The sequence below is a fragment of the Bacillus sp. 1A genome, assembly GCF_052682215.1.
The window spans coordinates 1,547,914-1,663,256 of sequence record NZ_JBQYLZ010000001.1 but is presented as its reverse complement, the minus strand read 5'-3'; the positions used below and the strand labels follow the sequence as shown (position 1 = coordinate 1,663,256).

123 protein-coding genes, 1 pseudogene, 1 riboswitch and 1 other annotated feature (2 of these 126 only partly in view) are annotated in these 115,343 nt (G+C 36.3%); of the genes and pseudogenes, 46 read left to right on the top strand and 78 right to left on the bottom strand.

Annotation, left to right across the window (positions count from 1 at the left end; all coding sequences use genetic code 11):
- Nucleotides 1-177, bottom strand: partial view of a 3'-5' exonuclease KapD gene (gene kapD / locus ACUN0F_RS08300; protein WP_000344317.1) — the beginning only. Its footprint begins 447 nt before the window's first position; only the first 177 of its 624 coding nucleotides appear in the window; it begins with the start codon at nucleotides 175-177; the stop codon falls past the left edge of the window.
- A 289-nt stretch (nucleotides 178-466) separates the two neighbouring features.
- Between kapD and ACUN0F_RS08295 the strand changes: the two genes are divergently transcribed.
- Nucleotides 467-1,792 carry an ArsB/NhaD family transporter gene (locus ACUN0F_RS08295; protein ID WP_000545213.1) on the top strand — a complete coding sequence of 442 codons (1,326 nt, stop codon included), beginning with the start codon at nucleotides 467-469 and terminating at the stop codon, nucleotides 1,790-1,792.
- A gap of 74 nt (nucleotides 1,793-1,866) precedes the next feature.
- Here ACUN0F_RS08295 and ACUN0F_RS08290 read toward each other — a convergent pair whose 3' ends face one another.
- Entirely contained in the window at nucleotides 1,867-2,334 is a 468-nt protein-coding gene (locus ACUN0F_RS08290) for a hypothetical protein (RefSeq protein ID WP_445539355.1), read from the bottom strand.
- A 118-nt stretch (nucleotides 2,335-2,452) separates the two neighbouring features.
- On the opposite strand from ACUN0F_RS08290, the gene ACUN0F_RS08285 reads away from it, so the two are divergent.
- Together ACUN0F_RS08285 and ACUN0F_RS08280 are read left to right on the top strand one after the other, a co-directional pair.
- Nucleotides 2,453-3,166: a DNA alkylation repair protein gene (locus ACUN0F_RS08285; protein ID WP_000554569.1), complete on the top strand. Its 714-nt coding sequence runs from the start codon at nucleotides 2,453-2,455 to the stop codon at nucleotides 3,164-3,166.
- A gap of 345 nt (nucleotides 3,167-3,511) precedes the next feature.
- Entirely contained in the window at nucleotides 3,512-4,888 is a 1,377-nt protein-coding gene (locus ACUN0F_RS08280) for a glycine--tRNA ligase (protein ID WP_000287156.1), read from the top strand.
- Between the two features lie 36 nt (nucleotides 4,889-4,924).
- Here the strand turns inward: ACUN0F_RS08280 and ACUN0F_RS08275 are convergent, their stop codons facing one another.
- A complete protein-coding gene (locus ACUN0F_RS08275) occupies nucleotides 4,925-5,308 on the bottom strand; it encodes a hotdog fold thioesterase (protein ID WP_000520763.1) in 384 nt (127 codons plus the stop codon).
- 95 nt (nucleotides 5,309-5,403) lie between these two features.
- Here ACUN0F_RS08275 and ACUN0F_RS08270 point away from each other — a divergent pair, with 95 nt between their 5' ends.
- The 3 genes from ACUN0F_RS08270 to ACUN0F_RS08260 all read left to right on the top strand — a co-directional run bounded on the left by ACUN0F_RS08270 (nucleotide 5,404) and on the right by ACUN0F_RS08260 (nucleotide 7,775).
- Nucleotides 5,404-6,147, top strand: coding sequence for a DUF3298 and DUF4163 domain-containing protein (locus tag ACUN0F_RS08270; protein ID WP_000810341.1), 744 nt, complete (start codon nucleotides 5,404-5,406; stop codon nucleotides 6,145-6,147).
- Between the two features lie 50 nt (nucleotides 6,148-6,197).
- Entirely contained in the window at nucleotides 6,198-6,791 is a 594-nt protein-coding gene (locus tag ACUN0F_RS08265) for a biotin transporter BioY (RefSeq protein ID WP_445539354.1), read from the top strand.
- 147 nt (nucleotides 6,792-6,938) lie between these two features.
- Nucleotides 6,939-7,775 carry a hypothetical protein gene (locus ACUN0F_RS08260; protein WP_445539353.1) on the top strand — a complete coding sequence of 279 codons (837 nt, stop codon included), beginning with the start codon at nucleotides 6,939-6,941 and terminating at the stop codon, nucleotides 7,773-7,775.
- Between the two features lie 105 nt (nucleotides 7,776-7,880).
- Here ACUN0F_RS08260 and galU read toward each other — a convergent pair whose 3' ends face one another.
- Together galU and ACUN0F_RS08250 are read right to left on the bottom strand one after the other, a co-directional pair.
- Complete coding sequence (gene galU, locus ACUN0F_RS08255) at nucleotides 7,881-8,768, bottom strand: UTP--glucose-1-phosphate uridylyltransferase GalU (protein ID WP_000832650.1); 888 nt, start codon at nucleotides 8,766-8,768, stop codon at nucleotides 7,881-7,883.
- A gap of 108 nt (nucleotides 8,769-8,876) precedes the next feature.
- A complete protein-coding gene (locus ACUN0F_RS08250) occupies nucleotides 8,877-10,601 on the bottom strand; it encodes a phospho-sugar mutase (protein ID WP_445539352.1) in 1,725 nt (574 codons plus the stop codon).
- 143 nt (nucleotides 10,602-10,744) lie between these two features.
- On the opposite strand from ACUN0F_RS08250, the gene cdaS reads away from it, so the two are divergent.
- Nucleotides 10,745-11,350 (top strand): sporulation-specific diadenylate cyclase CdaS, encoded by a 606-nt coding sequence (gene cdaS / locus ACUN0F_RS08245; protein WP_001158739.1) that lies wholly within the window; start codon nucleotides 10,745-10,747, stop codon nucleotides 11,348-11,350.
- A 129-nt stretch (nucleotides 11,351-11,479) separates the two neighbouring features.
- Here cdaS and pepA read toward each other — a convergent pair whose 3' ends face one another.
- The 5 genes from pepA to ACUN0F_RS08220 form a co-directional block, all read right to left on the bottom strand.
- Nucleotides 11,480-12,964: a cytosol aminopeptidase gene (pepA, locus tag ACUN0F_RS08240; protein WP_445539351.1), complete on the bottom strand. Its 1,485-nt coding sequence runs from the start codon at nucleotides 12,962-12,964 to the stop codon at nucleotides 11,480-11,482.
- A gap of 146 nt (nucleotides 12,965-13,110) precedes the next feature.
- Nucleotides 13,111-13,737 (bottom strand): 3D domain-containing protein, encoded by a 627-nt coding sequence (locus ACUN0F_RS08235; protein WP_000920109.1) that lies wholly within the window; start codon nucleotides 13,735-13,737, stop codon nucleotides 13,111-13,113.
- An 86-nt stretch (nucleotides 13,738-13,823) separates the two neighbouring features.
- A complete protein-coding gene (locus tag ACUN0F_RS08230; RefSeq protein WP_046953595.1) occupies nucleotides 13,824-14,141 on the bottom strand; it encodes a YuiB family protein in 318 nt (105 codons plus the stop codon).
- Complete coding sequence (locus ACUN0F_RS08225; RefSeq protein ID WP_000415296.1) at nucleotides 14,138-14,644, bottom strand: NUDIX hydrolase; 507 nt, start codon at nucleotides 14,642-14,644, stop codon at nucleotides 14,138-14,140. The genes ACUN0F_RS08230 and ACUN0F_RS08225 overlap by 4 nt, the downstream gene beginning before the upstream one ends.
- A 122-nt stretch (nucleotides 14,645-14,766) precedes the next feature.
- Nucleotides 14,767-15,975: an NAD(P)/FAD-dependent oxidoreductase gene (locus ACUN0F_RS08220; RefSeq protein WP_000856607.1), complete on the bottom strand. Its 1,209-nt coding sequence runs from the start codon at nucleotides 15,973-15,975 to the stop codon at nucleotides 14,767-14,769.
- Between the two features lie 462 nt (nucleotides 15,976-16,437).
- On the opposite strand from ACUN0F_RS08220, the gene ACUN0F_RS08215 reads away from it, so the two are divergent.
- Entirely contained in the window at nucleotides 16,438-17,427 is a 990-nt protein-coding gene (locus ACUN0F_RS08215; RefSeq protein ID WP_048542263.1) for an NAD(P)/FAD-dependent oxidoreductase, read from the top strand.
- A 109-nt stretch (nucleotides 17,428-17,536) separates the two neighbouring features.
- Here the strand turns inward: ACUN0F_RS08215 and ACUN0F_RS08210 are convergent, their stop codons facing one another.
- Nucleotides 17,537-27,376: an isopeptide-forming domain-containing fimbrial protein gene (locus tag ACUN0F_RS08210; RefSeq protein WP_445539350.1), complete on the bottom strand. Its 9,840-nt coding sequence runs from the start codon at nucleotides 27,374-27,376 to the stop codon at nucleotides 17,537-17,539.
- 440 nt (nucleotides 27,377-27,816) lie between these two features.
- Here ACUN0F_RS08210 and ACUN0F_RS08205 point away from each other — a divergent pair, with 440 nt between their 5' ends.
- Nucleotides 27,817-28,296, top strand: a complete 480-nt coding sequence (locus ACUN0F_RS08205; protein ID WP_264461618.1) for a GyrI-like domain-containing protein — start codon at nucleotides 27,817-27,819, stop codon at nucleotides 28,294-28,296.
- Between the two features lie 174 nt (nucleotides 28,297-28,470).
- Complete coding sequence (locus ACUN0F_RS08200) at nucleotides 28,471-29,718, top strand: MFS transporter (RefSeq protein ID WP_046953592.1); 1,248 nt, start codon at nucleotides 28,471-28,473, stop codon at nucleotides 29,716-29,718.
- Nucleotides 29,719-29,735: 17 nt separating this feature from the next.
- Here the strand turns inward: ACUN0F_RS08200 and ACUN0F_RS08195 are convergent, their stop codons facing one another.
- Nucleotides 29,736-30,617, bottom strand: a complete 882-nt coding sequence (locus ACUN0F_RS08195) for a helix-turn-helix domain-containing protein (protein ID WP_445539349.1) — start codon at nucleotides 30,615-30,617, stop codon at nucleotides 29,736-29,738.
- Between the two features lie 80 nt (nucleotides 30,618-30,697).
- Between ACUN0F_RS08195 and ACUN0F_RS08190 the strand changes: the two genes are divergently transcribed.
- The gene (locus tag ACUN0F_RS08190; protein WP_000635508.1) at nucleotides 30,698-31,159 is read left to right on the top strand and encodes a DUF523 domain-containing protein; all 462 of its coding nucleotides are present in this window, start codon (nucleotides 30,698-30,700) and stop codon (nucleotides 31,157-31,159) included.
- Between the two features lie 27 nt (nucleotides 31,160-31,186).
- Here the strand turns inward: ACUN0F_RS08190 and ACUN0F_RS08185 are convergent, their stop codons facing one another.
- Complete coding sequence (locus ACUN0F_RS08185; RefSeq protein WP_445539348.1) at nucleotides 31,187-31,540, bottom strand: YxeA family protein; 354 nt, start codon at nucleotides 31,538-31,540, stop codon at nucleotides 31,187-31,189.
- A gap of 105 nt (nucleotides 31,541-31,645) precedes the next feature.
- Nucleotides 31,646-31,743: pseudogene (locus ACUN0F_RS08180) on the bottom strand (O-methyltransferase); the annotation flags it as partial.
- 176 nt (nucleotides 31,744-31,919) lie between these two features.
- On the opposite strand from ACUN0F_RS08180, the gene ACUN0F_RS08175 reads away from it, so the two are divergent.
- Nucleotides 31,920-32,483 (top strand): GNAT family N-acetyltransferase, encoded by a 564-nt coding sequence (locus ACUN0F_RS08175; RefSeq protein ID WP_264461619.1) that lies wholly within the window; start codon nucleotides 31,920-31,922, stop codon nucleotides 32,481-32,483.
- Between the two features lie 139 nt (nucleotides 32,484-32,622).
- Here ACUN0F_RS08175 and ACUN0F_RS08170 read toward each other — a convergent pair whose 3' ends face one another.
- The 3 genes from ACUN0F_RS08170 to ACUN0F_RS08160 form a co-directional block, all read right to left on the bottom strand.
- Nucleotides 32,623-32,976: a HesB/IscA family protein gene (locus ACUN0F_RS08170; protein WP_000573830.1), complete on the bottom strand. Its 354-nt coding sequence runs from the start codon at nucleotides 32,974-32,976 to the stop codon at nucleotides 32,623-32,625.
- A gap of 41 nt (nucleotides 32,977-33,017) precedes the next feature.
- Nucleotides 33,018-33,884: a diaminopimelate epimerase gene (dapF, locus tag ACUN0F_RS08165; RefSeq protein ID WP_264461620.1), complete on the bottom strand. Its 867-nt coding sequence runs from the start codon at nucleotides 33,882-33,884 to the stop codon at nucleotides 33,018-33,020.
- Between the two features lie 238 nt (nucleotides 33,885-34,122).
- Complete coding sequence (locus tag ACUN0F_RS08160) at nucleotides 34,123-34,362, bottom strand: YuzB family protein (protein WP_000595025.1); 240 nt, start codon at nucleotides 34,360-34,362, stop codon at nucleotides 34,123-34,125.
- 350 nt (nucleotides 34,363-34,712) lie between these two features.
- Here ACUN0F_RS08160 and ACUN0F_RS08155 point away from each other — a divergent pair, with 350 nt between their 5' ends.
- The 4 genes from ACUN0F_RS08155 (at nucleotide 34,713) to ACUN0F_RS08140 (ending at nucleotide 37,685) form a co-directional block, all read left to right on the top strand.
- Nucleotides 34,713-35,783 (top strand): NAD(P)/FAD-dependent oxidoreductase, encoded by a 1,071-nt coding sequence (locus ACUN0F_RS08155; RefSeq protein WP_000682062.1) that lies wholly within the window; start codon nucleotides 34,713-34,715, stop codon nucleotides 35,781-35,783.
- Between the two features lie 233 nt (nucleotides 35,784-36,016).
- The gene (locus ACUN0F_RS08150) at nucleotides 36,017-36,190 is read left to right on the top strand and encodes an aspartyl-phosphate phosphatase Spo0E family protein (RefSeq protein ID WP_001054620.1); all 174 of its coding nucleotides are present in this window, start codon (nucleotides 36,017-36,019) and stop codon (nucleotides 36,188-36,190) included.
- 54 nt (nucleotides 36,191-36,244) lie between these two features.
- On the top strand, nucleotides 36,245-36,904 hold the full coding sequence (locus ACUN0F_RS08145) for an ABC transporter ATP-binding protein (protein ID WP_445539347.1): 660 nt from the start codon (nucleotides 36,245-36,247) through the stop codon (nucleotides 36,902-36,904).
- Nucleotides 36,888-37,685 carry an ABC transporter permease gene (locus ACUN0F_RS08140; RefSeq protein ID WP_048542284.1) on the top strand — a complete coding sequence of 266 codons (798 nt, stop codon included), beginning with the start codon at nucleotides 36,888-36,890 and terminating at the stop codon, nucleotides 37,683-37,685. Before ACUN0F_RS08145 ends, ACUN0F_RS08140 begins: the two co-directional genes overlap by 17 nt.
- Nucleotides 37,686-37,882: 197 nt before the next feature.
- Here ACUN0F_RS08140 and phnA read toward each other — a convergent pair whose 3' ends face one another.
- From phnA to ACUN0F_RS08115, 5 genes are all read right to left on the bottom strand, one after another.
- On the bottom strand, nucleotides 37,883-38,224 hold the full coding sequence (gene phnA, locus ACUN0F_RS08135; protein ID WP_262724388.1) for an alkylphosphonate utilization operon protein PhnA: 342 nt from the start codon (nucleotides 38,222-38,224) through the stop codon (nucleotides 37,883-37,885).
- 235 nt (nucleotides 38,225-38,459) lie between these two features.
- Entirely contained in the window at nucleotides 38,460-39,254 is a 795-nt protein-coding gene (locus ACUN0F_RS08130) for a DUF2628 domain-containing protein (protein WP_445539346.1), read from the bottom strand.
- 329 nt (nucleotides 39,255-39,583) lie between these two features.
- A complete protein-coding gene (locus ACUN0F_RS08125; RefSeq protein ID WP_445539345.1) occupies nucleotides 39,584-40,261 on the bottom strand; it encodes a lysostaphin resistance A-like protein in 678 nt (225 codons plus the stop codon).
- A 74-nt stretch (nucleotides 40,262-40,335) separates the two neighbouring features.
- Complete coding sequence (locus ACUN0F_RS08120; protein ID WP_445539344.1) at nucleotides 40,336-41,139, bottom strand: aminoglycoside adenylyltransferase domain-containing protein; 804 nt, start codon at nucleotides 41,137-41,139, stop codon at nucleotides 40,336-40,338.
- 53 nt (nucleotides 41,140-41,192) lie between these two features.
- On the bottom strand, nucleotides 41,193-41,501 hold the full coding sequence (locus ACUN0F_RS08115; RefSeq protein WP_000248590.1) for a YuzD family protein: 309 nt from the start codon (nucleotides 41,499-41,501) through the stop codon (nucleotides 41,193-41,195).
- A gap of 206 nt (nucleotides 41,502-41,707) precedes the next feature.
- Between ACUN0F_RS08115 and ACUN0F_RS08110 the strand changes: the two genes are divergently transcribed.
- Both ACUN0F_RS08110 and ACUN0F_RS08105 read left to right on the top strand, forming a co-directional pair.
- Nucleotides 41,708-41,944: a NifU family protein gene (locus ACUN0F_RS08110; RefSeq protein ID WP_000431159.1), complete on the top strand. Its 237-nt coding sequence runs from the start codon at nucleotides 41,708-41,710 to the stop codon at nucleotides 41,942-41,944.
- A gap of 191 nt (nucleotides 41,945-42,135) precedes the next feature.
- On the top strand, nucleotides 42,136-42,351 hold the full coding sequence (locus ACUN0F_RS08105) for a hypothetical protein (RefSeq protein ID WP_001125489.1): 216 nt from the start codon (nucleotides 42,136-42,138) through the stop codon (nucleotides 42,349-42,351).
- A 60-nt stretch (nucleotides 42,352-42,411) separates the two neighbouring features.
- On the opposite strand, the gene yutH is transcribed toward ACUN0F_RS08105, so the two are convergent.
- A complete protein-coding gene (yutH, locus tag ACUN0F_RS08100) occupies nucleotides 42,412-43,413 on the bottom strand; it encodes a spore coat putative kinase YutH (protein ID WP_048528362.1) in 1,002 nt (333 codons plus the stop codon).
- Nucleotides 43,414-43,533: 120 nt separating this feature from the next.
- Between yutH and ACUN0F_RS08095 the strand changes: the two genes are divergently transcribed.
- Complete coding sequence (locus ACUN0F_RS08095) at nucleotides 43,534-44,025, top strand: phosphatidylglycerophosphatase A family protein (RefSeq protein ID WP_000665100.1); 492 nt, start codon at nucleotides 43,534-43,536, stop codon at nucleotides 44,023-44,025.
- Nucleotides 44,026-44,042: 17 nt separating this feature from the next.
- Here ACUN0F_RS08095 and ACUN0F_RS08090 read toward each other — a convergent pair whose 3' ends face one another.
- The gene (locus tag ACUN0F_RS08090) at nucleotides 44,043-44,528 is read right to left on the bottom strand and encodes a GNAT family N-acetyltransferase (protein WP_445539343.1); all 486 of its coding nucleotides are present in this window, start codon (nucleotides 44,526-44,528) and stop codon (nucleotides 44,043-44,045) included.
- A 163-nt stretch (nucleotides 44,529-44,691) separates the two neighbouring features.
- On the opposite strand from ACUN0F_RS08090, the gene ACUN0F_RS08085 reads away from it, so the two are divergent.
- The 5 genes from ACUN0F_RS08085 to ACUN0F_RS08065 all read left to right on the top strand — a co-directional run bounded on the left by ACUN0F_RS08085 (nucleotide 44,692) and on the right by ACUN0F_RS08065 (nucleotide 50,142).
- Nucleotides 44,692-45,795, top strand: a complete 1,104-nt coding sequence (locus ACUN0F_RS08085) for an HpcH/HpaI aldolase/citrate lyase family protein (protein ID WP_193673619.1) — start codon at nucleotides 44,692-44,694, stop codon at nucleotides 45,793-45,795.
- The gene (locus tag ACUN0F_RS08080) at nucleotides 45,740-47,086 is read left to right on the top strand and encodes a phosphoribosyltransferase family protein (protein WP_193673620.1); all 1,347 of its coding nucleotides are present in this window, start codon (nucleotides 45,740-45,742) and stop codon (nucleotides 47,084-47,086) included. Before ACUN0F_RS08085 ends, ACUN0F_RS08080 begins: the two co-directional genes overlap by 56 nt.
- A 5-nt stretch (nucleotides 47,087-47,091) precedes the next feature.
- A complete protein-coding gene (locus ACUN0F_RS08075; RefSeq protein WP_264461626.1) occupies nucleotides 47,092-48,204 on the top strand; it encodes a cysteine protease StiP family protein in 1,113 nt (370 codons plus the stop codon).
- Nucleotides 48,201-49,016 (top strand): HAD family hydrolase, encoded by an 816-nt coding sequence (locus ACUN0F_RS08070; protein WP_264461627.1) that lies wholly within the window; start codon nucleotides 48,201-48,203, stop codon nucleotides 49,014-49,016. Before ACUN0F_RS08075 ends, ACUN0F_RS08070 begins: the two co-directional genes overlap by 4 nt.
- A gap of 544 nt (nucleotides 49,017-49,560) precedes the next feature.
- A complete protein-coding gene (locus ACUN0F_RS08065; RefSeq protein ID WP_000683429.1) occupies nucleotides 49,561-50,142 on the top strand; it encodes an NAD(P)H-dependent oxidoreductase in 582 nt (193 codons plus the stop codon).
- Nucleotides 50,143-50,176: 34 nt separating this feature from the next.
- Here ACUN0F_RS08065 and ACUN0F_RS08060 read toward each other — a convergent pair whose 3' ends face one another.
- The 4 genes from ACUN0F_RS08060 to ACUN0F_RS08045 form a co-directional block, all read right to left on the bottom strand.
- Complete coding sequence (locus ACUN0F_RS08060; RefSeq protein WP_327987230.1) at nucleotides 50,177-50,707, bottom strand: iron ABC transporter substrate-binding protein; 531 nt, start codon at nucleotides 50,705-50,707, stop codon at nucleotides 50,177-50,179.
- Nucleotides 50,708-50,820: 113 nt separating this feature from the next.
- Nucleotides 50,821-51,585, bottom strand: coding sequence for a TIGR01457 family HAD-type hydrolase (locus ACUN0F_RS08055; protein ID WP_033662784.1), 765 nt, complete (start codon nucleotides 51,583-51,585; stop codon nucleotides 50,821-50,823).
- Between the two features lie 107 nt (nucleotides 51,586-51,692).
- Nucleotides 51,693-52,325 carry a helix-turn-helix transcriptional regulator gene (locus ACUN0F_RS08050; RefSeq protein WP_445539342.1) on the bottom strand — a complete coding sequence of 211 codons (633 nt, stop codon included), beginning with the start codon at nucleotides 52,323-52,325 and terminating at the stop codon, nucleotides 51,693-51,695.
- Nucleotides 52,326-52,411: 86 nt separating this feature from the next.
- Complete coding sequence (locus ACUN0F_RS08045) at nucleotides 52,412-52,852, bottom strand: DUF86 domain-containing protein (RefSeq protein WP_000274003.1); 441 nt, start codon at nucleotides 52,850-52,852, stop codon at nucleotides 52,412-52,414.
- A gap of 147 nt (nucleotides 52,853-52,999) precedes the next feature.
- On the opposite strand from ACUN0F_RS08045, the gene glpX reads away from it, so the two are divergent.
- The 3 genes from glpX (at nucleotide 53,000) to ACUN0F_RS08030 (ending at nucleotide 55,125) form a co-directional block, all read left to right on the top strand.
- Nucleotides 53,000-53,971, top strand: coding sequence for a class II fructose-bisphosphatase (gene glpX, locus ACUN0F_RS08040; RefSeq protein WP_000439090.1), 972 nt, complete (start codon nucleotides 53,000-53,002; stop codon nucleotides 53,969-53,971).
- Between the two features lie 16 nt (nucleotides 53,972-53,987).
- A complete protein-coding gene (locus ACUN0F_RS08035) occupies nucleotides 53,988-54,254 on the top strand; it encodes a DUF3055 domain-containing protein (protein ID WP_000392614.1) in 267 nt (88 codons plus the stop codon).
- Nucleotides 54,255-54,627: 373 nt separating this feature from the next.
- Complete coding sequence (locus ACUN0F_RS08030; protein ID WP_264461629.1) at nucleotides 54,628-55,125, top strand: cytoplasmic protein; 498 nt, start codon at nucleotides 54,628-54,630, stop codon at nucleotides 55,123-55,125.
- 36 nt (nucleotides 55,126-55,161) lie between these two features.
- Here ACUN0F_RS08030 and ACUN0F_RS08025 read toward each other — a convergent pair whose 3' ends face one another.
- Nucleotides 55,162-55,473 carry a YutD family protein gene (locus tag ACUN0F_RS08025; protein WP_002008894.1) on the bottom strand — a complete coding sequence of 104 codons (312 nt, stop codon included), beginning with the start codon at nucleotides 55,471-55,473 and terminating at the stop codon, nucleotides 55,162-55,164.
- Between the two features lie 115 nt (nucleotides 55,474-55,588).
- Between ACUN0F_RS08025 and ACUN0F_RS08020 the strand changes: the two genes are divergently transcribed.
- The gene (locus ACUN0F_RS08020; RefSeq protein WP_000744033.1) at nucleotides 55,589-56,167 is read left to right on the top strand and encodes a YhcN/YlaJ family sporulation lipoprotein; all 579 of its coding nucleotides are present in this window, start codon (nucleotides 55,589-55,591) and stop codon (nucleotides 56,165-56,167) included.
- 30 nt (nucleotides 56,168-56,197) lie between these two features.
- Here ACUN0F_RS08020 and ACUN0F_RS08015 read toward each other — a convergent pair whose 3' ends face one another.
- Nucleotides 56,198-56,929 carry a MerR family transcriptional regulator gene (locus ACUN0F_RS08015; protein WP_445539341.1) on the bottom strand — a complete coding sequence of 244 codons (732 nt, stop codon included), beginning with the start codon at nucleotides 56,927-56,929 and terminating at the stop codon, nucleotides 56,198-56,200.
- 99 nt (nucleotides 56,930-57,028) lie between these two features.
- On the opposite strand from ACUN0F_RS08015, the gene ACUN0F_RS08010 reads away from it, so the two are divergent.
- Nucleotides 57,029-57,844, top strand: coding sequence for a YhfC family intramembrane metalloprotease (locus tag ACUN0F_RS08010; protein WP_046954401.1), 816 nt, complete (start codon nucleotides 57,029-57,031; stop codon nucleotides 57,842-57,844).
- Between the two features lie 23 nt (nucleotides 57,845-57,867).
- Here ACUN0F_RS08010 and ACUN0F_RS08005 read toward each other — a convergent pair whose 3' ends face one another.
- A complete protein-coding gene (locus ACUN0F_RS08005) occupies nucleotides 57,868-58,311 on the bottom strand; it encodes a hypothetical protein (protein ID WP_141475157.1) in 444 nt (147 codons plus the stop codon).
- 134 nt (nucleotides 58,312-58,445) lie between these two features.
- Here ACUN0F_RS08005 and ACUN0F_RS08000 point away from each other — a divergent pair, with 134 nt between their 5' ends.
- Nucleotides 58,446-59,000 carry a histidine phosphatase family protein gene (locus tag ACUN0F_RS08000; protein WP_445539340.1) on the top strand — a complete coding sequence of 185 codons (555 nt, stop codon included), beginning with the start codon at nucleotides 58,446-58,448 and terminating at the stop codon, nucleotides 58,998-59,000.
- 74 nt (nucleotides 59,001-59,074) lie between these two features.
- Nucleotides 59,075-59,554 carry a YbaK/EbsC family protein gene (locus ACUN0F_RS07995; protein ID WP_445539339.1) on the top strand — a complete coding sequence of 160 codons (480 nt, stop codon included), beginning with the start codon at nucleotides 59,075-59,077 and terminating at the stop codon, nucleotides 59,552-59,554.
- Nucleotides 59,555-59,568: 14 nt separating this feature from the next.
- Here the strand turns inward: ACUN0F_RS07995 and ACUN0F_RS07990 are convergent, their stop codons facing one another.
- A complete protein-coding gene (locus ACUN0F_RS07990; RefSeq protein ID WP_336296935.1) occupies nucleotides 59,569-59,898 on the bottom strand; it encodes a DMT family transporter in 330 nt (109 codons plus the stop codon).
- A 72-nt stretch (nucleotides 59,899-59,970) separates the two neighbouring features.
- The gene (gene lipA / locus ACUN0F_RS07985; protein ID WP_000166369.1) at nucleotides 59,971-60,867 is read right to left on the bottom strand and encodes a lipoyl synthase; all 897 of its coding nucleotides are present in this window, start codon (nucleotides 60,865-60,867) and stop codon (nucleotides 59,971-59,973) included.
- A gap of 189 nt (nucleotides 60,868-61,056) precedes the next feature.
- On the opposite strand from lipA, the gene ACUN0F_RS07980 reads away from it, so the two are divergent.
- Nucleotides 61,057-62,040, top strand: coding sequence for a M23 family metallopeptidase (locus ACUN0F_RS07980; RefSeq protein WP_000944677.1), 984 nt, complete (start codon nucleotides 61,057-61,059; stop codon nucleotides 62,038-62,040).
- Between the two features lie 36 nt (nucleotides 62,041-62,076).
- Here the strand turns inward: ACUN0F_RS07980 and yunB are convergent, their stop codons facing one another.
- The 3 genes from yunB to ACUN0F_RS07965 form a co-directional block, all read right to left on the bottom strand.
- Entirely contained in the window at nucleotides 62,077-62,808 is a 732-nt protein-coding gene (yunB, locus tag ACUN0F_RS07975; RefSeq protein ID WP_046954393.1) for a sporulation protein YunB, read from the bottom strand.
- 54 nt (nucleotides 62,809-62,862) lie between these two features.
- Complete coding sequence (locus ACUN0F_RS07970; protein ID WP_000248463.1) at nucleotides 62,863-63,165, bottom strand: YunC family protein; 303 nt, start codon at nucleotides 63,163-63,165, stop codon at nucleotides 62,863-62,865.
- A 65-nt stretch (nucleotides 63,166-63,230) separates the two neighbouring features.
- Entirely contained in the window at nucleotides 63,231-64,622 is a 1,392-nt protein-coding gene (locus ACUN0F_RS07965) for a bifunctional metallophosphatase/5'-nucleotidase (RefSeq protein WP_445540810.1), read from the bottom strand.
- 588 nt (nucleotides 64,623-65,210) lie between these two features.
- On the opposite strand from ACUN0F_RS07965, the gene ACUN0F_RS07960 reads away from it, so the two are divergent.
- A complete protein-coding gene (locus ACUN0F_RS07960) occupies nucleotides 65,211-65,540 on the top strand; it encodes a PadR family transcriptional regulator (protein WP_445539338.1) in 330 nt (109 codons plus the stop codon).
- Nucleotides 65,540-66,286 (top strand): VanZ family protein, encoded by a 747-nt coding sequence (locus ACUN0F_RS07955; RefSeq protein ID WP_445539337.1) that lies wholly within the window; start codon nucleotides 65,540-65,542, stop codon nucleotides 66,284-66,286. Before ACUN0F_RS07960 ends, ACUN0F_RS07955 begins: the two co-directional genes overlap by 1 nt.
- Before the next feature lie 493 nt (nucleotides 66,287-66,779).
- On the opposite strand, the gene sufB is transcribed toward ACUN0F_RS07955, so the two are convergent.
- From sufB to ACUN0F_RS07880, 15 genes are all read right to left on the bottom strand, one after another.
- Nucleotides 66,780-68,177, bottom strand: a complete 1,398-nt coding sequence (sufB, locus tag ACUN0F_RS07950) for a Fe-S cluster assembly protein SufB (RefSeq protein ID WP_001118829.1) — start codon at nucleotides 68,175-68,177, stop codon at nucleotides 66,780-66,782.
- A 47-nt stretch (nucleotides 68,178-68,224) separates the two neighbouring features.
- Nucleotides 68,225-68,656: a Fe-S cluster assembly sulfur transfer protein SufU gene (sufU, locus tag ACUN0F_RS07945; protein WP_000009525.1), complete on the bottom strand. Its 432-nt coding sequence runs from the start codon at nucleotides 68,654-68,656 to the stop codon at nucleotides 68,225-68,227.
- Nucleotides 68,646-69,866 carry a cysteine desulfurase SufS gene (sufS, locus tag ACUN0F_RS07940; RefSeq protein ID WP_001020769.1) on the bottom strand — a complete coding sequence of 407 codons (1,221 nt, stop codon included), beginning with the start codon at nucleotides 69,864-69,866 and terminating at the stop codon, nucleotides 68,646-68,648. Before sufS ends, sufU begins: the two co-directional genes overlap by 11 nt.
- Nucleotides 69,866-71,158 carry a Fe-S cluster assembly protein SufD gene (gene sufD / locus ACUN0F_RS07935; protein ID WP_046955852.1) on the bottom strand — a complete coding sequence of 431 codons (1,293 nt, stop codon included), beginning with the start codon at nucleotides 71,156-71,158 and terminating at the stop codon, nucleotides 69,866-69,868. Before sufD ends, sufS begins: the two co-directional genes overlap by 1 nt.
- Before the next feature lie 15 nt (nucleotides 71,159-71,173).
- Nucleotides 71,174-71,959, bottom strand: coding sequence for a Fe-S cluster assembly ATPase SufC (gene sufC, locus ACUN0F_RS07930; protein ID WP_000929161.1), 786 nt, complete (start codon nucleotides 71,957-71,959; stop codon nucleotides 71,174-71,176).
- 238 nt (nucleotides 71,960-72,197) lie between these two features.
- The gene (gene metQ / locus ACUN0F_RS07925) at nucleotides 72,198-73,004 is read right to left on the bottom strand and encodes a methionine ABC transporter substrate-binding lipoprotein MetQ (protein WP_264461634.1); all 807 of its coding nucleotides are present in this window, start codon (nucleotides 73,002-73,004) and stop codon (nucleotides 72,198-72,200) included.
- Between the two features lie 71 nt (nucleotides 73,005-73,075).
- Nucleotides 73,076-73,888, bottom strand: coding sequence for a methionine ABC transporter substrate-binding lipoprotein MetQ (gene metQ / locus ACUN0F_RS07920; protein WP_097857014.1), 813 nt, complete (start codon nucleotides 73,886-73,888; stop codon nucleotides 73,076-73,078).
- 24 nt (nucleotides 73,889-73,912) lie between these two features.
- On the bottom strand, nucleotides 73,913-74,578 hold the full coding sequence (locus ACUN0F_RS07915; protein ID WP_445539336.1) for a methionine ABC transporter permease: 666 nt from the start codon (nucleotides 74,576-74,578) through the stop codon (nucleotides 73,913-73,915).
- On the bottom strand, nucleotides 74,571-75,596 hold the full coding sequence (locus tag ACUN0F_RS07910; protein ID WP_000601765.1) for a methionine ABC transporter ATP-binding protein: 1,026 nt from the start codon (nucleotides 75,594-75,596) through the stop codon (nucleotides 74,571-74,573). The genes ACUN0F_RS07915 and ACUN0F_RS07910 overlap by 8 nt, the downstream gene beginning before the upstream one ends.
- Before the next feature lie 177 nt (nucleotides 75,597-75,773).
- A riboswitch (SAM riboswitch) is annotated at nucleotides 75,774-75,881 on the bottom strand.
- A 125-nt stretch (nucleotides 75,882-76,006) separates the two neighbouring features.
- The gene (locus ACUN0F_RS07905; protein WP_000781214.1) at nucleotides 76,007-76,351 is read right to left on the bottom strand and encodes a hypothetical protein; all 345 of its coding nucleotides are present in this window, start codon (nucleotides 76,349-76,351) and stop codon (nucleotides 76,007-76,009) included.
- 154 nt (nucleotides 76,352-76,505) lie between these two features.
- Nucleotides 76,506-76,814: a thioredoxin family protein gene (locus ACUN0F_RS07900; RefSeq protein WP_002008881.1), complete on the bottom strand. Its 309-nt coding sequence runs from the start codon at nucleotides 76,812-76,814 to the stop codon at nucleotides 76,506-76,508.
- A 3-nt stretch (nucleotides 76,815-76,817) separates the two neighbouring features.
- On the bottom strand, nucleotides 76,818-77,162 hold the full coding sequence (locus ACUN0F_RS07895; protein ID WP_000640866.1) for a toprim domain-containing protein: 345 nt from the start codon (nucleotides 77,160-77,162) through the stop codon (nucleotides 76,818-76,820).
- 341 nt (nucleotides 77,163-77,503) lie between these two features.
- Complete coding sequence (gene gcvH / locus ACUN0F_RS07890; RefSeq protein ID WP_000026896.1) at nucleotides 77,504-77,887, bottom strand: glycine cleavage system protein GcvH; 384 nt, start codon at nucleotides 77,885-77,887, stop codon at nucleotides 77,504-77,506.
- Between the two features lie 41 nt (nucleotides 77,888-77,928).
- Nucleotides 77,929-78,294: an arsenate reductase family protein gene (locus ACUN0F_RS07885; protein WP_264461635.1), complete on the bottom strand. Its 366-nt coding sequence runs from the start codon at nucleotides 78,292-78,294 to the stop codon at nucleotides 77,929-77,931.
- A 501-nt stretch (nucleotides 78,295-78,795) separates the two neighbouring features.
- Complete coding sequence (locus ACUN0F_RS07880; protein WP_046955850.1) at nucleotides 78,796-79,323, bottom strand: hypothetical protein; 528 nt, start codon at nucleotides 79,321-79,323, stop codon at nucleotides 78,796-78,798.
- 143 nt (nucleotides 79,324-79,466) lie between these two features.
- Here ACUN0F_RS07880 and ACUN0F_RS07875 point away from each other — a divergent pair, with 143 nt between their 5' ends.
- Nucleotides 79,467-80,114, top strand: coding sequence for a phosphatase PAP2 family protein (locus ACUN0F_RS07875; protein ID WP_445539335.1), 648 nt, complete (start codon nucleotides 79,467-79,469; stop codon nucleotides 80,112-80,114).
- Nucleotides 80,115-80,169: 55 nt separating this feature from the next.
- On the opposite strand, the gene ACUN0F_RS07870 is transcribed toward ACUN0F_RS07875, so the two are convergent.
- The 10 genes from ACUN0F_RS07870 to ACUN0F_RS07825 form a co-directional block, all read right to left on the bottom strand.
- Nucleotides 80,170-81,183: a PTS transporter subunit IIC gene (locus tag ACUN0F_RS07870; RefSeq protein WP_000666174.1), complete on the bottom strand. Its 1,014-nt coding sequence runs from the start codon at nucleotides 81,181-81,183 to the stop codon at nucleotides 80,170-80,172.
- A 22-nt stretch (nucleotides 81,184-81,205) separates the two neighbouring features.
- Complete coding sequence (locus ACUN0F_RS07865) at nucleotides 81,206-82,156, bottom strand: L-lactate dehydrogenase (RefSeq protein WP_033662524.1); 951 nt, start codon at nucleotides 82,154-82,156, stop codon at nucleotides 81,206-81,208.
- Nucleotides 82,157-82,401: 245 nt separating this feature from the next.
- Entirely contained in the window at nucleotides 82,402-82,650 is a 249-nt protein-coding gene (locus ACUN0F_RS07860; RefSeq protein ID WP_001002985.1) for a spore coat protein, read from the bottom strand.
- A gap of 13 nt (nucleotides 82,651-82,663) precedes the next feature.
- Entirely contained in the window at nucleotides 82,664-82,849 is a 186-nt protein-coding gene (locus tag ACUN0F_RS07855) for a hypothetical protein (protein ID WP_001180555.1), read from the bottom strand.
- 146 nt (nucleotides 82,850-82,995) lie between these two features.
- Nucleotides 82,996-83,709 (bottom strand): CPBP family intramembrane glutamic endopeptidase, encoded by a 714-nt coding sequence (locus ACUN0F_RS07850; protein WP_098189407.1) that lies wholly within the window; start codon nucleotides 83,707-83,709, stop codon nucleotides 82,996-82,998.
- 467 nt (nucleotides 83,710-84,176) lie between these two features.
- Nucleotides 84,177-84,734, bottom strand: coding sequence for a TetR/AcrR family transcriptional regulator (locus ACUN0F_RS07845; RefSeq protein WP_264461639.1), 558 nt, complete (start codon nucleotides 84,732-84,734; stop codon nucleotides 84,177-84,179).
- A 3-nt stretch (nucleotides 84,735-84,737) separates the two neighbouring features.
- A complete protein-coding gene (locus ACUN0F_RS07840) occupies nucleotides 84,738-85,460 on the bottom strand; it encodes an MBL fold metallo-hydrolase (RefSeq protein WP_046955847.1) in 723 nt (240 codons plus the stop codon).
- A 139-nt stretch (nucleotides 85,461-85,599) separates the two neighbouring features.
- Nucleotides 85,600-87,384: an acyl-CoA dehydrogenase family protein gene (locus ACUN0F_RS07835; protein WP_000416287.1), complete on the bottom strand. Its 1,785-nt coding sequence runs from the start codon at nucleotides 87,382-87,384 to the stop codon at nucleotides 85,600-85,602.
- 388 nt (nucleotides 87,385-87,772) lie between these two features.
- A complete protein-coding gene (locus ACUN0F_RS07830; RefSeq protein WP_445539334.1) occupies nucleotides 87,773-88,945 on the bottom strand; it encodes an acetyl-CoA C-acetyltransferase in 1,173 nt (390 codons plus the stop codon).
- Between the two features lie 21 nt (nucleotides 88,946-88,966).
- On the bottom strand, nucleotides 88,967-91,348 hold the full coding sequence (locus ACUN0F_RS07825) for a 3-hydroxyacyl-CoA dehydrogenase/enoyl-CoA hydratase family protein (RefSeq protein WP_060488118.1): 2,382 nt from the start codon (nucleotides 91,346-91,348) through the stop codon (nucleotides 88,967-88,969).
- 237 nt (nucleotides 91,349-91,585) lie between these two features.
- On the opposite strand from ACUN0F_RS07825, the gene ACUN0F_RS07820 reads away from it, so the two are divergent.
- Both ACUN0F_RS07820 and ACUN0F_RS07815 read left to right on the top strand, forming a co-directional pair.
- A complete protein-coding gene (locus ACUN0F_RS07820; protein WP_001096344.1) occupies nucleotides 91,586-91,732 on the top strand; it encodes a YuzL family protein in 147 nt (48 codons plus the stop codon).
- A 97-nt stretch (nucleotides 91,733-91,829) separates the two neighbouring features.
- Nucleotides 91,830-92,669 (top strand): D-alanyl-D-alanine carboxypeptidase family protein, encoded by an 840-nt coding sequence (locus tag ACUN0F_RS07815; protein WP_000831460.1) that lies wholly within the window; start codon nucleotides 91,830-91,832, stop codon nucleotides 92,667-92,669.
- Nucleotides 92,670-92,691: 22 nt separating this feature from the next.
- Here ACUN0F_RS07815 and ACUN0F_RS07810 read toward each other — a convergent pair whose 3' ends face one another.
- The 4 genes from ACUN0F_RS07810 to ACUN0F_RS07795 all read right to left on the bottom strand — a co-directional run bounded on the left by ACUN0F_RS07810 (nucleotide 92,692) and on the right by ACUN0F_RS07795 (nucleotide 96,594).
- Nucleotides 92,692-93,609 (bottom strand): proline dehydrogenase family protein, encoded by a 918-nt coding sequence (locus tag ACUN0F_RS07810; RefSeq protein ID WP_046955846.1) that lies wholly within the window; start codon nucleotides 93,607-93,609, stop codon nucleotides 92,692-92,694.
- A gap of 309 nt (nucleotides 93,610-93,918) precedes the next feature.
- A complete protein-coding gene (locus ACUN0F_RS07805) occupies nucleotides 93,919-94,164 on the bottom strand; it encodes a YusU family protein (RefSeq protein ID WP_264461640.1) in 246 nt (81 codons plus the stop codon).
- Nucleotides 94,165-94,212: 48 nt separating this feature from the next.
- Nucleotides 94,213-94,515 (bottom strand): MTH1187 family thiamine-binding protein, encoded by a 303-nt coding sequence (locus ACUN0F_RS07800; RefSeq protein ID WP_001018862.1) that lies wholly within the window; start codon nucleotides 94,513-94,515, stop codon nucleotides 94,213-94,215.
- A 78-nt stretch (nucleotides 94,516-94,593) separates the two neighbouring features.
- The gene (locus ACUN0F_RS07795; RefSeq protein WP_445539333.1) at nucleotides 94,594-96,594 is read right to left on the bottom strand and encodes a methyl-accepting chemotaxis protein; all 2,001 of its coding nucleotides are present in this window, start codon (nucleotides 96,592-96,594) and stop codon (nucleotides 94,594-94,596) included.
- A 187-nt stretch (nucleotides 96,595-96,781) separates the two neighbouring features.
- On the opposite strand from ACUN0F_RS07795, the gene ACUN0F_RS07790 reads away from it, so the two are divergent.
- On the top strand, nucleotides 96,782-97,540 hold the full coding sequence (locus ACUN0F_RS07790) for a TrmB family transcriptional regulator (RefSeq protein ID WP_264461642.1): 759 nt from the start codon (nucleotides 96,782-96,784) through the stop codon (nucleotides 97,538-97,540).
- 30 nt (nucleotides 97,541-97,570) lie between these two features.
- On the opposite strand, the gene ACUN0F_RS07785 is transcribed toward ACUN0F_RS07790, so the two are convergent.
- From ACUN0F_RS07785 to ACUN0F_RS07770, 4 genes are all read right to left on the bottom strand, one after another.
- Nucleotides 97,571-99,727, bottom strand: coding sequence for a SpaA isopeptide-forming pilin-related protein (locus ACUN0F_RS07785; RefSeq protein ID WP_445539332.1), 2,157 nt, complete (start codon nucleotides 99,725-99,727; stop codon nucleotides 97,571-97,573).
- A gap of 269 nt (nucleotides 99,728-99,996) precedes the next feature.
- On the bottom strand, nucleotides 99,997-100,164 hold the full coding sequence (locus ACUN0F_RS07780; RefSeq protein WP_176546143.1) for a hypothetical protein: 168 nt from the start codon (nucleotides 100,162-100,164) through the stop codon (nucleotides 99,997-99,999).
- 82 nt (nucleotides 100,165-100,246) lie between these two features.
- The gene (locus tag ACUN0F_RS07775) at nucleotides 100,247-101,431 is read right to left on the bottom strand and encodes an MFS transporter (RefSeq protein WP_445540809.1); all 1,185 of its coding nucleotides are present in this window, start codon (nucleotides 101,429-101,431) and stop codon (nucleotides 100,247-100,249) included.
- A 108-nt stretch (nucleotides 101,432-101,539) separates the two neighbouring features.
- Nucleotides 101,540-102,853: an APC family permease gene (locus ACUN0F_RS07770; protein ID WP_088064746.1), complete on the bottom strand. Its 1,314-nt coding sequence runs from the start codon at nucleotides 102,851-102,853 to the stop codon at nucleotides 101,540-101,542.
- Nucleotides 102,854-102,918: 65 nt separating this feature from the next.
- Nucleotides 102,919-103,155 (bottom strand) — a binding site (T-box leader).
- Nucleotides 103,156-103,321: 166 nt separating this feature from the next.
- On the opposite strand from ACUN0F_RS07770, the gene ACUN0F_RS07765 reads away from it, so the two are divergent.
- Nucleotides 103,322-103,549, top strand: coding sequence for a hypothetical protein (locus ACUN0F_RS07765; RefSeq protein WP_000562244.1), 228 nt, complete (start codon nucleotides 103,322-103,324; stop codon nucleotides 103,547-103,549).
- Between the two features lie 81 nt (nucleotides 103,550-103,630).
- Here ACUN0F_RS07765 and ACUN0F_RS07760 read toward each other — a convergent pair whose 3' ends face one another.
- The 3 genes from ACUN0F_RS07760 to ACUN0F_RS07750 all read right to left on the bottom strand — a co-directional run bounded on the left by ACUN0F_RS07760 (nucleotide 103,631) and on the right by ACUN0F_RS07750 (nucleotide 105,671).
- Complete coding sequence (locus ACUN0F_RS07760) at nucleotides 103,631-104,446, bottom strand: hypothetical protein (protein WP_264461644.1); 816 nt, start codon at nucleotides 104,444-104,446, stop codon at nucleotides 103,631-103,633.
- 129 nt (nucleotides 104,447-104,575) lie between these two features.
- A complete protein-coding gene (yidC, locus tag ACUN0F_RS07755) occupies nucleotides 104,576-105,358 on the bottom strand; it encodes a membrane protein insertase YidC (RefSeq protein WP_264461645.1) in 783 nt (260 codons plus the stop codon).
- Between the two features lie 28 nt (nucleotides 105,359-105,386).
- Complete coding sequence (locus ACUN0F_RS07750) at nucleotides 105,387-105,671, bottom strand: hypothetical protein (RefSeq protein WP_000394932.1); 285 nt, start codon at nucleotides 105,669-105,671, stop codon at nucleotides 105,387-105,389.
- A 276-nt stretch (nucleotides 105,672-105,947) separates the two neighbouring features.
- Here ACUN0F_RS07750 and ACUN0F_RS07745 point away from each other — a divergent pair, with 276 nt between their 5' ends.
- On the top strand, nucleotides 105,948-106,841 hold the full coding sequence (locus tag ACUN0F_RS07745) for a YitT family protein (protein ID WP_000530035.1): 894 nt from the start codon (nucleotides 105,948-105,950) through the stop codon (nucleotides 106,839-106,841).
- Nucleotides 106,842-106,948: 107 nt separating this feature from the next.
- Here ACUN0F_RS07745 and ACUN0F_RS07740 read toward each other — a convergent pair whose 3' ends face one another.
- Nucleotides 106,949-107,473, bottom strand: a complete 525-nt coding sequence (locus tag ACUN0F_RS07740) for a GNAT family N-acetyltransferase (protein WP_445539331.1) — start codon at nucleotides 107,471-107,473, stop codon at nucleotides 106,949-106,951.
- A 451-nt stretch (nucleotides 107,474-107,924) separates the two neighbouring features.
- Here ACUN0F_RS07740 and ACUN0F_RS07735 point away from each other — a divergent pair, with 451 nt between their 5' ends.
- Nucleotides 107,925-108,311, top strand: a complete 387-nt coding sequence (locus tag ACUN0F_RS07735) for a DUF3938 domain-containing protein (protein ID WP_445539330.1) — start codon at nucleotides 107,925-107,927, stop codon at nucleotides 108,309-108,311.
- 248 nt (nucleotides 108,312-108,559) lie between these two features.
- Here the strand turns inward: ACUN0F_RS07735 and ACUN0F_RS07730 are convergent, their stop codons facing one another.
- The 4 genes from ACUN0F_RS07730 to ACUN0F_RS07715 form a co-directional block, all read right to left on the bottom strand.
- Nucleotides 108,560-108,700: a DUF3985 family protein gene (locus ACUN0F_RS07730; RefSeq protein ID WP_000404782.1), complete on the bottom strand. Its 141-nt coding sequence runs from the start codon at nucleotides 108,698-108,700 to the stop codon at nucleotides 108,560-108,562.
- A gap of 96 nt (nucleotides 108,701-108,796) precedes the next feature.
- Nucleotides 108,797-109,879 carry a hypothetical protein gene (locus ACUN0F_RS07725; protein WP_264461648.1) on the bottom strand — a complete coding sequence of 361 codons (1,083 nt, stop codon included), beginning with the start codon at nucleotides 109,877-109,879 and terminating at the stop codon, nucleotides 108,797-108,799.
- 12 nt (nucleotides 109,880-109,891) lie between these two features.
- Nucleotides 109,892-110,599: a DUF3169 family protein gene (locus ACUN0F_RS07720; protein WP_264461649.1), complete on the bottom strand. Its 708-nt coding sequence runs from the start codon at nucleotides 110,597-110,599 to the stop codon at nucleotides 109,892-109,894.
- Nucleotides 110,589-110,810, bottom strand: coding sequence for a helix-turn-helix transcriptional regulator (locus tag ACUN0F_RS07715; RefSeq protein ID WP_000776168.1), 222 nt, complete (start codon nucleotides 110,808-110,810; stop codon nucleotides 110,589-110,591). Before ACUN0F_RS07715 ends, ACUN0F_RS07720 begins: the two co-directional genes overlap by 11 nt.
- Nucleotides 110,811-110,974: 164 nt before the next feature.
- Here ACUN0F_RS07715 and ACUN0F_RS07710 point away from each other — a divergent pair, with 164 nt between their 5' ends.
- Nucleotides 110,975-111,766, top strand: coding sequence for a hypothetical protein (locus ACUN0F_RS07710; protein WP_046955639.1), 792 nt, complete (start codon nucleotides 110,975-110,977; stop codon nucleotides 111,764-111,766).
- A gap of 55 nt (nucleotides 111,767-111,821) precedes the next feature.
- Here ACUN0F_RS07710 and ACUN0F_RS07705 read toward each other — a convergent pair whose 3' ends face one another.
- Nucleotides 111,822-112,436: a DedA family protein gene (locus tag ACUN0F_RS07705; protein ID WP_046955638.1), complete on the bottom strand. Its 615-nt coding sequence runs from the start codon at nucleotides 112,434-112,436 to the stop codon at nucleotides 111,822-111,824.
- Nucleotides 112,437-112,849: 413 nt separating this feature from the next.
- On the opposite strand from ACUN0F_RS07705, the gene ACUN0F_RS07700 reads away from it, so the two are divergent.
- The 4 genes from ACUN0F_RS07700 to ACUN0F_RS07685 form a co-directional block, all read left to right on the top strand.
- On the top strand, nucleotides 112,850-113,293 hold the full coding sequence (locus ACUN0F_RS07700; RefSeq protein WP_000388758.1) for a DUF3978 family protein: 444 nt from the start codon (nucleotides 112,850-112,852) through the stop codon (nucleotides 113,291-113,293).
- A gap of 30 nt (nucleotides 113,294-113,323) precedes the next feature.
- On the top strand, nucleotides 113,324-113,785 hold the full coding sequence (locus tag ACUN0F_RS07695; protein WP_000735054.1) for a L,D-transpeptidase: 462 nt from the start codon (nucleotides 113,324-113,326) through the stop codon (nucleotides 113,783-113,785).
- A 364-nt stretch (nucleotides 113,786-114,149) separates the two neighbouring features.
- The gene (locus ACUN0F_RS07690) at nucleotides 114,150-114,815 is read left to right on the top strand and encodes a response regulator transcription factor (protein ID WP_000148835.1); all 666 of its coding nucleotides are present in this window, start codon (nucleotides 114,150-114,152) and stop codon (nucleotides 114,813-114,815) included.
- Nucleotides 114,793-115,343: the 5' portion of a sensor histidine kinase gene (locus ACUN0F_RS07685; RefSeq protein WP_445539329.1), read on the top strand. Its footprint extends 892 nt past the window's final position; 551 of the gene's 1,443 nt are visible here — the first part of the coding sequence; the start codon lies at nucleotides 114,793-114,795; the stop codon falls past the right edge of the window. Before ACUN0F_RS07690 ends, ACUN0F_RS07685 begins: the two co-directional genes overlap by 23 nt.

Here is a 115,343-nt window from a genome sequence, read left to right as displayed (position 1 = left end):
CGTTAAAGAAGGAAAAGTTTTCGGCCTAACATGAGCTGAATACGTGTCTTCTACCTTACAGCCAACAACCGAAACGAGTCCTACTTCAATGATTTCCGGGAAAAATCCTTTTGGTTTTTTTCTGTGCTGGGGCATCGTAAACTCAAAATCCAAAAATAAAAATTGTTGTTCATCCATACGATCCCTTCCTTATCATCTTTGTCATTCCTTTCTATTTGACACTCCTACACGAACAAGCTCGAATGCTAATTCCATTTTAAATATTCAGATTGGATGTATCTTATATATATGTCAAATACCCGCAAATATTTTTAAAAATAAGAAAAAGTAACAGTTGCAGAAAATATAACAAAATAAGCCCTTTCATTTACATTCGACATTTTTCTAATTTATAATGACGTTATGTGTGTTTCATCTAGTTAATTTTTGACACACTAAGAAAAGTGAATGAAAGGAGATGAGAGTTTTGCACGAAACAACGCAAGAGCTCGCAAACTGGCAGTATTATTTTGCTATCGCAGTCTTTTTAATTACATATGCCATTATTATTTCTGAAAAAATTAATCGCGCTGTCATCGCACTTCTTGGTGCAGCACTCATGGTAATTATGGGGGTCGTTGATTTACACAACGCCTTTACGAAACATATTGAATGGGGGACGATTACACTACTCATCGGTATGATGATTTTGGTGAACATTACGAGTAAATCGGGTGTCTTCCAATACGTTGCCATTAAAGCAGCAAAAGGGGCGCAAGGAAATCCAATTAAAATTTTAATTTCACTTTCCTTACTTACTGCGCTTGGTTCCGCATTTTTAGATAACGTTACAACTGTACTTCTTGTTGTTCCAGTTACTTTATCTATTACGCGCATACTGCAAGTAAATCCTGTTCCTTATTTACTTTCTGAAATTATTTTTTCAAACATCGGGGGAACAGCAACATTAATTGGTGATCCACCTAACATTATGATCGGTTCTGCAAATAAGCATTTAGATTTCAATGCTTTCTTATTCAACTTAGCACCTATCGTAATCATTATTATTGCTGTTACAGCGACAATACTTTACTTCATGTACCGTAAACAATTAATTGCTGATCCTGTACAAGTTAAAAAATTAATGAGTCTAGATGAAAAGCAATACATTAAAGATCCAGTATTAATGAAAAAATCTTTAACAGTACTTGGACTTACAATCGTAGGTTTCATGACTCATTCTATCTTCCATGTTGATGCAGCTATCATTGCCTTAACTGGTGCTACTGTACTTATGCTAATCGGTGTGAAAGAACATGAAATTGAAGAAGTATTCGCAAGTGTAGAGTGGGTAACAATCTTCTTCTTCGCAGGACTATTCGTACTCGTTGGAGGACTTATCGATATCGGGCTTATCAAAACCTTAGCTCAAAAAGTAATTGGAATAACGGGCGGAGATATTTCTCAAGCATCTATCCTTATTTTATGGGTATCTGGTATCGCCTCGGCAACAATTGATAACATTCCATTCGTTGCAACAATGATTCCGCTTATTAACGATATGGCAGTTGGGCTAGGTTTATCACCTTCTGACGCACAAATCGACGTATTATGGTGGGCATTAGCATTAGGTGCTTGTCTAGGTGGAAACGGAACATTAATCGGAGCTTCTGCTAACGTAATCGTTGCAGGTATCGCAAGTCGTGAGGGCCATAAATTTAGCTACATGGAATTCCTTAAAGTCGGCTTCCCAATTATGATCGTTTCATTAATCATTTCTCATATTTATATTTATTTACGCTACCTTATGTAGTAAAAAAGGGCTGTCACATGTGACAGCCCTTTTTCTTGTTCAATACAATTATATGAATGATTTTTCAAATATCCCTACTCGTTATATCTTACCGGCTCATTCCGAATGATAAATAAGTGAATCGGCAAGAAAACCGAAAATGTGATGGTATGAATAATTGTAAATAATATAGAATTCGTTCCGTACTTGTCTAAAATAGCGTAGATGAGATAAATAGACAGTACAATCGATACAGCTGTTGCTAATAAATATAGAATTGGTACGAAGTTAAAAATGAAACACGCGACATATATGCCGAATACTTTCCATCCTGCTTCTTCTTTTAAGAAATCCGGTAATTTGTCTTTTGCTAAATCACCCCATATCTTACTATTTAAAAAAGGAATAAACGCAAGAGCACCATCCGTTGCACCATCATTTTTCGCCATCGTATACAGTGCAAAAGCCGTTAATAAATACGCAATAATTGCCCAAATCAATACAACAAGAATAAACGCAAAACTAAGAGCAAAGAAACCTGCTAGTACGCCTTGATCTTCCATCTTATCCTCTCCTCTCTACTCTCAACATATTTCATTCCATTGCAAGTTATGTTTTAAAATTTATCCAAACTCTCTGTATAATAATAGGAGCGAGATAATAAGAGAGGAGAACGCACTTATGCATCGATTTGTACAAGCATTACAAGAGCATTTCACAGCCCATAAAAATCTTGAAAAAGCAGAACCGATGGCACGTTATATGAAAAATCACTTCCCATTTCTCGGTATTCAAACACCTGAAAGAAGACAACTATTGAAAGACGTCATCCAAATACATACTCTCCCAGATCAAAAAGATTTCCAAGTTATCGTACGTGAGCTTTGGGATTTACCAGAACGTGAATTTCAAGCGGCCGCACTCGATATTATGCAAAAATATAAAAAGCATATAAACGAAACTCATATCCCGTTTTTAGAAGAACTCATTGTAACAAAATCTTGGTGGGATTCTGTTGATAGCATCGTCCCTACATTTTTAGGGAATATCTTTTTAAAACATCCGGAATTAATTTCTGCCTATATTCCAAAATGGATTGCATCAGACAACATATGGTTACAACGCGCCGCTATTTTATTCCAGCTAAAATATAAACAAAAGATGGACGAAGAACTTCTTTTCTGGATTATTGGACAACTACATTCTTCAAAAGAATTTTTCATTCAAAAAGCGATTGGCTGGGTCCTTCGCGAGTATGCAAAAACGAAGCCCGATGTCGTTTGGGAATACGTGCAAAATAACGAGCTTGCTCCCCTTAGTAAACGTGAAGCAATTAAGCACATTAAACAAAATTTCGGAATAAATAACGAAAAAATAGGCGAGACTCTATCATAGATAGACGCGCTCTTCTATTGAGATTTAAAAAAGAACGTGTTAGAATATGTTCATTATTATTAATATAAGTAGCGATGACGGACTTATAAGTACTTGCACAAAAAGCGATTCAGGGATAGTGAAAGCCTGAAGCCGCAAGGAAACGGCAGTCTCGAGCAATACGTGATAAAGTGGATGCACCTGTTGTGTATCAACTAGGGTGGAACCGCGGGCAAACGCTCGTCCCTAGGCAATTAAGCCTTGGGATGAGCGTTTTTTTATGTTTTCAAAGCATATACCGCTCGTTTCACTAGTATCTGAGCACGTCATCGCCAATACGTTAACTTTCAAAAGGAGGATTTTATTATGTATTCAATGGAACAAGTTGTAAACTTAGCGAAACATCGCGGTTTTGTTTTCCCTGGTTCTGAAATTTACGGTGGTCTTGCAAACACTTGGGATTACGGTCCACTTGGAATCGAATTAAAAAATAACGTTAAAAAAGCTTGGTGGAAAAAATTCATTCAAGAATCTCCATACAACGTTGGTTTAGACGCAGCTATTTTAATGAACCCAAAAACTTGGATTGCTTCTGGTCACGTTGGTAACTTCAACGATCCAATGATCGACTGTAAAAAATGTAAAGCGCGTCACCGTGCTGACAAATTAATTGAAGATGCATTAGATGCAAAAGGCATCGAAATGGTTGTTGATGGTCTTACTTTCGACCAAATGGCTGATTTAATGAAAGAACATGAAGTAAAATGTCCTGATTGTGGTAGCCAAGAATTCACTGAAATCCGTCAGTTCAACTTAATGTTCAAAACATTCCAAGGTGTTACAGAGTCTAGCACGAACGAAATCTTCCTTCGTCCTGAAACAGCACAAGGTATTTTCGTAAACTTCAAAAACGTACAACGCTCTATGCGTAAAAAACTTCCATTTGGTATTGGCCAAATTGGTAAGAGCTTCCGTAACGAAATCACGCCTGGTAACTTCACATTCCGTACACGTGAATTCGAACAAATGGAACTTGAATTCTTCTGTAAGCCTGGTGAAGATTTAGAGTGGTTCGCATTCTGGCGTGAAACTTGTAAGAATTGGTTACTTTCACTTGGTATGACTGAAGAAAGCATGCGTCTTCGTGACCACGGTGAAGAGGAATTATCTCACTACAGTAACGCAACAACTGATATTGAATTCAGATTCCCATTCGGTTGGGGCGAGCTTTGGGGCGTAGCATCTCGTACAGACTTCGATTTAAAACGTCACATGGAACACTCTAATGAAGACTTTAACTATATCGATCCACAAACGAATGAGCGTTACGTACCGTACTGCATCGAGCCATCTTTAGGTGCTGACCGTGTAACATTAGCATTCTTATGTGATGCATATGAAGAAGAGCAATTAGAAAACGATTCTCGTACAGTTCTTCGTTTCCACCCTGCTTTAGCACCATACAAAGCAGCTATCTTACCATTATCTAAAAAGCTATCTGAAGGTGCTACTGAAGTATTCGCAGAATTAGCTAAAGACTTCATGGTAGACTTTGACGAAACTGGTTCTATCGGTAAACGTTACCGTCGTCAAGACGAAATCGGTACACCATTCTGTATCACTTACGACTTCGACTCAGTTGAAGACAAAGCTGTTACAGTACGTGACCGTGACACAATGGAACAAGTTCGTATGCCAATTAGCGAGCTAAAAGGCTTCTTAGAGAAGAAAATCCAGTTCTAATTATAAAAAAGAGGCGCTCTATTGAGCCGCCTCTTTTTACTTTTCACGTTTTTCTTTAATTGCTACTGTACATCTTGATATACATAGTAAATCATCATTCTCATCAATAATACGTACATCCCAAACCATCGTTGAATGTCCTCTATGTATCGGTGTCCCGATCGCTGTTACAATCCCATCTTTCTTTGAGCGAATGTGATTTGCATTAATTTCTAGACCGAAACAAATACATTTCTCTTGATCAATTAAATTGTACGAACCGACACTTGCTACTGTTTCTGCTAATGCAAGAGATGCACCACCGTGTAAAAAACCAAATGGCTGATGCGTACGCTCATCAACAGGCATCGTAGCAACCACCTTATCTTCTGTCATCTCTAACAACTCAATTCCAAGTGAATCCATTAAAGTTTTTCCCATATCGTTTCCTCCTTCTCTTACTTTAATTGAATGTATAATTTTACCTATTTATTTTCAAACTACTTATAACACTTATATAAGGAGGTTTCACCTAAATGAAACAGAAATTTTGTATATTACTGCTTATGTTCTCCTTGCTGACTATTGTACCAAATTGTGCACTAGCAGCCAAAGCATCCAACCTGACAATCGATGTTCAGACTGTAACACAAAAAGGTAAGAAACCTTATATAGAATATCAAATTAACAGACCTTCCTTTCACAATTTTTCCGATTCTAAATTTCAAAATAAGCTCAATTTCTATTACAAAAAATCTACTGACAAATTTAAAACTAAATTAGAAAAAGACGCAAAAAAATATTATAAAGAAACGGAAGGATCTAGCACACCTTTTCATCCGTACGTGGCGAATGTTGATTATAAAGTTTCCTTAAATAAACCACCCTTACTCAGCCTATATTTGAATTACTATCAATATACAGGCGGAGCACACGGTCTTTATACGTGGAAGGCAAACACATTTGATTTAAATGAAAAAAAGTTACTACGCTTAGATGATTTATTTCAACAAGAAGATAAATATAAAGAAGTAATCCGCGCTGAGATCGTAAGACAAATTAAACAAAATGAAGGCATTTATTTTCCCGATGCAACTGAAAAGGTCATGAGCACGAAAAAGTTTCACTTCTTTTTAGAACCGGACAATCTCGTCATTTATTTCCCTTTATATGAGATTGCTCCTTATTCAAGCGGAATTCCTCAATTTCGTATTCCGTATACGTTGCTAAGAGATTATTTGAAGCCTTCTTATCAAAATATTTTGATTGACAACAAGTAAATATTTTCGCTACGATAATGTTAACCTAAAAACAACAGGAGGTTAACATTATGAGAAGATTTCATGTTTTAGATTTAGCATTAGCTGCCATGTTCGTCGCTCTTATGGCCATTGGTGCAAATATTGTATCTTGGGCACCATTCCTGCAAGTGGCGGGCATCCCATTATCTATGCAACCATTTTTCGCAATTTTAGCAGGGCTTCTTCTTGGAAGTAGACTTGGCGCATTATCAATGACTGTGTATATGCTCGTTGGCTTAGCTGGTGCACCAATCTTCGCTAACTTCAAAGCTGGATTTGGAGCACTTTTAGATCCTACTGGTGGTTTTATTATTGCATTTATTATCGTTGCTTACGTATCCGGAAAACTAGTAGAACAAAAAGAACGACCAACATTCAGTACATTTGCAATTGCCTCTTTCACAGGAATCATTTTAACGTATATTATCGGTACTACTTATATGTACGGGGCAGTCAATTTCTTCATGGGTGGTAATATGAGTTATAAAGCGGCTTGGATGATTATGATATGGTTCGCAATAAAAGATATTGTATTTACAATTATCGGTGCTATTATCGCACCTCGCATATACTATGCTGTACGTCGTTCCGCTTATCAGCATTCTCATTCGACGATTTCATAATAAAAAAGAGTTATCTTACTATGTTAAGATAACTCTTTTTATTTTTCGACAATATACGACACATATTAGAAATGATTTTTGTTATGCTAATTCAGCAAATTAGATATTCTGCACATCTAATTAGAACAATATTTTGGAGGAAAATCAGTGAATCTATCAAAAAATACACTTATTAAAGTAAGTGTCGGAGTACTATCTTTATTTTTCATACTAGGTATGAGTATCAGTTACAAATTATATGGAAATAGTGAGTTAGGAATGTCATATACCTTTGGAAACGGCCTAGCATTTTTCTTTTTAATTCTTACTATAGTTAGTTTATGCGCGGCTTTAATCTTTATTGTTATTGGGTTAATTAAGAAAGTACGAAAATTACCAGCAAAAAAACCGTTAGTAACATCTATAATACTATTTCTTACAACAGTTATATCCGTCATCGTTCTTCTCTTTACGATAACAAAAGTAACAAATATGGAAGAGGAGTATCAAGCTCTTCAAGCCCAAAAGAAAAAAGAAGCTAATTACTTAGTTGCAGCAGCATCTTTTTATAATAATATAAACACCTTTAAATATACAGCATCTTACGTATTATCCGAGTATTCAACTACATGGTCAAGTGCAATAGATAAAAGACAGGACTTCAATAATGCACTAAGTTCTAAGAGAACAGAAATTGACGGAATGATTACAACCGTTGATACGTTTTATAGCAATATGGGAAATGATTTAAAGTTAGTCTCTGAAGCTGCAAAAGAACAGCCTAATAAGTATAAAGAAACCTATGAAGAATATAAAAAAATATACGGGATTATCACTGCGCTTAACGAACAAGCCCAATCTCCAAGTGGCAGCTTAATTTCATTTAATCAAAACGTTAATGCATTGATTCAGGAATATAAAAAAGCAGCTGGAAATATTAATATCGCTATTACTGATGAGATTAAATCTAAAGCTGATGAGCTAAAGCCTACTGATCAAAAGTAAAGACACTCTCAAGAGAGTGTCTTTTTTTCTCAAAAAAATCCCCTTTAGATCAAGCAGTAAATACGTTCCTTTACGGCTCATCCAACAGGGGATTATATCACTATATTAAGACTGTTGCTTCGTGTGTTCTTCTAAAATTTTCTGCATCATTGGAACCATTTCATCACGTAATTCTGGGTGTTGCAGGGCCATTTCGATTGTCGTTTGAACGAATCCTAACTTTTCACCTACGTCGTAGCGCTTTCCTTCGAAATCGTAAGCGAATACACGTTGAATTTCGTTTAAGTTTTGGATTGCATCAGTTAACTGAATTTCACCACCAGCACCAACATGTTGCTGTTCTAAGAACATGAAGATTTCAGGTGTTAAAACGTAACGTCCCATAATTGCTAAGTTTGAAGGTGCTGTACCTGCTGCTGGTTTCTCAACGAAATTGCGAACTTGGTAACGACGTCCTTCCTGCTCTAATGGGTCGATAATTCCATAACGGTGTGTTTCATCTTCTGGAACCGTTTGTACACCAATAACAGAAGAAAGCGTTTTATCATATTCTTCAATTAATTGACGTAAACATGGTTTTTCAGCTTGAACAATATCATCACCTAATAAAACAGCGAATGGCTCATCACCGATGAATTTACGTGCACACCAAACTGCATGTCCTAATCCTTTTGGTTCTTTTTGGCGGATATAGTGAATATCTACCATTTTTGAAGAAGCCTGTACTTTTTCAAGTAACTCATACTTTTTCTTTTCTAATAAGTTTTGCTCTAACTCAAATGCATTATCAAAATGATCTTCAATAGAGCGCTTCGTTTTACCAGTAACGATAATAATATCTTCGATTCCTGATTTTATTGCTTCTTCTACAATGTATTGGATAGTTGGTTTATCTACTATCGGTAACATTTCTTTTGGCATTGCTTTTGTAGCTGGTAAAAAACGTGTTCCTAATCCAGCTGCTGGGATTATCGCTTTTCTTACTCTTTTCATCACAAAATACCCTCTCTTCTGTCAGAATCAATAACGATCATTTCCTTACATAGAACAAAAGGGAGGTTTCACTCCCTTTTGTTCCTTACTACTTAAAATTACTTTATATTATAAACGATTCATAATATCTTCTTTAATAGTAAGTAACTTTTGTTCACTATTTTGTAAAGAATTGTCTTGAACACCGAAGTAGAACTTAATCTTCGGTTCAGTTCCAGATGGGCGTAGGCAGAACCAAGACCCATCTTCTAATTGATATTTTAACACATTTGATTTCGGTAAGTGAATCTCTTCTTTATGTCCATCTTGTAAAGATGTAACGATGCTCGCTTTATAGTCTTCAACAGCGACAACTGTTAAGCCCGCTACTTCTTTCGGAGGATTTTCACGGAATGTTGCCATCATCTCTTGAATTTGTTCCGCTCCATCTTTTCCTTTTAACGTTAGCGATACAAGATCTTCACGGAAGAAACCGTACTTCGCAAATACTTCTAATAGACCATCGTATAACGTTTTACCTTGTGATTTGTAGTATGCAGCTACTTCACATGCAAATAGAACAGATTGGACTGCATCTTTATCACGACAGAATGGACGGATTAAATAACCATAGCTTTCCTCATAACCGAATTGGAATTCGTATTGTCCGCTTTCTTCATACTGTTTAATTTTCTCACCGATAAATTTAAATCCAGTTAATGTATCAACTGTATCTAAACCGTATGCTTTCGCGATTGTACGGCCAATTTCAGACGTTACAATTGTTTTTAATACAACACCGTTCTCTGGAAGTTTTCCGTTTTCTTTCTTTTGAGATAATAAGTAATCAAGCATTAATGCACCTGTTTGGTTACCAGTTAATACTTGGAACTCACCATCGTGATTACGAACTGCAACGCCTAGGCGGTCTGCGTCAGGATCCGTTGCGATTAACACATCTGCGCCTACCTTCTCACCGTCACGAATTGCATACTCAAACGCTGCATGCTCTTCTGGGTTCGGTGATTTTACTGTAGAGAAGTTCGGATCTGGTAACTCTTGCTCTTTTACAACTGTTACATCTGTAAATCCAACTTCTTCCAAACCACGGCGCACAGAAATATTTGATGTTCCGTGTAATGGTGTAAAGACGATTTTTAAGTCTTTTCCAACATTTTGTACCATTTCTTTATTAATAATGACATTGTTCAATTCTGTTGCATATGCATCATCTACTTCTTGTCCAATAATATGTAATAAACCGTCAGCTTTTAATTGCTCCACATTAGCAACCTCAACTGTTAACTCATCCTCTACTGCATTTACATAGCTAATTAACTCATCAGCTTCTTTTGGAGGCAACTGCCCACCATCTTCACCATATACTTTATAACCGTTATATTCCGGCGGATTATGGCTTGCCGTAAGAACGATTCCACTTACTGTATGTAAATGACGAACTGCGAAAGAAAGCACTGGCGTTGGACGTAAGCTTTCAAAAACATATGTTGTGATACCGTGCGCACCAAGTGTAGCAGCTACTTCCATTGCAAATTCAGGTGATTTATGACGAGAATCGTACGCTACAACAACACCGCGTTTTTTCGCTTCTTCACCTAATTTTTCAATAAACTTCGCTAATCCTTGTGTTGCTTTACGAACTGTATATACGTTCAAACGGTTCGTACCAGCACCAAGTTCACCACGCATACCACCTGTGCCGAATTCTAGATTTTTATAAAAGCTATCCTCAATTTTCTTCTCATCTTGCTTCATGTTTTCTAACTGTTCTTTTAGTTCTGCGTCTAACTCTGCATAGGAAAGCCAGCGACTAAATTCTTGTTTCCAGTTCATATTTCTATCTCCTCTCGCTTGTCATACCTTTATTATATGAAAAAAACAACCTGTATCTCAATATTTTTTACAATCTAACAGGATTTTACTAGGAATATTTGTATACACTATGGTTAAATACTCCACTAAAGGGAATGAGGATTATGCAAGAATGGGGCTTGTCAGAAGAGCTCAAAATACAAACAAAGCAAATGATTGAAATTGCTGAGAAAGAATTATCAATTATGAGACAAGCAATTGATAAAGAAGATGAATGTATTTTGTGCAAAATGGAAGATATTCATCATATGTTAGCAAACGTACAAACATTGGCAGCTACATACTATATTCAAGCGTATTTATCACCTTATACGGAAAGCTCGCAGTTCATCACAACAGCTGTCCAGCATTTAAGCGCCCGAAAACATGGTGCTCTTATTGTTGTGGAACGAAACGAGACACTTGAATCTTGCATTCAAACCGGAACAACATTAAACGCCCATTTAACCGCACCTTTACTTGAATCCATTTTTTATCCAGGTAACCCTCTTCATGACGGAGCCGTTCTCGTTAAAAATAATCATATCGTCTCAGCTGCCAATATTCTTCCGTTAACGAAAAGTACAGAAGTTGATCCTGAGCTAGGAACACGTCACAGAGCTGCAATTGGCTTATCAGAAAAAAGCGATGCACTTATTTTAATTGTCTCTGAAGAAACAGGTCGCACTTCATTCGCTTTAAATGGGACGTTATATACGATTTCTTTATAGGATCCATCATTTCCTATAGAACAGTACAATAGGAAATGAAATTATATCGACTTACCGAAAAAAATGACAACAATCATACCAATAAAAAAGGCTGTTCCAAAATATTGGAACAGCCTTCTCTTATGGATCTTACTCTTCTCCGAAACGTTCAACAAGTGTTGCAAGTGTACGTACCATTGCACCTGTTGCCCCGGCCGGCCCTAAATCATGCGCTCCTGACGTTTCAGATGTTCCAGCGATGTCTAAGTGTACCCAAGGTGTATCTTCAGCAAATTCACCTAAGAATGTACCTGCCATAACCGCATGTCCTTCGCGGCCTGGTGAGTTATTTAAATCAGCAAACTTACTGTTTCTCACACGTTCTTTATCACGATCAAAAATCGGTAATTGCCAAATTGATTCATCTGTTTCCATAGACGCCTCTAGCACTTGCTCAAACAACTCTTCATTGTTTGTCATTGCGCCTGTCGTATGATTTCCAAGTGCAACAATTACACCACCTGTTAATGTCGCAACATCAATAAGATAGTTTGCACCTAGTTTTCTCGCATACGTAATACCGTCAGCTAACGCTAGGCGACCTTCTGCATCTGTATTTAATACTTCAATTGTTTTTCCGCTCATAGATGTAATTACATCGTCTGGCTTAAATGCTGTACCACTTACAACGTTATCCGTTGATGGAATAACAGCGATCACATTTTGCTCTGGGCGAAGTTCACCGATAATTTCCATCGCACCTAATACAGCAGCTGCACCGCCCATATCACCTTTCATACCGACCATGCCTTCACGTGGTTTTAAAGAATAACCGCCTGTATCGTATGTGATTCCTTTTCCAACGAATCCAATGACATCTGTCCACTCTTCTTTTCCTTTATAAATAAGAGCGATCATTTTTGGTGGCTCAGTAGATCCTTGGTTTACTGCAAGTAACGCACCCATACCAAGCTCTTCCATCTCTTCTTTCTCAAGAACTTTATAATCCATATCATACTTTTCCGCTAACTCAACAGCATACTCAGCAAGCTTTGTTGCTGTTAATACGTTTGGCGGCATATTTACAAGTGTACGAGCTGAATTTGTTGCACGTCCATGTACGTAGCCAACTGTTAATGCAGCTTCAATTTCTTGTGCATCTTCCGCTGTAATAGCCGTGAGCTTCTCTAGTTCCACACGATCCTTTTTATCTGATTTATACGTTTGTAACTCATATGTACCAAGACCTTGTACTTCTGCTGCAATATGAGCTACATCAATCGCATCTAATTTCTCTGTTACGAAAGAATCAAGCAAGATTGCTGCATCTTGTACTTTTGCTGCTTGTAACGTTTTAAACGCCTTACCAAGAGCAGCACGCAACGTTTCTGTCGTGTAAGACTCTTTCTTACCTAAACCAACGAAATAATAACGTTTCACATTTGTTTTTCCTAAACTATGTACTTTTGAAATAGCTTTCTTCTTCGTAGAAAGTTCTTTCTCTTCTAATAAAACTTGTAGTTGTCCTTCAAACGCTTTGTCCAGTTCTTGTACAAAACTACTCGTTTTTTCTTCTTCAAATAAGGCAACGATTACCGCTTCATGACCTGCTAATTCTTTTTGTACTTGAAACATGTTCAGACCCCCTAAATTTCTCTACTCTACCTTTATTATAACTTTATTTTCGATAAAATGCGACAATTCTAACTTCTACTATATCCTATATAATCCATACTTCTTCTATTTATAAAATAAAAAAGTCTAGCGTAATTACCACTAGACTATCTTTGTTTTAAATATTGACCACGAAACACTTGCATCGTTTCGTCTTGATTTAACATCGTTAACTCTTCTTCTGAAAACTTACCATTTCCGACTTTCACTACATACACATTTACTTTTTTCTTACCCCATTGGCTATAAACATCTTTCACCGTATCATAATACAGATCAAGACGGTTTCCTTTTATTGCACCGCCCTTATCAGCTACTACACCGTACCCATAACCTGGTACGAATAGAATCGTTCCAATTGGGAATACGCGTAAGTCCGCAGCGATTGTGGAATATAAATCCCTTTTCACCTTAACTCCTGAATATGTAATACCATACTCCGGATGTCCTGGTCTCTTACCAGTTGATTCAATTCCCGACGTATAACCTGTTGCAGTCATTTCAATTGAACGATATTTAGACCAGTCGTTTGCCTGCTCTAAAGCATTTATCACTTCTTTACTCGGAGCAACATTTCTCTTAACTTCTGCTGCATGTACTTCTTTTGCACTCGTTCCCTCATATTTCTTTACAATCTCTAATAAAGAAACTCCTGTGAAAGCATTCCATGTTACGCATAATGCGGATACAAGTAAACAAGTCATCATAATGCGAATACAATATCGTTTTAACATTTTTATATTCCACACTCCTTCATCGTTAATCATTCCCTATACGATGAAGGAATATGCAAAAAAATAATCCCCAAATGAATTGGAGATTAAAACATTTGATATCCGCTTTTCCGAAGTTTCTTAATTACAATTCCGGCTAAAGCAGCACCTACTAATCCAGTAGATAGAATAAACACATCTGCCTGCCCTAAATGCGATACACTTGTCCCAAATGAAGAGAATGTTTCTTTCGGCTTTGAAAAATAATCCCACATACTCGCCTTATTAATAATAAGTATACAAACAATCGGATACACAATAACCATTACCCATGTCGCTCGCAATATCATGTTGAGTAAAAATCCAATTCCAAAAAACAAAATAAAAAATAACATCATTGAAATAAGTAGTACCGGTATACTCACTCTTTCTCCCTCTCCTTCGCATGCGCCGTAAATACATGATAGGCTGTATAACCAAATTGCTCTCCTGGATCTAATGTTTTGTTCATCTCAAGATGTAGTTCTGATCTTCCTTCAAACAAATATTTGATAAGTAGAGACGTATTTGGATCGTCCGCAATCGTATCTGGATGTAAAAATGCTACTTCAGACAATTCCTTCTCCTGTACAATAATGTTTTCTCCTTCAGGCTCCAAAAGGAAAATAATCATATTATCACTAATCTCATTGCGAATCACGCCCGATCGAACACCGATGATCCCCTTCACATGAGCGACGATACCTGTCTCTTCCAACACTTCACGTTTCACAGCTTCATCAACCGTCTCACCTTCATTTACAAAACCAGCCGGCAAAGACCATTTTCCCTTTAATCCACTGTATTTTTTCTTAACGAACAGCCACCTGCCATCTTTTGTAGCTACTAAGCCACCAACAGCTAGCCATACTTTCCCTCGCTTCTCCATGATGTAATACCCTCCTCTACTAGAACGGACAGAATATTCTTTCTTTTTATATATTATACTATATTTTTAAAATGAAAAAAGCAGAAACAGCTCTTAGCCGTTTCTGCTTTTTCTATTATATATTAAAAGAACTTTAATTTACCTTTTTTAAGAACTAATAAAGGTCCACCTAATAAGAATAGGTAACGGTTATCGATAACTTTCTTCATGAAGGAAGCTTTCCAACCTGTTAACTTTTTGCCCATAACAACGCCCATTGCATCGTCATGACCTAAAGAACATACAGATCCTTTATTGTCGAATGCGAATTTTTTCATTTCGCCTTTACCACGAACTAACACAGTTAAGTTATGTGCAATGTTGTAACCTTCTTGAATTGCGATTTGTGCCGTTGGTGGGTATGGACGATTAATTTCTTCGTTAATGATTAACGCTGCGTCACCAACCATGAATACATCTTCGTATCCTGGAGCGTGCATGTACTCATCAACTTTTACACGTCCGCGCATTGCTTCAAAGCCAGACTCTTCTACAATACCGTTACCACGAACACCTGCAGCCCAAACTACTGTTTCAGACTTAATTAATTCAGTATCATCGCCGTTTGCAACGATAATACCTTCTTCAGTTGCTTCTTTAATTGCTGTACCGATGCGGAATTCTACACCTTTTTTCTCAAGTTGTTTTACAGCGTATTCTACTAATGCTGGATCGAAACCTGGAAGTGCTGTTGGAGCAGCTTCTACACAGATAATACGTGCTTTTTCACGTGGTACATTGTACTCTTTGCAAAGTTCAGGAACACGGTTTGCAAGCTCACCTACGTACTCGATACCAGTAAATCCAGCACCACCAACAACGATTGTTACTAACTCATCGCGTTGTTCAGTTGCATATTTAGCGAAACTAGCTTCCATATGCTCACGAATTTCACGAGTTGCATTAATGTTAGCGATTGAGAATGCATGCTCTTTTAACCCTGTAATTCCGAATGTTTCTGATTCGAACCCAAGACCGATTACTAAGTAGTCATACTCTAACTCGCCGTCTTTTAAGATAATGCGTTTTTCAGCAGCTTTAATTTCTACTACTGTATCTTGTACAAAGTTCACTTTATTTGTATCAATAACGTCTTGAATATCTAGACAGATTTTTTCATCTTGTAATGTACCAGCTGCGCTCTCGTGTAACCAAGTCGCTTGGTAGTGATAGCTGTTGTTGTTTACTAACGTAATTTCAGCTTCATTTACAGATAATGCTTTTTGCAGACGAACAGTCGTAATCATCCCGCCATAACCTGCACCTAAAACTACGATTTTTGGAGTCTTCACCAAATCACAACCCTTTTCTTTATATAATAGTAATGAAAAATAATACCAAGTACTAAAAACTCTATTTGTCAAGAATGTGGAATTTATCACATTCTATATCATAACAAAACGCAGTCAAAAAATCGTACGAATTTTGTCATAGAAATTTAACATAATACTTCCCTATATTAGTCGGTTTTATTCCAGAATTCAAGCGTCTGGCGAATTATCAATATTTTAAAATAACATAGCGTTTTCAAGGGTTTTTTAGCCTTTTTTTCATGTATTTTCCTTTCACCATATTTTATACAATTAAAAAAGCATCTATGCGAAAACTTACACACAATTCAGTCGTTTTCAGAAGTATTATGAACTCAAATATGCTATCATTTATTTGAAAGTGTCATCATTTGCAGGATTTTCGTGTACATATGAACAATATATGAAATCAATATCAAAATTCCATCTATAGGGGGAATGAAAGTGGCAGAAAATCAAAAAGTTTACGACATAACGATTATTGGTGGTGGTCCAACAGGGCTGTTCACAGCATTTTATGGCGGTATGAGACAAGCAAGTGTAAAAATCATTGAAAGCTTACCTCAACTTGGAGGACAATTATCCGCACTCTACCCTGAAAAATACATTTATGATGTAGCTGGATTTCCAAAAGTGCGCGCACAAGAACTAGTTGATAACTTAAAAGAGCAAATGAAGAAATTTGATCCAACCGTTTGTTTAGAAGAAGCTGTTGATACGCTTGAGAAACAAGCTGACGGTATATTTAAACTTGTTACGAATAAACAAACTCACTATTCTAAATCAGTTATTATTACTGCTGGCAATGGTGCTTTCCAACCACGCCGCTTAGAATTAGAAGGTACAGCAAAGTATGAAAAGAAAAACTTACATTATTTCGTTGATGATATGAATAAATTTGCTGGTAAGCGCGTCGTAGTATTTGGCGGCGGCGACTCAGCTGTTGATTGGACAATGATGTTAGAGCCGATCGCTGAAAAAGTTACAATCGTTCATCGCCGTGATAAGTTCCGTGCACATGAACATAGCGTAGAAAGCTTAATGAATTCTCGTGCAGAAGTAAGCACACCGTACATACCAGTAGAACTCATTGGTGATGACAACATTGAACAAGTCGTTCTTCAGCATATAAAAACGGAAGAAAAAATTATCATCGATGTGGATGATGTCATCGTAAACTACGGCTTCGTTTCCTCTCTTGGCCCAATTAAAAATTGGGGCTTAGATATACAAAAAAACAGCATTCTCGTGAACTCGAAAATGGAAACAAATATTCCTGGCATTTACGCTGCTGGTGACATTTGTACATATGAAGGAAAAGTAAAACTCATTGCTTGCGGCTTCGGTGAAGCACCAACAGCAGTAAACAATGCAAAAGCTTACTTCGATCCAAACGCAAAACTTCAACCGATGCACAGCTCTAGTATGTTTTAATATACAAAAATAAAGCTCCTTCCACGTATGGAAGGAGCTTTTCTTTATATATCAGAAAACGAAAGCACAATGAATCCGATACATGATCGAACTCATTGTGCTTTTAGAATTACTGTTTTCTTCTTCTACCTAATATGAATAATACTCCGCCGACTAAGAATGAAATTCCCGCACCAACTGACATCATCCATGGAGATGCCGCCCCTGTTTTCGGTAATTCTCTTTCTACCTTTACGTGCGGCTCTTTAATTAATTTTTCCAGTCTTACTTCCGGGTCTTCCGGTTTCACTTCTGGCTCTTTCGGATCTTCCGGTTTCACTTCTGGTTCTTTCGGATCTTCCGGTTTCACTTCTGGTTCTTTCGGATCTTCCGGTTTCACTTCTGGCTCTTTCGGGTCTTCCGGTTTCACTTCTGGTTCTTTCGGATCTTCCGGTTTCACTTCTGGTTCTTTCGGATCTTCCGGTTTCACTTCTGGTTCTTTCGGATCTTCCGGTTTCACTTCTGGTTCTTTCGGCTTAATGGAAACTGTCGGTTCAAGCGGTTTGTTTGTTGTATCTTCCACAATCGCTTTATTCACGATTTCCTCTCCGCTTTTAACAGTTTCTTTTACCTTCGCTTTAAAAATAATACTACGTTCTTTTGTATCCATAATGTCTAGATACGCAGCAGTTACTTTTCCAAATCCCATTTTTAACTCTATTGGATTTGGCTCAGCACCTTCAAATCTAAGACTATCTTGCACGTATTCTAAGCCGGCTGGAATTTCATCTTCTACCTTTACCACGGCTAATTTCCCGTTTTCTACCGTATTTTCAAAGCTAATTCGGTATTCGATTTCTTCTCCTAGCTTCGGTTCTTTATTACTTACTGTCTTCGTTGCTTTTAACTTACCATCTTTATATTCTGGCTTTATTGTCGCTGTCGGTTCTATAACTGGATGGTTCGGATCATCCACATGAATAATCGCTTTATTTGTTATTTCCCCTCCAACTTTTACTGTTTCTTTTACCTTCACTTTAAAAATGATACTTCTTTCTTTCATATCCATAATATCTGGATACTTCACTATTACTTTTCCATTCTCTACTGTAAGCTCTGCTGGTGCAGGCTTGTCACCTACAGCCTTCAAACTATCTTGCACATATTCTAAACCAGCTGGAATTTCATCTTCAATTTTCACATCAACTAACTTCCCGCCATCTACTGTGCCGTTAAAAGTAATTCGATATTCGATTTCTTCTCCTAGCTTCGGTTCATGATTACTTACTTCTTTCCTTGCCTCTAGTTTCCCATCTTTATATTGCGGTGTAATTGGTATAAGTGACTCAACTGGTGGAGTCGTCGGATTATTATCATCCACAATCGCCTTGTTTATAATCTCTTTTCCTACTTGTACCGATTCTTGTACTCGCACTTTAAAGATGATGCTTCTTTTTTTCGTATCTGTAATTTCCGGATACTTTGCTGTTACTTTTCCATTCTCAACATGAAGTTCTACTGGATTTGGTTCCGGCCCATCAGACTTTATACTATCTTGTACATATTCTAAACCGGCTGGAATTTCATCTTCTACCTTTACCTCAGTTAGTTTTCCGTTCTCTATCGTATTTTCAAAGCTAATTCGATATTCTACCTCTTCTCCTAACTTCGGTTCATGATTACTTACTGTTTTTTCTGCTTGTAATGCACCATCTTTATATTGAGGCTGAATAGCGACATTCGGTTGCTCTGGTGGATGTATTGTATCTTCCACAACCGCCTTATTCACAATTTCCTCACCTATTTTAGCTTTTTCTTTCACCTTTACTTTAAAGACGATACTTCTTTCTTTCGTATCCACAATTTCGGGATACTCTGCAAGGACGATTCCGTTTTTCACTTTCACATGCAACGGTTTCGGATTCTCTCCCTCAGCTCTTTCACTACCTTCTATAAACTCTAAGCCATTTGGTAATTCATCCTTAATTTTCACCTTCGCTACTTTTCCATGCTCAACTACGTTACGGAAAGTAATTCGATACTCTACTTCTTCTCCTAATTTCGGAGCTTCGTTATTTACTGTTTTTTCAGCTTTTAGTTTTCCATCTTTATACTCCGGGGTAATAATCGCTTCTGGTTTTTGCGGCGGATTCTTTGGATTATGATCATCCACAATTGCCTTGTTCACGATTGTCTTACCGACCTTTGCTGCTTCCGTTACTTTCACCTTAAAGCTAATACTACGCTCCGCTGTATCAGTGATATTCTCATACTTCGCTGTAATTTTTCCAGCTTCTTCTTTTAACTCTACTGGATTCGGTTCATTACCTTCTGCTTTTAAACTATCCTTCACATACTCTAAACCAGTTGGTAATTGATCCTCAATTTTCACCTCTGCTAGTTTTCCGTTTTCTACCGTATTTTTAAAACGAATTCGGTACTCTACTTCTTCTCCTAGCTTTGGATCTTTTTTACTTACCTTTTTATCAGCTTTAACTTTACCGTCTTTATACTGCGGGGTAATATCTACTTCTGGTTGCTCTACTGGATTTTGTGAATCATCCACAATCGCTTTATTCACAATTGCCTTGTCCACTTCCACATCATCTTTCACTTTCACTTTAAAGATAATGTTTCTTTCTTTCATGTCAGTAATATTTTCATACTTTGCGATAATTTTTCCAGCTTCTTCTTTCAACTCTACTGGAGCTGGCTTATCACCTTCTGCTTTTAGACTATCCTTCACAAATTCTAAACCAGACGGAATTTCATCTTCTATCTTCACCTCAGCCAGCTTTCCATCTTTCACCGTATTACTAAATGAAATGCGGTATTCAATTTCCTCCCCTAGCTTTGGATCTTTTTTACTTACTTTTTTATCATCCTTAACTTTACCGTCTTTATATTGCGGTGTAATTTTCGCTGTCGGTTCAGTTATAGGATGGTTCGGATCATCCACATGAATAATCGCTTTATTTGTAATACCCTTGCCTATTGCAACTGAATCTTTCACCTTCACTTTAAAGACAATACTTCTTTCTTTCGTATCCATAATCTCTGAATACTTTGCCATTACCTTGCCATTTTCTACTTGCAACTTCACTGGTTTTGGCTCTTCACCTTCAGCCTTTTCGCTTCCTTGTACGAACTCTAAACCAGCTGGGATTTCATCCTCTATCTTCACCTCTGCTAGCTTTCCATCCTTCACCGTATTATTAAAAATAATTCGATATTCGATTTCCTCGCCTAGCTTCGGTTCGTGATTACTTACTTCTTTTCTCGCCTCAATTTTTCCATCTTTATATTGGGGTGTAATCGGTACATAAGGCTCTTCTGGCAGATTCTTTGTATCATCCACAATCGCTTCATTTACGATTTCTTCTCCCGCTTTTACGCTTTCTTTTACCTTCGCTTTAAAGACAATACTTCTTTCCTCTGTATCTGTAATTACTGGATATTTTGCCATTACCTTATTATTTTTCACCTGTAGCTCTACTGGTTCCGGTTTAGAACCTTCTGCTGTGATACTGCCTTCAACATACTCTAAACCCTTTGGTAATGTATCCTTTATATTTACCTCGGCTAGTTTTCCGTTTTCTACCTTGTTTTTAAAACGAATTCGATATTCTACTTCTTCTCCTAACTTCGGTGATACATTATTTACTACTTTTTTTGCTTCAACTTTTCCATCTTTATACTGCGGAGTAATTTCCACATAAGGTTTTTCTGGCTCATGTGTTATATCTACTACGATTGCTTTATTAACAATTTCCTTACCTATTTCTGCCTCTTCTTTTACCTTCACTTTAAAGGCAATGCTTCTTTCTTTCGTATCTGTAATTGCTGGATACTTTGCCATTACCTTGCCGTTTTCTACTTTCAGTTCTACTGGACCCGGTTTAGAACCTTCCGCCTTCAAACTGTTCTCCACATATTCTAATCCAGCTGGAATCTCATCTTCTACTTTAACCTCAGTTAGCTTCCCGTTTTCTACCGTATTTTTAAAACTAATTCGGTATTCTACTTCTTCTCCTAACTTCGGCTTCTTATTGTTTACAAACTTCTCAGCTTTCAGCTTACCGTCTTTATATTCTGGTGTGATCGTTACTTCTGATGTCGTTGGATCTTTCGTATCATCAACAACTACTTTATTGACAATGCCGTCACCAACTTTGAAGTCTTCTTTTACTTTCGCTTTAAAGACGATACTTCTTTCTTCTGTATCCGTAATCTCTAGATATTTGGCAATTACTTCCCCATCTTTCACTTGCAGTTCTACCGGCTCTGGCTTAGATCCTTCTGCTTTCACACTGTCTTTCACATACTCTAATCCATTCGGTAAATTATCTTCTATTTTCACCTCTGCTAGTTTTCCGTTTTCTACCGTATTTTTAAAGCTAATTCGGTATTCTACTTCTTCTCCTAACTTCGGTGATATATTATTTACTACTTTTTTTGCTTCAACTTTTCCATCTTTATGCTGCGGAATAATTTCCGCTGTTGGATTAACTGGCTTGTTTTGCGAATCATCAATAGTTGCTTTATTAATGATTTTTCCGCCGACTTTTACTTCTTCTTTTACTTTCACTTTAAAAACGATACTTCTTTCTTCTGTATCCGTAATCTCTGGATACTTCGCCACTACCTTACCGTTTTCCACTTTCAACTCTACTGGATTTGGTCCGGCACCTTCCGCTTTCACACTGTTTTCTACATACTCTAAACCTTCTGGTAAAGTATCTTCTATCTTCACCTCTGCTAGTTTTCCGTTCTCTACCGTATTTTTAAAGCTAATTCGGTATTCTACTTCTTCTCCTAACTTCGGTGATACATTATTTACTACTTTTTTTGCTTCAACTATTCCGTCTTTATGCTGCGGAATAATTTCTGCCTTCGGTGTTTCTGGCGGATGTTTCGTATCACTCACAATTGCTTGATTGACAATTGTATCGCTCACTTTACCTTTTACTTTCACTTTAAAAGTAATACTTCTCTCTTTTGTATCCGTAATTTCTGGATACTTCGCCACTACCTTACCGTTTTCCACTTTCAATTCCACTGGTTCTGGTTTAGAACCTTCTGCTTTTAAACTATCTTTCACATACTCTAAGCCATTTGGTAAATCATCTTCTATTTTTACCTCTGTTAGCTTTCCATGTTTTACCGTATTCTTAAAACTAATTCGGTACTCTACTTCCTCTTCTAACTTCGGCGTTACATTATTTACAATCTTTTTCGCTTCGATTCTTCCATCTTTATACTGAGGAATAATTTCCGCTGTTGGATTAACTGGCTTGTTTTGCGAATCATCAATAGTTGCTTTATTAATGATTTTTCCGCCGACTTTTACTTCTTCTTTTACTTTCACTTTAAAAACGATACTTCTTTCTTCTGTATCCGTAATCTCTGGATACTTCGCCACTACCTTACCGTTTTCCACTTTCAACTCTACTGGATTTGGTCCGGCACCTTCCGCTTTCACACTGTTTTCTACATACTCTAAGCCTTCTGGTAAAGTATCTTCTATCTTCACCTCTGCTAGTTTTCCGTTCTCTACCGTATTTTTAAAGCTAATTCGGTATTCTACTTCTTCTCCTAACTTCGGCACTAGATTATTTACGCTTTTCTTTGCTTTAACTTTTCCATCTTTGTGTAATGGCGTAATTTTTGCTTCTGGCTCTTTTGTATCTTTCGTATCATCAACAATTGCCTTATTGACGATTTCCTTTCCTACTTCCGCTTCTTCTTTCACCTTTACTTTAAAGACGATACTTCTTTCTTTCGTATCCGTAATATTTTCGTATTCAGCGATAACTTTTCCATCTTTCACATATAACTTTACTGGAGCCGGTTTATCGCCTTCTGCCTTTTCACTACCTTTTACATACTCTAAACCGTTAGGGATTGTATCCTCTATTTTTACCTTTTCTAGTTTTCCGTTTTCTACCGTATTCTTAAAGCTAATTCGGTATTCCACTTCTTCTCCTAGTTTCGGTGATGGATTATCTACTGTCTTAGTCGAATCAATCATTCCATCTTTATATTGCGGAGTAATTCTTTCCTCCGGCTCAATCGGTGGATGTTTCGTATCATCAACAATTGCTTTATTTACAATCTCTTTACCTACTTTTGCTTCTTCCTTCACCTTTACTTTAAAGACGATACTTCTTTCTTTCATATCCGTAATATCGATATACTTAGCTTTAACTACCCCAGCTTCAACTTTTAATTCTACTGGCCCCGGTGCTTCCCCTTCAGCCTTAATACTATTTTCTACATATTCAAGACCTGTTGGAATTGTATCTTCTACTCGCACCTCTGCTAGTTTTCCGTTTTCTACTGTATTATGAAAACTAATTCGATATTCGATTTCTTCTCCTAGCTTCGGCTTTTCATTATTAACTACCTTTGTAGCCGCAATTTCACCTTTTTTACTTTGCGGTGTAATAACAACCTTTGCATCAGCCGGATCATGTTTCGGATCTTTTGCAACTGCTTTGTTCACAATTGCTTCCCCTACTTTTGCCGTCTCTTTTACTTTCACTTTAAAAACAATACTTCTTTGTTCCATATCCGTAATTTCTGGATATTTTGCAGTTACTTTTCCATTCTCCATTTTTAGTTCTACTGGCTCTGGTTTTATACCTTCTGCTTTCAAACTATCTTTCACGTATTCAACACCTTCAGGCAACGTGTCTTCTATCATTACCTTTTCTAGCTTTCCGTTTTCTACCGTATTATGAAATGTAATGCGGTACTCCACTTCTTCTCCTAGTTTTGGTGTTTGATTCGTTACGCTTTTATCTACGTCTACTTTACCGTCTTTATAACTTGGCGTAATTTTTTCTTCTGGATGTTCAGACTGACCATTCGGGTCGCTCACAATTGCTTTATTAACAATTGTTTCTCCTACTTTTGCTTCTTTTTTTACTTTCACTTTAAAAATGATGCTTCGCTCTTCTGTATCCGTAATTTCTGGATATTTTGCGATTACCTTACCATTTTCTACTTTTAACTCTACTGGACTTGGTCCAGCACCTTCAGCTCTCTCACTGCCTTGAACAAATTCTAAGTTAGCTGGAATTTCATCTTCTATTGTAACTGCCTCTAGTTTTCCATTTTCTACCGTATTTTTGAAGCTAATTTGATATTCAACTTCTTCTCCTAGCTTCGGCTTCTTATTTGTTGCTTTTTTCTTTGCATCAATTTTGCCGGCCTTATACTGTGGTGTAATCTTTTCTTCTAGATTCTTTGGTGGATTTGTTTTATCACTAACAATTGCTTTGTTAACAACTTCTTCACCAATTTTTGCAGTTTCTTTTACTTTCGTTTTAAAGACGATACTTCTTTCTTCCATATCCGTAATTTCTGGATACTTTGCAATTACTTTACCATTTTCAAATTTCAGCTCTACTGGCTCTGGTTTTGCACCTTCTGCTTTCAAACTATCTTTCACAAACTCAAGACTACTCGGTAATTCGTCTTCTATTGTCAATACGTCTAGACATCCATCTTTTACTTTATTTTTAAATGTAATACGATACTCTACCTCATCACCTAACTTCGGTGATTTATTAGAAGCTATTTTTCTCGCTTCTATTTCTCCATGAACTTCTTTTGGAGTCGTAACCGTAACGTTTGCATCATCTTCAGTTTCATACTTTATTTCGGCACTATCTTGTCCCTTTACAGCGACAACATTTTTTATTGTTGTATCTGATTGTATAGATTCTTTCACTTTCACCTTAAATGTAATAATGGCACTTTCACCCGGCTGTAAAACACCACCGTCTTTAGCATCTGCCCCTTCACCAATACGGAAATCAATTTGATTATTTACAAACTCTGCTTCATCATCGTTTGCATCATCTGTTTTTTGTCCTTTATTGCTGCCAGTAACATATTGGATTGATTCCGGGACATACTCTAAGCGATCATCTAATTTATCAAAGCCTTTTACATTAGATACCGGTGCTTGATTGTTCTTCGTATCATTTTTCACTTCAATTTGATACGTAATTTCTTCGCCAACTTTAACTTCCTTAATTTCTTTTCCAGTACCATCTAATGCCTTTTTATCAACTTGTAAATTTGGCGCATTATGTTCTGTGACGAATGTAGTATTGTTTAATACGTAAATGTCACCGCCGCTACCATTTGCTTTAAAACGCATCTTCCCTTCTTTTAAATTATTTTTCACTTGCTTTGGTCCCTCAAGGTGATACGTATGAATATCTGTACTAAATGAATTTGTCCAATCTGGGTTATATCCCGGATATTTTTTTGTAACAAACTCGTTAGTACCATCCACTTGTACTTCTGTCATAGACGAGTCATTAACATCATTGTCTTTCCCTTTAATATTTTTAAACTTTTGATATCCTAATCCAAAGTCATACTCTCCATAATCATAAGCATATATATCATTTTCAGCAGGATCTCCTTGTGACGAGAAATAACTAAATTTCGCCTTAAAAGCCCCTTCTTTCGGCGTGTTTATTTTATTAACACTAATATCTGCCCAAGCTGTACTTTTTTGAGAAACTAACCCTTCCCAAATTTTCATATCTTTTACGGTTTCTTTATAGTTTTCATAAACTAATATAAGATTCCAGTTGCCCCAGTAGTAACCACTGCCCTTTTCAAATTTAATTTGTGGTACATTTGCAACTGTCACCGTTTGAGAAAGGCCTTGTTTCGCAATTACATTTGTTACGTCAGCAAATGCAACATATCCTGCGCCACTGCTATAGTGATTTGCAATATACGGTAAATAATCCGCTTTTCGTATACTATCAGCACTTACTTCAGCGTATTGCTTATTTCCCATCTTCATTTTAACCGGCTGTCTTACATCTTCATCGCTAACTCTATAATCGGTCCTTGCATCACTTGGAGTCCCCATAGCTGCTGTCCAAAATAAATACGCCTTTTTCACTTTACTTCCAGCAGGGATGTTAGGAAAAGCTCCTGTTGATGAATTAAATGTAGTGTCATCATTATCAATATCTACAGCTTTTTTATTTACTTTCCCCCCGACACTTTGCCTAGTATAATAATTATCTGTTAGCCCAAGCGTCACATTACCAGTCTGTACTAAATTACCAGCAGCAATTATAGAATACAGTGGATCTCCAAACCCTTGCCTATCTCCTACCTGAATTTGAACCTTCGAAGCATTCTCTGACGCAGCTTGTACTTCTGTATCACTCTGCTTTACTACCTCTTTTTCTGGCTGTTTCTCAGCTTCAGTTACTGGTTGTTCTGCCTTCTCCAGTTCTGTTTTTAATACAGATTTATTTTTATCTTCTGCAAATACTTTTAGCTTTTCATCAACTTTTTTAGTTGTATTATCAACTGATGGACCTACTTCTTTCTTACTACTGTCAGCCTCATCATCAGCATTAGCTTCTACCTTGTTTTCAGAAGGAATCCCTTCAACATCTACAGACATGGTCCCTATTTGTACTTGATCCTTTTGCACACTAATCTTTTGTTTGTATTCTTTATTAAAATGCTGCGTGCGACTAGCTTTTATTAACACCGTCATTTTTTCATGTGATTTTAAATCTAGAATTTTAAGATTAGAAGAAAGAAGCTTTCCTCCCTTATCTTTTTCCTCTACATAGAAATCCGCTACCTTATTTTCAGGTAACTTCTCTCCGTTTACTTTCACAGATTGCGACAGGAACGTAATTTCATTTTCATTATTTTGTTTAAGCACCAATTCTTGAATTGGTGTATCTCCCGTATTTTCAATCGTATATTGAAATACGTGCTCCCTCTCAGCTACTTCTCCCCTATATATTTCAGCATTTACTTGCTCTGCCTTAATTCTCACATCATTTCCTTGTAACTCATCCCAGCTCTTCTTATGTATCTCTGCAAAAGCACTAGGTGAAGGCAATATGATGGATAAGAGAAGTGCGATTATTGTTACGACATTAAAACACTTCAACGATTTCTTCATATTTTTACCTTTCTCCTTTCTATATATTTGCTATCCGTCTACTTATAGACGAAAACATAAAAATATATATCCACTCGCAACAATCCGTCCTACGAAGATGCGTCATTGAAATTCCTATTTCAACAATACAAATCTCATAGAATATTACTATTTTAATTTATCAAAAATAGTATATATATCGGATACTCATATAAACCTCTACCATTTTTTAATATAGGAAAAATCCCCTATGATATAGGTTTATATAACAGTTAAAGGATACATAAAAATCTTAACATACTCCATAATCTATTTATACATACAATGATAAATTTACCATTTTTTACTTATTTCAGTTTGTTATTTATCATTAAAATTTTCGAAAAATAGTATCCGTTACATGTAAAAATATGTTATATTAAAACAAGAACAAATGTTCTTATTCGAAGGAGGAATTTTTCATGATAAACGAACCTACTATCGTAAAAAAAGAAGCTTTCCAAGCAATCGGTGTTTCGATTACGACGACGAATGAAAAAGAGGCATCTACTGAAGGAAAAATTCCAGGGCTCTGGAACCAATACTTCCAAGAACAAATGATGCATCACATCCCAAATCAACAAACGAAAGAAACATTCGCTTTCTACTCAAATTACGAATCAGATGAAACTGGTACATATCAATTTACAATCGGTATGCCCGTTTCTTCATTAGAAGACGTACCTGAAAATATGACAACTTTAACAATACCTGCCGCTACGTATGCGGTATTTACAACGAGAAAGGGACCAGTTGCTGAAGTCGTTTGCGAGGCTTGGGAATATATTTGGAAATGGTCAAAAGAAAACAAACGTGCTTTTACAACAGATTTTGAGCTTTATGATGAAAAAGCAACAGATCCAAACAACGTACAATTAGATATTTATATTGCATTAGCCTAAACGACAAAAAGAAGATACCATTTGGTATCTTCTTTTTTGTCGTTAAATAGCCACTGTGCAAATTCAACATTATTGTCTACAATGAGAAAGTGCAGTATAGAAATATTAGAAACTGTATAAAACGATTGTTAATAGGTTTTTTAGTTTAAATTTGTCACATAGAAAGGAAGCAATATGGAGGAACTACAACAAAATAAATCTGCTTTAAAAGAAAATGCGAAACCATTATTAAAAAATACGAATTTCCTTTTCCTTTGGGCAGCTACTCTTTTTTCAAGTTTTGCTTTAGCCTTTTTTACTTTTTCACAAACGTGGTACATAGCAAAAACATTAAACCTTGAGGCTTCACTCGGTGTTGTTTTCGTAGCTCTTAGTGTTCCAAGGCTTATTTTTATGATTATCGGCGGCGCTGTAGCTGATAAATTCCCGAAAAAAAACATTATGTTTTATTCTAATATTATTCGTGCTATTCTCGTCGCAACCATCCTTACATGGTTCATCGTAGGTGATGTAACACTATATACATTTGCTTTATTCGCTTTATTCTTTGGGCTTGCTGATGCTTTTTTCTGGTCAGCTGATGGATCTATCTTACCTGAACTTGTAGAAAAAAGCCGTTTAACACAAGCAAATTCACTTACACAAATGTCAAACCAAGCATCGGTCATCTTAGGTCCTGTACTTGGCGGAATTCTTATCAAATTTACGAACTATGAAACGATCTTTTCGATCACGATTTTATTACTGATCGTCGCAGCCATACTCGTTCAAAAAATACAATTTACGATGCCAGAACAGCAAAATACAGACAAAGGCATGTTTACTTCTATTAAAGAAGGAATTTTATATGTAAAGGAATCACCATTCCTTTCAACTTTCCTTCTTTGTAGCGCCTTTTTAAACTTATTTTTAATCGGTCCGATGCAAGTCGGTTTCCCGCTTTTCGTTAAAAATGTTCTGCACGGTGATTCGCTTCAGTTTAGTTACTTAGAAGCATCTGTCGGCGGCGGAATGGCAATAGGTGCTGTCATTGTCGGTTTAAAAAATATTAATCGCAGACGCGGTCTATTTTGCATTATCATGATGCTACTGTCTGGTGTATTCTTCTTATCCATCAACTTTAGCACCGTACTTTGGCAAGCATTATTAGCTGGCATGTTTTACGGTATTACAATTGCAATGGCTATCGTTCCGCTTATGGCGATGATTCAATCGACAGTAAAAGAAGAAATGATGGGACGCGTAATGAGTCTACTTATGCTCTCATCAATGGGCTTTATCCCGCTTTCTTATGCATTCACATCAATCGCACTTGCAATAGGAATTCCAATCGTAACCGTTATGAAAAGCGGTGCAATCGCCGTTATCGTCTTCGTACTATTTGTAGCGATTCGTGTTCCAGTTGTAAGGAAGTTTGATTAACTACTTGGAGTCATGTATTATATGCATGGCTCTTTTTTAAACGGATCAAATAACGTTATCCCCTTACTCCTTCTCACAGCTGCTCCCCATTCTAATCCAACCTCTAAAAATAGATCCCGCACTGTACTATATAGAAGCGCCTTCACATTTTTACGGATTTCCCCGTATTTATACGCTCTCACAACACTCTTTACTCGCCAAATGAAGTTTCCATACACTTCTTCATCCGCTAATATTTGCTCCAGTAACACACCTTGCTCTAGTAACCCGCTCTTTTTATATGCAAGTTCCACCTTACTCCAAAATATATTAATCTTCTTCGGATTACGCGTCATCGGCACAAGTGCGTATATAAAAGGCTTCGGTATATCGTGACGGCAATACGTCTCATCAAGCTCGTACGTTTCTTTTCTATTTTCTTTTATTTGTGGAATGTTTTTAGAAAGAATTGTTTCCCCCTCATATTTTTGCTCATTTTTACTACAGCCATCTGCATATTCCTCACTTTCACATGCGGACATTTTCATACGGTCATCCATACGGTCAATTGCAGATATAAGAAATACATATAAGTTCGCACTATAACCGCCGCGCTTATATCTTTCTTTTGTCGCAACACGTTTTATAATTCCTAGTTCCTCTAACTTTGCAATTGAGCGGCGTACTGTACGAATACTTTTTCCAATATTCGTCGCAATCGTCTCCATTAACGGACAAGCAACTCCCACTGTTTTCTGTTTCTCATTCACTGCATACTTTCCTAAAAAATGAATAATAATAACATCCGTTTTATTCAATTGAAATCGATAGCACTTCAAAACTTGTTTTTGGTATGTATTAAACTCTTCTTTACTTCGAAATTCACTATATGGTTTCATTAAGCTATATAAGCTTCCCATTTTTATCACCTCATTTATAGGTAAGAAGCAGGAAGAGAAATTGGCGTGATATTTAATATTTTTTTAGTGGAGATGAAAATATGATCGTAATTAGCGCTTGTTTAGGTGGTATCGCTTGTCGGTATGATGGAAATGACAATCTCGTTTCAAAAATAGAGGAGTTATTACAAAGAGAAGATACCTTACTTGTTTGCCCTGAAGTATTAGGAGGATTGCCAACGCCTCGTCCCTCAGCTGAAATTATTGGCGGGAATGGCGATGACGTTTTGGATGGAAAAGCAAAAGTGATGACAAAAGACGGTGAAGATGTCACAGAAGCATTTGTGAATGGCGCTTATAAAGCTCTAGAACAAATGAAAGGTTTACATCCTGAATATATTATTTTGAAAGAACGCAGTCCATCTTGTGGTAGTTCTACGATTTACACTGGAGAATTTAACGGGAATAAGCAAACTGGTTACGGGGTAACAACTGCTTTATTCAAAAGACATGGATTTAAAGTCATTTCAGAAGAGGATTTTGAGAATATAAAAAGGAATTGACCCTGTTCGTCAATTCCTTCTTCTGTCTTATTTCACACTTAATTTTTCTTTCACTTTTGCAGGAAGCTCATCTTTCTTTACTTCTTCCCAAGCTGATACACCTTTTTTATCTGAATGATATACACGTAGGAATGCATCTTTACGTAAGTTTTTTTGAGCTGTGAATTCTAATTCTTTTTCTTTTCCTTCTTTATCAAACCCTTTTAATTTATACTCAAAATGTTTGTATGGCTCTCCGTTATCAGATTTACCATTATACTCTTTTCCGTCTACTGTAATTTGAACGTAATACTCATCTTTACCCATACGATTTAAATCACAACCAACTAATAGGCTTGCAAATACAACTAAAATGCTAAAAAGTGCAATATATCTTTTCATTTCCTTCACCTCATGTGTTTTTCTTATATTGTTATCTTAAAGCCTAAGCTTTAAAGAAGAAATTCAAAAACATGACATGAACATTACACTTTTGTAAGATATTAATTATTTCTGCACTTTAGAAACCGTCATCCGTCACCAATTGGAATGAGTACGGATTCTAAACTCAGATGAGTTGCTACTACTTCGTTAAACTTCTTCATACACATAAACCAACCTCTAATTATGCAAAAGACAACAATCGTAAGAAAATAGATGAAAAATAATAATTCCTTACTCAACCAACTAGCGGTTTCGTTTTCAATATATGAAAAGGGATTTCTAAATAATGAATGGAATATATATTTATTGTTTTCTAGCTTTTGAGGGGAGAAATAATATGAATCCTATTTTATTGGATGTTCCGTTACAAATAGAAACAGACAGACTCATTCTTCGAGCTCCACTTCAAGCTGGTGAAGGGGATATAGTACACGAAGCTATTAAAGATTCCATTAGTGAATTAAAGCAATGGCTACTTTTATTCCAGTCAATTCCTACTGTTGAAGAAACGGAAATTCTCCTGAGAAATGCACATATAGATTTTTTGAAAAGAGAAAGCTTTCGCTATCTTATTTACCATAAGGAGACGAATGCTTTTATCGGAACTGCCAGCCTTCACGCAATTGATTGGAAAGTTTCTAAATGTGAAGTTGGATACTGGATTAACACGCAATTTAGTGGTCATGGATATATGACAGAAACAGTAAGTGCGTTAATAAACCTTGGATTTCAGTTATTCAAATTTAGAAGGATTGAAATACGATGTGAATGTAATAACAAGAAAAGTCGTGCGATTCCTGAAAAACTAGGTTTTGAGCTTGAAGGGACATTACGTAACGAAGATCTTTCAGCTGACGGCAAACAACTAACTAATACTCGCATCTATGCAAAGATAAATTAGATTTTAAAATTCGTTATGCAACAAGGTCGGTTTTTAAATTGGGAAGGCGACGTTTTTAATTTTTTGCAACAAAAGAAAAGACCTCCTTAACGATTTTATTTCATCGCTAAAAAGGTCTTTTTCTATTTCTGCTAAAAGCTTAGCACTCTTCCGGCTTACCAGCATTCGTCGCCGTACGGAAAGATGATCCACATCCGCATGATGCGATTGCGTTTGGATTGTCGATTGTAAATCCGCCGCCAAGCATAGATTGTTTATAATCAATTTTTACTCCTTTAACAATCGGAGCACTTTCTGTATCGATAACAAATTCAACACCGAAAAACTCAAGAACTGTGTCGTCTTCTTTTGGTTCTACTTCAAATCCTAACCCGTAAGAAAGGCCAGTACATCCGCCGCCATGTACAGCAAGGCGCACGTACTTCTCTCCATCTTCAGCATCTTTTAACATATCTTTAATTTGAAAAGCTGCTTGTTCTGTTACTTCAATCATGAAATACACCATCCTTTCTGTTCTCATTCTATTATACATCTTTACGCTTCTATCTTGTACTCATACACTCCGCGGCAAATTACTTCTGCTGGTCCTTTCATTAACACATTGCCTTCTTCTGTCCATGCGATCATTAAATCGCCGCCAGCTAAATGAACTGTAATTTCCTTACCACGTTCCATTTTCCCATTTAAAATAGAGGCTACAACTGCAGCACACGCCCCTGTTCCGCAAGCTTGTGTTACACCAGATCCACGTTCCCAAACACGGAAGTTCATCTCTGCATCATTCAAAATTTCGACGAATTCAACATTTACTCGCTCTGGGAACATTTCATGTGTCTCCAGGACTGGACCAAGTGTTGTAAGAGGTGCTTGCTCTACATCATCAACAAAAATAACCGCATGCGGATTCCCCATTGAAACGGCTGTAAATGCATAACGATGATTATTGTATAAGAAGTTTTCACGAATAAATGGTGTTTCACCTTCACCAAGCATCGGTATTTCTGCACGTGTTAAACGCGGTGCTCCCATATCGATTTTCGCTAACGTAACTTTCCCTTCTTCTACCGTTACTTCCGCTGTTACAATACCAGCTAACGTTTCAATTGTGAAAACTGTTTCTTCTACTAGTTTATGCTCATACGCATATTTCGCTACGCAGCGTAAACCGTTACCACAGCTCTTTCCTTCTGAACCATCATTATTAAACATGCGCATTTTCACCGGAGCTACGTCAGATGGACAAATTAAAATCATTCCATCTGCTCCAATACCAGTATTAATATTTGAAACCTTTTCCGCCACAAGAACTAAATCTTCTTCAGGAATTTGTTCTTCAAACATATTTACATATATATAACTATTGCCAAGACCATGCATTTTTGTAAAAGAAAATTGGCTCATTTGTATTCACTCCAAAAATAGTTTGTTATTTTAAGTATAAAATGCACGCTTTTAGAACACAATATGAATGTCCCCCGTTTCTCATATTTGACAACATTTGGCGATGAGCCATTCTTGCACAAATTGTGTAATAAAAAAAGCCCTTCTACAAGGGCCTTTTTTATTTATATACAATATTATCCTCCCCCGCGAAAGAAGATTTTATCTAATAGAAAAAGGTGCTGCTGATTGCAACACCTTAAAACATTGGATTTTCATCCAAATAATCATATACATTATTGACCAGTTCTTCTACTGTAGCACCTTGTACGACTTCACCATTTACAAGTGCAAACGGCCCTTCAAAACAAATACCACAATATCCTAAACAACCATATTCCATTACATCTAAATTCGGATCTTTTTCTAATTTCTCTAAAGCTGCTTGTGAACCACTCGCAAGGTTACCTACACAAAATTCAATTAATGGTTTAATCAAAATTCTCCCCCCTGTACTACAAAACAAATTACCTTCTGACTATCTATAAGAAGAAAACTAAGCTGTCTCTTGTTGTTTTCGTTATACATTCTAAACTATTTAGTTACTTCACTATTTCACTTCAAAGTAGATGGACTTATTTTATATAACATGCTGCTCGCAATGAAATAGTAATTAAAAAGGAAAAACAGTTTACTTTACTTTTCTTCTTATTGTACAACAGAGTATTCATTCATGCATTGTTATTTGTTCACAAATTCGATATAATTTGATTGAGTAAAGTCAAAATATTTTATTAATATAAAATTGTATGATTAGGGGATATTTCAACAGAAAAGGGGTAATCCATCATGAAACACCTCGTAATACTAGGTGGCGGCTACGGTGGAATGAGAATTCTGCAGCGGCTACTTCCAAGCAACCAACTTCCAGATGATGTACAAGTGACATTAATCGACAAAGTACCATACCATTGCTTCAAAACTGAATATTATGCATTAGTTGCGGGTACTATTTCAGAAACACATATTCGTATACCGTTTCCCGAGCACCCACGCCTCAATATTCAATACGGCACAATAACAAATATTGATCTCGAAGAAAAAGCTGTTCATCTCGATGGCGGCGAAGCAATCCCATATGATGATTTAATTATCGGTCTTGGCTGTGAGGATAAATATCATAACGTTCCTGGGGCGAAGGAATATACACATAGCCTACAATCGATTGAACAAACACGTAAGACATATGAACAATTAAATAGTCTAGAACCAAACGCAACAGTAGCTGTCGTTGGTGCTGGATTAAGTGGCGTTGAAGTTGCAAGTGAACTTCGCGAAAGCCGTTCTGATTTAAAAATTCACTTATTTGATCGAAAAGATAGAATTCTATTCCCATATCCAGAGAAATTAAGTAGATACGTAGAAGAATGGTTCGTAAAACATAAGGTTACTATTATACGAAACTCTAACATTACAAAAGTAGAACCAAATATTGTGTACAACCACGATGAACCACTTGAATGTGATGCAATCGTCTGGACAGCTGGTATTCAAGCAAATGAAGTTGTTCGAAACCTTCCAGTTGAACAAGATGGTAGCGGACGGGTTGTTTTAACAAAATATCACAATATTCCAAATAACGAGCACGTGTATGTTGTAGGAGATTGCGCAGCACTTCCACACGCTCCATCTGCACAACTTGCTGAAGGTCAAGGAGAGCAAATTGTCCAAATATTATTGAAACGTTGGAATAATGAACCACTTCCTGACGAACTACCTGTAATTAAATTAAAAGGTGTTCTCGGCTCTCTTGGTAAGAAGCACGGCTTTGGTTTACTTGCAAACCAACCATTAATGGGACGTGTACCGAGATTATTAAAATCCGGTCTTCTTTGGATGTACAAATATCATAAAGGTTAATACTTTACAGGCTGTCTACTAAATAGGCAGTCTCTTTTATGAGTTACAATATAATTATCAGACACATCTTTCTCAATATGGATGATGATTTATTTTTCATTTTTATATTAAAAACTATCGATAAACAGTGTATGCTATTTATAAGTTGTTTTATTATTTCCTTTAAGACCGGAGTCATTCGGTCTTATTTTTTATGTTGTAAATACTTTTACAGGAGGTATTCCATTTCACTTATGAACTTAACGAAACTAAACGATCGAATAGAAGCGAAGAAGAAAGAATTGATCTATCTCGTTGAAAAGTACGGATTCACTCATGATAAAGTGATTTCTTTCAGCCAAGAATTAGATCGTTTACTTAACTTATTAATAGAACTCAAGACGAAGAAAAAACGTTGTTCTTTATAACCGTTATCCTCTCTTTTTTGATACGATAGAACTAGAATCAGAAAGGAGCCATCTATGTTTATATTAAAAGACGTTACATATAAAGATATACTACACATTCCTTATTTACAGATTCAAAAAGAAAAAATCACATGTATTATCGGTGAGAGTGGGAGCGGAAAAAGTACATTGCTCCGTATGCTAAATGATTTGCAATCTCCAACATCCGGTACAATTAAATATAACGGAATACTGATTTCTGATTATCCTCCTATTCAATTACGACGTGACGTAGTCATGCTTGGGCAAACGCCACCTATTTTTGATGGAACGATTAAAGACAATCTAATAATGGGACTTCGTTTTTCTGAAAAACCATTTCCAAATGACGATGCCTTGCGAAGCGCATTAACGACTGTTAGCTTAGAAAAAAATTTAGAAGACAACGCTGATTCATTATCAGGCGGGGAAAAACAACGACTTGCTTTTGCGCGTATCGTACTTATGGATCCACCTGTTTATTTATTAGATGAACCAACCTCGGCACTAGATAGCGATACAGAACGCCGCGTTATGAAACAATTTACTATGCTAGCAAGAGAAAAGAAAAAAACAGTTATCTTCATTACACACTCACAACAACTTCCAGAAGAAATTGCAGACGATATTATTGAAATTAGTAAAACAAACGGTGCAACTAGAAAGGAAGTGCTCTCAGTTGAAGGGCGTTATTGAACTCCAAATTTGGCAACTTGCCGCTGCATATATTTTTATTCTTATTTTAATTGGACTTGTAAAATTAAAAGGGATTCCGCGTGAAAAACAAATTGCGCTCGCAACATTCCGTATGACGATTCAGCTCGTACTTGTTGCATATGTCTTAACATACGTATTTGAAAATAGTAATCCATTTTATACAATTGCCCTTATTACTTCTATTACTACCTTTGCAATTTTTAATATTTATAAACGAGTCAATATCCCGATGTCTAAAGAATTAAAACGAGTAGCCGCGCTTTCCATGGTTGCCGGATCAATTGGGCCACTTCTACTATTTATCTTTGTTATTATCGGTCACGACCCTTGGTATGCGCCGCAATATATCGTTCCGATTACGGGAATGTTAGTCGGGAATGCGATGACAGGCGTTTCTCTCGGTGCAAATACGTTCTTAAACAATATGAAATCGCAAAGAGGTCAAATTGAAGGCGCACTTATGCTCGGCGCAACACCGAAAGAAGCCGCTGCGCCGCTCATACGAGACGCTTTTGACTCTGCTATTTTACCAACAATCAATTCTATGGTCGGAATGGGGATTATAAGCTTACCAGGCATGATGACTGGTCAAATCTTATCTGGTGTATCACCATTTACAGCCATTCAATATCAAATCGCCATTATACTTGGTATTTCAGGAAGTACTGCCTTTGCTGTTATTATCTTCTTACAGCTTGGATATAAAACATTCTTTAATAAGCGGTGTCAGTTGAAAGAGATTGACTATGCTGCGAAGTGAATCGTAACTCTCGCTTGGTAAATGATGCACCGTTCTCGGTGAGTGAAATTATATCGACGATTTTTCGAATATATCTATCATAACTCAAAATATATCAACGATTTTTGAAATATATCGGCGATTCGACAAGGAATATCGACTTACCGACAAAAAATGACATAATAAAAAGAGGAGGCCTATTCGCCTCCTCTTTTTATTTACGCCTTCTTAACGAATTGTGATTTTAACTTCATTGCTCCGAAACCGTCGATTTTGCAATCGATATCGTGATCGCCATCAACTAGACGGATACTCTTTACTTTCGTACCGATCTTCACAACTGAAGAAGTTCCTTTTACCTTTAAATCTTTAATAACAGTAACAGCATCGCCGTCTTGAAGAACGTTTCCGTTCGCATCTTTTACAACTTTTGCACCATCATTATTTTCAGCTTCTGCTTCTTGGCTCCACTCATGAGCACATTCTGGACATACGAAAAGAACGCCATCCTCATACGTATATTCTGAATTACATTTTGGACAATTTGGTAAAGTAGCCATAAATTCATTTCCTCCGTTCATTATTTATACGTAAAAATCAAAATTGATGTTTACATCTCGATAAATAAAATTTGTATAGCATTTCTTTATAGTGCCATAGTCTTACGTTATTGACAAGCCTACCTCAAATTCTCATTTTTTATTGTATTTTACAAAATTTCAATTCATATGGTGTTTTACAATAAAAAAGAAGAACCTTCACAAGATTCTTCTTTTCAAAATGAACGAGTTCTGACTAGAACCCCCAACCATTTTCTTCAATGTAAAATTGATACTCTTCTAACTCTTCTTCACTTAACTTCTTATTATTCTCATATACTTCTTGCCATTCAAAATAGTCTTCACTGAAGTAAACAGCAAATTTAATTTTCACGTTTTTCTTCTCTGTATAATCATAACCAGTAAACTCTATTACGTCATAATCGTCTTCTTTCTTCACAAACTTCCAAGTTGGATTATCCGTCATAACCTCTAAAGTAATACCTTCACTACTTGAACGAACAACATTTTTAATATTCGGCTCAGTTGGTAAAAGGGAGAGTCCGAACGTGGCTCCGCCAAATACTAACCCTACTATGATGTGTAAACCAACCATACCAGCAAAACTAGCGCCACCCTTTAATTGTAAGTAATATGCCTTCTCATGATCAGGCGTATTTTCCCCCTTATGTAGAACACGAACAGCATGCTTATAATATAAACGGTTTCCTTGCCATCCAGTAAATATCATCGTTCCTAATTGAAGAACTAAACTACATGTTAAATAAATCCCATCTGGAATATCTATAAAAGGAGTTACAACGATACTAGGTACCGCCAATAACGTAAGTATAATAAACAACTTATACATTTTACGATAAGCTAACCAAAAAGTTGGGAAGAAAAAGGCTACCCAATTCCACGTATTCCCTTGCGCTGGATTTTCTACTTTGCCCCACTTAAAGTCATAATAAGCTGTATTCTTTTGAACAACTTTATGCAACTCTTGCGGGGAATTTGTTTCTTGTAAAACAGTGTCCTTCACGTACATCATCCTTTTCTTCTTTCTGCATACATGTATTTTATAGAAAGAAATAGAAGGAATCTAACAAAAAGTACATATATTTCATAAAAATGAACGGAAATTGAATATATTCCGACAATTATCCGTTTATTATTCTATTTTACTTTTAAATATATTAGAATACTTATGAATGATACATTTAATACACTAAGTTAATCATTTTACATATTTAATAATAAAAATGTTTCACATGAAACTATTTATATTTTGTATTACCTTTCCTCTACATAATACTTGTAAAGCCTTTTCCACCTAATACAAAATACGAAAGACGCCCTTTTCAAAAAGGCGTCTTTTTACAGTTGAAAATTTACTAATATGAAAAATGAATTATTTAATAAATGAATTCCCCATGGAACGAGTAAGTTATTTGTTTTCTTATACGTATAAGCTAAACATATACCGCCACCAAAAATATATAAAACACTACCTACTGTAAGGGGATGACCTAAAGTAAATATAGAAGCACTTATAACGGCACTGCTAAGTATAGAGAAGCGCTGAGATAATTTCATAAAAAACATACCTCGGAATACAAGCTCTTCCCAAATTGGTGCAAAAACAGTGAGTACAACTACGTATAAAATGATTTCACTTTTAGTAGGCTCTATTACTATATTAGATTCATTCACACGAAGCCCATGTGGTAAAACTAAATTTAATACTGCAATATATATAAGCAGCACGATCATTGTCATTACTATCGTTACATAATGCTTAAAATTATTGAACTGTATTGTTTTTAATAAATGTACACAGTAATTTCTCGCTGGTGAATATATTAAGATAATAGTAAGAACTGTTACAGGCGGAATAAGATAATCTACATACCATGGATATAAGGAAGAATCATATATAAGGTTCAAAAAACCGATTCCATACATTACCCCAAAAATAATTATTATCATGCTAATTATTTCGCGCATACTCATTTGTACATTCTTTTCTTCATATGTAGCTAATTCTGTATTCATCCTATCCCCTCCAGTATAATTAAACCTTTTAATACATTATATACCAATTTCAATGCAAAAATAGACGATACAATTTACTGTATCGTCCATTTCTCTCTACATATTTCAATTAAATGCAATAAATACCTCCTCGTCACATCTGCCCTTCTCCACCTTGAGAGCATTCGCTTTTCTTTTGGGTTCTGCCGTATTCTCGCTACTTCTTTTAATAAAAGCTCCCATTCTTCCCCTGAACGTTCTAACAAGTATTGCAATCCTCTATCTTTTGAGACAATTGTTTTATTCTCTAACGTATATAAAATACGTCCCATCGTAACGACCGCTGATTCTACCCACTCTTCTACGAAAAATAAATATGGTTGCTTCGCTTTTTCACTCCAGTACTTTTCTACGTTGTATTTCATCGTATTTACTACATCATCCCAACTTATTTGAAACGAAAGATCTTCAGCTTCTTTCCCTGTAACTGTAATACCTTGATTTTTTAACGTCCACCATGTGACCGCATTAATATCCCAATGACCTATATTCGCTTTACCATCTGCACAATACACGTACTCATTCATTTCATCATTGTATTTCCCTAAATCAGCAAGCGGAATATACATACCGTCCATTCTTTTGCCTAACGTACTACCACTAAGTTTCTTATGTAATTCTACAAGTTGTTGTTTTTCAGCCTCATTCACGGAATCACTTATTGCCGTAACAAAATCAACATCGCTCGTTTCTACATGAAATGCACCGAGTGCGATGGAGCCGTAAATATATACCCCGACTATTTTTTCATCCAAAAAAATTTCTTTTAATTCTACTGTGTACCGCTCCATTAACTGTCGTACTTCCGTTGGTAACGCATGCTTCACTCCATTTTTCACATCTATCCCTCCAATAAAAAAGAGCCTTTGCGAATTCGCAAAGACTTCCTGCTTTATAAATATTTCTCGATTTCTTCGTAAACATCCTTCAAACGAGGATTTCCTTCTCCAACAATTTCTCCATTTACAAGAACAACTGGATAAAATAGATCTTCCTCCACTACGCGCTCTGCGAATGCTTTTTTATCTTCATCTTCTTGTTCTTCTTGAAAATCAATATACTCGAAATTAAATTTATTTTCTTGTCCTTCATATTTACGACCAATCGCCGCTTGTAGCCACTCAAACGTTTCTGTTGAAGATGGCATTCCAACGCAGCTCGCACAAATTACTTTCGTCCCATACACTTGCACATTAACCATTTCTTCTCCCCCACTTCTTGTTTCAACAGTATATTCAGATGTCTTAGTACATAAGCACATCATTTTACAAACTTATTCCATACCCCTATACTGAAAAAACACGTTGTAAACATGATAAAAAATTTCGACATTAAAACAAGAACAGAAAAAATAGATTTTCCCCTCTATCTTGATTATAATAAAACTGATGAAAGGAGTCGATAAAAATGGAAAACCCACATATGCAAGAACAAGTACTAGAAGTATTAGATAAATTACGTCCATTCTTACTTCGCGATGGCGGAGACGTTGAGTTAGTAGACATTGAAGAAGGTATCGTAAAATTACGCCTTATGGGTGCTTGCGGAAGCTGCCCAAGTTCTACAATCACACTAAAAGCTGGTATCGAACGCGCATTACTTGAAGAAGTACCAGGCGTTATTGAAGTAGAACAAGTATTTTAATCTAAAAGCGGAAGCGGCTCGTTCAGAATCGTTTCCTAGAAAGAGACCCATTTGGGTCTCTTTTTTTATTCAAATAACACTTCTCCTTTAACATCATAAAACAAAATTGGAAATCCTTCTCAAAAAGTGAGATAATTAATACTATAGAATCGTTCACACATATAAAAGTAAAAAACATAGGGGGACGACACATGCCAAAAATGGGGAACACTTTCTTAACAATTCAAGAACTAGAAAAGAAAAAAGAGTATTTATTAGACCTTTCATCCGTTATACCAACATGGAATGCGAGCTATCAATTTTTATTTAAAGAAATCCAGCAAGAATTATTGAGTAAAGTAAATGAAAAAATCGAAAGACATCAATTCATTTTAAATATATGTGCAGATCAACAGGTAGGGGCATAATGTATTACATACAATTGTGATATATAAAAAAGAGACCTCAATCGGTCTCTTTTTTATATTTTAAGATAGCCAATCTAATTTCCTAATCCCTAACTTATCGACTGGTAAACGAAGTGAGCCATAAAAGTGCTTCATAAATTGCTCAGAGCGGTTCACATCGTGTAAAATGGCTTCTAAGCGATCTCTATATATGCTTTTTTGTTCTTCATTTCCCGTTTGGTAATATCGTTCGACTGTTTCAAAATAGTGAAGTGGAAACAGGAGCCTTGCAAATAATAGGCGCCAACCAAATGAGGATAGCGAATAATTCCGTTCATAATCTGTAACAAATTGAACGATTGTTTGCTCCCAGTCTTTCTTTTTTTCTATCATCATATAGCGGATTAATTCTGCCATATCTCGAGTTGGGTGATCATACACCCAATCGAAAGGAAGTTTAAGACGCTTCGTTTGATGCCATAATAAGGGTGTAAATCGTTCTTGGCAAATTGTTGCTGCATCAGTTAGTTGCGGCGTATCATCCATCTCCGTATCGACAACATACTGAATTGCATTTTCTGCAACCCCTAAGTAATACGGGAAGGATTCAATAAACAATTGATCGAATACGTCTGTAGGGTGGTTCATCACTTGTGATTGCCAAAACTTTTCTAATTGATCGAGCCTTTTTTCCCATAACGCTTTCCATTCGCCTATGCGGCTTAATTGCTCGATTTCTTCTGGAAAGAATGCACCTCGTTTATGGAATATAGAAAGCTCACTTCCTAATGATGTAGCATGTCGTTCTAACGCACGCATACCTTTTAATAAGCAATAATTTTGTTCTTCTATCTCACTTACATAGTACCCGTGTATAGTCGGAACGAAAGTCGCTACAGTTATATCCCCTTGCTGGTTCATATAATCACTGAGCTTTTTCATCTCTACAAGTACTTCTTCCTCCATTTCTCCAATTGGAACAAGTACATAAATTTTGTTGCGAATCCAAAAGCTTTTATAGGGGCCAAGGGGGATTAATTCTTTAACATGCATATGATAATGCTCATAAATATGATGAATCATCGCAGTCGCCACCTATGGTTTTTCTTTATATATATGAGCTTGTGCTCGCCTTTCATTCCTATGCACATGATAAAGCAACGAAACGTATACAAATACTAAAAAGAAAAAAAGGTGATAAACATGAAAGAATCAAATCAACTACAAGAAAGAGCATTACAACTATTACAAGAACGTGGTGTAACAATTGACGATATTGCTGAGCTTGTTCATTTTCTTCAAAAAAAATATCATCCAAATTTAGAGATGTCAGAATGCCGTTATAACGTTGAGCGTGTATTATCAAAACGTGAAGTACAAAACGCACTGATTACTGGTATCGAACTCGATGTCCTTGCTGAAAAAGGAATGTTAAGTGAGCCGTTACAAGATATCGTAAAACGTGATGAAGGCTTATACGGAATTGATGAAGTGATCGCACTTTCTATCGTTAATGTGTACGGCTCTATCGGTTTCACGAACTTTGGATATATCGATAAATTAAAACCTGGTATTTTAGAATTCTTAAATGATAAATCATCTGGAAAGGTGCATACATTCCTTGATGATATCGTTGGCGGGATCGCTGCCGCTGCTTCAAGCCGTTTAGCACACAGAGCTGAGCATTCGGAATAATAAAATATGAAAGACCGTCAGTTCCATACTGACGGTCTTTCATATTTCATGAGCATAAATTCTCTTCCGCGACTCAAAAAAATAGGACCTTGCTGAAAACCTATATTTTTATATAGCGTAATCGCTCTTGTATTAAATGTCGCTACACTAAGTCGGAACGTTTTTGGCTTATATTCTTTCGCAGCAAATGCTATCCCCGCTTGAAAAAACATTTTTCCCAGCCCTTTCCCTGTTAACGCTGGCTTCATGCCAAGTCCGATATCAATTACATCTTCTCCATCATATAAATGAGCATCTCTTCCACCTGGTACTTGTGCATTTTCCCCAAAACAAAAATAGCCGATAAACTCTCCCTTATCGTCACAACAGCCATAATACGTCCCATCTAATAATTCTTTTATTACTTCTTCCTCGCCTGAAAAACTATACAAATTATAAGGTTCTTCGTACGTCCACGTATTTACCTCATTTGCTTCTTCTACCGTTAACTTATGTATATGCATCCTTCTCTCTCCCCCTATTATATTTCTATTAACAATATTCGATATTCATCTTATAATTCATCTTTCTCAATATGTTTTTTAAGTTTCTCGCTTTATTTCAATGGAAGATTTTTCTTATTATGTTACGATTAAACAGAATCATTTGAAATAAGGTGGTGACAATTTGAATTACTTTTCTTATCTCTCCTTAGAAGAACGTCAAAATTTTTTCTATAAAGAACCTATTAGTTTTTCAAAAAGTATAGAGAAAGAGCAATTAGCGTATGCATTAGGGGCTACACTGTATACTCCTGGTACGAAAGAAACTATCGCGGAAGATATAATTAGAAAAAAACATGTGGAAGCTACCTCAATTATCTTTTGTCTAGAAGACTCTATTAGCGATGAGGAAGTAAAACTTGCAGAGCAAAATATCGTCGTTCAAATACAGCAAATCGCCAACTTAGTCAGTGGCAACATACTAAATCAGGCAGACATCCCACTTCTTTTTATTAGAGTTCGACAGCCAAGTCAAATGAGAACAATTGTTACTGAATTAGGTAGTGCTGTTCATTGTTTATGTGGTTTTGTCTTTCCAAAATTCACACCCGTTAATGGAAAGACTTATATCAATCAGCTTGCATATATAAACGAGCTATATTCATTATCCCTTTATGGGATGCCGATTTTAGAATCACCAGAAATTATGTATAAAGAAACACGTGTAGAGTCATTATTACAAATAAAAGATTTACTAGATTCCTATCGTGATTACATCTTAAATGTACGTATTGGTGCCACTGATTTTTCAAGTATATTTGGTATTCGGCGCAATAAATACACACCAATCTATCATATTACTGTTGTTCGTGATTGTATTTCAGACATTATTAATATTTTCTCCAGAGCAACAAAGGAATATGTTATTTCAGGATGTGTATGGGAATATTTTTCTAATGATTACGAAGAAGGGCTCATTCAAGAGGTATCGCTTGACCATACAAATGGATTAATCGGAAAGACAGTTATTCACCCATCTCATATTAAAGTTGTACAAGCAATGCACATTGTCACAATGGAAGATTATTTAGACGCAAGGTCAATTTTACAAAATGCAGATACGTATAACGGAGTGCTAAAAAGCAGTTTTGCTAACAAAATGAATGAAGTAAAGCCCCATTATAACTGGGCTCGCAAAACCATTTTAAAATCTAATATTTACGGGGTGCTACATGAAAACAAACAATTCACCGATCTCCTTATTACAAACGCAAAACAACACGTATAACGTTTTAAATAATATAAAAGTTCATGTAGAAGTACGTGATAATCCATATAATTTAGCGCTAGATAATCTTTTTCAAATGGCAGCAAGGATAAATAAGAAGCGGAGTTTTTTATTTGTGAGTACAATTCTTGGAAAGCATCTTCCTATTAAACCTGCAGTCTCTCTAGCAAGTGGATTTGCTCTCGCTGCAAGATATATGGAAATACTACATAATGCTTTTCATCCATTTCAAAAAGAAATTTTAAATCTTATTTCATTAGAAGTTGATGAAATTCCAGAAGAAGTATTTCATTATCAATATCCCTTGCAAGAAGAAGTGTTATTTATCGGATTCGCTGAAACAGCAACAGCACTTGGCCATTCTATGTTTCAATGCTTTCAAAATGCAAAGTATGTACATACAACTAGGGAATCGATACCCAATCTCGAATCTGTCATTACATTTGAGGAAGAACATTCCCATGCAACATCACACCGTTGTTATGTCGATAAGAGCTTTTTTCAAAACAATAATTCAATCGTTCTTGTAGATGATGAGATGACAACCGGAAAAACCGCACTAAATATTATCAGGTCCATTCAACAGCAATTTCCACGAGCAGAATATACCATTGCTTCTTTATTAGACTGGCGTTCTAATACTAATAGAAGACAATTTAAACAACTAGAAGAAGAACTTCAAATAAAAATTCATGTTATTTCGTTATTAGAAGGAATCATTCATACAACTGGCCAACCGTTGAATATTTCAAAACCAACTATGCAAACTGAAGAAACAAAACCTTATTTCAAAAAGCATACCATTACTTGTCCAACATTACCCTATACATCAAATTACATAAAATATACTGGACGCTTTGGCATTTCATCATATGAACAAAAGCACATTCATTCTTTTACTCAAGAAGCAGGAAAAATGCTACAAAGAAAGAGAATTGGAAAACGAACGCTCTGCCTCGGAACGGGTGAATTTATGTATATTCCAATGAAAATCGCTGCTGAAATGGGTAAAAATATTTTATATCAATCTACAACACGAAGTCCTATCCACCCTGTTTCAAATGATGTGAACTACGCCATTCATAATCATTTCCCATATCCAAGTCCCGAAGATTCTACTATTACAAATTACTTTTATAATATTTCACCTCATGATTACGATGAAGTATTTGTTTTTATGGAACATGATGTAGGAGAAGAAGCTCTATTTCCTCTTCTACATCAGTTACAAACAGTTATTCCCTGTATTCATATCGTCTCATTTTCAAATAGCATAGAAAAGGAAGGTTGATAATTATGGTAAAAGTAAATTCCCATATTAGTAGTTACGATCCAAATGATGCTATTTTTCTATTAAAAGATATTAGTGATTTAATGAAAGAAAGTTCCACAGAAACTAGAGAACAGGCAATTCAAACTGGCACACATTATTCTGAAATGTTACCAGTGGAATATAAACCATCTAAAGCATATATGGATTTATTCTTTTCTTCCCTGCAACAATACAAGCACAAACTAGCAATTTCAGTTGGAGTTGTCGCTGAACAAATTATACAGACTAAAGGAACGAATCTTGTCCTCGTCTCATTAGCTCGTGCTGGTACACCTATCGGTATTCTTATAAAACGCTACATACGCTATCAATATAACCTTGATGTACCTCACTATTGTATTTCCATTATTCGCGGACGCGGTATCGATGAAAATGCACTTCACTATATTTTAGAACATCACCCTAAAGAAACAATTCAATTCATTGATGGGTGGACTGGAAAGGGTGCAATAAAAAGGGAATTGGAACATACAGTGCATACATTTAACGAGAGAAATAATACACACCTTTCTCATTGTATGGCTGTACTTGCTGATCCAGGGTACTGTACTTCAATTTACGGTACACGCGAAGATTTTCTTATCCCTTGTGCTTGCTTAAATGCAACCGTCTCTGGACTAATTAGCCGCACTGTACTAAATGACACCTATATTGGCCCAAATGATTTTCATGGTGTTAAATATTATAAAGAGCTAGAACAAGAAGATTTATCAAATTTCTTCATCGATGAGGTAACAGATTTATTCCCTTCTGTTCATTCTCATATAGATAATCAATTACAGTATATTACTTCAACATACACCGATCCATCTTGGCAAGGATTAAAAGATATACAGTCTATCCAAACTCACTTTGAAATTGACGATATTAACCTAATTAAACCAGGAGTCGGTGAAACAACTCGCGTATTACTCCGGAGAATACCGTGGAAAATTTTAATACGTAAGCAAAACAATCCCGATTTAAAGCATATTTTACTTCTTGCTAAAGAAAAGAATGTCCCTATTGAAATATATGAGAATATGACTTATTCATGTTGCGGGCTCATTAAGCCTCTTAGGAGGGAAACGATATGATTTTCGCCAGTGATCTTGATCAGACGCTTATTTATTCCCGAAAATCATTTCGTGCTCATATAGAAGATGAGTCAATTCAGCTCATTGAAACTTTAGACGGAAAAGAAATTTCTTTCATATCACATAAAACCATTTCACTACTAAAAAAATTGCAACTGTATTCATATTTTATCCCAGTTACAACAAGAACGATTGAACAATTTCAGCGTATTGCTTTATTCCAAAATGAAATCATTCCTGAATATGCCATTACAAGTAACGGTGGTAATATCCTTTATAACGGCAAGCAAGATATTACTTGGAACAAAGAAATAAAAAAAAGACTTTCAGTAGAATGTTTAGAGAGAAATGATATACTAAAGGAATTTGAACAAATCGCTCATAAAGATTGGGTTATATCACAAAAAACAGCTGATGATTTATTCCACTATTGCATCATTAAACGGGAGAACATTCCTTATGACGAATTAACATCCTTCATTTCTTGGTTAGACAAACAAGGTTGGGCTCATTCACTTCAAGGTAGAAAATTATATTTTGTACCGAAGCCTATTAACAAATGGGATGCTGTGCAATATATAAAAGAAGTGCTACAAATAGACACTATCATTACAGCTGGGGATTCTTTACTTGATTTATGCATGCTTGAAAAAGCTAACTATGCCTTCGCACCACTTCACGGTGAATTAGGCGCAACATATAATCACTTACAACCCCATATTGTAAAAACAGATACAATCGGCATATATGCCGCAGAAGAAATCGTAAGTAAATCACTTCAAATTATTCATAATTCATTACCTACCTCATAATTAAAATATGCATAATTACATACGCACACCTATAAAACAAATGGTACAATTTATTTGAATCGCTGTTGCTACACTTCTTGATCAAAGAAAAGGCGTTAAAACGGATATTAACGCCTTATCAAACTCAAGCAATTGGCACATTTTGTCATCGTTAAAGACACTCAAAAGAGTGTCTTTTTTTCTATACCTGACAAGGACTTACTCATTTCAAAGCATAAACACATAAAATAATGTAACTCTTTACACACATGAATCTTTTTCTAAAAGTTGTGAAGTAGACTCAAAATAAAAAAGCACTCTTGGCTAGAGTGCTTTTTACTTTCAAACAAGGAGGTTACATAATATGGATAGTACTCTCGTATTTAACTTCGGCATTGGTATTGTCATCATTTTATTTGTTTTCTTTGTTCTTTGTATGAGTGGGGTATAGAAAGACGATTTGAGGCGTCTTTTTATACATATGTATTACTTGACTTTCGCAAAAGAAGTAACAATAATGGTTACAGAGAAACCATTCACATATCCACAAATAGGAGGAATAACAATGAAACATGTAATCGTTTATGCACACCCAAATACAGAAAGCTTCAACCATGCGATTTTAGAAACTGTAAAAAGTGAGTTAGAAGAAAAAGGTCATGAAGTACGCGTTCGCGATCTATACGAGTTAAACTTCAATCCAGTATTAGGCGCTTCCGATTTCATCTCATTTTCTCAAGGAAACACACCAGAAGATATTAAAGAAGAACAAGAGCATATCTCTTGGGCTGATAGCATTACATTCATTTACCCAGTTTGGTGGGCGGGTCTTCCTGCTATTTTAAAAGGATACGTTGACCGTGTATTTAGCCATGGCTTCGCTTATGCTTACGGTGAAAATGGTATTGAAAAGTTATTAAGCGGTAAAAAAGGCTTATTATTATCCACAATGGGAAATTCGAAAGAAGCATACACAGCAGGCGGTATGTTTGACGCAATGAAGAAAACAGCGGATGTTGGTATTTTTGAATTTACAGGCATCGAAACAATTGAGCATACATTCTATACGAGTGTTCCTTCTGTGGATGATAGTGTGCGTAAGCAATATCTTGAAGAAGTTAAAGATGTTGTGAATCGTGCGTTTTAATAAAAAAACTCCGGTTTTAACAACCGGAGTTTTTTTATTTCATCATCAATTTCGGAATATATCTTTGAAGAATGCTTTCTAATTCACTCATATCTTCTTGTCTAATAAGTAAATTCACATTGTCATTCATTTTTTCTCGCCCGCGATATAAAAATATATTTTCTTTTGGATTTTCCCATGTTGATGTTTTATAGCCTTTTAATTCTTCATATGAATAAAAGTTCAATCCATCTATTACACCTTTTTCATATATTTGTACACTTTTAATAAGATGGATAGCTATTAAAGTCATAAAACAACTTGCTATAACATAACTACCCGACTGAATAAGAAACTGTTCAGCTGTATCAATATTGCCACTTACGTACTGAGCATATATATACATACATTGTCCAATGAAATATGCTGGCCCAAGTAACGCAATCCACCGTCTCTTCACTCGAGGATACATTGCAATGAGTTTTCCCGCGCTTTTTTTCATTTCATTTATTTTATATATTTTCCATAGAACAAAGAACAAAACACATAATGTAAAAACAAACATAATACATGACATCCAGTACACTCTTATTCCCTCCTTTGTATCATTACATTTAAATTTTACATTTTATATACTTATAGTACATATGCGATTATGCATAAAAAAACAGGTAACCTCTTCCGGCTACCTGTTTTTCATTACATTTTCTCAATCCACTCCGTCAAGTTATGCACAACTTGCGTCGGTTGTACTTCATATTCTGTTAACTTCTCCACAGTTGTGACTCCAGTGTGGACAAGAAGGGTGTGCATGCCAGCATTTATTCCCGCTAAAATGTCTGTATCGTAGTTATCCCCAACCATTAATGCTTCATTTTTTTCTATGCCCAGCACTTTTAGAGCTTGTTCCATAATGATTGATTCTGGTTTTCCGATAAAGATTGGATCCACGCCTGTTGATACTGCTACAACTGATGTTAATGAACCGTTACCTGGTAATAATCCGCGCTCAGTCGGAATGGCAATATCTCCATTTGTAGAAATAAACGTTGCACCGTTACGCACAGCAAGACAAGCTTTTGCTAATTTTTCATATGTGATGTCACGATCTAAACCAACAACAACGAAATCAGGATTTTCATCCACAAGTTCAAATCCTTTTTCCACAAGCGCATCATGTAAGCCTTCTTCACCAATCATATATACAGTTGCGTCTTGTTTACGTTCATAAATGAAGTTCGCTGTCGCCATACTCGTTGTGAATACTTGCTCTGCTTCCGCTGGAATATCGAAACGAACAAGTTTTTCTGCCACTTGTTCTGGTTTACGAGTTGAGTTATTCGTAACGAATAAATAAGGAATACCGCGCTCTCCTAACGCTTTTACGAAGTCGCTCGCTTCTTCAATTTGTTCTTCTCCGCGATACATCGTACCGTCTAAGTCAATTAAGTAACCTTTATACATCATTATGTCTCTCCTTCTATGCTAACGTTCTCACCTATCATACCACTCTTATATTACCCGCTTTTCAAAAAGAAAAAAACGCTTTACCTTAAAGCGCCCCATAACGTTCATTTTTTCTCTTTTACTTGGTAAGAACAACTACAATCGCCCTCACACATGTTTGCTAACGTCTTTACATCCGCTCCTGCAAATAAACGATTATACATCTCTTTTTCATCTTCGCATACTTGCGGGAATCTCTCTGCAATTTCTTTTAACGGACAGTTTTGTTTTTCAATTACGAAAGAGTTCTCTCCATCTCTCTTTATTTGAACCATATAACCATTTTTCTCTTGCATAGCTGCTATCTCTTGCACTTTATATGCTAAATTCTTTTGATTACTCACTCGCTTTTGCAACTGTTCTTCCATTCGCTTCGTTCTCTCTGTTAAAACGTAACGAAGTATTTTTTCATCACCCATTCGAGCTAAATCTTCTAGCATATCAATCGCAAATTGCTTATACTCCTTCGGGAATGTATCTTCTCCCTTTTCACTTAATCCATACAAATAAGTTGGTCTTCCGACATGTTGTCTTACCATCTTAGAATAAATGAAACCATCTTTCTCAAGATTACTTAAATGTCTTCGGATCGCCATTTCTGTAATCTCTAAAACGTCAGCTAGTTCCGCTACCGTGTGCTCTCCCTTTACTTTCAACAATTGTACAATTTCATCTTTCGTCGTACGTACTTCCCCCATGCTTAACCCTTCTCCCTTTTCCCTTTACTTTCTCACATACAATATAAGATCCCCAAAAGGCAGTCCTGGGGATCTTATAAGCATAATTATTCTGGTACAAATGCAGATACAGGTCCTAATTCCTTCTCTAAATAACTGCGAATATTTGCTGGGTATTTCTCTACCACTGCAATATGTTTTTGAATCGTCTTATATAATTCATCATGATTCATTTGAATATAATCTTGCGTAAGCATTTTTCGAAGAAGGATAATTTCTTTCATTCCTTGTCCTTCTTCTGCACTTATCACTCGCTCATCCATCAAAATATCGATAATATCTTCATAACTTCCTGGATCGCGCATAATAAATCCATCAATCATCGCATTCCCTACATCTAATACACAATCAATAATGAGATGAGCTATGCGTTCTAATGCGTAAAATTCAAACTCGGTTTCATATATCTTTTTCTCTTGAAATGTACTTGTTGCTCGTTCTAAACATACTAGCATTTGTTCTATTTTCTTTCTGTCTACAAAATACATGAATGTCACCTACCTGGAAATTAAAGCATTTACATTTTAATTGTAACGCTTTCTTCTGAAAAAATCGACAATTTTTCGAATTCACCTTTTCTCCGTTATTTGTTATAGTTATATTTGTATGATTTTTGAAATTGGAGGAATGGAATCTTGGAACGTGAACTCGCACTAGAAATTGTCCGTGTAACAGAAGCAGCAGCATTAGCATCCGCACAGTGGATGGGCCGCGGAAAGAAAAACGAAGCAGATGATGCAGCAACTACAGCAATGCGTGATATGTTTGATTCGGTAAACATGGCAGGTACAGTTGTAATTGGTGAAGGAGAACTTGATGAAGCACCGATGTTGTATATTGGTGAAGAACTAGGAACAGGTAACGGTCCAGAAGTAGACATCGCCGTTGATCCATTAGAAGGTACAAACATCGTTGCAAAAGGTCTTGCAAATGCAATGGCAGTTATCGCAATCGCAGATAAAGGAAACCTTCTTCATGCTCCTGATATGTACATGGAAAAAATCGCGGTTGGTCCAAAAGCAGCTGGTAAAATTAGCTTAGATGATCCAATTGAAAAAACAATTGAAATTGTAGCAGAAGCTAACAATAAAAAGATTCGTGATCTAACAGTTATCGTGCAAGAACGTGAACGTCATCAAGATATTATTGACCGTGTTCGTGCAAAAGGTGCACGCGTAAAATTATTTGGTGATGGTGATGTTGGTGCGTCAATCGCAACAGCACTACCTGGAACGGGTATTGATTTATTCGTTGGTATTGGCGGAGCTCCAGAAGGTGTTATTTCTGCAGCAGCATTAAAATGCCTTGAAGGTGAAATGCAAGCTCGCTTAGTTCCAATGAACGAAGAAGAAGAAGCTCGTTGTCGTGAAATGGGATTAGAAGATCCTCGTCAACTTCTTATGTTAGATGACTTAGTATCTGGGGATGATGCAATCTTCTCAGCAACTGGTGTATCTGCTGGTGAGTTATTAGACGGTGTTAAATTCCTTGGCGGAGATCTAGCTGAAACATATTCTATCGTTATGCGTTACAAAACAAGAACGGTACGATTCATTAAAACGCATCACCATTTAGATCATAAACCACACTTAAACTTAGATATTTAATAAAGGAGCCATGTGTATGGAAGAACGTTTCTTTCTGTACGACGATACAGTCGCTACAAGAACTCGTTTCGTTAGCTTTATGGGAGAAAATGAGCGTCATGATTTAGCGCTTTTATACTCCGATCGTCATTACGGTAAAACAATTGTCCTTGATATACAGCGCAATAGATTTGCAATCATCGGTCCTGACGATTTAAACGAACCAGGCTACTTAGAGCATGCATTTTCTATGACTGAAGAAATTGCAGAAGAACTACGCTCATTTTTATTTGAACTTATATAATTTATCGTAGGCACCAGCTATTTTAGCTGGTGTTTTTTCACTTTAAGTATTTTAAATTTTCTAACTAATATGTTATAATTAAGAATAAATCTATTTGGATAGAAAGGACGTTATATACGTATGCCGACATTTACTTTGTAATGGACCAGCAATTGGATAGCATTACTCTCAAAAAAGCACCGTGCTTTTTCAAGGGAGTAGTCTGCCCATTCCCATTACAAAGGAGCGTAACGCATCTGTAGTATGATGTTTACGGAGGTTCCTCTTTGGGGAACCTCCTTTTATTTTTGTCTTTTCCTCATGTCTTCATACTACAAGACATCCAAATAGCTGTATTACGTTTCTTTGCCACTACTATAAGAGGTGAAGGAAAATGCAAAAAGTACAACTTTCTTGGAGTTTATATGAAAACGAGCAAAATACAATCGAAAAGTATTGTAAAAATTGCAGACGCACTACCCTATTTACTGACACGAATATTCGTAGGCATAACGCCAATGGAAAAAATATATACCGATTTGCCATTTATAAATGTCCGAAAGATCATACGTGGAATCAAAAACTTCGTATTTATAAAGCATTTACTGATCACGTTGAAACAGTCGATATGACGCAGCAAGATCAAATAGAAACAACTACTACTATTTCCATTACGCAACATAAAGAAAACGGCATAGTGGAAATCACGATCGTATTAGATATCGTTTTCGGTTCCCACCGAATGGATAAAGCTTTATCCACATATATTTCCGACTGGAGCCGTACACTCATTGTGGATAAAATTAAAAATGGGGATATTCAATTGAACGGACAACAAATGAAACCAAATGCAATACTTTCTGAAGGCGATCATATCTCGATTTGTTTATAATGCAAAAAATCCTCTTACAATCGTAAGAGGATTTTTTTATTTCTTCACTTTTCGTAATACGAAGTGTGCACAACCGAAATTACAGTACTCGTATAAATACTCCGTTAACGTACTAATTTTCGTATCATATGTCGAACGTTGATTACTATCATCAAAGAAGCCGCGCAATCTAAGTTGCTCATAACCCCAGTCCCCAACGATATAATCATATTTATTTAAAATTTCTGCATAACGCTCTTTAAATGCTTCTTCACTAAAACCGTCACGAAAGTTTTTAATTACTTCGTACTGCACATTATTAATGCTCACCGTAGCATGCATCTCTTGCTCTTGCTTTTGCTCCATCATTAACTTCCTCTCTAAGCATTCTTCTTTTTATCGTATCACAAAGCATACCAACCAACAATTTCAAATACAAAAAATTGAAAATTAGTGCATGCTATGGAGAAGGAGGTGATACATCGTGAAAAAACAAATTATACTCTCTCTCCTCACTCTTTCCTTATTCGCAGGCTGTCAATCATCTAATAAAGCCGAAATGGAACGTGAAGAAGGAAGTCGTGTTCTTGTTTCCAATAAAAACGACATGTATCATACGGAAAATACAAATACAAGATTAACGAGAGTCGGTTATTCATCTAAACAAAAACATGAAGTATCTAACAAACAAGTAGGAGCCATTAACCGTGAGAAAGTCGCTGAAATGATTACAAGCATGACAGTCAAACTTCCTGACGTTACAAACGCTGCTACTCTCGTTACCGATGATGAAGTATTTGTTGTATACCGTGCAAACACAACGGATCCAAAACTCGTAGCAGATCAAGTATATAAAGCTGCTTTGTCCATCGTCCCTCGCTATTATAAAGCATATGTATCAACAGACCAAAAGTTGATTTCTCAAATTCAAGGGCTTCAATCTGGCGCGTTAAATGATACAGAATATACACAGAGCCTCGACATGCTAAAGCGAGAAATGAGCAAAAATCCTCATTTAAACAATACGGGGGATCAGACTTTGAATGATATGATTAAAAAATAAAGAAGGTGGAGAAAACCTCCACCTTTTTTACTATTTCTTACGATCCGCATAAACCTCCATCGCATCACACATAAACTGTGCTAAACCTTCACCAAACTTATCGATATTTTTCGTGAAGCGCTCATCAGCGACGTACATTTGACCGAGTCCTTTAAAAGCATCTAATGAATATTCTCCGAAGTTTTGCAAGTAATCGTACCATACCCCGATTGCTTCTTGTGCCTCTTTAGAATCTGGTGCGCCGTGTCTAAGCGCCGCTAAATTTCTATAAATCGTATTAAACTCTTCTTGATTGTCTTTTGACATATCTTTCGCGTATTCATTCGCTTTATCTACAGCTGCGTCTCCCCATCGTTCACGTGCTTCTTCTTCGTACGGATTATGGCTGAAATCGAACCCTTCAAATTTCTCTTTATTCGTCATTTCAATCTCTCCTTTTGTATGCTGAATTGTTTTATCAATCGTCGCAATCACCTTATCTAATCTGGCACGCTTTTCAAGAAGCATTTTCTTATGAAGCTGTAGTGCTTCTTCGTGGTCAAATGATGGACTCATGATAATTTCTTTAATTTTCTTCAAAGGGAAGCCTAGCTCTTTAAAAAATAAAATTTGCTGCAGTGTCTCTAAATTTTCATTGGAATACAGACGATATCCAGACTCTGTCGTCTCGTCTGGGGTTAATAACCCAATTTCATCGTAATGATGCAGTGTGCGCACACTAATTCCAACTAAATTAGCTACTTCTTTTACCTTCATTGTCATGTGTATCTCCCCCTTAATACATACGATAAAGTATGACGCAACGTTAGAGTCAATAAGTAAATTCATTTTTTGTTAAAAGTTTCATCTCCACTATATTTCATGCATAATAGATATATACATATATTAGAAAGCGGTGAAAGTATGGTTTCAAATACTGTAATTGCCAGCATCATATTTCAACTCGTTGTTTCGGTTCTGGTCCCAATTATTGTACTCGTTTATTTCCGTAAAAAATATAATATTAATTGGAAAGTGGTCGGCGTTGGTGTTCTTATCTTTATTGGATTTACCCAAATTCTCGAAACACCGTTCCACCTATTTATGCGTGGTAATCCAGCAATCGCTCCATTTTTAGAAAATCCGTTTATCTTTGCAATTTATGGCGGACTAACTGCTGGTATTTTTGAAGAATTAGGACGCTTCGTTGCCTTCTTCTTCCTACTAAAAAAATATCTAGAATATAAAGATGGCTTCGCTTATGGAATTGGTCACGGCGGGATTGAATCCATTTTAGTTGGCGGATTCTCTGCATTGCAGACACTTATATTCGCTAATGCTATTAACAATGGTAGCTTCGCTCAAATGGCAGAAAAACTACCACAATTAAATCTTGTAAAGGATATGTTAATAGAACAACCTGCTTATTTATACTTCCTTGGCAGCTTGGAAAGAATTATGGCTCTTGTATTGCAAATTGCCTTTACGATGCTTGTCTTATACGCAGTAAAACAGAAGAAATATATCTTCCTTGTTTACGCTATATTATTCCACGCATTTGTAGACTTTTTCGCGGCACTTTATCAAACAAAAACAATTAACATCTTTGTTGCAGAAGGAATTACCCTTCTCTTCACAATTGGTGCTGTCATTCTTATTCGTAAAATGAAAGAGAAATTAATGAGTGTACCGGAATAAAAAATAACCCACCAACTGGTGGGTTATTTTTTACCACGTTTTTCGCAATGATGATAACTCTTACCCTCTTGCAGCTCCCTCTTTGTTTCTGCGTCTATAACGATGTACTTATGAAACTCTTCTACTTCATTTTGAGAAAAGGAAGCGAAAAAATAAACTTGGCGATCAGGATGAACAAAAAAATCTTGAAGCATCACACTACTCCGACAACCCATGGCTGTTTTTTGTAGGAAAGAAAATTCCTCATCAGCCACTTCTTTAAATAAGATTTTTTTCCGAACACTATATGCTGCATTGTTGTATTCTTTATAGATTTTCTTATCTAAATGTTCGTAAAACACATCCTCACTCACAAACGATTTATTTCGATTGCTTGGATAATTTAATTTTTGATTGGATTCTGCATATGTTGTGGACAAGTGTATAAAAAAACAAAGACCGAATATAATACATATCATTTTTTTCATCATTACACCTCAAATATTCATTTATCCACATTACTTTTCCACATATTTAGATCAATATGCCTTTTCCAATAAAAAGGAATTTCCCCCGCATTTGTCGAAGTATATAGCGTCAACTTGAAATATGGGGATGAATTATGAAGAAATTGATTGTAATACGACATTGTTCAGCAACTGGGCAAGAATGTGATGCCGAATTAACGATTGCAGGAAAAAATCAAGCAAACACTCTTGCTACATTCCTCTTAGAAAACCAATCACAAATAGATCATATTATTTCAAGCCCATTTGTGCGAGCTATCGATTCTATTCGGCCCTATGCGCTCCAAGCTAACCTGTCTATCCAAGAAGATGAACGATTAGCTGAACGCATATTAAGCAACGTTCCAATGGACGATTGGTTGCAAAAACTAGAATCTACTTTTACAAATATAGATATTGCCTTTTCAGGCGGAGAGTCAACAAAACAAGCGACGGATCGTGCTATATCACTTATCCAAGACGTTTTAAAGTTAAACCATACTACAACACTACTTGTTACACATGGGAACTTACTGACGCTCATTTTAAAGCACTTTGATCATACGATCGGCTTTATTGAATGGAGAGCTTTAACGAATCCTGATATTTACGAAATTACACTCGATAAACAATGTATCCTAAAACGATTATGGGAAGCACCGTCCAAGTAATATCTCTTTCCAACACATTCAGTTGACGCCACGAGAAGAAACTGTACTAACAATAGAAAGGGGTATCACTCCATATGTACGAAGATGTACTTGCTTTACTACATAAAACAAATGCTTCTTACGAAAAGTTTGAACATGAACCAGTACTCGATTATAAAACAGATCGTATCGTACGTGAAAGGCTTGGCTTACACGGCACTCCAAGTAAAAGCTTATTTTTAAAATCAAAGTCTGGAGATTATTACGTATTTTTTACGTTAGAGGGTACAAGGCTCAACCGAGGAGAGATGAAAGAAATAACAGGAGAAAGCTTATCTCTCTGTTCTCCTGATGAGCTAAGAGAAGAAACAGGCTGTACTCCAGGATGTGTAGCTCCTTTCGGTTATTCACAACATGTAACGATTATTGTGGATAGTGCTATTTATGCTTACGATAAAATTTTAATTACACCTGGTGTACCTGAATTTACAATTGAATTATCCACAGAGGAATTAAAGAAAATCTTATTAACATGCCGAAATACTGTTTTAGAATATAAACAAAAAGAGAGCTAATGATTAGCTCTCTTTTAATGTGCACCGGAACCCGACAAATTCAATACAACAACCCCGCCTATAATAAGTACTAATCCCGCTGCAGTTTGCCACGTAAAAGCATCTTTCCAAACAAATACACCAATGAGCGCTGTTAAAGCAGTTCCCACTCCTGCCCATATCGCATACGCCGTACTAAGTTGCATATGTTGCAATGCTCTAGAAAGGAAGAAAAATGCTGAAGCGAACCCAACTACTACTCCTATGCTCGGTAACAATTTTGTGAATCCATTCGATACCTTTAACATAGATGTCCCGAATACTTCGCTTACAATTGCTATGGTTAAAAAGATAAAAGCCTTCACGTTCATACCCCCCTTTATCATTTTCACAATAAAAAACTCCTTCCTAGTTTTAAACTAAAAAGGAGTTTTTTATTATTTTGCTTCTGCTGTTTTTTCTTTTGCAGAACGAACCTGCTCGTCCGCATGGTAAGAAGAACGCACAAGTGGGCCAGCTTCACAGTGGCTAAAGCCTTTGCTAAGTGCAATTTCTTTAAGCTCTGCAAATTCTGCTGGTGGGTAATATTTAAGAACTGGTAAATGCTTCTTAGATGGCTGTAGGTATTGTCCAAGAGTTAAAATATCCACATTGTTTGCACGTAAGTCATCCATCGCTTCAATTAAATCTTCTCTCGTTTCACCTAAGCCCACCATAATGCTCGATTTAGTTGGAATATCAGGCTGCATTTCTTTTGCTCGACGTAAAAACTCTAATGAACGATCATATTTTGCTCTAGCGCGAACTCGGTCAGATAATCGACGTACTGTTTCAATGTTATGGTTTAAAATATCTGGTTTTGCATCCATTAACATTTTTAAGTTTTCTTCTACTCCACCCATATCAGATGGTAATACTTCGATTGACGTAAATGGATTTTTACGACGTACAGCGCGTACTGTTTCAGCAAAAACAGCTGCTCCCCCGTCCTTTAAATCATCACGTGCAACCGCTGTTATAACAACGTGCTTTAAGCCCATTTGTACTACAGAATCTGCTACGCGTTCTGGCTCTTGTAAATCAAGCTCAGTTGGTAAGCCTGTTTTAACCGCACAAAAACGACAAGCACGTGTACAAACCGCACCTAAAATCATAAATGTTGCTGTTTTTCTTACAGCCCAGCATTCATGAATATTCGGACATTTTGCTTCCTCACAAACTGTATGAAGATTCTTAGAACGCATCATTTTCTTTAAGCCTGTATAGTTTTCATTCGTGTTTAACTTAATTTTCAACCATTCGGGCTTGCGCTTATATTCTGTTTGTTTTGTCATGGTTATCAACTCCGCACAATATGAAATAATTTACCGTGTTCGCTTCTTTCAATGTAACATATCTATTCTAACGTATGAAAGCGATTTGCTCAAATGAAGATTCTAAGATTTTTTCCAATCGTTCCCTATAATGAAATACTCCGTATATCCCACACTAAAAAGAGTGATGTTGTGAAAGGAGTCTATTTCATGCTTCGAAAAATTTCTCTTTTGCTTTCGATTTGCTTTCTTCTCCACCAAAATATCGCTTACGGTGAAGATAATCAGCAAAGCATATACGAAAAGCGCATGGCACTATATAAAGAAACCGAGCAATCTTCAGGCATTCCGTGGTATTACTTAGCTGCAATGGATCAATACGAAAGAAATATACGGAGCGTAAGAAAAGATATTCCGAAAAAACCAGATGCCATTATTTCCCTTTATTTCAAACCAGAAATATGGGCTGGTCCCGTTAATGGTAACGACACTCTCCCCCATACAATTTCTCTATTTGGCGGATTGGGTTTAGATGGTGACAAAGATGGATTTGCAAACGCAAATAACGACCGTGATCTTCTGCATACAGCAGCGACAATTTTAAAGAAACAAGGAACGTCCGAAGACCGTGTTCACATTATGCTTTGGGAATATTATAGACGTGCGAAAACAGTTGAATTAATTACCGAATACGCCCAAATTTATAAACATTACGGACGTATTAATTTAGAAGGAAATGCTTTCCCTCTTCCGATTCGTAGTGACCATAGCTACCGTAGTACTTTCGGTGCTGGAAGAAGTTTTGGGGGAAGGAGAGTTCATGAAGGAACTGATATTTTTGCAGGCTATGGTGTACCAGTAAGATCTACTTGCTATGGCATTATTGAAACAAAAGGCTGGAACCGTCTTGGCGGATGGCGCATCGGTATTCGCGACCTTCATAATAATTACCATTATTACGCTCATTTAGGCGGATTCTCAAAAGAAATACAGCTTGGACAAATTGTCGAACCAGGAAAAGTAATCGGATTTGTCGGTAGCACCGGTTACGGCCCTCCCGGCACAGCTGGAAAATTCCCGCCCCACCTACATTTCGGTATGTATAAAGACAATGGTTATACAGAATGGGCTTTCGATCCATACATGCATTTAAGTCTTTGGGAGCGAAAAGAACGCACGAATACAAAACGATAACCGTAGCATATTGCTACGGTTATTTTTTTAATTCGGCTAACTATCCGTTTTCTTTTTATCAGGTACAACAACACTCCCACTTCCATAATAAGTAGGCACTTCCCCTTGAACAATACGCGTTGCAATCGGAACATCTTGTTTTACCTTTATTTCTTTCGTATGAAATGGAATAATCACTTGCAACGTGACTTCCATCTCCATAATAATTTGAATCGCTGTCGTATTGATCCCGTGCGGTTCAATTTTTTGTTTAATATCCGTATTCACATGACCAATCGTCGTGAAATCAATTGGAATATCGGGACCTATATTTCCAAGAAGCGCATTATCCGTTACACGACCAAAAGGAACTGCCATCGTTGCTCCATTTTTTTCAGAAATACCTAGCCCCTTCAAATCACCTTGTTCTACTTGCTGTAAATATTTTTCTATGTATGTGGTCGTTGACGTTACGATTTCATTTACTTGCTTTGTATTTAAATTAATTGTGGATACTTTTCCGTTTTTATCATTTTGTACTTTCATTAATGAATCGACATCAAACCCTTCATTAATTCTATCTTTTACCGCCTTCGTCATAACCGCTGTCGCCATTTTATGCGTCTCTACTTCCCCATATTTAAGTAATGTCGGCTGAATGCTTTTATTCACAATCCATAATCCTTGCACGAGTAATATGACAAAAAGAATAAACGACATAAGCAGTATGTGCCGAAAGGAAATTGGTCCCCTTCGAAACCGCGAATTTTTCGAACGAAATATACTCATAAAAAAACCTCCTTCTTATATCATTTCTATGCAAGAAGGAGGGACGATATATGCTTATCTCATTTTTAATAATGCTTCTTTTCCGATTGTGCCTGCCGTAATACCTAATGCTTCGGCCTCAATCGTTACTGATTCTAGCGGCGCTTCAAGAAGTTGTTCAATCGTTCTTACACCAACCGCACGGCCAGCAATAATTCCTCGATCACCTAACTTCTCATTTAAAAGACCTACATCTAATGCACCGCACATAATATATCCTTTATCGCTCATTACAGCTAGCAAATTTGTCTTTGGAAGTTTGACGCTAACCGCAATAAACGTATAATTATCGATTATAATTGGCTCCACATTAACCATAGTCCACACTCCTCTCTTTCTTATCTGTATGACAAGAGAAAAATGAGTGTTACAAGTTAACTAGCCTATAGTTTGACGGAAGATGTATGAGTTATCAGCACGTCTGTTAACACATCTCTGAGTAACTCTGGCATATAATATTGTTTGTCAGAAAGTGTGGATAGCTCTGGGTATAAGTATCCGAATGTAAACATATCAATCGTTCCTACCGTATATATACGATCTAATTCCAGCGATTCCCCGTTAATCAATACATCTTCCAGTAAAATTTTATTCCCAGGAATCATATCTGGAATGACTTCGACACCAGCGTAAATCATTTTCCCCATCACTTTTCCACGAAATCCGAATCCTTTTACCTCAAGGTTCTCCATATTCGGGCGACGTGCTTTCAAAATAACTTCTCTTAACGTTTTCCCCGGCACTTTTAATAAACATGGATTAATTGGATGTGGACAAATTCTGTGAATATCTCCCCGCGTCACAACACCTTCATTTAATCCCTCTAATAGCACACCAGCGTTCACCATGCCAATATCTGCACCGCACCACGTTTTCAGCGCATTTGCTAACATGTGCGAAAATGATGTCTCATGAAACCAATCGACCGGTAATGATTCCTTTAAATGAACGACAGGCTCTGCCATAATATGTTTACTTTCTTCCTGCAACACTTCAATTGTGGATAACGGTTTGCTATAAGCACCTAAACGTTCTGTCTTAATCGCTCTACCGTCTTTTTTCAATAACTTCTTCGCCTCTTTATCCACAGTAAGCTGAACGTGCCCAACGTAACGTCCCCACTTTTCACAACAACAAAGTAAAGTATTATTCATAAGAATGCCACGCTCAAATAAATGATGCGTATGTGCACCTAAAATAACATCTATATCATAATGCTCTGCCATATACTCATCCATGCTTTTTCCAAGATGAGAAAGGACAACCGTAATATGAGCCTCATCTCGCACTTCTTCTAAAATAGACTCTAAATGGATAAGCGGATCTTCAATATGCCAATCGAGCATATGATAAAACTCTGGATAAGCTACCGTTAACCCGATAAAGGCAATCGTAATCCCATCTGTCGTTGTATGTAATTTATAAGGCTTTGCCCACGCTGGACGTACCCCTTCTTTTTCAAATAAATTCGCAACGAGCACCTCAAATCCAGCATCATCATATAGACGATTCAAATGCTCCTTCGCTAACGTAATTCCTTCATTATTTCCGATCGTTACATAATCATATAACGCCTCATTCAAAAGCTTCGTATTGCCCAGTCCATTCGTCGCTTCCGAAATGCTATGAAAACGATCCACATGATCGCCGATATCAACCGTCAAAACGGTCTCTCCCGCTTCCTTTCTTCGCTTTTTCTCCCCTTGTACAAACCGAGAAATTTGCGGCCAATTTTCAAAATGACTATGTATATCGTTTGTATGATAAAGGTGGATGATTGTTTCTTTATTTATATTCAGAGAAAAAACCTCCTCTCAGTTCCTTACTGCCATTTACGCTACACGTACGCAATAATCCTGTAAATACTTTTCGTCTTTTCTTGCTATTTTACATTGTACTCGCATTATAAGAAAAAGCAAAAGATTGTCCTTTTTGATAAGAAAACTTTTTCTAGTGTGTGGAAGGGTTTTAGATGATTGAACGGGGGATTTGGTTTGGGTTCGGGGGATTTGTCAAAAAGTTTAACAGAGAGTTCGGTAGGTGGGGCTCGATTGGATTTTCCAATAGATTGTCAGTGGATTTGTCAGTATCTTTGCCTTACTTGCAGTCGGTCTCTTTTCCTACAACATGTTGTGGGGTATATACGGAATTTCTTTTGTCTTACTTTGTCGATAAGTCGATATCCCTTGTCGAAACGTCGATATATTGAAATAATCGTCGATATATTCCGAGTTATGGTCGATTTATTTGAATAATCGCTGATATATTTTAATAGATACTAGACGGGGTATTACCCTAGATATATACCTTGTAACACGACATATGTCGTGTTACAATCTCATCATAAGGTGGTGAACCATAAAATGGATAAAGAGATATTAAAAGGAAGTATTGATATTTTACTGCTCTCCATCATTAAACAGCACGATACGTACGGATATGAAATTATTCAAAAGCTAAAAGAAAACAGCAATGATCTATACACGATGAGCCAAGGTACACTCTATCCAGCACTTAAGCGCTTGGAACAAAAGGATTTAATCAATTCCTACTGGGGTGAATCTGAAACTTGTATGAAACGAAAATTTTATCGCATTACTACGAGCGGCAAGAAAATTTTAGAAGAAAAACTAACAGCGTGGGATTCAGTTACAGCTCTTATTAAAACTTGTCAGAAAGGAGCTTTAAATTAATGACGATTGAAAAATACATAAAGAGTATCGTTCAACAAACCAACCTATCCCAATCTGATAAAGACGAACTTTACTTCGAAATTTACGATCATCTTACAAGTTTAAAACAAGAATTTCTCGATCAAGGAAAATCTGAAGAAGAAGCCACTACATTAGCCATTCAAAACTTCGGAGAAGCCTCTACTTTAGGAACTGAAATTGAAAAAGCGATGCAGTCTTCTACGCAAAAATATGTACAGTGGATTGGTTGGGGATTATTTTTACCGTATTCATTTGTTTTATTATTTAAACTGTTGCTCGGGAGGTCATCCGTTTACTTTTATGATTTGAAGTATTTATTTGAAACGGGAGACTGGCGCTTTATACATGGTGGATTAATAAACTTAATTCCTTTTAAAAGTACAATCAGCTATCTAAGTGGATTCGATCCTACACATTTACTAGATCCTTATAATATAGAAATCGTACTTATGAATACATTAGGAAACGTCATCATATTTATCCCATTCGGATTCCTTCTGCCATTATTATTTAAACAAATTAACAATGTAAAAATGGCCTCTAAAATTTTTATTAAGTTTATTTTATTAATCGAATCATTACAACTCCTTACTTTTACTGGTGTTTTCGATATTGATGACATCTTATTGAATATGTTAGGTGCTTTAATTGGGTATGGTTCTTTTGTTGGAATGAAGTATATTTTGGAACGTGTTAGGCCTGTGGATAAAGTGGATACGATTTAGGTTCGGGGTATACGGGCTGTTCTTCCTGTCGTAATTTGTTGATAAGTCGATATTCCTTGTCGAATCGTCGATATATTGCAATAATCGCCGATATATTCCGAGTTATGGTCGATTTATTTGAATAATCGCTGATATATCTAACTGAACACCCGCCTGGGTATCCTAGCCTGAACTGACCTGAACTGAATCGACCCAAGCACAACATAAAAAAGCGCCCTGCACAGCAGGGCGCTTTTTTCATACATATATTATCCAGTTCCAGCGGCTAGAATGTTCGGTGGCTTCACTTCTTCCTATGAGGCAAAAAGCGCCTCTACGTCAGAAGCTCCATCCCCCTCACATTCTGGACGAGCCGCTTCCACTTTTAAATATTGTCCAGCTTCGCCTCCTAGACCCTCATGTCTAAGAACCTTCCGCACAAGAAGATAAACAACATCTTCTGTGCGAAAGAACCTTAGCCAACGGGTCTGAATAGTCGGCTCCGCATTTCTATTTAACCGATAGAACCTTCCATCTCAAACTTGATTAGGCGGTTCATTTCAACTGCGTATTCCATTGGAAGTTCGCGAGTGAATGGCTCGATGAAGCCCATTACGATCATTTCTGTAGCTTCTTGCTCAGAAATACCGCGGCTCATTAGGTAGAATAATTGTTCTTCTGATACTTTCGATACTTTCGCTTCGTGTTCAAGTGAAACGTAATCGTTTTTGATTTCGTTGTAAGGAATTGTATCAGATGTAGATTGGTTATCCATGATTAACGTGTCACACTCGATGTTAGAGCGAGAGTTTTTCGCTTTTGGTCCGAATTGTACGATACCACGGTAAGTTACTTTACCACCATGCTTCGCAATCGATTTAGAAACGATTGTTGAAGACGTGTTTGGTGCTAAGTGAATCATTTTCGCACCAGCATCTTGGTGTTGGCCTTTACCAGCAATCGCGATAGATAATGTTAAACCACGAGCGCCTTCGCCTTTTAAGATAACTGCTGGGTATTTCATCGTTAATTTAGATCCGATGTTACCGTCAATCCATTCCATCGTTGCGTTTTCTTCACAAACCGCACGTTTTGTAACTAGGTTGTAAACGTTGTTCGCCCAGTTTTGGATTGTTGTATAACGGCAATATGCATCTTTCTTAATGATGATTTCTACTACCGCACTGTGAAGTGAGTTAGTCGTGTAAACAGGTGCTGTACAACCTTCTACGTAGTGTACGTGTGCGCCTTCGTCTACGATGATAAGCGTACGCTCGAATTGTCCCATATTTTCAGAGTTAATACGGAAGTACGCTTGAAGTGGTGTATCCACTTTAATACCTTTTGGAACGTAGATGAATGATCCACCAGACCAAACTGCAGAGTTTAATGCAGAGAATTTGTTGTCTGTTGGTGGGATTACTTTTCCGAAATGCTCACGGAAAATATCTTCGTTCTCTTTTAATGCGCTATCTGTATCTTTGAAGACGATTCCTAGAGCTTCTAGGTCTTCTTTCATGTTGTGGTATACAACTTCAGATTCGTACTGTGCAGATACACCAGCTAAATATTTTTGCTCCGCTTCAGGAATACCTAATTTATCAAATGTCGCTTTAATTTCCTCAGGTACTTCATCCCAAGACTTCTCAGATTTCTCAGATGGTTTTACGTAGTACGTAATTTCATCGAAATCTAAGTCGTTTAAGTCGCCACCCCATTGTGGCATTGGCATTTCATAGAACTTATCCAGTGATTTTAAACGGAAGTCTAACATCCACTGTGGTTCTTCTTTCATACGTGAAATCTCTTCAACGATTTCTTTTGTTAAACCGCGTCCAGCACGGAAAATCGAAACGTCTTTGTCTTTGAAACCATATTTATAATCGCCGATATCTGGCAGTTGCTTCGCCATGTTGGTGTGTCCCTCCTTAATAACCTCGTTTTTAGGAACCTTTAACATTACTTATCTTCGTTTAAGCCCTTTTCTAACGCTTTCCACGCTAATGTTGCACATTTAATACGTGCAGGGAACTTGCATACGCCTTGTAATGCTTCAATATCTCCTAAATCAATGCTGTCATCGTACTCTTTTCCTAGCATCATGTCAGAGAAAATTTTAGAAAGCTGAAGTGCCTCTTCAATTTTCTTACCTTTTACTGCTTGTGTCATCATCGAAGCTGAAGACATTGAGATAGAACACCCTTCTCCTTCAAACTTCGCTTCTTGTACAATACCTTCTTCTACTTTCATCGTAAGTTGAATACGATCGCCGCAAGTTGGATTGTTCAAGTTAACAGTAACACTATCTTCTAACACGCCATTGTTACGAGGATTCTTATAATGATCCATAATAACTTGACGGTATAACGTATCTAAATTATTAAATGACATTTGTGAAATACTCCTTTGTCTTGATTAGTGATTCAACAAATGTATCAATTTCTTCTTTTGTATTATATAAATAGAAGCTCGCACGTGCTGTAGAAGAAGCTTTCAGCCACTTCATAAGCGGTTGTGCACAGTGGTGTCCTGCGCGAACCGCAATGCCTTCTACATCTAATACAGTTGCTACATCATGAGGATGTACGTCTTCAATATTAAATGTAACAAGACCAGCGCGATGCTTTGGACCATAAATTGTAACGCCATCTACTTCTGATAGTCTTTCTAAAGCATATTGCGCTAATTCATGTTCATGCTTTTCAATATTATGAAGACCGATTTCTTCTAGGAAATCAATTGCCGCACCAAGTCCGATTGCATTACCGATAATCGGTGTACCTGCTTCAAACTTCCACGGAAGCTCTTTCCAAGTAGATTCTTGTAAATCTACGAAATCAATCATTTCACCGCCAAATTCAATTGGCTCCATATTGTTCAGCAATTCTTTTTTACCATATAATACGCCGATACCTGTAGGTCCGCACATCTTATGAGCAGATAATGCGTAGAAATCACAGTTTAAATCTTGTACATCCACTTTCATATGAGGTGTACTTTGTGCACCATCAACGACCATAATTGCACCGTTTTCGTGTGCGATTGCTCCGATTTCTTTTACAGGGTTAATCGTTCCAAGTACGTTTGATACTTGCATAATAGAAACGATTTTTGTATTCGGTGTAACTGTTTGACGAACATCTTCTAAAGAAATTGTACCGTCTGGTTGAAGCGGAAGGTATTTTAAAGTTGCACCAGTTTTCTTCGCAACTTGTTGCCACGGAATGATGTTACTATGGTGCTCCATGTAAGAAATAACGATTTCATCGCCTTCTTTTACATTTTCAAGACCATAGCTAGCCGCTACTGTATTTAATGCAGTTGTCGTTCCGCGCGTGAAAATAATCTCTTCCATTGATTTCGCGTTAATAAACTTGCGAACTTTCTCTCGTGCACCTTCATACGCGTCGGTAGCTTTCGTACCGAGCGTATGAACACCGCGATGCACGTTAGAATTATATTCTTTATAGTAACGTTCTAACGTTTCAATGACTTGAATTGGTTTTTGAGAAGTTGCTGCACTATCGAAATATACAAGTTGTTTGCCGTTCACTTTTTGATCAAGAATTGGAAACTGTTTGCGTATTTCATGAATATTCATTAGCGAACTTTCCTTTCAATTACCTCAACAAGCTGTGCCTTTACTCCTTCAATTGGAAGCTCATTTACTACAGGTGCTAAGAATCCATGGATGACTAAACGTTCTGCTTCGCGTTTTGGAATACCACGGCTCATCAAGTAGTATAATTGGTACGGATCTACGCGGCCTACTGAAGCTGCGTGACCTGCCATTACATCATCTTCGTCGATTAAAAGAATTGGGTTTGCATCACCGCGAGCTTTTTCATCTAACATAAGAACGCGAGAAGATTGTTGTGCATTTGATTTAGATGCACCATGTTCAATCTTACCAATTCCGTTAAAGATAGATGTTGCACTATCTTTTTGTACACCGTGCTTTAAGATCCAACCTTCAGAGTGTTTACCGAAGTGAACAACTTTAGTTGTAAAGTTTTGTGTTTGGTTACCACGGCCAATTGTTACTGTTTTTGTATCAGCATATGATCCGTCGCCCATTAAGTTCGTAACGTTCTCTGAAATTGTGTTTCCGTCATTCATAAGACCTAGAGCCCAATCAATGCGGCCGTCGCGTCCAACAACACCGCGGCGGTTAACGTAAGTTGTTACATCTTTTGCTAATAGATCAACCGCACCGAATTTCACTTGTGCGCCTTGTTCCACGATTACTTCTGCTACGATATTTGCAATACCTTTAGCATTTTCATTTGCAACGTAGTTTTCTACATAAGTTGCAGTACTGTTCGCATCAGCTACGAATAATACGTGGTTATATACGTTAGCTTCTTCGCCGTCTACTAAGAATACAGCTTGAAGTGGAGTTTCAAGAACAACGTTTTTCGGAACATATACAAATGCACCGCCGTTGATTAATGCAGCATGAAGTGCAGTTAAACGATGCTCGTCTACCTTCACGCCGTCTTTCATTAAATACTTTTGTAATAGTTCAGCATGCTCTGTTGCAGCTGTTACGATGTCTGTAAAAATAACACCTTTTTCTTTTGCTTCGTCTGCTAAAGAAACGAATGCAGTTGTACCAGTACGTTGTACTAATACGCTGTTATTTTCATCGATTAAGTTTTTCACTGCTTCTGGAAGCTCTGTTAAAGAACTTACAGGCTCTTGCTTAGCAGCTTCGCCTTTTCCGATAAAGTCCCATTTTTCAATTTTCGTTTTATCAGGCGTTGGCATTGGAAGTTCAGTTGCTTGTGCAAGAGCTTGTAAGCGGAACTCAGTCAACCAAGCAGCTTCGTTTACTTCGCTTGCGCGTTGACGGATTGTTTCTTGATCGAAAGGTAATGTACCGATTGTCATGTTTATGCTCCTCTCTTACGCTTCTTGCTCTGCTGTTTCGTCTTCAATACCTAATTCTTTTTTAATCCAGTCGTAACCTTCAGCTTCTAGACGTTGTGCAAGCTCAGGGCCACCAGATTTAACGATACGACCGTTCATCATAACGTGAACGAAGTCTGGAGTGATGTAGTTTAATAAACGTTGGTAATGCGTAATCATTAGGCAACCGAAATCTTCGCCGCGCATTTGGTTAATACCTTTAGATACAACTTTTAATGCATCGATATCAAGACCTGAGTCGATTTCATCTAAGATTGCGATTTTCGGCTCAATCATCATTAATTGAAGAATTTCGTTACGTTTTTTCTCTCCACCAGAGAAACCTTCGTTTAAGTAACGTTGTGCCATTTCTGGATCCATTTCTAGGAATTCCATGTTTTTATCTAAAGTACGGATAAATTTCATAAGAGAAATTTCATCGCCTTCTTCACGACGTGCGTTAATTGCAGAGCGTAAGAAGTCAGCGTTTGTTACTCCGCTAATTTCACTTGGATATTGCATTGCTAAGAATAGACCTGCTTGTGCGCGCTCGTCTACTTCCATTTCTAATACATCTTCACCGTCGATGATGATGCTACCTTCTGTTACTTCATACTTTGGGTGACCCATAATGGCAGAAGATAAAGTTGATTTACCTGTTCCGTTAGGTCCCATAATTGCGTGGATTTCTCCACCTTTTACTTCAAGGTTTACACCTTTTAAAATTTCTTTTCCATCAATTGATACATGTAAGTCTTTAACCGTTAATGTAGAACCAGCCATCTCAATACCTCCATTAATCCTATATATACATTTTAAAAATTACTAAAACGTTCATATTCTCATTTTATTCTCATTCTAATCTTATATCAAATAAAATGATATCGCAAACGATGAAAAAATGTAACAATTTTTTCACAAATGTATATAAGTATTTCCCTTGCATCCTTATATGATACACCTTTCTTCTTATTTATATAAAGAAAAAAGAACTGGGAAATTCCCAATCCTTTCCTTATATTTATTCACTTACTGGCAGTACAGCACCTTTATATTCTTTATTAATAAAGTCTTGAATTTCTTTTGAATGCAGTACTTCTACTAATTCTTTAATTTCTTTTTTCTTCTCGTCACCTTTGCGAACTGCAATAATATTTGCATAAGGAGAATCTGATCCTTCAATCGCAATTGCATCCTTTGTTGGATTTAATTTCGCGTCAATTGCGTAGTTTGAATTAATAAACATAGCATCGCCTTCATTATTTTCATACAACTTCGGTGACAATCCAGGCTCTACATCTGTTTTAAACTTTAAGTTTTTCGGATTTTCCACGACATCTTTTACTGTTGCTTTAACAACATCTACACCGTCTTTTAATTTAATAACGCCGCCTTTTTGTAACAATGCGAGCATACGGCCACGCTCCGCTACGTTATTACTCATAATAACTGTTCCGCCATCTGGCAATTCTTTTAAACTTTTATACTTCTTAGAATAAATGCCCATTGGCTCTAAATGGATTTTTCCTGCGTTTACAATTTTATATCCCTTTTCTTGAATTTCTTTATCTAAGTAAGGAATGTGTTGGAAATAGTTCGCATCAATTTCCTTATCTGCTAACGCTTTATTCGGCAGCACATAATCTTGGAATTTTTTAATTTCTAATTTAATACCCTTTTTCTCTAATATCGGCTGTGCTTTTTCTAAAATAACAGCGTGCGGCACGTTAGAAGCTCCCACAACAAGCTTATTCTCTTCTTTCCCTCCGCAAGCAGCTAATGTAAATACAGACAGCGCTGTAACAACTGACAATAGAATCTTTTTCATATGATGTCCCCTTCTCCCCTATAGTTATGTAGTTATAAAAAAGGCTGGCATACACCAGCTCTTTTCAGCAATTATTCTTTTACAGGAACAACCGCTCCTTTATATTCTTTATTAATAAAGTCTTCGATTTCTTTAGAATGCAATACTTCTACAAGCTCTTTAATCCCTTTTTTATCTTTATCACCTTTACGAACCACTAATACGTTTGCGTATGGAGAATCATCACCTTCAATTGCAATTGCATCTTTTTCTGGATTTAATTTCGCATCAATTGCATAGTTCGAGTTAATTAAAACAGCGTCGCCTTCTTTATTGTTATACACTTGTGGTAACAAACCAGGCTCGATATCCGTTTTGAACTTTAAGTTTTTCGGATTATCTACAATATCTTTTGGAGTTGCACTAACTGGATCTACTCCGTCTTTAATTTTTAAAATGCCTTCTTTTTGTAAAATTGCTAAACCACGTCCATGGTCAGTAACGGAATTACTCATAATAATTGTCGCCCCGTCTGGAAGTTCTTTTAAGCTCTTATATGTTTGAGAATATACACCAATTGGTTCCAAGTGAATTTTCCCTGCTATTTCAAAATCATATTTTTTATCTTTCATTTCTTTTTCTAAATACGGAATGTGCTGGAAGTAGTTTGCATCTAAATCCTTATCCGCTAACGATTTATTTGGTAACACGTAATCTTGGAACTTTTTCACTTCTAATTCAATTCCTTTTTTCTCAAGTAACGGTTTTGCCTTTTCTAAAATTTCAGCGTGCGGCACGTTAGAAGCCCCCACAACTAGTTTCTTTTCATCTTTATCTTTCCCGCCACAAGCAGCTAACCCAAAAATAGAAGTTGAAATAAGTGCTGTAAGTAATAATTTTTTCATTTGAAACATCCTCCTGTTTTTTTATTATCGTTTATCTATTCGAGTCGTTACACGATCACCAATCCACTGAATGAAAAATACCACTAGTAATACACAAATTGTCGCAACGATTGTTACATCGTTATTTCCTCGCTGGAATCCTTCTAAATAAGCAAGTGTTCCAAGGCCACCAGCACCAACAACCCCCGCCATTGCTGTATAGCCTACTAAAGCGATTGTTGTAACCGTAATACCAGATACTAATGCTGGTAACGATTCTGGAATTAATACTTTCAAAATAATAGTGCTTGTTTTTGCTCCCATCGCTTTTGAAGCTTCAATTACACCTTTATCAATTTCGCGAAGTGCAATTTCAACCATTCTCGCGTAAAACGGTGCCGCTCCAATAATTAAAGCTGGCAGTGCTGCACTCGCTCCAAGAATTGTTCCAAGCAGAATCTTTGTGAATGGGATTAATAAAATGATTAAAATGATGAATGGTATCGAGCGGAAAATGTTTACGAACGCTCCAATTGCCGTATTAACCGCTTTGTTTTCCCATAAATTATCTTTCGCTGTCATAAAGAGTAACAACCCTAAAATTAGTCCTAAAACAAATGTGGCCAGAGCTGCGATTGCCGTCATATATAACGTTTCACCAGTTGCCTCTAACATTTGATTCCAATCAACATTTGTGATCAACTTATCCATGTGCAATCACCTCCAGCTCTACTTGATCTTGATGTATTCCCTCTATTGCTTGCTGAATCGCTGTTTCCTCACCATTTAAATGAACAACTAAACTACCGTAAGAGCCGTTATTTGTTTGGGCGATGTTTCCTTGCAAAATGCTAACTTCTATATCACTGCGTTGCATTAATCTTTGAAGTACTGGTCTTTCTACAGCTTCACCGATAAACTGCAAACGAACTACTTTACCATCTGGATACTTTTCAATTAAACTTTCAATCGTTTCATTTGTATCTTCAGAATCCGTTAACTGCTGTACAAATCGCTTTGTAATGTCTTTCTGCGGATTGCGGAATACATCAAGTACTGGACCCGTTTCTACAATCTTCCCTTTCTCCATTACCGCCACTCGATTACAAATCTTTCGAATCACGTGCATCTCGTGTGTAATGAGTACAATTGTTAAACCGAGACGCTTATTAATATCTAATAATAAATCTAAAATTTGATCTGTCGTTTCTGGATCAAGAGCTGATGTCGCTTCATCACATAAAAGCACTTGTGGATTGTTAGCTAATGCTCTTGCAATACCCACGCGTTGCTTTTGTCCTCCGCTCAGCTGAGATGGATACGCGTCTCCTCTTCCTTCTAATCCAACAAGATAAATTAACTCATCCACTCGTTTTCTTCTCTTCGCCTTATCAACACCTGCAATTTCAAGTGGGAACTCGATATTTTCGCGTACAGTTCGTGACCAAAGTAAGTTGAAGTGCTGAAAAATCATTCCGATTTCTTGCCTTGCCTTACGAAGTTCACTCCCTGTAATTGCTGAAATCACACGATTTGCAATTGTAATTTGGCCAGAAGTTGGTTTTTCCAACTGATTGAATAATCTGATTAAAGAACTTTTCCCAGCGCCACTATATCCGATCACACCAAATATTTCACCTTTGTCTATTTTTAAATTGGCATTATCTACAGCAGTGACATCACCGCTTTTTGCTTTATATATTTTCTTTACATTTTCTAACAAGATCATGATGTTCACCCCTTTTTGTTTTGATCGACTCCGCAATTTTTTATTTTTGATGCGCGTAGTCCACCGTTATCATTACTTTTATTATTTGAATGTCCTCCACATTCAAACAACAAAAAAACCTTTCCGCTTTAGAGAAGCAGAAAGGTTTATATGCGTATATAACAACATTATCCCTCTCTCTCATCTCTCAAAGCATTTGCTTTGCAGGAATTGGCACCATTTCAACATAAGTTGACGGTTGCCGGGCTTCACAGGGCACAGTCCCTCCACCTCTCTTGATAAGAGAAATCAGATTACATTTTCGTCTGATTTGTAATTTATGAAATTGTCTATATTTTATGAATTGAATTGTATCAATATCCACACATCATGTCAACAGAAATTTTCTTAAAAAATGAAACTTCAGAATTTTAAGCGCCTACTGACATTGGTTTACATATATGAAACATCGATTCAACTAATAGCATCGTTCGATACGTTCCCGAATATTGTACACGTCCATCGTTCATTAACATTTGCAATCGTACATTGCCGTTCACCAATTGTTTTACATCTTCCTCATCTGCACAAACGATTTGCTCCGTTCCTCTTTCCTCATGTAGCAGCTCTATATAATCTCTTGAAATTTGTAACGAACAACTTTCATCTCCAAAGCGGAAATTAACAGTTTTTTCTCCTTGTCTTAAAAGCGGCTCTAAATGATATTGACCATTAGCGTAATTTACAAATGATTGCAGCAAAGAATATAATTTCACCCTAAATCACATCCTTCATATCACTTTCTATTACACATACCATTCCCTCTCACTAAAGAACAATCCTGTTACTTTCGCTCGACAAATACTGTAACCACCCTGCATCTCGACATATTTCCCGAGAAATATGTCGAGGCGGCAAAAACTTTGCCGCCTACTTTAATTCCGTATATAAATATTCAACCGAATGAAATGCATATATCTTCTTCATGAGTGTCCCATTTTCAAAAACAAGTAAACACGGTACACTTTCGATTCCATACTCTTTCGCTAAATGCGGAGCATAATTTAAATCTAACATTCCAATTTTCAAGTCTTCAATTGTCATCTCAACAACTGTTAACATCTTTTTTGCTAATTGGCATGTTCCACACATTGGAGTATATACATATAACACTGTTTTTTCTTCGTTCTCTATTAGGGCTGTAGCTTCGGCTCCTGTCCAATCAATCACTTCTATCATTCCTTACCGTAAATATTCTGTATAAACGTCAATGTCAGCTCCCCATAATACATTTGCTAAGTGTGAAGATGGCGCAGTTGCCACTTCTCGGTACGAGCGATCAATATAAATATGCTCTGCTTGCGGAAATTCTTTTCGAAATTGCTTCCTTAACTTTTCTCCAGCATCATCAGCATCCACTAGTACATACACTTCCTTATCAAAAAACTGATCAATGAGCTCATCCATTTTCGATAAACCAATTGTACCATTTGTACAAACAATTTCCACCGGTTCACGAATAATAGATTCAATCTTTCTTCTATCTGATTTACCTTCTACAATAATGACTTTTTCTACATAAATCATATGTCATCACCCGATCACCATATACTATACAACCTTTAACTTAGTATATAGTATATTCGTTATTTTCATGTTGTTTCCTGTTTATTTTTGCAAAAGAAAAGCAGAAGCGGCTTGCTCAGAACAAGAGGGCATTGGAACTCCTGAACTAGAGGCGCTTTTTGCCTCAAGTTCAGGAGTGAAATGACCGACTGTTCTAGCCGCTGGAGCTGGTCAATAAAAACTTAAACGAAAGTTTTTTCAAAAACGTTCTCCTACACGATAATTAGTATATGATTCTACGTTCATTATTTTACACAAAATAAAAAAGGACAGCACAAAGGCTGTCCTTCAGTCGACTATAATTAGTCTTGGTTTGTCATTTCTGCATATTTTTCTGCAGTTAATAACTTCTCAACTTGGCTTGCATCAGAAAGTTCAACTTTAACCATCCATGCACCCTCGTATGGAGATTCGTTAACAAGTTCTGGTTGGTCACTTAATTCTTCGTTTACTGCTACAACTTTACCGCTTACAGGTGCGTATAACTCAGAAACTGTTTTAACAGATTCTACGCTTCCGAATGGCTCGTCAGCTTCGATTGTTGCACCTACTTCAGGAAGTTCAACGAATACGATATCGCCTAGCTCACCTTGTGCAAAGTGAGTAATACCGATAACAACTTCATTACCTTCAGTTTTTACCCATTCGTGTTCTTCAGAGTAACGTAAATTATTTGGAATGCTCATGACTGTACCTCCAGTGAATGTATTAATTATGTAAAAATACCTTATTGGTACTTTTTCCACACACTTTCAAACTGCTCTTCGTTAAAACCAAGTGTTACATTCGTTCCATTTGTTACGATTGGACGTTTAATCAACATGCCATCAGATGCTAAAAGTTCGTACATTTCGTCTTCGCTTGCATCCTTTAACTTATCTTTCAGACCAAGTTCGCGGTAACGCATTCCACTTGTATTAAAGAATTTTTTTAATGGTAATTCACTTTTTTCATGTAAATTACGTAAATCTTCTTTTGATGGTGGATTTTCAACAATATGAATCATCTCATATGCTACATTGTTTGCCTCAAACCATTTCTTTGCTTTTTGACATGTGCCACACTTTGGATATGAATAAAATGTTACTGTCATAAATTCACCTACTTTTTTACTAACCTTTACCTTTATCATATAGAAAACGTTTTATTATTTCAAACGATTATTCGCTAAACTTTTACTTATTTCGTGATAAATTTTAATAATCCTGCGAATTTTCCTTATTTTCCCGCCATTTGTTAAGAAAAAATAAATATATATTTTTTTAGATTCTTCTCTCATCCCTCGCCGAACATATATTTTAAACAAACGTTTGATTAACTCCCTATTTTTCTTTGTTAGCTCTTGAGCTGCAGCGATTTCTTCCTACCGAACATACATCTTAAACAAACGTTTGATTAATTCCACATTTTTCTTTGTTAACCCTTGAACTACATCGGTTTCTTCCTACCGAACATACATCTTAAACAAACGTTTGATTAGCTCCCTATTTTTCTTTTCTAACCCTTGAATTGCATCGATTTCTTCCTACCGAACATACATCTTAAATAAACGTTTATTTAAAAAAATAAGAAGCCTCGTTTACAGGCTGCCTCATCATCTATTCAAATAATCTGCGATGGTTTGAAATACGACAATATACATATTATGAATACTTTCTTCTGTATTTCCGCCATTAGATAAACCAACTGCCCATTGTTGTCCTTCACCACTTCCGATATTTGCAAACCCTTGCGTATACATAGCATTTACATCTTTTCGGGCACTGTTATATTCTATCCCTTTTGTAATAAAAATCGAATATGATTTATCTTGTAAACCGATAAAAAACACTGGTTTCTTTAGCGATGAAAATACATTTTTATATTGCTCTGTTGAGGCTTCTTGAAAGTGATCTTTCATTATTAAAAAACCATCCACTTCCTTAGATTTCTTTTCCAGTTCCTCTAACTTCATTTCCTCAAACTTTATATTCCTAAACGTATCTTTCGGTTTTTCTCCAATGACTCCAATTACGAGTGCTCTTCCGTTATATTCTAATTTCTCTCCTTCTTTATCCTTTGCACACCCAGCACTCACTAGGCATATCAATATAAAAAATAAGAAATACGATAAACGCTTCATATAGCACCCTCCCCTTCTTTTAAGTCAAGTGACAAAAACGTAAGGTGAATTCAAGAAAATGTAAGTAAAATCGATAGCTCAAATGACGTTTCTATATTATAATCAATTGAATTTACTTACATTACTAAACATAGGAGATTATCATGAAGAAATTTAAACTTTCATCTTTTCTTCCGTTAAGTTATATACTTCTACTCGTACTCGTAAGTCCCCTTTACGATGTATTAAATAAATCTACTGTACACGCAGTAGATGTCACAACTGTAGTAGATGATTGGATTCCATTTGTGAAAGCATTTATTATTCCTTATTTACTTTGGTTTCCTTACTTATACGGCGCACTTATTTATTATTGCTTTGCGGATCGAAAACAATATTATGTCACTTTAAGTAGTATAATTTTTGGAAAACTTGCTTGTTTTTCTATTTATTATTTTTGGCAGACAACTGTACCACGTCCAACAGTCGTTGGATCAGACGTATTTTCCGAACTAGTCCGCTATATTTATAGTATCGATCAACCGGTAAACTGTTTCCCTAGCATTCACGTTCTTACTACCTTTATCATTATGTTAGCTGCCTTTAGACGTAGAGAACAACATGCTTTTGAATATTATATTCTTACCTTCTTCGGTACGCTTATTATTTTATCAACGCTATTTACGAAGCAACACGCATTTGTAGACGCCATTTCTGGAATGACGCTTGCAAGCATACTTTACTTTGGCGTTCAGCTTTTATTAGCAAAAGAAACTGTACGTGTTCCAGTAAAACAACATCACAAAATGTAAAAAGCAGACTGTGGCTTCCAGTCTGCTTTTCTCTATATAAAAGGAGATTTTCAATTTAAGATTGCGGTACAGTCATATCACCAGAGTGAATACGACCTGCTTTTTTAAGAGCAATGTAAAGTATATAAGAAACAGCTACTGGAATGATGATATAAGTGATTACCATCGCTGGGACAACTTCCCATCCTTCGCTAGAAATTAAATTAATTGGTGCGATAAGAGAACTTAATCCAAGACCTGCAATTTCTTTTCCTGCTTCTAGTTGGAAAATTAATGCGGATACTGGACCAACTATAGCACTGGCGACGACAGTTGGGACGAGAATCATTGGATTTTTAGTGATATTTGGCAACTGTACTTTCGGAGTACAAAGCGCTTGAGCTAATATGCCGCCTAAATTATTTTCTTTCGCTGAGATTACAGAGAATCCGATAAACTGAGCAACGCAGCCTGCAAGAGCAGCACCACCTGCAACACCGTCTAAGCTAAGTGCGATCGCTAACGCAGCTGATGAAGCTGGAGAGATAAGTAATAGTCCCCAAACGACTGCAATGACGATAGAAGCGATAAACGGGCTACCAGCTGAGCTATCTTTAATGAATGCTCCAATTGTATTTAACACAGGAGTAATATTATGAGATAACCAAATACCAACTAAACCAGAACCTAATATTGCCGCAAATGGAACGAGCATCATATCTAACGCAGTTTTTCCACTTAAACGTTTACCAATATATACAGCTAAAGTCGCTGTTAATAATGCACCGATTGGCTCACCTGTTTTAATAATTAGACCTGCTTCAGTAATTGAAATGGATCCAGCACCAATCGCTCCAGCTACCATAGCCGAGAAGATTACAAGACCATTTGCACCGAGCATAAAGGCAATTCCGGCACCAATGGCTGGTGCCATAAGTGATTTTGCAACAACTCCGATTGTAATAAGCAACGGAATATCAACAATTCTTCCTATATTTTCGATTAGTAAACCAATTCCGAGGGATACGAAAATACCTTGTGCAATTCCAGCTGATGCTTTAAATACACGAGACATTATATATTCCTTCATTTGTTTCACCTTCTCCTATAAGTTAGTAACCAATTGTTTTCATATAATCACGTAAAATATCGTTTGATTTTGCGAATCGAGATTCTTCATCCTCTGTTAAATTTAGCTCTACAATTTCTCTTATACCGTCTCTAGTAATAATAGCTGGTACTCCTGTACAAATATCATATTCACCGTACTCACCATCTAAAATGGCTGATACAGCAATTACACGGTGATCATCGTTAAAGATTGAACTCGCAATATACGCTAAAGAGTTTCCGATTCCGTAATAAGTAGTACCTTTTCGTTTATAAATTTCCCATCCAGCTTTTGCAGTCTTCTCAACAATTTCATCTAAATCTATTTCACCAAATTGGTCTTTTTTCTCTTCTAAAATTTGTAGAATTGGTTTTCCTCCAACAGATACATGTGACCAAGCAACCATTTGAGAATCACCATGTTCTCCTAATGAATACCCATGAATACTACGAGGATCTACATGTAACATTTCAGATAAAATTGTTCTTAAGCGAGAAGAATCTAATGATGTACCTGTACCGATTACGCGATTTCTAGGTAATCCAGATAATTTCCACACTTCATATGTAATAATATCAACTGGGTTCGATGCGATTAAGAAAATACCATCAAATCCACTTTCCATTACGCCACCAACAACGCTTTCCATAATCTTTGCACTCGCTCCTAAAGTGTCTAAGCGACTTTGTCCAGGTTTTGGTGCTGGTCCTGCTGTAATAATAACGATGTCCATATCTTTGCAGTCTTCATAGCTTCCTGCATATACTTTTGTTCTTGTATTTGTAAAGTTAATGCAGTGTGATAAATCCATTGCTTCCCCAACTGCACGTTCATGATTTATATCAATTAATAATAGTTCTTCGCAAATGCCTTGATTTACAATGGAATATGCACAACTTGATCCAACTAATCCAGTACCGATAATTGCAATTTTTCTTGTATTTCGTTTCATGGCAATCTCTCCTAATTGATCATATAATCTATCTCTTTTGTTCTTTACACCCCTAATTATATAGATTCCCACGATAGAAACCATGGATACTTTGTGAAATATTGAGCAAACTTTTGTCCTTTTTGTGAATTGTTACATTCCATTTTCGTCATATTTGTTACAACTGAAAAAATATTTATTATATATTTATTGACATGCCAAAAATAAAAAAACGAGCGACTTCATTCGCTCGTTTTTTCATCCCATTATTCCGCACTTAATTGACCTTTTAATTGCTGTACAATCATTGGGTTAGCAGGTGCAGCTGGCTTATAATAACTCTTTTGCTTTGCGTACTCATACATATTACGTTGACGCATCTCATCTTGATTACGAATTTGGATTAACGTTTGATGTAACTGTTCATTATCAGACTGAGCAATATAATTTGCATAACTTGTTAAACTTGCATTTAATCCTGCTAAATAATCATTTACCATATCTTTTTCATTCATTTTCCGCTTCCTCCTATCCTAGGAAAGTCATTAATTGCTGTTTCGTATTTCGTGCATCTTGCGCATCCTTTTGTAACATTTGTTTCAGTTGTGGATCTGTACACGTCTGTGCATACTGCTCCAACTTGTTAATAATTGTTGCATGTCCACCAATTAAATGGCGTAAGTTTTCTACTTCAAGCTCTGTTAAGTTTTGCATAGAATACCCCTACCTTTCTTTATTCGTTCACTGTTAGTATTTAGCTATTTTTTGATTGTATACATAAATTAACTTTTTCACGTGCATACAAAATAAAAGATGAATAGCTAAGCCATTCATCTTTTATACGGGTTATGTATTTATTTTTATAGAGATATAATCATACTTATACTCACAAGTAAGTTCCATACAATGTGTAAAATAATACTAGGTATAATAGATTGCGTCTTTTTGTATAACATTGCAAACACCATTCCCATCATCGTTGCCGTAATTAGAAGACCTCCATGAAGAATTCCAAAAATGAAGGAAGAAATAATGATACCAACTAAAAAATTATATTTCTTTTCTAAAAATCGATATAAAATACCTCGAAATAGAATTTCTTCTTTAACCGGTGTAATGATAGCAACACTTAACACATATATAATACTTTGTATGCTATTTTGAATCCCTAAACTCCCTAATTGTTTCTTTTGTTCTGCTGCACTTTCAAAACTAAACACATGTAACATTAAATATTGTGATAACGCAATGACAATAAAACCAATTAATAGATATAAATATGTCTTCCCATTCTTCAAAACGGATAAATCCCAAATATATTTAATAAAATGAAGAACTGGTTTATAAGCTAATAAAACGATGGCAACAACAGCTGCATCGAATAAGAGCAAATAATATCCTTCTAATTTAGTACTTAATGCTTCTTCTCCATAAATCTCAAAGGCTAAACCAAGGAATAATCCTCCTAGGAGTGAAATCCCTATAATCATTGCTATCATTACAAATAGATTTTTATATGTTATATTCTCGATTTTTCTTTCCACACTATACGCTTCTAAAACTGCTTTACTCATACTATTCCTCCATTTGTTTTCATTTTTCCTAATGAAAATCCTTTAATGTAAATATAAAGATAATATAACAAAATTTTCAAAAAGAATAATATGCAATTTTACATATTATGAAAATTTTATATTCTATAGTTTTAGGAATTAGATTGCTATACAATAATTATTATATGAATTGTCAAAAAAATTCTATCCAGCATAACCCTCGCATCATATAAAACTTATTAGTTAAAGGAGCAATGAACATGAAAACACATGACTTCCTTACAGAAATCCAGAAGGGCTCTGAGCCTAGTCCATATCAAGATCCTATTGCATTTATTTTCGTTTGCCTTCCCTTAGCCATATACACATTTTTCAAACCTGCAAAATAATATCATTTAATGAGAAAAAGCCTACCATTCTTTTGGAATCATATGCACTAAAAAAACCTTAGAATCACTTCTAAGGTTTTTAATTATCCCGCTTCCTATTCACTTTCGCATCACATGTAATCCTTTAATAAACGTTTCCAATAATACATGTAAACTTGTATCTAAATCTAGTGGCAAACCAAATCCACCCTGCTGTTCAATCGACGCAAATCCATGACAAATACTTCTGAATCCACGTGTCGCATGAAGTGCATTCTCTCCTTCTAAGCCGTATTGCTGTAAAACATGAAGACAAAGCTTTACAATTCCGTCACCTGCTTTTCTTACTTCTTCATCTCGTAAAAAGGTTGCTTCATATAGTCCAGGATGTTTGCGGACAAATGCTACATACGCTTCTCCCAAAGCATGAATTGCTTCATCCATCCGTTTACCCTCGGCCGCTTCTTCCAGTTTGTTATGCAGCTGTTTTATTCCGTAAATCCCAAGATGTTTCCGTACATCTTGTAAACCTTTTACATGATTGTATAGCGAGGGTGAACGTACCCCTAATGTTTGCGCTAATGAAGCTAACGTTACTTCTTGTATTCCATTTGTATCTGCAATTTCTGCTGCTGTTTCTACAATTTTCTGTAATGTAAGTCCGATTCTCGGTGACATAAATTACCCCTCTTTTCTACTTTCTATATTCCGCTTAGCTTCCTTAATAGCAAGTTCTATGACAGTGCCTGGATTCTTTATCATTTTCCCATGCCCTGCCGCAAGTAAGGAAGGCTCATATTCGCTTAGCTTCTCTGCACTTTGTAATGATATTTCTTTGCTCCACGTTGCCATTGCAGGAAACGGAAACCAAAATTTCATTTGTCCCGAAACAGCCATACCTCCTCTTGTTTGGAAGGCATCCCCGACAATAAGAGCTTTATTTCGTACATCAAGAAGCGACATGGAGCCTGGCGTATGTCCCGGTGTCATAATCGCAAGAAGCGATCCAACTCGGTCGCCATCTTCCAATAAAACATCAGGTACCGTTTTTACCTTTTTAGGTACACCGCCTTTTATCGGTATGTTCGGTTCATCCTTTTGTAACGTCGTATCTCCTTCTAACAGCTTTGCGTCCCGCTTAGAAATATAGACTGGAACATGAGGAAGTACTTCCTTTAATGCGTCTAATGCACCGATGTGATCATCATGCGCATGTGTTAATACAATCTTAGTAATTGGTTTTCCTATTTTCTCAGCCGCCTGTAAAATACCTTTTGCGCTATATGGCAAAGCTGCATCAATTAAAGTTAAACCATCTTCTTCCTCCACAAAGTAACAATTCACAGGAAACACTCTTGGCAAAAATGACAATTGATATACCGTTTTTTCATGTATCATTCTCATATTTCCATCTCCCTTTTCACGAAAACTAATACCATTAGTTTTATTATACTAATGGTATTAGTTTTGTGTCACTAAAAATTTCATTTTTACAAAAAAAAAGAAAAGTAGCCGTTTATACGACTACTTTTCTTTACAGCTATTAAACTGTGTAACGCTCATCTTCTAAAATTTTCGCAGCGATTTCACGTTTCTTCGGAATTACGTTAAGTGGTGTGTGGCGAGTTAATTTACGTAATGATGATAACATCATGCGCAGCATGTCGCCGTTTTCAACTGCGATAAGTGTTTCTTTCGCATCTGCTTCGATTTCGTTGAATGCTTCTTGGCAGAATACTTCAGTGTATAACACTTTTTGTTTATTCTTTTCAAGACCAGTTGTTTTAATTGCTTTTTCTGTACGAAGAACAGCTGACTCCATTGCGTAAAGGTTGCTTACGATGTCAGCGATATTCACAAGAATTTCTTGCTCTTTATCTAATGCTTTGCCGTATTTTTGAGCAGCTAATCCAGCTACCATTAAGCCGATTTTCTTCGCGTTAGTTACTAAATATTTTTGAAGTGCTAATGGCTCATCGCCTACTTCTTCTGGCATCATCATCATTAACTCTTCTTGTAATTTTTGTGCTTTTTGAAGAAGTGGTAATTCACCTTTCATCGCTTTACGTAAGAACGTACCTGGTACGATTAGGCGGTTAATTTCGTTCGTTCCTTCGAAAATACGGTTAATACGAGAATCGCGGTACATTCTTTCAATCTCATACTCTGCCATAAATCCGTAACCACCGTGAATTTGAACACCTTCATCAACTGTATAATCTAGTACTTCAGAACCGAATACTTTATTTAAAGAACACTCGATTGCATATTCAGCGATAGAAGCTGCTACTGCTTTACCGTCCTTTACTTCCTCTTCAGATAATGTGCTCATGCGGCTTTCGAATAAACCTACTGTACGGTATACAGAGCTTTCAGCTGCATATGTTTTCGCTGCCATATTCGCAAGTTTCTCTTGAATTAATGGGAAGCGAGCGATTGGTTGTTTGAACTGTTGACGTTGGTTTGCATATTGTGCTGAAATTTCTACTGCACGTTTCGCAGATCCAACTGTACCAACACCTAATTTATAACGGCCGATATTTAAAATGTTGAACGCGATAATATGACCTTTACCGATTTCACCAAGTAAGTTTTCTTTCGGTACTAATGCATCTTCTAAAATTAACGTACGAGTTGAAGAACATTTAATACCCATTTTCTTTTCTTCTGGGCTTGTAGATACGCCAGCATATTCTTTCTCTACGATAAATGCTGAGAAGTGCTCTCCATCAATTTTTGCGTATACGATAAATACGTCAGCGAATGCAGAGTTTGTAATCCATTGTTTTTCACCATTTAATACGTAATGTGTACCTTCTGCATTTAAACGTGCAGTTGTTTTCGCACCTAATGCATCAGACCCTGAACCTGGCTCTGTTAATGCGTATGCCGCTAATTTTTCACCAGTTGCAAGTAATGGTAAATACTTTTTCTTTTGCTCTTCATTACCGAATAACACGATTGGTAATGATCCGATACCTACGTGAGCACCGTGAGTAATTGCAAAACCACCAGCGCGAGAGAATTTCTCTGCGATTAACGCTGAGCTTACTTTATCAAGGCCAATTCCGCCGTACTCTTCTGGTACGTCAGCGCCTAATAAACCAAGTTCCCCAGCTTCTTTTAAAAGACGAACAGAACGATCAAACTCGTGTTGCTCTAAATATTCAAGCTCTGGAAGAACTTCATTTACGATAAAGTCCTCTGTCGTTTTTGCAATCATTTTATGCTCAGATGAAAAATCCTCTGGCGTAAACACTTGATCAATCGTAATCTCATCAACTAAAAAGCTACCGCCTTTAACCGCATTTCCTACTGTTTTTTCCATGAAAATTTCCTCCTTCATATTTTCATGAGCCGCTTCTTCCTTTTTGAAAGAAGCTGGCTCTCAATTTTATTTTTTATAAACCTTTGTTGCTTCCATTCTTTGTATTGACGGCGTCTCGTTCTGAACGAGCCACCTGCACTTTTTATAATCTAGTTCCAGCGGCTAGAATGTTCAGTGGCTTCGCTTCTTCCTGCGAGGCAAAGAGCGCCTCTACGTCTGAAGCTCCATCCCCCTCACATTCTGAGCGAGATGCTTCCACTTTTTTTCATAATCCAGTTCCAGTGGCTAGAACAGTCGGTCGTTTCACCCCTTCCTGTGAGGCAAAAAGCGCCTCTACGTCAGGGCTTCCAACGCCCTCCTGTTCTGAGCAAGCCACTTCCACTTTTTTTTATAGTAATTCAAACACTCCTGCTGCTCCCATTCCGCCGCCGATACACATTGTTACGATACCGAATTGTTGGTTGCGGCGTTTCATTTCGTGAATAAGAGATAGTGTTAGTTTTGCTCCTGTACAGCCAAGTGGATGTCCAAGTGCGATTGCACCGCCGTTTACGTTTACTTTTTCTTCATCTAAACCAAGCTCACGAATAACTTGGATCGATTGAGAAGCGAATGCTTCATTTAGTTCGAATAAGCCAATATCAGATAGCTCTAAACCAGCTAATTTTAACGCTTTTGGAATTGCAGCGATTGGGCCGATTCCCATTACTTCTGGTGGTACGCCAGCTACTGCAAATGAACGGAATTTCGCAAGTGGTTTCATGCCATCACTCACTGCTTTTTCACGATCCATTAATAGTACAGATGCTGCACCGTCACTCATTTGTGAAGAGTTACCAGCTGTTACAGAACCGCGAACGTTAAATGCTGGACGTAATTTACCTAAAATGTCTAGCGACGTTTCTGCTCTTACACCTTCGTCTTGTGCGAAAATGATTGTTTCTTCTTGCAGTTTATTGTTTGATCCAACAGTACGTAACGTTACATCTACAGATACTGTTTCATCAGCAAAGTTCCCTGCAGCTAATGCTTTCGCAGCACGTTGATGACTTCTTACTGCAAATGCATCTTGTTCTTCACGAGAAATTCTATATTTCACAGCAACTTGCTCTGCTGTATGTCCCATACCCATATAATATTCTGGAGCTGCTTCAACAAGGCGACTATTTGGACGAACAACGTGTCCCATCATCGGAACTAAACTCATTGATTCCGCTCCGCCTGATAATACAGCTTCCGAGTGACCAAGCATAATACGCTCTGCTCCGTAAGCGATACTTTGTAACCCTGAAGAACAGTAACGGTTAATTGTAATAGCTGGAACATCGTAAGAAAGTCCTGCTAGTCCGCCGATATTACGAGCCATATTTAACCCTTGCTCTGCTTCTGGCATTGCACAACCGAAAATTAAATCGTCGATTGGTCCTTCATAATTCGCACGCTTTAACGTTTCCTTTACTACTAACGCCCCTAGATCGTCAGGACGAACTGTTTTTAATGAACCCCTCTTTGCTTTTCCAATTGGTGTTCTTGCTCCCGCAACAATGACAGCTTCTCTCATGAACGATATCTCCCCTCGTTATTAGTTACGTAATGGCTTTCCTTTTACAAGCATGTGCTGCATTCTTGCTTGTGATTTCATCTCACTTACTAAGCTAATAAATGCTTCACGTTCTACATCTAATAAATACTGCTCATCAACTTCTGTTCCGTACGGCACTTTTCCGCCCGCGATGACATATGCAAGTTTCTTCGCAATGTGAAGATCATGTTCAGAAATGTAACCTGATAAATGCATTGCTTCTGCACCAAGTACAAGAGTTGCATATCCTGTTTCACCAACAACTGGTATCTTTTTACGAATCGGCGCTTTATAGCCAGCTTCATATAAAGCAAGTGCTTTTTGTTTCGCATCATATAGTAAGTGATCACCATTCACACTAATACCGTCTTTATCGCCTAAGAAGTTGTTCGATACAGCTTCTTGTGCTGATGTAGAAACTTTCGCCATCGCTACAGATTCGAATACTTTATTCGCAACTTTTTGCAGATCAAACTCTACACCGTTTGGCATTTTATTTAAGTGTTTAATGTATAGCTCTTTATTACCGCCTCCGCCAGGGATTAAGCCAACACCAACTTCTACTAAGCCCATATACGTTTCACTAGAAGCTTGAATGCTCGCTGCTGGTAAGCAAACTTCTGTACCTCCACCAAGCGTCATACCATATGGTGCTGCTACAACTGGCTTAGAAGAGTATTTAATTTTCGTCATTGCATCTTGGAAGTTTTTCACAACCAACTCAATTTCAAAGTAGTTGTCATCTTGCGCTTCCATTAAGATCATTGCTAGGTTCGCACCAACGCAGAAGTTCTTCGATTGGTTACCGATAACAAGACCTTTATAATTCTTTTCTACTTCATCAACAGCGTAGTTAATCATTTGCGTAATATCCATACCGATTGCATTGCTCTTCGAATGGAATTCTAAGCAAAGGATACCATCGCCTAAATCGATCAAGCTCGCTCCGCTATTTTTCTTTAATACGCCATTTTTCGCTTTTAATTGCTTAAGAGAAATTGCCTTTTTATTACGTTCGATTAGCTTATATTCGCCATTATCGTAATAGTAGCTATCTCCGTTATCATGTTTGTAGAAAGTAGTGAAACCTTTCTCTAACATTTCTTTCACCCAAGTCGGAACAACTGCACCGTTTTCTTCCATCTTTTGAACAGACTTTTCAACGCCAATTGCATCCCAAACTTCAAACGGTCCTTGCTCCCAGCCGAAGCCCCACTTCATCGCTTGGTCAATTGCAACGATATCGTCAGCAATTTCTTTATGAAGTTTTGCAGAGTATAAAAGAGTTGGTGTAATGATGTTCCATAACAACTCTCCTGCGCGGTCTTTCGCGTATACAAGCGCTTTCAATTTATTCGATAAACCTTTTTCTTGTTTACTTAACTCGATAGATGCAGCTTTTAATTTTTTGCGAGCTTCGTATTCCATCGTTTCAGGATTTAGTTCTAAAATTTCTTTTCCTTGTTTTAAGAAGAAGCCTTGACCTGTTTTACTTCCAAGCCATTTTTTATCAAGCATGTCATGCATGAAAGCTGGTACTTTAAATACATCACGCTCTTCTTCTTGTACGTTTTCATATACGTTATTTGCAACGTGTACGAATGTATCTAAACCGACAACATCTAATGTACGGAACGTTGCGCTCTTCGGACGACCAATAAGTGGGCCTGTTACAGAATCAACTTCCCCAATGCTATAGCCGCGTTTTATCATCTCTTGAAGAGTTACTAATAAACCATACGTACCGATGCGGTTTCCAATAAAGTTTGGTGTGTCTTTTGCGATAACAACGCCTTTTCCAAGAACATCTTCGCCAAATAGTTTCATGAAGCTTAATACTTGTGGATCTGTTTCTTTCGTCGGTATTACCTCTAGAAGTTTTAAATATCGTGGTGGGTTAAAAAAGTGTGTGCCTAAGAAGTGCTTCTGGAAGTCGTCTGAACGACCTTCTGCCATTTTTTCTACTGAAATGCCTGACGTATTCGAGCTTACAATAGAACCCGGTTTACGAACAGCATCTACTTTTTCAAATAGTTTCTTTTTAATATCTAAGTTTTCAACTACTACTTCAATAATCCAATCTACATCAGCTAGACGCTCAAGATCATCTTCTAAGTTACCTGCTTCAATCAGTGCTAGATTTCCTTTCACTGTCAGAGGAGCTGGTTTTTGCTTTAATAGTTTTTGCACAGCCGTATTACTAAAACGATTTCTCACACTTTTATGTTCTAATGTAAGTCCCTTCGCTTCCTCTTCTTTTGTTAGCGCAGGTGGTACAATATCAAGCAATAATGTCGGAATACCAATATTAGCTAAGTGTGCCGCAATCCCTGAACCCATTACGCCTGAACCTAGAACAGCAGCCTTTTTAATTTGGAACATCCATTTCTCCCCCTATTCTTGAATGAATGCTCATTCAATTTTTCGACATAAGTCGCAATCAATGAGTGAGCCTCTACTAATAAATATATGATACAGTTTGAATTTTCGCAATATATTTATTGATAAAATTTTCTGAAATAAATATATTTCTTTCATTTGGCTATGCTATACATGTGTATTTTCTTCATTAAAATGCACTTTTCCTTTTTATAATCTGACGAAACTGGAGGAATATATATGGCAAAACTTAAGAAGAACCCTTCAAAGGCTGGAATTAGCGCAGCAAGCGTAACTGGAAATGCAGGTCCTCATAATCACGGTGTGGAAAAGGGCCGTCAAGGTAATAACCAACAATATAAGAAGCATAATATGGGCGAAAAATAACGGTATATTTTTGGGCAGAAAACGTGGCATAATGGGTAATGGCTGCTTTTTCTGCCCAATTTATTTGTACATATGGAAAACAAAAGAGGGAACGATGATGAAACGAACAATAGTTATGATTGTAATGATTGCTACACTATTTACAGGGATGATTTTCTTCTCTTATGCACAAAGGCAACAAGCTGTAAGAGCGGATCAACCTAACATTACTGGGCAATATGGCATTACAATCGATGCAGACACAGGTGAAATTTTGTATGGGAAACGGGAAGACGAACGCTCTTATCCGGCTAGTATAGGGAAAATGATGACTACCTTACTCTTACTAGAGAATGTAAAAGAAAATGAAGAAATTACAGTTACAGAGAACGCAATTAAAACAGAAAGTCAAAGTAAGAAAATTAAACTTCGTGCCGGGGAAAAGTTAAAACGGGATGAGGCATTAAAGCTTATGCTTATCATTAGTGCAGACCCGATAGCTGAATCCATTGCAGAACATATCGCAGGATCAAAAAATGAATTTGTAAAAATGATGAATGCAAGAGCGAAGGAACTTGGTACAAAGCATGCGACTTTCAAAAACGCAAGTGGTGCTGATGCACTTGGAAATAAAGTATCGCCATATGACATTGCTATGATTACGAAAGAAGCATTAAAGTACCCAGTTGTTTTAGAATATATGAATTCAACACGTACAACTCTACATACTTCAGAACGATCTCCAAACATCGCAAACTATGGACGAGAAGAACTATATGACGATCCATATGCAATTGGAAGTAAAAGCGGTCTATCAGCACTCGGAAAATATACGGTCGTAACAGTGGATGAAAAAGACGGTAAACGCGTCATTAATGTTGTATTATCTTCTACTCGCACACAGCTATATCCTGATACGAAGAAAATGGCACATTATGCATTTCAGCAATTAAAATAACCAAGGAGTATTTTCTCCTTGGTTATTTTTTAACCATACCTTTTAACACGAACGCAACGTTTGCTGGACGCTCTGCTAAACGACGCATGAAGTAGCCATACCAGTCGTTTCCATAAGGCACATAAACACGCATTTTGTAACCTTCTTTTACTAGCTCAAGTTGACGCTCATTACGAATACCATATAACATCTGGAATTCAAATTGGTCTCTTGGAATATTGTGTTCTTCGGCAAGTTTTTTCGTATATTCAATAATCGCTTCGTCATGTGAAGCAATTGCAGTATAATTTCCATTTAATAAGTGCATTTTAATAATTTTTTTATAGTTATCATCTACATCTTTCTTCTCCGGGAACGCTACCTCTTCAGGTTCTTTATAAGCTCCTTTTACAAGACGTAAATTAGGACTATAAGCATTTAATTCTTCCATATCTTTTTCTGTACGATATAAGTAAGCTTGAATAACTGTACCAATATTATCGTACTCAGATTTTAACTGTTTAAAGATATCAATTGTCTTTCCGCAGCGTGTATAGTCTTCCATATCAATGGTAACAAACACACCATTTTCTTTTGCAGCCTCTAAAATACGGCGCATATTGTTCATTACGATTTCATCAGAGATATCTAATCCCATAGAAGTCATCTTTAAAGAAAGCTGCGAATCAAGACCTTCTCTTCCAATTGCACGGATTGCTTCAATCGATTGGTTAGCCATTTCATTTGCTTCCGCTTCATTATCAACGAATTCCCCTAAATAATCGATTGTTACACAAAGTCCTTGCTTGTTCAATTGTTTAATAGCTGCTGTCGCTAATTCAATTGTCTCCCCTGCGACAAAGCGACCTGCACCAAAGCGTAAACCGTACTTTTTAGCCAGTTTTGTTAGCGCTTTATTTTTAGATAAGAAAAGAAACGAATTTCGCATTAATTGTTCCATGTAATTCACCCCTATGACTTGATTTATCTGTTTTTTACCCCTCTTCGAAATTATATCACTGTTTAAAATTATTGGATACAAATAATTATTTAGATAATTTATAAAATACTATAAAAACATTTAAAACCCTATATTCTCGCTTCTTAATATGAAGGGAATATTTTTCGACATTTAGAAAAAACGGGTTTACTAAGCAAAAAATAGGCATGTCGAAAATATTCGACATGCTTATAAAACCCTTTATATTCCATGTAAATTATATGAGGATATTAATACAGAAAACTTGATGTAGCATTACCTCAAGCCTTCTCACTGTTCATTTCGCTTCTCTTCATTCAGCTTTTTAATATCTGTAATTAACTGTACCATCTCTTCTTTTGCATCGGGATACGTCTCATTCCAGTGCTTCACTAAAGCTGGCATCGTCTTTGCAATATAAGAATAAAGCGCCCACTTCTGTACCTGTTCTTTTCTCTCTTCATTGCTCTCTCCAAGTAATAGTTCCGTGTATTTTTCTAGTAATCCGTCAAATTGCTCGTTAAACTTTTCATTCATCTTATTTACCTCCTATATGAAAAAAGCAGCGAAAATCGCTGCTTTTCCTTATAATTTTGATCGAACAGAGTTTAATTTTTTCTCCATTGTGCTTACTTTATCACGACGATCATCGATACGAATTGTTGTTGCAACGCGCTGTGCACCTTTCGTATATGGAACTTCATGCATTTGTTGAATTACTTCTAGAATGACAGGAAGATCTCCTTCAATTACTGTATTCATTGGTGTTAATTGATACTTCACGCGATCTGCATTTTTCTCTAGCACCTTTTGTACTTCTGCTACATATTCACTAACACTTGGATTACCCGTTCCTACTGGAATAATCGATACGTCAACAATTGCCATAGTAGTCTTCCTCCTATAAATTGCTTCTTATATATCCATTGTCTATTTTACCGAAATACGCATCATTTTACTAATTTGTTATTCCTCTATTTTAAATTGCTCAACCAATCTTTCTAAGTCTCTCATATGCTCCGTCAAGCTTTCCATCGTATGAGCTACCTTTTCTAGATGATTCACTTGAGATTCAGTTGCAGCATTTACTTCTTCCGAAACAGCTGCGCTTTCTTGACTTGTACTAGCAATTGTATGCATTACCGTTGTAATTTCTCCTTGCTCGTAACCGATGTTATGTACCTCTTCTACAATTTGTTCGACTGAAGTACTAATTGTATTTACAACTGACATAATTGTGCGGAATTCCGTTTCTGCCTCTGTCGTAACTTTATTTTGTATATCTGCAATATCTTTTAATTTACTTACAACCTCTACAACTCGTTTTACCTCTACTTGTACATCGCCAATCATCGTTGCGATTTCTCCTGTCGCCTCTTTCGATTGTTCCGCTAACTTTCGAACTTCTTCGGCAACAACAGCAAAGCCTTTACCTTGTTCCCCTGCACGCGCCGCCTCAATCGAAGCATTTAAAGCAAGTAAATTCGTTTGATCCGAAATACCTTTTATAAGCTCTACTACATTTTGAATCGATCCAACTCTTTGCTCTAACTTTCCGGATGCTTCCTCTGTATGCACAACAATCGAAGATGATTGGCCCCTTGTACGAACTAAATTACGCATCGTATTTAATCCTTGCTTAGATGCCTCTTCAGCTTTGCCAGCCACACCTTTTATTTCCCCAACAGAGTTATTCATTTGTTCCACTGACTCTGCCATATTCTCGAGCTGCTCTGAAACTTCATCTACACTATTAGCAAGAGTGGACGCTCCTCCGCTCACATCATCCATTGCACCTGACACTTCTCTACTAGCGGCTACAGTTTCATTCGTTAAATAATGTAGATTATTCGTTGATTGTTGCACTGTTGATACACTATTTTTAATTTTACTTACCATTTCATTCATTTGCTCAACCATATGATTAAAATGATTTGTCAGTTCTCCAACTTCATCCTTACTTGTCACTTTCATTTGCAACGTTAAATCACCTTCTGCGACTTTTTGAACGTGATTCGTTAATAGTTGCAGTGGTCTTGCTAATCTTCTTGAGAACAAGTATGAAGCTGCGATTCCAACTAATAAACTAATACATGCCATTATAAGGACTGTATTTCTCATACTATTTAATAGCCCATCAATCGTTTCTTTCGGATAAAAAATTCCTATTTTCCATTTCATCTTATCAAACAGTTGACTATAGGCTACTACATCTTTCCCGCCTAATGTCGTCACCGCAAATTTTGTTTCATCTTTATTTAAACTTTTTACAAGTGATTCTTTTGAAACATCTTTTCCTACTTCCCCTGGATATACAATGGCAATATTTTTATCATTTACGATAAACATTTCTCCACCATTATTATATTGAATATTATGGAGTAGCTTTTGAATTGTTCCTAATGATACATCCATTGCTACTACTCCTAATACAGAACCATCTTGTCCGACAATAGCTTTTGAAACTCCAATACTTAACTTGCCTGTCGCGATTTCATATTGTGGTTGTCCCCAAATAATCGATTTCGTATCGGCTTCTGATGCTTTATACCATTGACGACTTGTTGGATCATATCCTTCCGGTACTGTTCCTCCGTCAGCGAGATTTGCGCTCAACGTTTTTTTATCTTTCGTTCCAATGTATACATCCAAAATATCAGGATGATTATTTTTAAATCTTAAAAACTCTTTTAAAATAAAACTTTCCTCTTCTGGAGTCACTCCATCTTGTAACATGTTTTGAATATCATCATGGCTTCCATAATGACCTATATCTTCTTCAATTCGCTGCATAAATGCATTTAACTGCTCTGTCACAAGATCCATCGTATTTTGAGAATACTGGTCTAAGGAGCGCACTTCCTTCTCTTTCTGTAATTGATACATAGCTGTACCTAATATTACAAACATCATAGAAATAAGTACCGAAAATACTACCGCAATTTTTAAACGTAAACTTCTTAACATCTTCCCCCAAGCATCCCTTCTCGTTGTATTGTAATCGCATTAATCATTATATTAAGTATAATGGATAAAATTAAAAAATTGAAATTAATTCTCATCTCAATTTGAGTAGACAACCTACTACCACTTGTGCAAAAACAAATAGTTCATTATCCTTAAACTATATAATCTCATTCGTTCGGAGGGAACTATGTTACAAAAATTCGGTTTCTCACAATATGAAAGCCAAGCTTATGAAGTTGTCGTATCAAGCAACGAACCATTAGATGCTACAACGATTGTGAAACACTCTGGTGTTCCAAAAGCAAAAATATATGAAGTGCTAGCACGCCTGATTGATAAAGGAATGGTAATGGATTCTGTTTCAGAAAAGAAAAAATTGTATACAGCATTACCACTCAAGCTCGCAATTGAAAAATTAACGACAGAATTTCAATCAAACATTAAAGAATTAGAAACGAATATATCAAAAAAATCATTTACAGATGACCGTGTGTGGAGCTTAAAAATGCAATCTTCTATTCGAGTTCAAAGTAAAGAACTGATCGAAAGTGCAAAAGAATCAATTCGCATTTCAGCTTGGAATGACACTCTTTCAGAGTACCTTCCTTCACTAGAAGAAAAAGCAAAACAAGGCGTCAAACTCGAGTCCCTTATAGTTGGAAAAGTAGAAACAGACTTAGAAAACATGCATTTTCTAATCCCAGCCGAAGAGCCTAACGCGCTAGAGCGATACTTACTACTGATCGTTGACGACCGCGAAATTTTATTTGCTGGTGTAGAGCAAGAGTCATGGCAAGCGATGAAAACAATGTCGCAACCTTTCGTAAAGTTCTTTACAGAATTTTTTTATCACGACGTTGCACTTGCAAAAATTACAGAAAAGCATCTGGATCTCTTCATGCAAGATGAGGAAATTAAGAGTTTGTTGAGGAAGTTAAGATACTAAAAAAACGCCTCTATTACAAGGCGTTTTTTTCTACATTTCTTTTCTATTTTTCATCCTTAACACATAAGCACCCGCAATAATAAAACCAATTCCTAAAACGAATAAAGCCGTAAATTCATTGCCGACGCCGCCAGTAGCTGGTAAACGCACTTCATTATGAGTATTATGTTGTTGCATCGGCTTCACATCAGCGGAAGGTTTCACTTCTCCACTCGGTGTTGGCTTATTTGGCTTAGAAGGAAGTGATGCCTTTTCTTCTTTCTTATTTTTCACAATATGTTTAATAATTTCTCCATTCTCTTTTATTTCAAATGCAAATGTCTCTTCATTTATTACATATCCATTCGGTGCTATTGTTTCTTTATACGTGTACTTTCCGTATGGTAGTTTAAATTTCGCTACACCTTTTTCATCCGTTTTCCCTTTTACTACTTCTTTCCCTTGTTCGTTGTAGATTGTAAACTCTGCATTTGGCAGTTTCGTATTCCCATCCGCTACATCTACTTTCGTTATTTCTAAATCACCTTCTACTTTCTTATCTTGAACGATATGTTTAATAATTTCTCCATTCTCTTTTATTTCAAATGCAAACGTCTCTTCACTTATTACATATCCATTCGGTGCTATCGTTTCTTTATACGTGTACTTTCCGTATGGTAGTTTAAATTTCGCTACACCTTTTTCATCCGTTTTCCCTTTTACTACTTCTTTCCCTTGTTCGTTGTAGATTGTAAACTCTGCATTTGGTAATTTTGTATTCCCATCCGCTATATTTACTTTCGTTATTTCTAGTTCACCTTCTACTTTCTTATCTTGAACGATATGTTTAATAATTTCTCCATTCTCTTTTATTTCAAATGCAAACGTCTCTTCACTTATTACATATCCATTCGGTGCTATCGTTTCTTTATACGTGTACTTTCCGTATGGTAGTTTAAATTTCGCTACACCTTTTTCATCCGTTTTCCCTTTTACTACTTCTTTCCCTTGTTCGTTGTAGATTGTAAACTCTGCATTTGGTAATTTTGTATTCCCATCCGCTATATTTACTTTCGTTATTTCTAGTTCACCTTTTATATTTTCATTTTTCAACTCTAATATAGCAGTTTCACCAGTTTTCACTTCAATTTTTTTAATACTTCCGTCTAACACATATCCAGCTGGCGCTTGAATTTCTTTGACGCTATATATACCGATTGGAAGATTCCCTAGCTCCGCAATCCCCTTATCATTAGTCGTGACATTTTGTTTAAAGTTTTCATTAGAAACTTCAAACACCGCTCCTTTTAATAATTCCTTTTTTTCTCCTAATTTCACAATCTTTAAAGAGCCTACTGATTCCCAATTTACAACTAAACCTGTACTGATTTTCTCACTATTTCTTTGTAACAATACCGTTGTATTTTGAACTTTTTCTGATCCTTTAAAAGCTATTGCTTGTAAATTTGTTAAAGTAGACTTCACTTTCATTTTAAAATTACCACTACTCGTATCTTTCGGGATTAAAATTTTGAATTTTTCATTAATTGATAATGTACTTTTCCCTTCTCCACTTTCATTTACAATTCGAAGCCCTTTAGGAGCGTTTTCAGGAAGAATTGTATAAGAGCCAGAAACCGCATTTGTTTGCACTGCATAAAATCCTGTTTCTAAATAATTACCTTTTTGTGTAGCAGTTTGTGGATCTACAGGATTAACTTTAAAAAATATATCTTGTGATCCAGTTTCTTTTTTTGAAGCTTCTACTAAACGCTTCATAAGATTATGTACTCGTTCATTTTTTGCAACTAAATCTTCTTCCGTTAATTCATTTGCTGCAATCCATACCGCTAATTGTGTAGCATAATGCGCCTCTTCTACTGTCGCTACCCCTAATTCAGATGGGCTTTTTTGAGGATATCCATTTAATAAAACACGATATACGGCATCAGATGATTTCCCCATCTCAGGCAAATCATCTCCATTTGGAGAACGTAAATCAGGCGTTAAACAATACGCAATACTACCCGAAGCCGTTTTAATTATTTCTGTCTTTATTTCACGCTGTTTCGACTTACTATAACTCCAATCCATTTTATATGTTTCTCTGTTCATTACTTCTGCCTTCACTTGCGGCATTGCAATTCCTAATAAAATAATAAGAGCGCTTAAAAAACTAAACCATTTACCTACCATCTTTCGTTTCATTCTCTCCACCACCATATATAAATTTCTACATGAAGCAATCTTACTGTTTCATTGTACTTATAGTGAAAAAAAGAGAATAGGTGGTTTTTTTGTAGTATCTTGTCGAATTGTTGAGAAAGTTTCAAAGTAATAAGCAACATTAAAATTGTTTGTTCTCATGCTGCTATTGACAAATGGACATTACATATTTTAAATTTTCAAACATGATAAAAAAGCACTTTATAAGTGCCTTCATAACTTACGAGAAACAAATTTTAAACGAATACATATTACTTATCTTTTTCCTTTATCTCCGTCAACAGCTCAATAATTTTCTCATTTTGCTCCACTTGTTTCTCTGAATTTTGATAGATGAAACGGACCCACCTTAATACAACAACAACTATCAATATCGGTAGTAGAGCAATTATCATGCCAAATACCGAGAAATTAGACATCATTCTCCATCACCTCGCTACATACAACTTTCTCCATCCACCTACTAAAACCTGCAATTTTTTACAAATAAAAAAGAACCTATCAAACGATAGATTCTTCTTTTGCAAACTGAGCAGAACGTCCTCTCGTAATCGAGAAAATTGCACAAAGTAGTGCTAATATAATAAAGCCGCCTCCTACCCAAGCATTATATATAACAGATGATTTTTCAATAACAACTCCGCCTACTGTTGAACCGAGCGCAATTCCTAAGTGAAGGGCAGAGTTATTTAAACTTTGCTGAATACCAGCTGATTCTGGTGCAATTTCAATTAAATAGTTTTGTTGTGCTGGTGAAATAGCCCAGCTCAGCATACTCCAAAGTCCCATCATAATAATGAACAGTGGGAATGAGAATGTCATCATTGGCAATATGAAGATCGCACACGCAAATACGATAATAATTGAAATAATACTTTTCTTCGATCCCCATTTATCAGCAAGCAAGCCCCCAAGGCCGCCTCCAAGTACTGCTGCAATTCCGAAAATGAAGTAAAATACACTAATCCAATCTGCTTCAACATGCATCACATCTTTTAAAAATGGTGTTAAATATGCATATAGTGTTAAATGACCCGTTAAAAATAAGAATGATGTTAACTGTGCACTTACGATTTTCTTATCTTTTAACGTAGCAATTTGTTCTCTTATTGATAACACTGATGTCAGTGGTACTTTCGTTAAGAATAATGAAATACAAGCGATTGCTATAACTGTTAATACCGAAATTAATACAAATGGTGCACGCCATCCATATGCATTTCCGAGTACAAGTCCAAGTGGTACTCCAAGTACAAGTGATCCACTAATTCCCATGAAAATGATTCCAATGGCACGCGCACGAAAATGCGGTTCTACAACACTAGAAGCAAGTGTTACTGACAGTGCAATAATAAGCGAACCACTCGCTGCACAAACAACCCTTGAGAACATTAACATCCCGTAATTCACACTAAATGCTGAAATAATATTTCCGATTAAGAAAATTGATAATGCCCCAATGTATAATCTTTTTCTTTCAAATTTTCCAGTTACCGCTAATAAAACCGGACCTGATAAAGCAAATACTACTGAAAATATTGTTATAAGCTGACCAGCTGCACTAATAGATACTCCTAAATCATTGGCAACTAGATCGAGCGTTCCTCCTATAATTAGCTCAACCGTTCCGACTACGAAAGCCGCGATAGCTAAAATATACACACGAAAATTCAAGTCTTTCCCCACGCTTTCTTTTCGGTTACTACTACTATAGTAACCAAAAAAGAAATTGAACACAAGTACAATTTTTTTACAATAAAAAAACAGGCGTATCATACGCCTGCCTTCTAATTATTAAACACTAGTTTTGTTCTTCTTATTTAAATACCAATACACCGGCAGTCCAGTAAAGACAATTCCAATTGATAAGAAACAACTTACCGGATCATTAATAATCGCACTTCCAAGTACAAACAATGATCCTAAAATCGCAACGATTGGTACAATTGGGAATAGCGGTACACTGTATGCACGCTCTTTATTCTTGTTACGTTTTCTTAAAATGAAGACACCAATAAACGTCATTACATAGAAAATATAAATAATGAATACGGAAATCTCAGATAGCTTATTCGGATCACTAATAACCATTAAAATAATTCCTAAAATGATTTCAACAGTAATCGCATTTGCTGGTGTTTTAAATCTTGGACTTTCCTTTGCGATAAACTTAGAAAACGGAAGGTGTCCACGCTCTGCCATCGACATCGGAATACGTGGGAACGTTAAAATCTTTCCATTTAAACAACCGAAAATAGAAACGATAATACCAATACTAATAATTTTCCCGCCATATTCTCCAAGTAACATGCCCGCAGCTGTTGCTGTTGCATTTTCTCCAAGGTCTACGATTTTAGCTGCTGGTAACACATTTAATAATGCCAAGTTAATTAGTACGTAAGCAGCCGTTACAATTAAAATCCCAACTGTCATCGCTTTCGGTAATAACTTTGTTGGATTCTTCATTTCTCCGCCAATCGAAGCAAGTAGAATCCAGCCGTCATAAGCAAATAATGTTGCTAAAATTGCCATACCGATACTTTGATTTTCTGATATCGGCACAACTACATTAAAGATATCGCTATTCCCTTTCCAAAAACCTAACACAACAATTAATACGATCGGAATCATCTTCCCAATTGTCGTAACCGTTTGGACGATACCTCCATATTTTGTTCCCATACTATTTACAACGCCAAGGAACACAACTGTTCCAATAGCAATTGGTAAATTCCATACTTTATCTAAATAGAAAAAATTAATCATTAAAGAACTAAAGTACAACCCTAATGTTCCAATAATAGCTGGTCCATAAACAATCGTTTGCATCCAGCCTGATAAATATCCCCAAAAGCTTCCGTAAATCTCCTCTAAATACGTATACAACCCACCATTTTTCGGGATTTGCGCTCCAATTTCAGCTACTGTTAAACCACTTGCTAACGTCAACAGACCACCAATTACCCAAGCAAGAATCGCCATATTAGAACTCCCTGAGTAATCTAATACGCTCCCTGGCTTCATAAACACACCAGATCCAATAATCGTTCCTACTACGATAGAAAGTGCTACTGTTAAACCAATTTTGTTCTTCTCATCATGATGCATGCTGCGTATCCTCCTTCCAATTCTAGTGTGATGCAAAAATGAAATAAAAAAACACTCCTCCCTAAAAAAGGGACGAGTGTTATATTCGTGGTTCCACCCTTGTTTCAATTCGTAAAGTAACACACTTCACCAATTTCTCAAGTCTAAATAACGGTTTTTGCCGGCAAGCAATTACTAGGTATCCGTTCACTGCTGCAGTTCAGAGGTGGTAATCCATTTTTCCGTATTAGGAAGCTCACAGCCAAAGGCTTCCCTCTCTGAGAATCGTAAAAAATTGATCATGTCCTCATCATCACTTCTTGATGTCGAATTTTGTAGTTATTGTTCATTATATTGAATTGTTAGAAAAAATCAATATATTTTTTTATATAACATATGAAATATTTCTCTTCTTATATTATAACAGAAGTTACGACACTTCTCTAATTCCCTAAAAATTGTATAGTCTATATAGGAGGTGCACGAATAATGATTGCTGTTTTTTGTATTATCGCTACGTTTCTTTCTGTTCTATTCGCTATCATGTATCGGCATAAGTATCCTGGTTATAGCATTTTAGCGGTAGCTATTATACCAACTGCTTCCTTCTACGTATTAGGTAAATACCACTATACGGAAGTGTTTATCGGTTTTGCAATCTTCTACTGCGTCTTTGGATACATACTAACAATGAAAAAAATTTTATTGAATCATTAAAAGGGACCGATTTCTGCTAACAGAAATCGGTCCTCTCACGTACCTTTCGGTTGCCCACACGAAAGATACGACTTCACTCAATTATTTCTCATCTTTTTTCATAAAAAATTTATGGTGCGGAAGATCCACATTCAACACCTCTAATTGTTTCTTTTCATTGTCTAAAATCGCTTTTGCTTTTGTTTTTGTTGCCTCATCTAATCCCGCAAAGATGTCTTCATGCTTCTCTTTCTCTGGGAGTTTCACACCTAGCTTTATTAATTCTTCTTTTGCTTGCTCATGAGTTAATTTCCCGGATTTTTCTTGTCCAAAAATAGACTTTGCTTTTTCTTTTGTTGCTTCGTCTAAGTTAGCAAGCATGTCTTTACGCTTACCTTTCTCTAGGAATTTCACACCTAGCTTTGTTAATTCTTCTTTTGCTTGCTCATGAGTTAATTTCCCGGACTTTTCTTGTTCAAAAATAGACTTTGCTTTTTCTTTTGTTGCTTCGTCTAAGTTAGCAAACATATCTCCATGTTTACCCTTTTCCGGGAACTTCACGCCTAGTTTTGTTAATTCTTCTTTTGCTTGTTCACGTGTTAATTTTCCGGACTTTTCTTGTTCTAAGATTGATTTCGCTTTTTCTTTTGTTGCTTCGTCTAAGTTAGCGAACATATCTTTACGTTTTTCTTTCTCTGGAAGCTTTACACCTAGCTCCCCCAACTGTTTCTTTGTATCGTCCATAATCGTTTTTACTTTTTGTTTTGTAGCGTCATCTAAATCTTTTTTCGCCGTTTTTGTAGACTGCTCAGCTGCTTGAGTATTCGTTGCCGCGAATGCCGGAATACCGACTCCTCCAATGATTCCGAATGATAAAGCACCTGCAATCGCTAAATACCCAACTGTTTTCTTCTTCATAGGAAATTTCCTCCTTCATATTTCTAAAGCATGTACACTTTCGTATACAATTCCTATAGTAATGTTGGTTTCTTAACATTTCCTTAACGACTTAACAAAAAAACGCCGCTCATCCCGAGCGGCGTTGTTCTAAACTTTTTGTAATTGTAATTCTTCACGTTCCATTATTCTTCTTAATACAATTGTTTGTGTCATTGTAAATAAATTACCCGTTATCCAGTACAACACAAGTCCTGATGGCGCCGCAAATCCCATAAATAGAATCATTGCTGGCATCATAATTTGCTGCACTTTCAGCATCTGTACTTGTTCTCCAGGTGTAATATTAGATTGGAAAACTTTCATCTGAATAAATGTCGTTAACGCTGCGATAATCGGTAATATATGATAAGGATCTGCATGTCCTAAGTTCACCCATAAAAATGACGATGTACGAATCTCTTCTGTTCGGCTAATCGCATAATACAAAGCAGAGAAAATCGGCATTTGTATTAATAGTGGCCAGCAACCAGCTAGTGGATTCCAACCGCCTGATTTCATTAGTTCCGACATTTCCTTTTGATACTGCTTTTGTTTTTCAAGATCTTTACCCACATCACCGTATTTTTGTTTCAGCTTCTGCAGTTCAGGTTGCATTTTCTTCATTTTCGCTTGACTACGATATTGTGAAACAGCTAATGGAATCATGGCTGAACGAATAACGAGCGTCATAATAATGATAGCAATCCCGAAGCTAGCTCCCGGTATGTGATGAGCAACAAATTGAATCATAAACGAGATTGGATATACGAAATAATGATCCCAAATTCCCGTACTATGTGCATCAATTGGGGCTGCATTACTGCAACCAGATAAAACAAAAACAAGTAATAATGATAAACTAACGAGCACAGCTCGGTATGATTTTAACATGTTCATTCCTCCAATGTTTCGTAATTATTTAGCGAAACATTGGTGTATACGGACCGACCTCGTCATTCTCTTCACTGGATTCTTGTCTGCGCACAGAACGAATCATTCCATATTTATAAAAAATAGAGAAAAGTGTTACATTACCAGTACCCTCTTCACACGTATTAACTAGTTTAAAGGCTCTTTGTCTACCACTTGATGCTTGCTGACGCACAAAGCGAGAAACGTTAGCAAGGAAGAAAACTTCTAATAAACAAAGCGCTGTCGTTACAAACGATATATATAGAATTGCATCCTGCAATAAAAATTCCATCGCTTCACATCCTTAATAAGGTCATTTTAGCACATCGGGCAAACATTCTCTATTTCCTTTTATCGTCAAAAAAGTATTTTGCATATTTTCTCAAGAAAACTATGCTAGAAAACCAATGTATTCGCTTTCTTTAGTATATTCACACGTATCCTTGTATAGGTTTAATTTGTTAGAAATTTATAAAATTTTCGCATTATAATAAAACTATTGCCAGTTTTTGAAAAAACCTTTATTCTCTTCTTGTAATCAAAAATGAATATGGAGATGAAACATACTATGGGTCAACTAGGAGACGCCGATTACGTTCCCGACACCGCCTTTTTATCCTTCCCAGCAGCTAAAACATTCCACTTAGAATTTATCATACAGTTGGTTGTTATTTTCGTAGCCTCTATTTTGTATGCAATTTCTATGAATATGTTCTTTATCCCGCATAACATGATTAGCGGTGGATTTGCTGGTGTAGGGATGATTATCGGTTATTTAATGCACTACAATATCGGTGCACTTATCTTTTTACTAAACATTCCTCTTCTTATTTTAAGTCACTTTTACTTAGGCAAGAAGACAACCTTTTTAACAGCGTACTTTGTAGCTGTATCATCGTTAGCGATGAACATTATCCCTGTACACCAAGTTTCAGACGATATTTTACTGTCTTCTGTATTCGGTGGTGTAATCTGCGGAGCAGCTTCCGGAATCATATTCCGATTTGCTTCTTCAACAGGTGGCTTTGATGTTGTTGGATTGATTGTAGCAAAACATCGAGATATTTCAATTGGAGCAATCATCTTTGGATTCAACTTAATCTTACTTGTTGCAGCAGGATTTATTTTCGGATGGGATATTACGCTTTATACGTTAATTAGCCGGTTTGTAGTCAGCAAAGTTATCGATGCTGTGCATACGAAACATATTAAATTAACGATAATGACAGTTACAGAAAAAGGCGAGGAAATAAAAAGCGCACTATTGCATCACGGCATACGCGGGGTGACAATGGTAGATGCTGTCGGCGGCTATACAAACCATAAGAAAAAAATGATTTACACTGTCGTGACTCGCTATGAGTTAGGCGAAATGAAACGTATTATCCGTCAAGTGGATAACAAAGCATTCATGAACATTACTGAAACAGTTGAAATTGTCGGCCGTTTCAAACGCATATAAAAAAGGTTAATACATTAAAGGGCATAACATATTAGTCATATATAATATGTTATGCCCTTTGTTATTCAACTAACGCACCCTTTAACATAATAAAATCACGAAGTTTATTACAACAAATCGGAGGATAGCATTCCATATACGATACTATCTGTCCATTCATTTTTATTCCAAAAATCTTGTATGAAATGGGCTTCCTTTCTCATGCCTATTCGTTCACACAATTTTTTTGAAGCTGTATTACGTGCATCAAGATTAGCTTGTATACGATGTACATTAAATTCATTAAATAATTTAAATACCAAACTATTTACTGCTTCTGTTGCCAAACCTCTCCCAGCTACTTCATTTGAAAAACTATAACCAATCTCAACAGTGTCTTTCATATTTGTGTACCATACGGATAAATCACCAATTACTTTAGTCTTGTATATAACTGCCAAACTTAATATTGATTCTTTAGTAAGTACATTATTTGCTAGCTTCTTATTAAATTTTTTCTGCATATCTTCATGAGTCCACTTATTATGTAATAGGAACTTACATGTATCATCATTATTATAAATAGCAAATACATCCTGTAAATCCGTACTCTTAAAAGGTCTAATTATTAATCTTTCTGTTGTGATCTCCAAGTTAGCTCTCCTCCCTTACATTCATGCTACAAAACATTTTTTATAGTATGTAAGCCTCCTTCTTAGATTTCACCTTGATTACATATTTCATCATAATAAATTAAAATCCTTCTTCCACTAAACTGCATTGTTAGTGGTATTTCCTTGCGCTTTTTATTTTTTACACTTATTACAAAATCAGATAATTCTATTATTGTGACCCTAAATGTGTTATAATGAAAACAGACTCACAAAAAAAGAGTATATAGACTTGGAAGTTTCTCTAATTTTACAAACAAAAAGAAACGAGCAGTCGGGTATATTTCAGACACCATACACGTAACGGTTTAAACAACCGATCACTCTTCAATGATCTTTTTATAAAAAGATACGTACAACTAAAACTCACTTCAATATACTATACCTACCTTTTTGACTTCCAAATCATCTTATTACATAAGGAGATGAACATATGAATCAATATATAAGATATACAATAGCTGTCCTGTTTGCTATTATCGGCGGAACGATCTGCTTCTGGACAAACACTCAGCTTGGAGAGAATATCATTTTTAATGGAATCGAAACGCTTGTAAGCGCTTCAATTTTAGGTGGATACATTTTCTTCCTCTTCAATCCAGAAGAAAATGCGCAAAAAACAATGTTATTAACAATGATCGGAATCGTTGGCGGATGTATCTCCTACTCACTGACTAACTATACATTACCACTTCAATTAAGCTCAGCTTTCTTCCACGGTCTATGGACTTGGTTCATTGCATTCTGCCTAGCAGACGTATTCAACCTTTTACAAGACAATGAAGAAGAAAACGGTCGCCAAATTGAAAGTAACTCGTAAGCTGGAAGGATTCTTCCAGCTTTTTTTATGTTGTTTTGCAGATCCCGTCACCACAATAAAAAGAAGCTACCCTCACGGCAACTTCTTTTCCACATACCCCACTTAGTATTCACTAAAATATATCAACGATTTTTCAAATATATCGGCGATTTCTCCACTTATATCAACGATTTTTTCATTATATCGACGATTCGACACAACATATCGACTTACCGACATCCTTCGACACTCAAAACGTAGAACATACCCTATCCCCCAAGCAACTTACTGCCGAACTCTACGATTAAAAAGATAATTAATAAGATCGCGAGTATCTTTAATGCTACATACGCTACTTTGAAAACAGCATAAATGAGCAAGACTATTAAAATAATCGTTAAAATTTCCATCTAGAATTCCTCCAAGCTTTGCTCTGCTTATCTTATTTTACTCGCCTCAGACTTTTTATGGAACGGCATAAGACGACATAGAAAAAAGAGGATACCTCACCCCTCGTAAGATACCCTCTCTTTCAGCTGCTCAAACCATTCTCTCTCTAATTGTAAATATCCTATTTCACTCTTCTCGGCACTCTTTAATTCTTTGTCTGCTTTCCTCATATAAGTGTGGGACGCTTCCATATCGCCCTCTAAATATTTAACAATTCCTTGTGTGCGATAATACCCATGTAAGTCCACTTTTGTAATGGCCTTCCCATGTTCCTTCGCTTCATGCAGTGAAAGGCTATCCATCTGATAAAGAGCTTTATATAAAAGATACCAACTGTGAAAACTGCTGACGAAATATTTATTTTCTTTCGTTATAGGGAGCTGGGCAACTTGTTCTATATATGGTATCGCTCTTTCCATTCCCTTTTGATCCGACCAGGCAAGGAAGACAAGCATAAGTCCGCTCATGATCTCTCTTATACTTTTATGTTCTTTTATTTTATCTTCGGTAAGTTTTACTAATCTCTTATCCCAATCTTTCGGCCTCTTATAACTAAATAACTCACTCGATACTTGAATGTTATATACATGCTGCTTCGCCTTTTCATCATCTTTAATTAAAATAAGAAATTGCATACCATCGCTCATAAGCGTTCCTTTTATCGGTACGATTGTAACCGCAAAAATTACAAAATGGAAAACAGAAAAATATAACAGATATTGATAATAACTCACCATGTATATGTAACCAAAAGTAATACCAAATAGTAAACTTGTTATTGGTCCACCTAAAGTCATCCATGCCCATTTTTTCGAAAGGTTCGGTGTTACTATAGAAGGCGGTATTAACATTGCCACGCCTCCGAAGTACGCCCATAATTTATTTTCTCGAATACGTACTTTCCCCTTCTCTTTTTGAACAGTAATAGGCCCTACTGTCATAAATTTAAAATTCAAACCACCTATTAAACCAAATACTACATGTCCTAGCTCATGAATAGCTAGCACTAATAAAAAGATTCCAAATAATGTCCATATATCCAACATTACTCCTAATTTCTCAGTTCGGATTACTCCGTATAAAATGGACAAAACTAACGCCGCCGTTATGGAACCAGCTGGCCTTTTTAAAATATCCACCTTTTTCTCCCCTTAATAAATCATTTTTCTATGCATTTCGTACATGAATTTTCCAAGATGCAATATCCAAACAAATGAGATTAAGCCAATTAATACAAAATCAATATCACTAACCGCTGTATATATAACGGCAGCCCACCATACATATGCCAATACTTTATTCGTAAATTCATATGCTTTATATCCAGCCTCATGCACAATATGTTTTAATCCTTCATCTGCGTTTTTCTTCCACATCTCCATCGATTCTATATACGTTACACCTTGTTCAGGGTATAGCTTATTATAACGATTCTTCGTCATGATCCCGATAACCACTACAATAATCGTAAAGACAGTAGCAGCTACCATATTCGAAAGTGCGAAGGAAACATTTTCATTATGCATGAATGCACGTCTGCACGTAATAACTGCATATACAAACCATGCCTGCGTAACTATATCCCCTATACGTAAATACATAATTACAATTCCTAATTTTCTACCTTGTACACTCTCTTCTTCATCACGTGCCTTAGCTAACATACGTGTATTTTTCCAAGCATAATAAATCATTACGATTCCAAATATAGTACATACACCTACTAATATATGTGGTGATAATCTTCTCGGCTCATCCGAAAGTATATCTAAAGCTATATACGATGCAAAAAAGCCAAATACCATACTTAGTACAAGTTTACAAAAACTCACAAATTGTTCTCCTAGTTTACTCTTCATCGTCCTCTTCCCCCTCCACTAACGTAAATATTTCCTCCACCGGTACATTGAAAATTTGTGCGATTTTTAGCGACAATACAATAGATGGTGCATAATCCCCGCGCTCAATTAAACTAATCGTTTGCCGTGATGATCCTATCGCTTTCCCTAAATCCCCTTGTGATAAACGATGCTTTGCTCGCAATTCCCTCACTCGATTTTGAAGCTTCATGTCTTCCCTCTTTTTCATTTATTTAATTAAAATTGTAAATAATATCCTTATTTTTGTCAATTATAATTGTCATTTTGACGTTAATAATTGACAAAAATAAAGATATATTATGATGGAAATAACCTATATAATGAATGTGAAATATTAAACAAAGGAAGTGACCTATGAATAAAACATCTACTTTTTCCTATATTCTTACTAAACTTACAGCGACTTTCTTTTTATTATTACTTATTAGCACGCTTCTCTTAACAACTAGTCAACCAACATTATATAGTTTCTTAGCTGGATTACGAGAACTACTATATGTTCCCTTTGTTCCTGTCCTTGCGGTATATGCAATTTTTTGTTCTATTTGCATAGATAAATTGAAATTAAAAACACATACAAGACTGAAGATATTATTACTTTATATTTTTTGCGGCTATTTATTTTTTCTTCCCTTCTTAATATTTAAAGAAGCTGATCTAATACAGTTCTTGTTCCTCGGGTCAATCGGAGCAGTATGTTCTCTTTCTTTCTATTTATGTACAGTCATAGCAACAAAATTTAAGTGGATACAGTATTTCGTACCAAGCATTATGTTTATTATATTTATCACAATTAACTTAGTAGATCTAGAAAGGGTTGGAACATCAAAAGAACAATGGGTCGAAACAAAAACCGATAACTCTTTCGAAGCATCTTTTCAACATTTTAGTGGTGAACATAAAGTCCCAATTAAATTAAAACGAGGTGACATATTAGAATTCACTATTGAATCACGAACTGATAATTCGAATGGCTACATAGGGGACATAAAAATGGCTAGTGAATTTCAAGAGGAAGAAAATTATTTAGCTCCAGCTGGCCCTAATACGTACCATTTCGCAGCAATTAAGACAGGCACTTATTACATTATAGTTAGCGGAAATCAATTAAAAGGAAAGTTGAAAATAGATTGGAACATAAAATAAAAAGGCAGTGCGTTTGCACTGCCTTCCTAAATTTTGACATAGAATGGATTTCATATTAACTTGCGTTTTGTAACAATACTCGTTTTAACTGTTTGCGGAAACGAATGCCTAACGTAACTGCCACAATCACAATCACTCCAAAAATAATTTTACCGATATGACCTTCTAGCACTCCAAAAATATCATGTAAGTTGCCACCTAACCAGTAACCACCGATTAAGAAGAATGATACCCAAAATAGAGCACCTGAGTAAATTGTAATTGCAAAACGACGGAATGGTAAGTTAATAATTCCTGCAAAATATCCTGTAAAATGACGTACACCGGGAATAAAGAAGCCGATAAAAATAAGGAAGTATCCATACTTATCAAACCACATTCTTGTTAAGTCGATTTTTCTTTGTGTTAAAAATACGTATTTCCCATACTTTTGAATAAAGGGCATACCTAATTTATTTCCTAAAAAGTATTGAATTGTCATTCCTACACTTGTCCCAATAAAGGATAGGATAATTAAAATCGGTAAACTTAAATCGCCCTTCTGTGCTAAAAACCCCGCATATGCTAACGTTGGCTCTCCCGGAAACGGAAGTGCAATATATTCTAACAGCAAACCAACAAGTACAACATAGTACCCGTACTGCTGAAATAATTCATGAACCCATTCCATGTCATCTCTCCTTTCAATCACGTACAACTTCTTACTATTATTGTATAAAAAAATTGTCGAAATAACTATCACAATAGCTTACATTTTTATTACATTTTTGTAAGGCTCACACTAAAGTTTTCTGTTCATTATTTGCTGCTATCCATTATCGCTTTTCGATGTGCTAACAATTATATATCGTACGGAATAGAGCTATTAATATGCATTTTTATCCAGTTTTTAACACTTAGAAATCACCTTATTTTGTTCTCAATAAAAAACCACCACAAACTCATACTAACTTCATATTAGCTTCATATACGTATTGTAAGATTATATCGGAATTTGTTGAAAAATTTAACTAATATATGACTAAGCATTAAATTGAATAAATATAAGTAGTTTTTCGAAATTGAAAAAAGGGTGAATAAGAAATGGAAGCTTATAAAATGCATGATTTTATTAATACAAATGTTGAATCTCATCAAAATGAAACCGTTTTTAATTTACACATATGTGAAACAAGTGAATTTGACGTAAGTTTAACAAAATCTACAACACTGTCTTTTATCGTTTCAAAAAAGAACATTAAGATTGTTACGAAAAAATGGATTAATTCAAATCAAGAAAGCATGATTGGTAAAAGTTACATCATTCCAACGAAAGCTTTCCACTACTTCTTACCAATTATTTCTGAAACTGAAGATGAGCTAAATATTCAAGTTCAAAGTTTTGGACTACATGGTGAACTTTTACTAAATGAAAGATTACTTATTGATAAAAATAACAAACAAAATCCAAAGATTACTACCTTCTTTGAAACATTAGATGAAAATGTAAATAAAGTATTACGAGGATTGCAAATTCATTGTATGTAAGACTATTACAATAGCAAAAAGGAGAATATAATGAAAAAACTATTATTAAGCGCACTATTATCATTAGGATTTTTAACTATTCCATTCACAAATGCTGAGGCAGCTACAACAAACGATCAGCTTATCGTGAATACGCAGTTAAATAAAATGGATTATTATCAAAACGGACAATTTATAAAGAGTTTTACTGTCGCTACTGGAAAAGCAGCCACACCTACGCCTAAAGGTACTTTTCAAATCGTTAATAAAATTAAAAACCGTCCTTACTATACAGGAAAAATTAAAGGCGGCGATCCACGTAATCCACTTGGTGACCGTTGGCTCGGACTAAACATGGCAGGAACTTACGGAACAACTTATGCGATTCATGGTACTAACAATAATCAAGCAATCGGCAAATGGACAACACTTGGTTGTATTCGTATGTATAACAATGATATACACTGGTTATTTGAGCGTATTCAGCAGCAAGCTACCGTCACTGTAAAATAGCCTAAAAACAAGATTTATGTGTAGCCAAGAATTTTATATCTTGGCTTATTTTATTTATTCATTTACAGTAGCAAAACAACTGTATTTACATATATAATAAGAATAGGTTTCGTTAAACAACATCAAAACATTGATAAACATGGATATTAAAATTATACAGTTATAATATTTTATAAATTTTACAATACATACTATAATAGAACTAATGTAATTCTGAAATATTCAGTTTCTCTAAACCATTCCCCTTGCTACTTTCATGATGACTTTATAGCGGGGGCTTATTATATGTATAAACAATTTGAGTTATCCAAAAAATGATGAATTCGAATATTGCAGTAAAAAGCGTTATTTAGGAGGTGTTACTATGACGCATATACTGGTGATTGAAGACAACCCAGATATACAAGAACTGATTCGTGAATTTCTAATGGCACAAAACTTTACTGTTGATGTCGTTGGCGCTGGAACAGAAGGTATTCTTCTTTTCCAAAAAAATTCATACGATCTTGTCCTCCTTGATGTGATGTTACCAGATATAGATGGCTATAGTATTTGTAAAATTATGCGAGGACAATCTGATGTACCGATCATTATGTTAACAGGCTTACATAATGAAGAAAGTGAAATTAAAGGATTTGAGTTAGGTATTGATGACTATATTACGAAACCGTTCCATTACACCGTATTTATTAAACGTGTAGAGGCTGTATTAAGAAGGGCAGCAACAAAGGAAGCAGAAGCTGCAACTATACTACAATTCCATGAATTGATGTTAAATTCTACAGCCTATGCCGCTTATGTTCATGGTAATCAAATTGAATTGACAACAAAAGAATTTGAAATTTTATATACTTTACTGCAAAATCGGGGAAAAGTATTATCAAGAAGTGATTTGTTGAATAAGGTATGGGGCTATGAACATTATGGTGATGTAAGAGTTATAGATACACATATTAAAAACTTAAGAAAAAAATTAGGAATTCCTTATATTAAAACGGTGAAAGGCATTGGCTACAAAATCGAATCGTAGTACAGACAACATCACCAAAAATATTTTCATCAAAACCTTATTATTTTGTATTCTTTTATCACTTTGTCTTTATCAAATTATTTATTTTCTAGCTTCAAACTACGATAAAGAACGTTTTGCAAAAGAAAATGGAGCGCTGTCTACAGAACAAGCGGATTCAGACAAACAAAACGACCAAAGTAAAACGAATCAAAGTAAGGCTGTTTCAGAGAGCATGATTTCCAATTTCCAATCTTCTATTATAGATTATAAAGCACTCTCTACAGCCATAAATCACCTTTTGCAGCCTAGCCAAACTGTAAAAGCAAAAGAACATACCCAAAATATTGCGGGGAAAAACAGCACTTCTGCTCCACTTACAGAAACGGAAAAGCAAGTCGCTACTAATGATGCCTTACATAAACAAAATGCAGCAAATAACACAAATGATACACAAGATTATCTAAAATTAGCAGATGCACTGCAGCAATTAGCTCCACATATTGGTGCGACAATGCTTGCATTATCTTTACTCGGATCTTTAATTTA

Coding starts and splice junctions, on each gene's coding strand:
- ACUN0F_RS07695 (WP_000735054.1), top strand. CDS start 113,324: ATGAAAAAACTATTATTAAGCGCACTATTATCATTAGGATTTTTAACT.
- ACUN0F_RS07915 (WP_445539336.1), bottom strand. CDS start 74,578: ATGGATAAGTTGATCACAAATGTTGATTGGAATCAAATGTTAGAGGCA.
- ACUN0F_RS08290 (WP_445539355.1), bottom strand. CDS start 2,334: ATGGAAGATCAAGGCGTACTAGCAGGTTTCTTTGCTCTTAGTTTTGCG.
- ACUN0F_RS08105 (WP_001125489.1), top strand. CDS start 42,136: ATGCCAAAAATGGGGAACACTTTCTTAACAATTCAAGAACTAGAAAAG.
- ACUN0F_RS07960 (WP_445539338.1), top strand. CDS start 65,211: ATGGATAAAGAGATATTAAAAGGAAGTATTGATATTTTACTGCTCTCC.
- ACUN0F_RS07830 (WP_445539334.1), bottom strand. CDS start 88,945: ATGAGAGAAGCTGTCATTGTTGCGGGAGCAAGAACACCAATTGGAAAA.
- ACUN0F_RS07735 (WP_445539330.1), top strand. CDS start 107,925: ATGAATCAATATATAAGATATACAATAGCTGTCCTGTTTGCTATTATC.
- ACUN0F_RS07850 (WP_098189407.1), bottom strand. CDS start 83,709: ATGAGTAAAGCAGTTTTAGAAGCGTATAGTGTGGAAAGAAAAATCGAG.
- ACUN0F_RS07790 (WP_264461642.1), top strand. CDS start 96,782: ATGTTACAAAAATTCGGTTTCTCACAATATGAAAGCCAAGCTTATGAA.
- ACUN0F_RS08225 (WP_000415296.1), bottom strand. CDS start 14,644: ATGGAGAAGCGAGGGAAAGTATGGCTAGCTGTTGGTGGCTTAGTAGCT.
- ACUN0F_RS07770 (WP_088064746.1), bottom strand. CDS start 102,853: ATGCATCATGATGAGAAGAACAAAATTGGTTTAACAGTAGCACTTTCT.
- ACUN0F_RS08175 (WP_264461619.1), top strand. CDS start 31,920: ATGAATCCTATTTTATTGGATGTTCCGTTACAAATAGAAACAGACAGA.
- ACUN0F_RS08075 (WP_264461626.1), top strand. CDS start 47,092: ATGGTAAAAGTAAATTCCCATATTAGTAGTTACGATCCAAATGATGCT.
- ACUN0F_RS07815 (WP_000831460.1), top strand. CDS start 91,830: ATGAAACGAACAATAGTTATGATTGTAATGATTGCTACACTATTTACA.
- ACUN0F_RS07895 (WP_000640866.1), bottom strand. CDS start 77,162: ATGATTTATGTAGAAAAAGTCATTATTGTAGAAGGTAAATCAGATAGA.
- ACUN0F_RS07720 (WP_264461649.1), bottom strand. CDS start 110,599: ATGAAGAGTAAACTAGGAGAACAATTTGTGAGTTTTTGTAAACTTGTA.
- ACUN0F_RS08010 (WP_046954401.1), top strand. CDS start 57,029: ATGCATAATAGATATATACATATATTAGAAAGCGGTGAAAGTATGGTT.
- ACUN0F_RS07970 (WP_000248463.1), bottom strand. CDS start 63,165: ATGGTTAATGTGGAGCCAATTATAATCGATAATTATACGTTTATTGCG.
- ACUN0F_RS08275 (WP_000520763.1), bottom strand. CDS start 5,308: ATGGGAAAAACTTTAATGGATTCACTTGGAATTGAGTTGTTAGAGATG.
- ACUN0F_RS08130 (WP_445539346.1), bottom strand. CDS start 39,254: ATGTACGTGAAGGACACTGTTTTACAAGAAACAAATTCCCCGCAAGAG.
- ACUN0F_RS07745 (WP_000530035.1), top strand. CDS start 105,948: ATGGGTCAACTAGGAGACGCCGATTACGTTCCCGACACCGCCTTTTTA.
- ACUN0F_RS07995 (WP_445539339.1), top strand. CDS start 59,075: ATGTACGAAGATGTACTTGCTTTACTACATAAAACAAATGCTTCTTAC.
- ACUN0F_RS07870 (WP_000666174.1), bottom strand. CDS start 81,183: ATGAAGGAATATATAATGTCTCGTGTATTTAAAGCATCAGCTGGAATT.
- ACUN0F_RS07885 (WP_264461635.1), bottom strand. CDS start 78,294: ATGACAGTAACATTTTATTCATATCCAAAGTGTGGCACATGTCAAAAA.
- lipA (WP_000166369.1), bottom strand. CDS start 60,867: ATGACAAAACAAACAGAATATAAGCGCAAGCCCGAATGGTTGAAAATT.
- ACUN0F_RS08150 (WP_001054620.1), top strand. CDS start 36,017: ATGAACTTAACGAAACTAAACGATCGAATAGAAGCGAAGAAGAAAGAA.
- ACUN0F_RS07910 (WP_000601765.1), bottom strand. CDS start 75,596: ATGATCTTGTTAGAAAATGTAAAGAAAATATATAAAGCAAAAAGCGGT.
- ACUN0F_RS08015 (WP_445539341.1), bottom strand. CDS start 56,929: ATGACAATGAAGGTAAAAGAAGTAGCTAATTTAGTTGGAATTAGTGTG.
- ACUN0F_RS08035 (WP_000392614.1), top strand. CDS start 53,988: ATGGAAGAACGTTTCTTTCTGTACGACGATACAGTCGCTACAAGAACT.
- ACUN0F_RS07900 (WP_002008881.1), bottom strand. CDS start 76,814: ATGATAGAAGTGATTGATTGGACAGGAGCCGAAGCTACAGCCCTAATA.
- ACUN0F_RS07705 (WP_046955638.1), bottom strand. CDS start 112,436: ATGGAATGGGTTCATGAATTATTTCAGCAGTACGGGTACTATGTTGTA.
- ACUN0F_RS08000 (WP_445539340.1), top strand. CDS start 58,446: ATGAAGAAATTGATTGTAATACGACATTGTTCAGCAACTGGGCAAGAA.
- ACUN0F_RS07785 (WP_445539332.1), bottom strand. CDS start 99,727: ATGAAACGAAAGATGGTAGGTAAATGGTTTAGTTTTTTAAGCGCTCTT.
- ACUN0F_RS07715 (WP_000776168.1), bottom strand. CDS start 110,810: ATGAAGCTTCAAAATCGAGTGAGGGAATTGCGAGCAAAGCATCGTTTA.
- phnA (WP_262724388.1), bottom strand. CDS start 38,224: ATGGCTACTTTACCAAATTGTCCAAAATGTAATTCAGAATATACGTAT.
- gcvH (WP_000026896.1), bottom strand. CDS start 77,887: ATGAGCATTCCAAATAATTTACGTTACTCTGAAGAACACGAATGGGTA.
- ACUN0F_RS07800 (WP_001018862.1), bottom strand. CDS start 94,515: ATGGCAATTGTTGACGTATCGATTATTCCAGTAGGAACGGGTAATCCA.
- ACUN0F_RS07805 (WP_264461640.1), bottom strand. CDS start 94,164: ATGAATGAAAAGTTTAACGAGCAATTTGACGGATTACTAGAAAAATAC.
- sufC (WP_000929161.1), bottom strand. CDS start 71,959: ATGGCTGGTTCTACATTAACGGTTAAAGACTTACATGTATCAATTGAT.
- metQ (WP_264461634.1), bottom strand. CDS start 73,004: ATGAAAAAGATTCTATTGTCAGTTGTTACAGCGCTGTCTGTATTTACA.
- ACUN0F_RS08080 (WP_193673620.1), top strand. CDS start 45,740: ATGAAAACAAACAATTCACCGATCTCCTTATTACAAACGCAAAACAAC.
- ACUN0F_RS07875 (WP_445539335.1), top strand. CDS start 79,467: ATGAAGAAATTTAAACTTTCATCTTTTCTTCCGTTAAGTTATATACTT.
- ACUN0F_RS08235 (WP_000920109.1), bottom strand. CDS start 13,737: ATGTTAAAACGATATTGTATTCGCATTATGATGACTTGTTTACTTGTA.
- ACUN0F_RS08145 (WP_445539347.1), top strand. CDS start 36,245: ATGTTTATATTAAAAGACGTTACATATAAAGATATACTACACATTCCT.
- ACUN0F_RS08055 (WP_033662784.1), bottom strand. CDS start 51,585: ATGTATAAAGGTTACTTAATTGACTTAGACGGTACGATGTATCGCGGA.
- ACUN0F_RS08115 (WP_000248590.1), bottom strand. CDS start 41,501: ATGGTTAATGTGCAAGTGTATGGGACGAAAGTAATTTGTGCGAGCTGC.
- ACUN0F_RS07980 (WP_000944677.1), top strand. CDS start 61,057: ATGCTTCGAAAAATTTCTCTTTTGCTTTCGATTTGCTTTCTTCTCCAC.
- ACUN0F_RS08065 (WP_000683429.1), top strand. CDS start 49,561: ATGAAACATGTAATCGTTTATGCACACCCAAATACAGAAAGCTTCAAC.
- ACUN0F_RS07835 (WP_000416287.1), bottom strand. CDS start 87,384: ATGGAAAAAACAGTAGGAAATGCGGTTAAAGGCGGTAGCTTTTTAGTT.
- pepA (WP_445539351.1), bottom strand. CDS start 12,964: ATGTTTCAAGTACAAAAAGAATTAGCAGGTCATGAAGCGGTAATCGTT.
- metQ (WP_097857014.1), bottom strand. CDS start 73,888: ATGAAAAAATTATTACTTACAGCACTTATTTCAACTTCTATTTTTGGG.
- ACUN0F_RS07840 (WP_046955847.1), bottom strand. CDS start 85,460: ATGAGAATGATACATGAAAAAACGGTATATCAATTGTCATTTTTGCCA.
- ACUN0F_RS07730 (WP_000404782.1), bottom strand. CDS start 108,700: ATGGAAATTTTAACGATTATTTTAATAGTCTTGCTCATTTATGCTGTT.
- ACUN0F_RS08205 (WP_264461618.1), top strand. CDS start 27,817: ATGATAAACGAACCTACTATCGTAAAAAAAGAAGCTTTCCAAGCAATC.
- ACUN0F_RS08270 (WP_000810341.1), top strand. CDS start 5,404: ATGAAACAGAAATTTTGTATATTACTGCTTATGTTCTCCTTGCTGACT.
- ACUN0F_RS08265 (WP_445539354.1), top strand. CDS start 6,198: ATGAGAAGATTTCATGTTTTAGATTTAGCATTAGCTGCCATGTTCGTC.
- ACUN0F_RS07880 (WP_046955850.1), bottom strand. CDS start 79,323: ATGAAGCGTTTATCGTATTTCTTATTTTTTATATTGATATGCCTAGTG.
- ACUN0F_RS07710 (WP_046955639.1), top strand. CDS start 110,975: ATGAATAAAACATCTACTTTTTCCTATATTCTTACTAAACTTACAGCG.
- ACUN0F_RS07780 (WP_176546143.1), bottom strand. CDS start 100,164: ATGTCTAATTTCTCGGTATTTGGCATGATAATTGCTCTACTACCGATA.
- ACUN0F_RS07825 (WP_060488118.1), bottom strand. CDS start 91,348: ATGTTCCAAATTAAAAAGGCTGCTGTTCTAGGTTCAGGCGTAATGGGT.
- ACUN0F_RS08110 (WP_000431159.1), top strand. CDS start 41,708: ATGGAAAACCCACATATGCAAGAACAAGTACTAGAAGTATTAGATAAA.
- ACUN0F_RS08070 (WP_264461627.1), top strand. CDS start 48,201: ATGATTTTCGCCAGTGATCTTGATCAGACGCTTATTTATTCCCGAAAA.
- ACUN0F_RS07690 (WP_000148835.1), top strand. CDS start 114,150: ATGACGCATATACTGGTGATTGAAGACAACCCAGATATACAAGAACTG.
- ACUN0F_RS08125 (WP_445539345.1), bottom strand. CDS start 40,261: ATGAATACAGAATTAGCTACATATGAAGAAAAGAATGTACAAATGAGT.
- sufB (WP_001118829.1), bottom strand. CDS start 68,177: ATGGCGAAGCAACTGCCAGATATCGGCGATTATAAATATGGTTTCAAA.
- galU (WP_000832650.1), bottom strand. CDS start 8,768: ATGAAAAGAGTAAGAAAAGCGATAATCCCAGCAGCTGGATTAGGAACA.
- yidC (WP_264461645.1), bottom strand. CDS start 105,358: ATGTTAAAATCATACCGAGCTGTGCTCGTTAGTTTATCATTATTACTT.
- ACUN0F_RS08005 (WP_141475157.1), bottom strand. CDS start 58,311: ATGAAAAAAATGATATGTATTATATTCGGTCTTTGTTTTTTTATACAC.
- ACUN0F_RS07700 (WP_000388758.1), top strand. CDS start 112,850: ATGGAAGCTTATAAAATGCATGATTTTATTAATACAAATGTTGAATCT.
- ACUN0F_RS08170 (WP_000573830.1), bottom strand. CDS start 32,976: ATGATTGAAGTAACAGAACAAGCAGCTTTTCAAATTAAAGATATGTTA.
- ACUN0F_RS07865 (WP_033662524.1), bottom strand. CDS start 82,156: ATGAAACGAAATACAAGAAAAATTGCAATTATCGGTACTGGATTAGTT.
- ACUN0F_RS08195 (WP_445539349.1), bottom strand. CDS start 30,617: ATGGGAAGCTTATATAGCTTAATGAAACCATATAGTGAATTTCGAAGT.
- cdaS (WP_001158739.1), top strand. CDS start 10,745: ATGCAAGAATGGGGCTTGTCAGAAGAGCTCAAAATACAAACAAAGCAA.
- sufU (WP_000009525.1), bottom strand. CDS start 68,656: ATGTCATTTAATAATTTAGATACGTTATACCGTCAAGTTATTATGGAT.
- ACUN0F_RS08050 (WP_445539342.1), bottom strand. CDS start 52,325: ATGGGGGAAGTACGTACGACGAAAGATGAAATTGTACAATTGTTGAAA.
- ACUN0F_RS08090 (WP_445539343.1), bottom strand. CDS start 44,528: ATGCATATACATAAGTTAACGGTAGAAGAAGCAAATGAGGTAAATACG.
- ACUN0F_RS08025 (WP_002008894.1), bottom strand. CDS start 55,473: ATGATGGAGCAAAAGCAAGAGCAAGAGATGCATGCTACGGTGAGCATT.
- ACUN0F_RS07810 (WP_046955846.1), bottom strand. CDS start 93,609: ATGGAACAATTAATGCGAAATTCGTTTCTTTTCTTATCTAAAAATAAA.
- ACUN0F_RS08185 (WP_445539348.1), bottom strand. CDS start 31,540: ATGAAAAGATATATTGCACTTTTTAGCATTTTAGTTGTATTTGCAAGC.
- ACUN0F_RS08045 (WP_000274003.1), bottom strand. CDS start 52,852: ATGTATTTTGTAGACAGAAAGAAAATAGAACAAATGCTAGTATGTTTA.
- ACUN0F_RS08285 (WP_000554569.1), top strand. CDS start 2,453: ATGCATCGATTTGTACAAGCATTACAAGAGCATTTCACAGCCCATAAA.
- ACUN0F_RS08030 (WP_264461629.1), top strand. CDS start 54,628: ATGCAAAAAGTACAACTTTCTTGGAGTTTATATGAAAACGAGCAAAAT.
- ACUN0F_RS08155 (WP_000682062.1), top strand. CDS start 34,713: ATGAAACACCTCGTAATACTAGGTGGCGGCTACGGTGGAATGAGAATT.
- sufS (WP_001020769.1), bottom strand. CDS start 69,866: ATGAATATTCATGAAATACGCAAACAGTTTCCAATTCTTGATCAAAAA.
- ACUN0F_RS08095 (WP_000665100.1), top strand. CDS start 43,534: ATGAAAGAATCAAATCAACTACAAGAAAGAGCATTACAACTATTACAA.
- ACUN0F_RS08200 (WP_046953592.1), top strand. CDS start 28,471: ATGGAGGAACTACAACAAAATAAATCTGCTTTAAAAGAAAATGCGAAA.
- ACUN0F_RS07795 (WP_445539333.1), bottom strand. CDS start 96,594: ATGTTAAGAAGTTTACGTTTAAAAATTGCGGTAGTATTTTCGGTACTT.
- ACUN0F_RS08190 (WP_000635508.1), top strand. CDS start 30,698: ATGATCGTAATTAGCGCTTGTTTAGGTGGTATCGCTTGTCGGTATGAT.
- dapF (WP_264461620.1), bottom strand. CDS start 33,884: ATGAGCCAATTTTCTTTTACAAAAATGCATGGTCTTGGCAATAGTTAT.
- ACUN0F_RS07955 (WP_445539337.1), top strand. CDS start 65,540: ATGACGATTGAAAAATACATAAAGAGTATCGTTCAACAAACCAACCTA.
- ACUN0F_RS07845 (WP_264461639.1), bottom strand. CDS start 84,734: ATGTCACCGAGAATCGGACTTACATTACAGAAAATTGTAGAAACAGCA.
- ACUN0F_RS07860 (WP_001002985.1), bottom strand. CDS start 82,650: ATGAATGAAAAAGATATGGTAAATGATTATTTAGCAGGATTAAATGCA.
- ACUN0F_RS08280 (WP_000287156.1), top strand. CDS start 3,512: ATGTATTCAATGGAACAAGTTGTAAACTTAGCGAAACATCGCGGTTTT.
- ACUN0F_RS07820 (WP_001096344.1), top strand. CDS start 91,586: ATGGCAAAACTTAAGAAGAACCCTTCAAAGGCTGGAATTAGCGCAGCA.
- ACUN0F_RS08250 (WP_445539352.1), bottom strand. CDS start 10,601: ATGAACTGGAAACAAGAATTTAGTCGCTGGCTTTCCTATGCAGAGTTA.
- yutH (WP_048528362.1), bottom strand. CDS start 43,413: ATGATTCATCATATTTATGAGCATTATCATATGCATGTTAAAGAATTA.
- ACUN0F_RS07760 (WP_264461644.1), bottom strand. CDS start 104,446: ATGAAGAAGAAAACAGTTGGGTATTTAGCGATTGCAGGTGCTTTATCA.
- ACUN0F_RS07855 (WP_001180555.1), bottom strand. CDS start 82,849: ATGCAAAACTTAACAGAGCTTGAAGTAGAAAACTTACGCCATTTAATT.
- ACUN0F_RS07765 (WP_000562244.1), top strand. CDS start 103,322: ATGATTGCTGTTTTTTGTATTATCGCTACGTTTCTTTCTGTTCTATTC.
- yunB (WP_046954393.1), bottom strand. CDS start 62,808: ATGAGTATATTTCGTTCGAAAAATTCGCGGTTTCGAAGGGGACCAATT.
- ACUN0F_RS08210 (WP_445539350.1), bottom strand. CDS start 27,376: ATGAAGAAATCGTTGAAGTGTTTTAATGTCGTAACAATAATCGCACTT.
- ACUN0F_RS07750 (WP_000394932.1), bottom strand. CDS start 105,671: ATGGAATTTTTATTGCAGGATGCAATTCTATATATATCGTTTGTAACG.
- sufD (WP_046955852.1), bottom strand. CDS start 71,158: ATGACAATCGGTACATTACCTTTCGATCAAGAAACAATCCGTCAACGC.